103 protein-coding genes, 1 tRNA gene and 3 pseudogenes (2 of these 107 running past the window's edge) are annotated in these 115,343 nt (G+C 60.4%); 24 read left to right on the top strand and 83 right to left on the bottom strand.

The genetic code is table 11. The features are described from left to right. The 9 genes from R3E82_03825 to R3E82_03785 all read right to left on the bottom strand — a co-directional run. A protein-coding gene (locus tag R3E82_03825; GenBank protein ID MEZ5549996.1) for a phospholipase A crosses the window boundary here: on the bottom strand, positions 1 to 110 show its 5' portion. It extends 799 nt beyond the left edge of the window; 110 of the gene's 909 nt are visible here — the first part of the coding sequence; the start codon lies at positions 108 to 110; its stop codon lies off the left edge, out of view. A 403-nt stretch (positions 111 to 513) separates the two neighbouring features. Next, positions 514 to 1,356, bottom strand: coding sequence for a TIGR00730 family Rossman fold protein (locus R3E82_03820; GenBank protein MEZ5549995.1), 843 nt, complete (start codon positions 1,354 to 1,356; stop codon positions 514 to 516). A 12-nt stretch (positions 1,357 to 1,368) separates the two neighbouring features. Beyond that, positions 1,369 to 1,767 carry a hypothetical protein gene (locus R3E82_03815; protein ID MEZ5549994.1) on the bottom strand — a complete coding sequence of 133 codons (399 nt, stop codon included), beginning with the start codon at positions 1,765 to 1,767 and terminating at the stop codon, positions 1,369 to 1,371. An 8-nt stretch (positions 1,768 to 1,775) separates the two neighbouring features. Beyond that, a complete protein-coding gene (locus R3E82_03810) occupies positions 1,776 to 2,375 on the bottom strand; it encodes a DUF4136 domain-containing protein (GenBank protein MEZ5549993.1) in 600 nt (199 codons plus the stop codon). A gap of 22 nt (positions 2,376 to 2,397) precedes the next feature. Next, the gene (locus R3E82_03805; GenBank protein ID MEZ5549992.1) at positions 2,398 to 3,528 is read right to left on the bottom strand and encodes a trypsin-like peptidase domain-containing protein; all 1,131 of its coding nucleotides are present in this window, start codon (positions 3,526 to 3,528) and stop codon (positions 2,398 to 2,400) included. After that, positions 3,512 to 4,213 (bottom strand): DUF3313 family protein, encoded by a 702-nt coding sequence (locus R3E82_03800; GenBank protein MEZ5549991.1) that lies wholly within the window; start codon positions 4,211 to 4,213, stop codon positions 3,512 to 3,514. Before R3E82_03800 ends, R3E82_03805 begins: the two co-directional genes overlap by 17 nt. Before the next feature lies 1 nt (position 4,214). Continuing rightward, a complete protein-coding gene (locus R3E82_03795; protein ID MEZ5549990.1) occupies positions 4,215 to 4,634 on the bottom strand; it encodes a hypothetical protein in 420 nt (139 codons plus the stop codon). A 434-nt stretch (positions 4,635 to 5,068) separates the two neighbouring features. Further along, positions 5,069 to 5,341 (bottom strand): hypothetical protein, encoded by a 273-nt coding sequence (locus R3E82_03790; GenBank protein MEZ5549989.1) that lies wholly within the window; start codon positions 5,339 to 5,341, stop codon positions 5,069 to 5,071. Between the two features lie 45 nt (positions 5,342 to 5,386). Next, positions 5,387 to 5,800, bottom strand: a complete 414-nt coding sequence (locus tag R3E82_03785; GenBank protein ID MEZ5549988.1) for a hypothetical protein — start codon at positions 5,798 to 5,800, stop codon at positions 5,387 to 5,389. Between the two features lie 479 nt (positions 5,801 to 6,279). On the opposite strand from R3E82_03785, the gene R3E82_03780 reads away from it, so the two are divergent. Further along, positions 6,280 to 6,882 carry a TetR/AcrR family transcriptional regulator gene (locus R3E82_03780; GenBank protein ID MEZ5549987.1) on the top strand — a complete coding sequence of 201 codons (603 nt, stop codon included), beginning with the start codon at positions 6,280 to 6,282 and terminating at the stop codon, positions 6,880 to 6,882. 308 nt (positions 6,883 to 7,190) lie between these two features. On the opposite strand, the gene R3E82_03775 is transcribed toward R3E82_03780, so the two are convergent. From R3E82_03775 to R3E82_03760, 4 genes are all read right to left on the bottom strand, one after another. After that, entirely contained in the window at positions 7,191 to 7,502 is a 312-nt protein-coding gene (locus R3E82_03775; GenBank protein ID MEZ5549986.1) for a metalloregulator ArsR/SmtB family transcription factor, read from the bottom strand. Positions 7,503 to 7,856: 354 nt separating this feature from the next. Then, positions 7,857 to 8,150, bottom strand: a complete 294-nt coding sequence (locus R3E82_03770; protein ID MEZ5549985.1) for a hypothetical protein — start codon at positions 8,148 to 8,150, stop codon at positions 7,857 to 7,859. Positions 8,151 to 8,679: 529 nt separating this feature from the next. Beyond that, positions 8,680 to 11,784 (bottom strand): efflux RND transporter permease subunit, encoded by a 3,105-nt coding sequence (locus R3E82_03765; protein MEZ5549984.1) that lies wholly within the window; start codon positions 11,782 to 11,784, stop codon positions 8,680 to 8,682. Beyond that, on the bottom strand, positions 11,781 to 13,160 hold the full coding sequence (locus R3E82_03760) for an HlyD family efflux transporter periplasmic adaptor subunit (GenBank protein MEZ5549983.1): 1,380 nt from the start codon (positions 13,158 to 13,160) through the stop codon (positions 11,781 to 11,783). The genes R3E82_03765 and R3E82_03760 overlap by 4 nt, the downstream gene beginning before the upstream one ends. A 304-nt stretch (positions 13,161 to 13,464) precedes the next feature. Here R3E82_03760 and R3E82_03755 point away from each other — a divergent pair, with 304 nt between their 5' ends. From R3E82_03755 to R3E82_03740, 4 genes and pseudogenes are all read left to right on the top strand, one after another. Further along, entirely contained in the window at positions 13,465 to 13,794 is a 330-nt protein-coding gene (locus tag R3E82_03755) for a hypothetical protein (GenBank protein ID MEZ5549982.1), read from the top strand. A 79-nt stretch (positions 13,795 to 13,873) separates the two neighbouring features. Next, positions 13,874 to 14,068, top strand: a pseudogene (locus R3E82_03750) (transposase). 433 nt (positions 14,069 to 14,501) lie between these two features. Further along, positions 14,502 to 14,753, top strand: coding sequence for a type II toxin-antitoxin system VapB family antitoxin (locus tag R3E82_03745; protein ID MEZ5549981.1), 252 nt, complete (start codon positions 14,502 to 14,504; stop codon positions 14,751 to 14,753). After that, positions 14,750 to 15,166: a type II toxin-antitoxin system VapC family toxin gene (locus R3E82_03740; GenBank protein MEZ5549980.1), complete on the top strand. Its 417-nt coding sequence runs from the start codon at positions 14,750 to 14,752 to the stop codon at positions 15,164 to 15,166. The genes R3E82_03745 and R3E82_03740 overlap by 4 nt, the downstream gene beginning before the upstream one ends. A gap of 501 nt (positions 15,167 to 15,667) precedes the next feature. Here R3E82_03740 and R3E82_03735 read toward each other — a convergent pair. The 5 genes from R3E82_03735 to R3E82_03715 all read right to left on the bottom strand — a co-directional run bounded on the left by R3E82_03735 (position 15,668) and on the right by R3E82_03715 (position 21,792). Continuing rightward, entirely contained in the window at positions 15,668 to 16,852 is a 1,185-nt protein-coding gene (locus R3E82_03735) for a hypothetical protein (protein ID MEZ5549979.1), read from the bottom strand. Positions 16,853 to 16,965: 113 nt separating this feature from the next. Beyond that, the gene (locus R3E82_03730; GenBank protein MEZ5549978.1) at positions 16,966 to 18,462 is read right to left on the bottom strand and encodes a hypothetical protein; all 1,497 of its coding nucleotides are present in this window, start codon (positions 18,460 to 18,462) and stop codon (positions 16,966 to 16,968) included. 618 nt (positions 18,463 to 19,080) lie between these two features. Further along, entirely contained in the window at positions 19,081 to 19,374 is a 294-nt protein-coding gene (locus R3E82_03725; GenBank protein ID MEZ5549977.1) for a hypothetical protein, read from the bottom strand. 14 nt (positions 19,375 to 19,388) lie between these two features. Next, positions 19,389 to 20,300, bottom strand: coding sequence for a hypothetical protein (locus tag R3E82_03720; protein ID MEZ5549976.1), 912 nt, complete (start codon positions 20,298 to 20,300; stop codon positions 19,389 to 19,391). A gap of 109 nt (positions 20,301 to 20,409) precedes the next feature. Next, positions 20,410 to 21,792, bottom strand: coding sequence for an ankyrin repeat domain-containing protein (locus R3E82_03715; GenBank protein MEZ5549975.1), 1,383 nt, complete (start codon positions 21,790 to 21,792; stop codon positions 20,410 to 20,412). A 353-nt stretch (positions 21,793 to 22,145) separates the two neighbouring features. Here R3E82_03715 and R3E82_03710 point away from each other — a divergent pair, with 353 nt between their 5' ends. After that, positions 22,146 to 23,114, top strand: a complete 969-nt coding sequence (locus tag R3E82_03710; GenBank protein ID MEZ5549974.1) for a hypothetical protein — start codon at positions 22,146 to 22,148, stop codon at positions 23,112 to 23,114. Positions 23,115 to 23,587: 473 nt separating this feature from the next. Here the strand turns inward: R3E82_03710 and R3E82_03705 are convergent, their stop codons facing one another. Further along, entirely contained in the window at positions 23,588 to 24,151 is a 564-nt protein-coding gene (locus R3E82_03705) for a hypothetical protein (protein MEZ5549973.1), read from the bottom strand. Between the two features lie 651 nt (positions 24,152 to 24,802). Between R3E82_03705 and R3E82_03700 the strand changes: the two genes are divergently transcribed. From R3E82_03700 to R3E82_03690, 3 genes are all read left to right on the top strand, one after another. Continuing rightward, positions 24,803 to 26,767: a hypothetical protein gene (locus R3E82_03700; GenBank protein ID MEZ5549972.1), complete on the top strand. Its 1,965-nt coding sequence runs from the start codon at positions 24,803 to 24,805 to the stop codon at positions 26,765 to 26,767. A 539-nt stretch (positions 26,768 to 27,306) separates the two neighbouring features. After that, positions 27,307 to 27,489, top strand: coding sequence for a hypothetical protein (locus tag R3E82_03695; GenBank protein MEZ5549971.1), 183 nt, complete (start codon positions 27,307 to 27,309; stop codon positions 27,487 to 27,489). A 239-nt stretch (positions 27,490 to 27,728) separates the two neighbouring features. Further along, a complete protein-coding gene (locus tag R3E82_03690) occupies positions 27,729 to 30,119 on the top strand; it encodes a hypothetical protein (GenBank protein MEZ5549970.1) in 2,391 nt (796 codons plus the stop codon). Positions 30,120 to 30,197: 78 nt separating this feature from the next. On the opposite strand, the gene R3E82_03685 is transcribed toward R3E82_03690, so the two are convergent. The 9 genes from R3E82_03685 to recA all read right to left on the bottom strand — a co-directional run bounded on the left by R3E82_03685 (position 30,198) and on the right by recA (position 38,411). Continuing rightward, positions 30,198 to 30,458 (bottom strand): hypothetical protein, encoded by a 261-nt coding sequence (locus R3E82_03685; GenBank protein MEZ5549969.1) that lies wholly within the window; start codon positions 30,456 to 30,458, stop codon positions 30,198 to 30,200. Between the two features lie 186 nt (positions 30,459 to 30,644). Further along, positions 30,645 to 30,977 carry a hypothetical protein gene (locus R3E82_03680; GenBank protein MEZ5549968.1) on the bottom strand — a complete coding sequence of 111 codons (333 nt, stop codon included), beginning with the start codon at positions 30,975 to 30,977 and terminating at the stop codon, positions 30,645 to 30,647. A gap of 920 nt (positions 30,978 to 31,897) precedes the next feature. After that, positions 31,898 to 31,988: transfer RNA gene (locus R3E82_03675), tRNA-Ser, on the bottom strand. A 73-nt stretch (positions 31,989 to 32,061) separates the two neighbouring features. Beyond that, a complete protein-coding gene (locus R3E82_03670; GenBank protein MEZ5549967.1) occupies positions 32,062 to 33,303 on the bottom strand; it encodes an aspartate kinase in 1,242 nt (413 codons plus the stop codon). A 2-nt stretch (positions 33,304 to 33,305) separates the two neighbouring features. Further along, entirely contained in the window at positions 33,306 to 35,918 is a 2,613-nt protein-coding gene (gene alaS / locus R3E82_03665) for an alanine--tRNA ligase (GenBank protein ID MEZ5549966.1), read from the bottom strand. Positions 35,919 to 36,026: 108 nt separating this feature from the next. Beyond that, positions 36,027 to 36,416: a type II toxin-antitoxin system VapC family toxin gene (locus R3E82_03660; GenBank protein ID MEZ5549965.1), complete on the bottom strand. Its 390-nt coding sequence runs from the start codon at positions 36,414 to 36,416 to the stop codon at positions 36,027 to 36,029. Continuing rightward, positions 36,413 to 36,643 (bottom strand): type II toxin-antitoxin system Phd/YefM family antitoxin, encoded by a 231-nt coding sequence (locus tag R3E82_03655; GenBank protein ID MEZ5549964.1) that lies wholly within the window; start codon positions 36,641 to 36,643, stop codon positions 36,413 to 36,415. Before R3E82_03655 ends, R3E82_03660 begins: the two co-directional genes overlap by 4 nt. Positions 36,644 to 36,687: 44 nt before the next feature. Further along, positions 36,688 to 37,200 carry a regulatory protein RecX gene (locus R3E82_03650; protein MEZ5549963.1) on the bottom strand — a complete coding sequence of 171 codons (513 nt, stop codon included), beginning with the start codon at positions 37,198 to 37,200 and terminating at the stop codon, positions 36,688 to 36,690. A gap of 101 nt (positions 37,201 to 37,301) precedes the next feature. Next, on the bottom strand, positions 37,302 to 38,411 hold the full coding sequence (recA, locus tag R3E82_03645) for a recombinase RecA (GenBank protein MEZ5549962.1): 1,110 nt from the start codon (positions 38,409 to 38,411) through the stop codon (positions 37,302 to 37,304). Between the two features lie 240 nt (positions 38,412 to 38,651). On the opposite strand from recA, the gene mutS reads away from it, so the two are divergent. Next, on the top strand, positions 38,652 to 41,234 hold the full coding sequence (mutS, locus tag R3E82_03640; GenBank protein ID MEZ5549961.1) for a DNA mismatch repair protein MutS: 2,583 nt from the start codon (positions 38,652 to 38,654) through the stop codon (positions 41,232 to 41,234). Between the two features lie 71 nt (positions 41,235 to 41,305). Continuing rightward, positions 41,306 to 41,629, top strand: coding sequence for a ferredoxin family protein (locus R3E82_03635; GenBank protein ID MEZ5549960.1), 324 nt, complete (start codon positions 41,306 to 41,308; stop codon positions 41,627 to 41,629). Between the two features lie 68 nt (positions 41,630 to 41,697). Here R3E82_03635 and rpoS read toward each other — a convergent pair whose 3' ends face one another. From rpoS to rpsB, 25 genes and pseudogenes are all read right to left on the bottom strand, one after another. Further along, positions 41,698 to 42,642 (bottom strand): RNA polymerase sigma factor RpoS, encoded by a 945-nt coding sequence (gene rpoS / locus R3E82_03630; protein MEZ5549959.1) that lies wholly within the window; start codon positions 42,640 to 42,642, stop codon positions 41,698 to 41,700. Between the two features lie 83 nt (positions 42,643 to 42,725). Continuing rightward, positions 42,726 to 43,376 carry a peptidoglycan DD-metalloendopeptidase family protein gene (locus R3E82_03625; GenBank protein MEZ5549958.1) on the bottom strand — a complete coding sequence of 217 codons (651 nt, stop codon included), beginning with the start codon at positions 43,374 to 43,376 and terminating at the stop codon, positions 42,726 to 42,728. A gap of 8 nt (positions 43,377 to 43,384) precedes the next feature. Beyond that, complete coding sequence (locus R3E82_03620) at positions 43,385 to 44,323, bottom strand: DUF368 domain-containing protein (GenBank protein ID MEZ5549957.1); 939 nt, start codon at positions 44,321 to 44,323, stop codon at positions 43,385 to 43,387. A 36-nt stretch (positions 44,324 to 44,359) separates the two neighbouring features. Next, a complete protein-coding gene (locus R3E82_03615; protein ID MEZ5549956.1) occupies positions 44,360 to 45,016 on the bottom strand; it encodes a protein-L-isoaspartate(D-aspartate) O-methyltransferase in 657 nt (218 codons plus the stop codon). 26 nt (positions 45,017 to 45,042) lie between these two features. Continuing rightward, positions 45,043 to 45,987 carry a tRNA pseudouridine(13) synthase TruD gene (locus R3E82_03610; protein MEZ5549955.1) on the bottom strand — a complete coding sequence of 315 codons (945 nt, stop codon included), beginning with the start codon at positions 45,985 to 45,987 and terminating at the stop codon, positions 45,043 to 45,045. A gap of 4 nt (positions 45,988 to 45,991) precedes the next feature. Then, on the bottom strand, positions 45,992 to 46,273 hold the full coding sequence (locus tag R3E82_03605; protein MEZ5549954.1) for a septum formation initiator family protein: 282 nt from the start codon (positions 46,271 to 46,273) through the stop codon (positions 45,992 to 45,994). Next, complete coding sequence (gene eno / locus R3E82_03600; protein MEZ5549953.1) at positions 46,270 to 47,574, bottom strand: phosphopyruvate hydratase; 1,305 nt, start codon at positions 47,572 to 47,574, stop codon at positions 46,270 to 46,272. The genes R3E82_03605 and eno overlap by 4 nt, the downstream gene beginning before the upstream one ends. Positions 47,575 to 47,634: 60 nt before the next feature. Further along, positions 47,635 to 48,504, bottom strand: coding sequence for a 3-deoxy-8-phosphooctulonate synthase (gene kdsA / locus R3E82_03595; protein MEZ5549952.1), 870 nt, complete (start codon positions 48,502 to 48,504; stop codon positions 47,635 to 47,637). A gap of 64 nt (positions 48,505 to 48,568) precedes the next feature. Next, positions 48,569 to 50,185 (bottom strand): annotated as a pseudogene (locus R3E82_03590) (CTP synthase). Positions 50,186 to 50,321: 136 nt separating this feature from the next. Beyond that, positions 50,322 to 51,830, bottom strand: a complete 1,509-nt coding sequence (gene tilS, locus R3E82_03585; protein ID MEZ5549951.1) for a tRNA lysidine(34) synthetase TilS — start codon at positions 51,828 to 51,830, stop codon at positions 50,322 to 50,324. 1 nt (position 51,831) lies between these two features. Beyond that, entirely contained in the window at positions 51,832 to 55,320 is a 3,489-nt protein-coding gene (dnaE, locus tag R3E82_03580) for a DNA polymerase III subunit alpha (GenBank protein ID MEZ5549950.1), read from the bottom strand. Beyond that, complete coding sequence (gene rnhB, locus R3E82_03575) at positions 55,317 to 55,967, bottom strand: ribonuclease HII (GenBank protein MEZ5549949.1); 651 nt, start codon at positions 55,965 to 55,967, stop codon at positions 55,317 to 55,319. Before rnhB ends, dnaE begins: the two co-directional genes overlap by 4 nt. Next, complete coding sequence (gene lpxB, locus R3E82_03570) at positions 55,964 to 57,130, bottom strand: lipid-A-disaccharide synthase (GenBank protein ID MEZ5549948.1); 1,167 nt, start codon at positions 57,128 to 57,130, stop codon at positions 55,964 to 55,966. Before lpxB ends, rnhB begins: the two co-directional genes overlap by 4 nt. Further along, positions 57,127 to 57,945, bottom strand: a complete 819-nt coding sequence (gene lpxA / locus R3E82_03565) for an acyl-ACP--UDP-N-acetylglucosamine O-acyltransferase (protein ID MEZ5549947.1) — start codon at positions 57,943 to 57,945, stop codon at positions 57,127 to 57,129. Before lpxA ends, lpxB begins: the two co-directional genes overlap by 4 nt. Positions 57,946 to 57,979: 34 nt before the next feature. Further along, positions 57,980 to 58,417, bottom strand: coding sequence for a 3-hydroxyacyl-ACP dehydratase FabZ (gene fabZ, locus R3E82_03560; protein MEZ5549946.1), 438 nt, complete (start codon positions 58,415 to 58,417; stop codon positions 57,980 to 57,982). 87 nt (positions 58,418 to 58,504) lie between these two features. Beyond that, entirely contained in the window at positions 58,505 to 59,542 is a 1,038-nt protein-coding gene (lpxD, locus tag R3E82_03555) for a UDP-3-O-(3-hydroxymyristoyl)glucosamine N-acyltransferase (GenBank protein ID MEZ5549945.1), read from the bottom strand. A 14-nt stretch (positions 59,543 to 59,556) separates the two neighbouring features. Beyond that, a complete protein-coding gene (locus R3E82_03550) occupies positions 59,557 to 60,078 on the bottom strand; it encodes an OmpH family outer membrane protein (protein ID MEZ5549944.1) in 522 nt (173 codons plus the stop codon). A 96-nt stretch (positions 60,079 to 60,174) separates the two neighbouring features. Next, complete coding sequence (gene bamA / locus R3E82_03545) at positions 60,175 to 62,541, bottom strand: outer membrane protein assembly factor BamA (GenBank protein MEZ5549943.1); 2,367 nt, start codon at positions 62,539 to 62,541, stop codon at positions 60,175 to 60,177. Positions 62,542 to 62,552: 11 nt separating this feature from the next. Beyond that, positions 62,553 to 63,890 carry an RIP metalloprotease RseP gene (gene rseP, locus R3E82_03540; protein MEZ5549942.1) on the bottom strand — a complete coding sequence of 446 codons (1,338 nt, stop codon included), beginning with the start codon at positions 63,888 to 63,890 and terminating at the stop codon, positions 62,553 to 62,555. 208 nt (positions 63,891 to 64,098) lie between these two features. Beyond that, positions 64,099 to 64,908, bottom strand: coding sequence for a phosphatidate cytidylyltransferase (locus R3E82_03535; GenBank protein MEZ5549941.1), 810 nt, complete (start codon positions 64,906 to 64,908; stop codon positions 64,099 to 64,101). A gap of 8 nt (positions 64,909 to 64,916) precedes the next feature. Further along, positions 64,917 to 65,714: a polyprenyl diphosphate synthase gene (gene uppS, locus R3E82_03530; protein MEZ5549940.1), complete on the bottom strand. Its 798-nt coding sequence runs from the start codon at positions 65,712 to 65,714 to the stop codon at positions 64,917 to 64,919. Between the two features lie 34 nt (positions 65,715 to 65,748). Next, positions 65,749 to 66,306, bottom strand: coding sequence for a ribosome recycling factor (gene frr / locus R3E82_03525; protein MEZ5549939.1), 558 nt, complete (start codon positions 66,304 to 66,306; stop codon positions 65,749 to 65,751). A gap of 78 nt (positions 66,307 to 66,384) precedes the next feature. Then, complete coding sequence (pyrH, locus tag R3E82_03520; GenBank protein MEZ5549938.1) at positions 66,385 to 67,140, bottom strand: UMP kinase; 756 nt, start codon at positions 67,138 to 67,140, stop codon at positions 66,385 to 66,387. 4 nt (positions 67,141 to 67,144) lie between these two features. Next, positions 67,145 to 68,014, bottom strand: a complete 870-nt coding sequence (tsf, locus tag R3E82_03515; protein MEZ5549937.1) for a translation elongation factor Ts — start codon at positions 68,012 to 68,014, stop codon at positions 67,145 to 67,147. Positions 68,015 to 68,154: 140 nt separating this feature from the next. Further along, positions 68,155 to 68,865: pseudogene (gene rpsB, locus R3E82_03510) on the bottom strand (30S ribosomal protein S2). 348 nt (positions 68,866 to 69,213) lie between these two features. On the opposite strand from rpsB, the gene map reads away from it, so the two are divergent. The 9 genes from map to plsB all read left to right on the top strand — a co-directional run bounded on the left by map (position 69,214) and on the right by plsB (position 82,309). Beyond that, positions 69,214 to 70,005, top strand: a complete 792-nt coding sequence (map, locus tag R3E82_03505) for a type I methionyl aminopeptidase (protein ID MEZ5549936.1) — start codon at positions 69,214 to 69,216, stop codon at positions 70,003 to 70,005. Further along, positions 70,002 to 72,653: a [protein-PII] uridylyltransferase gene (gene glnD, locus R3E82_03500; protein MEZ5549935.1), complete on the top strand. Its 2,652-nt coding sequence runs from the start codon at positions 70,002 to 70,004 to the stop codon at positions 72,651 to 72,653. The genes map and glnD overlap by 4 nt, the downstream gene beginning before the upstream one ends. Before the next feature lie 13 nt (positions 72,654 to 72,666). Next, positions 72,667 to 73,872, top strand: coding sequence for a succinyldiaminopimelate transaminase (gene dapC, locus R3E82_03495; protein MEZ5549934.1), 1,206 nt, complete (start codon positions 72,667 to 72,669; stop codon positions 73,870 to 73,872). 132 nt (positions 73,873 to 74,004) lie between these two features. Next, positions 74,005 to 75,021 (top strand): DapH/DapD/GlmU-related protein, encoded by a 1,017-nt coding sequence (locus R3E82_03490; protein ID MEZ5549933.1) that lies wholly within the window; start codon positions 74,005 to 74,007, stop codon positions 75,019 to 75,021. An 18-nt stretch (positions 75,022 to 75,039) separates the two neighbouring features. After that, positions 75,040 to 76,203, top strand: a complete 1,164-nt coding sequence (dapE, locus tag R3E82_03485) for a succinyl-diaminopimelate desuccinylase (GenBank protein ID MEZ5549932.1) — start codon at positions 75,040 to 75,042, stop codon at positions 76,201 to 76,203. 2 nt (positions 76,204 to 76,205) lie between these two features. Then, on the top strand, positions 76,206 to 76,919 hold the full coding sequence (gene gspN, locus R3E82_03480) for a type II secretion system protein N (GenBank protein MEZ5549931.1): 714 nt from the start codon (positions 76,206 to 76,208) through the stop codon (positions 76,917 to 76,919). Positions 76,920 to 77,008: 89 nt separating this feature from the next. Next, positions 77,009 to 77,989: a type II secretion system protein N gene (locus R3E82_03475; GenBank protein MEZ5549930.1), complete on the top strand. Its 981-nt coding sequence runs from the start codon at positions 77,009 to 77,011 to the stop codon at positions 77,987 to 77,989. Next, complete coding sequence (gene gspD / locus R3E82_03470) at positions 77,989 to 79,887, top strand: type II secretion system secretin GspD (GenBank protein MEZ5549929.1); 1,899 nt, start codon at positions 77,989 to 77,991, stop codon at positions 79,885 to 79,887. The genes R3E82_03475 and gspD overlap by 1 nt, the downstream gene beginning before the upstream one ends. 61 nt (positions 79,888 to 79,948) lie before the next feature. After that, on the top strand, positions 79,949 to 82,309 hold the full coding sequence (plsB, locus tag R3E82_03465) for a glycerol-3-phosphate 1-O-acyltransferase PlsB (protein MEZ5549928.1): 2,361 nt from the start codon (positions 79,949 to 79,951) through the stop codon (positions 82,307 to 82,309). Here the strand turns inward: plsB and R3E82_03460 are convergent. The 3 genes from R3E82_03460 to tsaB all read right to left on the bottom strand — a co-directional run bounded on the left by R3E82_03460 (position 82,296) and on the right by tsaB (position 84,089). Then, the gene (locus R3E82_03460; GenBank protein MEZ5549927.1) at positions 82,296 to 83,021 is read right to left on the bottom strand and encodes a class I SAM-dependent methyltransferase; all 726 of its coding nucleotides are present in this window, start codon (positions 83,019 to 83,021) and stop codon (positions 82,296 to 82,298) included. The two genes, plsB and R3E82_03460, sit on opposite strands and share 14 nt — an antisense overlap. After that, on the bottom strand, positions 83,021 to 83,284 hold the full coding sequence (locus R3E82_03455) for a hypothetical protein (GenBank protein MEZ5549926.1): 264 nt from the start codon (positions 83,282 to 83,284) through the stop codon (positions 83,021 to 83,023). The genes R3E82_03460 and R3E82_03455 overlap by 1 nt, the downstream gene beginning before the upstream one ends. A gap of 85 nt (positions 83,285 to 83,369) precedes the next feature. After that, the gene (gene tsaB, locus R3E82_03450; GenBank protein ID MEZ5549925.1) at positions 83,370 to 84,089 is read right to left on the bottom strand and encodes a tRNA (adenosine(37)-N6)-threonylcarbamoyltransferase complex dimerization subunit type 1 TsaB; all 720 of its coding nucleotides are present in this window, start codon (positions 84,087 to 84,089) and stop codon (positions 83,370 to 83,372) included. A gap of 11 nt (positions 84,090 to 84,100) precedes the next feature. On the opposite strand from tsaB, the gene R3E82_03445 reads away from it, so the two are divergent. After that, positions 84,101 to 85,318 carry a molybdopterin molybdotransferase MoeA gene (locus R3E82_03445; protein MEZ5549924.1) on the top strand — a complete coding sequence of 406 codons (1,218 nt, stop codon included), beginning with the start codon at positions 84,101 to 84,103 and terminating at the stop codon, positions 85,316 to 85,318. A gap of 169 nt (positions 85,319 to 85,487) precedes the next feature. Here R3E82_03445 and R3E82_03440 read toward each other — a convergent pair whose 3' ends face one another. From R3E82_03440 to rpoE, 15 genes are all read right to left on the bottom strand, one after another. After that, positions 85,488 to 85,994 carry a hypothetical protein gene (locus R3E82_03440; GenBank protein MEZ5549923.1) on the bottom strand — a complete coding sequence of 169 codons (507 nt, stop codon included), beginning with the start codon at positions 85,992 to 85,994 and terminating at the stop codon, positions 85,488 to 85,490. Between the two features lie 466 nt (positions 85,995 to 86,460). Next, entirely contained in the window at positions 86,461 to 87,108 is a 648-nt protein-coding gene (gene adk, locus R3E82_03435; GenBank protein ID MEZ5549922.1) for an adenylate kinase, read from the bottom strand. A 28-nt stretch (positions 87,109 to 87,136) separates the two neighbouring features. Beyond that, positions 87,137 to 89,170: an HD domain-containing protein gene (locus tag R3E82_03430; GenBank protein ID MEZ5549921.1), complete on the bottom strand. Its 2,034-nt coding sequence runs from the start codon at positions 89,168 to 89,170 to the stop codon at positions 87,137 to 87,139. Next, positions 89,164 to 90,468 (bottom strand): methyltransferase domain-containing protein, encoded by a 1,305-nt coding sequence (locus R3E82_03425; GenBank protein MEZ5549920.1) that lies wholly within the window; start codon positions 90,466 to 90,468, stop codon positions 89,164 to 89,166. Before R3E82_03425 ends, R3E82_03430 begins: the two co-directional genes overlap by 7 nt. Continuing rightward, positions 90,465 to 91,184, bottom strand: a complete 720-nt coding sequence (gene recO, locus R3E82_03420; protein ID MEZ5549919.1) for a DNA repair protein RecO — start codon at positions 91,182 to 91,184, stop codon at positions 90,465 to 90,467. The genes R3E82_03425 and recO overlap by 4 nt, the downstream gene beginning before the upstream one ends. A 19-nt stretch (positions 91,185 to 91,203) precedes the next feature. Continuing rightward, positions 91,204 to 92,115: a GTPase Era gene (gene era / locus R3E82_03415; protein ID MEZ5549918.1), complete on the bottom strand. Its 912-nt coding sequence runs from the start codon at positions 92,113 to 92,115 to the stop codon at positions 91,204 to 91,206. Between the two features lie 37 nt (positions 92,116 to 92,152). Further along, positions 92,153 to 92,890, bottom strand: coding sequence for a ribonuclease III (rnc, locus tag R3E82_03410; protein MEZ5549917.1), 738 nt, complete (start codon positions 92,888 to 92,890; stop codon positions 92,153 to 92,155). Then, positions 92,844 to 93,221: a DUF4845 domain-containing protein gene (locus tag R3E82_03405; GenBank protein MEZ5549916.1), complete on the bottom strand. Its 378-nt coding sequence runs from the start codon at positions 93,219 to 93,221 to the stop codon at positions 92,844 to 92,846. The genes rnc and R3E82_03405 overlap by 47 nt, the downstream gene beginning before the upstream one ends. Before the next feature lie 16 nt (positions 93,222 to 93,237). After that, positions 93,238 to 94,068, bottom strand: a complete 831-nt coding sequence (gene lepB, locus R3E82_03400; protein ID MEZ5549915.1) for a signal peptidase I — start codon at positions 94,066 to 94,068, stop codon at positions 93,238 to 93,240. 17 nt (positions 94,069 to 94,085) lie between these two features. Further along, positions 94,086 to 95,879: a translation elongation factor 4 gene (gene lepA, locus R3E82_03395; protein ID MEZ5549914.1), complete on the bottom strand. Its 1,794-nt coding sequence runs from the start codon at positions 95,877 to 95,879 to the stop codon at positions 94,086 to 94,088. 175 nt (positions 95,880 to 96,054) lie between these two features. Beyond that, complete coding sequence (locus tag R3E82_03390; GenBank protein MEZ5549913.1) at positions 96,055 to 97,476, bottom strand: DegQ family serine endoprotease; 1,422 nt, start codon at positions 97,474 to 97,476, stop codon at positions 96,055 to 96,057. Between the two features lie 4 nt (positions 97,477 to 97,480). Continuing rightward, positions 97,481 to 97,954 carry a SoxR reducing system RseC family protein gene (locus R3E82_03385; protein MEZ5549912.1) on the bottom strand — a complete coding sequence of 158 codons (474 nt, stop codon included), beginning with the start codon at positions 97,952 to 97,954 and terminating at the stop codon, positions 97,481 to 97,483. Next, positions 97,954 to 99,009, bottom strand: a complete 1,056-nt coding sequence (locus R3E82_03380) for a MucB/RseB C-terminal domain-containing protein (protein MEZ5549911.1) — start codon at positions 99,007 to 99,009, stop codon at positions 97,954 to 97,956. Before R3E82_03380 ends, R3E82_03385 begins: the two co-directional genes overlap by 1 nt. Further along, positions 99,006 to 99,581, bottom strand: coding sequence for a sigma-E factor negative regulatory protein (locus R3E82_03375; protein ID MEZ5549910.1), 576 nt, complete (start codon positions 99,579 to 99,581; stop codon positions 99,006 to 99,008). Before R3E82_03375 ends, R3E82_03380 begins: the two co-directional genes overlap by 4 nt. A 174-nt stretch (positions 99,582 to 99,755) precedes the next feature. Continuing rightward, the gene (gene rpoE / locus R3E82_03370) at positions 99,756 to 100,355 is read right to left on the bottom strand and encodes an RNA polymerase sigma factor RpoE (protein ID MEZ5549909.1); all 600 of its coding nucleotides are present in this window, start codon (positions 100,353 to 100,355) and stop codon (positions 99,756 to 99,758) included. A 116-nt stretch (positions 100,356 to 100,471) separates the two neighbouring features. On the opposite strand from rpoE, the gene nadB reads away from it, so the two are divergent. Then, positions 100,472 to 102,091 (top strand): L-aspartate oxidase, encoded by a 1,620-nt coding sequence (gene nadB, locus R3E82_03365; protein MEZ5549908.1) that lies wholly within the window; start codon positions 100,472 to 100,474, stop codon positions 102,089 to 102,091. A gap of 41 nt (positions 102,092 to 102,132) precedes the next feature. Here the strand turns inward: nadB and R3E82_03360 are convergent, their stop codons facing one another. Then, positions 102,133 to 102,519: a hypothetical protein gene (locus R3E82_03360; protein ID MEZ5549907.1), complete on the bottom strand. Its 387-nt coding sequence runs from the start codon at positions 102,517 to 102,519 to the stop codon at positions 102,133 to 102,135. 85 nt (positions 102,520 to 102,604) lie between these two features. Then, positions 102,605 to 102,892, bottom strand: coding sequence for a succinate dehydrogenase assembly factor 2 (locus R3E82_03355; protein ID MEZ5549906.1), 288 nt, complete (start codon positions 102,890 to 102,892; stop codon positions 102,605 to 102,607). Positions 102,893 to 103,028: 136 nt separating this feature from the next. Here R3E82_03355 and R3E82_03350 point away from each other — a divergent pair, with 136 nt between their 5' ends. Both R3E82_03350 and R3E82_03345 read left to right on the top strand, forming a co-directional pair. After that, a complete protein-coding gene (locus R3E82_03350) occupies positions 103,029 to 103,820 on the top strand; it encodes a hypothetical protein (protein MEZ5549905.1) in 792 nt (263 codons plus the stop codon). Positions 103,821 to 103,866: 46 nt separating this feature from the next. Then, a complete protein-coding gene (locus tag R3E82_03345; protein MEZ5549904.1) occupies positions 103,867 to 104,703 on the top strand; it encodes an HDOD domain-containing protein in 837 nt (278 codons plus the stop codon). Between the two features lie 12 nt (positions 104,704 to 104,715). On the opposite strand, the gene mmsB is transcribed toward R3E82_03345, so the two are convergent. The 10 genes from mmsB to xerD form a co-directional block, all read right to left on the bottom strand. After that, positions 104,716 to 105,615 carry a 3-hydroxyisobutyrate dehydrogenase gene (gene mmsB, locus R3E82_03340; GenBank protein MEZ5549903.1) on the bottom strand — a complete coding sequence of 300 codons (900 nt, stop codon included), beginning with the start codon at positions 105,613 to 105,615 and terminating at the stop codon, positions 104,716 to 104,718. Further along, positions 105,612 to 106,748 carry an enoyl-CoA hydratase/isomerase family protein gene (locus R3E82_03335; protein MEZ5549902.1) on the bottom strand — a complete coding sequence of 379 codons (1,137 nt, stop codon included), beginning with the start codon at positions 106,746 to 106,748 and terminating at the stop codon, positions 105,612 to 105,614. The genes mmsB and R3E82_03335 overlap by 4 nt, the downstream gene beginning before the upstream one ends. An 88-nt stretch (positions 106,749 to 106,836) precedes the next feature. After that, on the bottom strand, positions 106,837 to 107,625 hold the full coding sequence (locus R3E82_03330) for an enoyl-CoA hydratase (protein ID MEZ5549901.1): 789 nt from the start codon (positions 107,623 to 107,625) through the stop codon (positions 106,837 to 106,839). Between the two features lie 65 nt (positions 107,626 to 107,690). Further along, positions 107,691 to 108,389 carry a uracil-DNA glycosylase gene (gene ung, locus R3E82_03325; GenBank protein ID MEZ5549900.1) on the bottom strand — a complete coding sequence of 233 codons (699 nt, stop codon included), beginning with the start codon at positions 108,387 to 108,389 and terminating at the stop codon, positions 107,691 to 107,693. Then, a complete protein-coding gene (lysS, locus tag R3E82_03320) occupies positions 108,382 to 109,866 on the bottom strand; it encodes a lysine--tRNA ligase (GenBank protein MEZ5549899.1) in 1,485 nt (494 codons plus the stop codon). The genes ung and lysS overlap by 8 nt, the downstream gene beginning before the upstream one ends. Before the next feature lie 35 nt (positions 109,867 to 109,901). Further along, positions 109,902 to 111,000, bottom strand: a protein-coding gene (prfB, locus tag R3E82_03315; protein MEZ5549898.1) for a peptide chain release factor 2 whose coding sequence is annotated in 2 segments (ribosomal slippage) — positions 109,902 to 110,933 and positions 110,935 to 111,000 — 1,098 coding nt in all. Because the reading frame shifts where the segments join, the coding sequence is not laid out codon by codon here. Positions 111,001 to 111,023: 23 nt separating this feature from the next. After that, positions 111,024 to 112,733: a single-stranded-DNA-specific exonuclease RecJ gene (gene recJ, locus R3E82_03310; protein ID MEZ5549897.1), complete on the bottom strand. Its 1,710-nt coding sequence runs from the start codon at positions 112,731 to 112,733 to the stop codon at positions 111,024 to 111,026. Positions 112,734 to 112,738: 5 nt separating this feature from the next. Further along, complete coding sequence (locus R3E82_03305; protein ID MEZ5549896.1) at positions 112,739 to 114,034, bottom strand: homoserine dehydrogenase; 1,296 nt, start codon at positions 114,032 to 114,034, stop codon at positions 112,739 to 112,741. A gap of 51 nt (positions 114,035 to 114,085) precedes the next feature. Next, the gene (locus R3E82_03300; protein MEZ5549895.1) at positions 114,086 to 114,856 is read right to left on the bottom strand and encodes a DsbC family protein; all 771 of its coding nucleotides are present in this window, start codon (positions 114,854 to 114,856) and stop codon (positions 114,086 to 114,088) included. Positions 114,857 to 115,015: 159 nt separating this feature from the next. Continuing rightward, on the bottom strand, positions 115,016 to 115,343 hold the 3' portion of the coding sequence (gene xerD, locus R3E82_03295; protein ID MEZ5549894.1) for a site-specific tyrosine recombinase XerD. Its footprint extends 617 nt past the window's final position; the window shows 328 of its 945 coding nt (coding positions 618–945); its start codon lies beyond the right edge, outside the window; it ends in the stop codon at positions 115,016 to 115,018.

The raw sequence follows: 115,343 nt of genomic DNA, 5'->3' as shown, positions 1-115,343 counted from the left end.
CTATCGGCGCGCTGATCCCGACAAAGCATGCGGATTTCGCTGACAGTCGTGGTGTCACTCGCCTGCCGTACAGACTCGACAATGCAATCGTCAATCTCGTTGGCTGACACTGGGCTGGTCAACGCTACGACAAAAAGTAACAGCCACCTCCAACCCGATAGGTTTTCCGCCCTTACCATGGGACTGTACCGTTATTCATGTCAGCGCCTTCTAAAATCGCTTGGCGGCAAGCCAAAGCGTCTCCCCACCGAGCACCGTCAGTGCGATCATTTGCAGCCAATGGATCTCGGGTCCGACACCCTTTAAAACAATACCGCGAATGATGACCAGGAAATAGCGCAGCGGATTGAAGTAGGTCAGTCATTGAATGATCGTCGGTATATTGGCAATAACTTACATGAATCCCGAGAGGAGGAACGACGGCAGAAAGGTCAACACCATCGCAAGTTGACTCGCGAGCAGCTGGTTACGGGTGAGATACTGATCAGCATGCAGAGCGAAAGCGCGAAACCTTCACGACGGCGACCGTCCGTCGTAAAAGTGCTCCAACACCGTTACCGCTGCCTCGGCGGTTTCAACTACCGTAAACAGCTCCGTATCCGCGGGACTGATCACACCCTCGTCGGCCAGAAACTCAAAATCCACCGCGCGACGCCAGAATGCTGCACCTACAAGCACCACAGGGATGCGCGAAATTTTGCCTGTTTGCATCAGCGTCAGCACATCGAACAGTTCGTCGAGGGTGCCGTAGCCACCCGGAAAGACGACCAAAGCTTTGGCGCGCATCAGAAAATGCATCTTGCGCAAGGCGAAGTAATGAAATTGAAAGCACAACTCTTCGCTGATGTATCTGTTCGGTTCTTGCTCGTGCGGCAGTTGAATGTTAAACCCTGCACTTCTCGCTCCAACATCGTGGGCTCCCCGATTGGCAGCCTCCATGATGCCGGGGCCGCCGCCAGTCACCACCACGAAATCAAGCCGTTGATCCTTCTGAAAGCGTTTCGATATCAGTGCGGCAAAATTGCGAGCTTCGTCATAGTACGGTGCGTACTGGACCTTTTTTCGCGCCTCAACCAGTGCGCGTTGACGGCTGGCATCCGCCGGGTGCTCGCCGCCATTCGCCAGCAGGTCCGCGAGACGAGATTCGGCCTCATCGATTGGCAGCAGGCGTGCGCTGCCAAACACGACCACGGTAGAACGAACCCTGGCTTCACGCAGATACCACTCGGGTTTCAGCAACTCAAGTTGCAGTCGCAACGGTCGCAGGTCGTCTTTCGCAAGAAAATCGACGTCCTCGAACGCCAGTCGATACGACGGATGTTCGGCCGGGCGTTGTTGTGGACTATCGTCATTCATTCTCTTGCTTACCTATGCCGCCTGCCTCATTCGATCCCGCCCTTCACCCAAGGACACGAACACGTCTTCCATCGATGGCCTGATAGGCTCGATACGATCAGTGCGCACACCGGCCGCCACCAGCGCCGCACGATTCTCGTGACTCGCCGTCTCTGCTTTGGGTGCAACAACGTGTAGTCCGTTACCGACGAGGCCCGCCTCCTTGACTGAGTCTAGTGCTTCCAGCTTTTCGATCACATCCTGGGGTCGCTCGCACTGCACGTCCAACACCGACCCCTGCATCGGTCGTATTTCCAACTCCTCGGGCGTACCCACGGCAATGTTCGCAGTAGGCTGGCCGTAGAAGACAACAAGAGCCACCAACTCAACGACAGCAATGACAGGTCCGACTACGATGAACCTCTTCTTCACCGTAGGGCTCAGTCGTCACCCGCGGCTGGCGGAAACGCCGCAAACAATCGAGTGACAGCCTTGTCGATGGATATTGAGGGATCTTGCCGGTCCGTGCCTGATATCGTTTTCGTTGCCCAGCCGTGCCAGACGGGTTGCTTGGTCCTGCCATCAAAAATATCCACACCCAGCGTACCTTCGGAGTACATACGGTGCACGACTTCGGTGTCATCGTAGTAACGACCGTACAGGTGCCATCCCCAGGCACCTCGATAGTCGGTTGGATACGAAGTTACCTCGATCCGGTCCCGGGTACCCACGGTGTAGGCGACTACAAAGTCAGCGGCGCCGCGATCGGACGTATACACGAATCCCTTACGCACCAGTTCACCGGCAATCGCATCAACGATTTTTTTCCGGGTTAACGGACTGACAAACGGATCAAGACCTGTGCCAACAATCAACGGCTCATCGGCAATCCAGCTGAAACTTCGATAGCCTTCGAATGACACGGACTCGTCATGGTGCGACCCAGACTTTATCGTGGCGCAGCCGCTGAGAAGCAGTCCCAAGAATAGAAAATAGGCAACCCTTAGCCGGTCCCTTTCAATTGCATTGATGCTTTTCATCGTTTGACTCCTCATGCTTTATTCATTGGCTCGCGCGCCTGGGCTGTGGACTCTGCGAGTCCGGAACAGGAACGAACTCAATCGTTTTTCGCTGGCCTTGCCGTAGAATCTCGATCGTCAGTTGTTCGCCGCTGGGCAGCGCGCGTATGGTGTCTCGCGCCTGCAGTACGGCCCCGGGAGCGACCAGACGGACACCGTTAGCGGCGAGAATAATGTCGCCACCCACCGCTAGGGGCCGTCCGTCTACCTCAATGATAATATCGCTCTCCCTGAGTCCCATGGCCTGAGCTGGCGATTCCTCGGCAATTTGTTGAACGAGCATGCCGGTTGTTTGTGGCACGTTTAGCGCGCGAGCAAGATTGGGCGGCAGCAACACGCCAAGGAACCCGGGCCAGAACGAGTGATTTTCGATCACCAGTTCGCGTGCAGAATTGATGGTGACCGCAAAGCCGAGCCCCTCCGAAAAACCCGAGCGGCTGCGTATGTGGCTGACAATACCGATTAACTCGCCATCTTCATTGAACATCGGACCACCGGAATTACCCGCATTGATCGCAGCATCGGTTTGTATCAGATTCGCATAACCAGAGCCCTTCGACGCGTCGGCTCGATGCAGGGCACTGACATAACCAACCGTCAGGGTGTGGCTCACTCCGTACGGTGCACCGATCACGAATACACGATCACCCACCCGGGCGTGGTCTGAATCACCCAACGTGACGGGCTCAATGTCCGACACTGGCGCTTCGAGCGTTAACAGCGATACATCGGCAAAGCGTTCCGAACTCGTCACGCGAGCACGTCGCGTCGTGCCGTCGACCAGCCTAACCTGAATACGGTCCGCGATTTCGACGACGTGACTGGCCGTCAGAACTTGATCATGGGCAATGAGCACCCCGGAGCCTAACCCCATTTCACTCGCAGGTGTCGTGCCATTCTCCTGCGGTACTGATGACGAACTCAGGGTCCGTATCTCGACCACCGCAGGATTCACACGTGCAAACGTATCAGTGAGGTTCGTCGTCGCGGCTTGCGAGACATTCGTCAGCAGCACCGTAGCGATCAACGATATCGCCAGTCGTGCCAGCGGTTGGAGTGGTTTGGCAGTCCCAATCGCCCTCATTGGTTGCTCGTCCTTAGCAACTACTTTCATTCCATGTACCCAATTGGACATATTCATCGAGACGCTGTCGCAACAAGCTCGCCCACCCCTTTGCGACGAGGCGAACTTCCGACCAAGCTGTCACGGTACTGAACTCGATGAAGAGATCCGCGTGATCAGCCGCTCGACGATCAACTGCCCGCGCAAGAATTTCATCCGTCACAGCATCGCGCAGCTCGAGCACCAATGTGGCTTCGCCAATCGAACGGAGATAAATATCGCTGCGACCGATCGGTTGCGGCGGCACGTGCGATACCACATCGATCAAGGGCGCACGAATCAGCAGCACGTCGCGCGCCGCCCGATCTGCCAGTCCATAGAAGCTGCTTTGCGATAACTGTTGTTCAAACGCCTTGTGGACGATGTCCTGTAGTTTCGCTTTCGCCACGTCACTGAGCGGAAAATCCCCTTGGGTACTCGTTCGCGAGTGCAGCGTCGATCTCGACTTGACTTCGCGGCAGGAGACCTCGGTGGGCTCGAGTGGTACGTTACGATAGCGCGTCAGGTCCAAGTCGGGCATCGCCCAGGCTTCGTCAAGACTGGGTTGCTCGACACGATGCAGTCCGTCGTATGTGATTGGGCCTTCCGGCTCGATTCGTACCGCAGAGTCGCTGACACAACTAGAACTGCCGAGCATTAAACTCACCGGCCAAACAGCAATCATCCTGCGATTCATTTCACCCCCCCATGGGCTGCTGGGTCGGATCTTTCAACAACGCCCACCACCCAGTCGCTGTGATTACGAGCCATGTAGTGCTGCGCAGGGTCATTGCCACCACGGTGCGTGTCTCGAACGCACCGCCGCTGCCGGTGTGCCAACCGAACGCCGCGAAAACGATCAATGTCGCCATGGCAATGCCGAGCGCCACTCGGGCAGCCCACTGTCGCCGAAACCACAAACCAACACCGGCAACGACATAGGTAAAGCCCGCCAAGAAGTTGAACCACAGCACGAAGGGCACGTAGTCTCCTGCGGCCAGTCGCGCCATACCGTCAACAAACAACACTGCGCCGCCCTCGCGGATCGTCATCAGCCCAAACAAAGCCGCAACGACGCCTGCGACCCGAAGTGCCAGTGTCCAGACCGTCGACTTCATTGAGTTCATCTCTCAATCCGGTTAGTTAGCATGTAATTACACACTAACTATCATCCCCGCTAATCATCACTGTGGAATCTACGTATCGTTACCCAGATCGGAGCACCGAGCTAAGTACTTGTGTCGCCCGAGCCTTTAATGCCGCGCACCCTTCCAGATAACCATTGACCGTCGCTCGAAAGTCGACGATTACCACCTCACGCTCTGTCTTGTCAGCCGTCGCGACCAACGAAGCAGACCGCGCAAGAGGAAAAATGCCAATGCTTTGAAACAGATGCCAAGCAACTAATAAACTTTCTTGTTGTAGTGTTGGGGTCGATTTATCGCGCGACCGATCAAACACGATGGGCGGCAACACAAGCACAAAGGCTAGGCCATGAATATGCCAAAGCAACCCACCGACGTTTGAAAGGCGTCCTGCTGAAAGTTCTTGGTCATGTGGATAAGAATTTGATTGTCGCCACAACAAAGGGATGCGAGCAGTCTTTCCGATTCCGGAAGCGCACCCGCTCCGCGGGCAACTCCTGTTGCTTGGCCAACACCAGATAGTTCACGGCGGCAAAGCCGCTGTAGAGCATCATCGCACCCTGATTTCCTGGAACGCGCATTGGCCGGTCGATATAGATAGCACCGGCAAACAGGGCCTGGTGCACAGCGATAAACAAACCCCATTGCATTTCCATCCGGCCGGCAATACTCACTGTCACGTCGACGACTGCCTAGAGTGACATTCTAAGAATGCTCCTTGTTACCTATGGCTGTTCGTCGAGGGACGGGCTGCGCAAGATAACGACACCGAACATCGACACCGCCACCACCATACTCGCGCCACCGATGATGACCAGGATAGGGGGCAACCCGAACCACAGTTCCGCCAGGATACCGAGCGGCATCAGCATGCCGGTCAGTGCCAGCCACGAAATAACACGCGCAGCACGAGCCTGGATCGGCAGTCTTAACAAGAGATAGCCGACGAGAACGTTCAAGAAAGCAAAGAGGTTGCCGTGCACGTGCGCAAGTCGTGCTTCGAAATGTTCGCCGATCGCATAGGCCGCAATCCATTGCTCTTTTCCGGGCGCAAAGTCTCGCAGATAAATCAGAACGAATCCGTAAACCATGAAGCCAGCTATGAACAGAAATCCTGCACTCAAGTTTCTCTTACCCATCGGTGTAGCCTCTTTCAATCGCGCTTAATTACGCTTGGCAAGACTCTGTGAGTAGAGCCTCATTCTGTGAATATGTGTCTGCGTCATGTCGACGTTGCTGCGCTGCAGCAGTGATTCGAAACAAAACCGGGATATCCACCAGTCGCAGCAGCCGGGCTGCCCATGATCGCCTCGGCCCGTCAGTCAACGTATTCACAGTTTTGATCGGTGCGCCAACCTCCAGTTTGGTACGATCTCGGCATATTTAATTAGCTATTAATTGCTCACTATATTAGTTCTAAGTTAGGCCATGTCAATACGTTCTCCGGTCATCGAGCAAGCCTGATTGACATGCAGCGACATAACCGGTGTGCTCTACCACCAACAGATAGATAACGCACTCTCACCGCTGCGGTATCAGTCGACGAGTAACCTTGCTACACAGCAGACAACAAGATAAGTTAGCGCGTAGATACTTACCAGAAACGGGACAAACCTGCATGCGAGTACGAAAATCTGCCGATGAACGCAAAGCCGAAGTGGTCGCCGCAGCACTCAGACTCGCCGACGAAATAGGACCCGATCGAGTTACCACCGACACGCTGGCGAGTGCGGTGGGTCTAACGCAGGCGGGGATTTTCCGCCACTTTCCAAAAAAACAGGACATTTGGGAGTCGGTGGCGGACTACATCAGCGCGCAAATGCGAAAACGCTGGGTCAGCACCGAGCGCCGCAAGGATGACGTTCCCGAAGAGCGGCTGCGCCGCCTGGTACTCGGGCAGCTCCGCCTGATCCAGACATTTCCAGCAATACCGTGCTTGTTGTTCTCGCGGGAGCTGTTAGTCGAGAACGTGCGGCTGCGGAACACATTTGCGAAACTGCTGGGCCAGTTCCATCAACGTCTGTCAAAAAGCGTGGTAGAGGCTCAAAACACAGGAAATTTTCGTTTGGACATCAACCCTGATGATGTCGCGTACCTGCTGATTGGACTCGTCCAGGGCCTCGCGGTGCGCTGGTCTGTGAACGAGCGACGCTTCAGCATTGTTAAAGAAGGTGAGCGGCTGCTTCTCTTACAACTGAGCGGTTTTCGCACCGTCACCTAGCTCCCTCTCCCTTGCAAACATACTATATAGCGACTGTACTCTCGCGTGTCGCTACATCAGCATGGACAATGAAGAAACTGACTCATCGACTCAAAGCCAACCTACGAATTCTTCTGAGCCACGGTCGTCAAAACCGCACCCTGTGCACCACTTGCGCACCCATGGGCTGAACGACTTATTGGGTCGATCCGACGGGAGTTGCTCGACCAGGTACCTTTTTGACCGATCACGATCTAGGAAGGAAGCTGTCGCGCTAGATGGAGTGTACCTACCGGTCTTTACAGGCTAATGAAATGAGTCAATTCCTGCTAGGTGCAATAAATATCGTGCAGGGCGCGGATGACCGGTAACGCTTTGCTATTCGCGATTGCATAGTAGATGTTCTGAGAATCTCGGCGCGTAGTCACCAAACCCTCCTCGCGCAGCAGCGCCAGGTGTTGCGACAATGCTGACTGACTCAAATTCACCTTCTCGTTCAGTGCTGATACGGAAGATTCACCCTCAATCAGCGCGCAGAGCAGTAGCAGACGATTCTCATTAGCCAGTATCTTCAGCAGCCGAGCGGCTGAATGCGCATTGGCGCGCATGGATACCAAATCGATTGCAAGAAGAACGTCCATTTCAGGTGAGATCAGTTCTTTTTAGATGCTCACCCTGGTGTCCAGCAAATTCCTGCTCGCTCACTTTTCCATCACCATCCGTATCGTTGTCGGAAAATTCCGACTCGCTGGACGGGTGCTTCATCGCTCGTCCTTCACCCACTCTGCGGGCAATTCTCTGGGCCACGGACCTGATGGTACTATGCTTAATCGATCATCGCGTCTCCATTTTGATCGAACTCGGTGCAGGCAGCCTTACGCTATCTAAGACCACCACTGAACTCTGCGCTTTCCGTTGTCGCCTCGAAGGCGACCACTGAAGGCAAGGGGGCGATCAAACGCTTCCTAATTCTGAGTATTCAGTGGTGGTGGTCGTCAACCTCGCCCCTGACCGCCTCGTTTTCCTTTTCCTTGGCCTTTTCCTAGACCTTTTCCTTGGCCTTGACGCTGACTCTGATCCTGATTTGCGGTCTGTTTATCCCGGGTCTGCACCCTATCCTGACTACGCTCCAGCTCAGTTTGTCCCTTGGGATCCTGAACTTGCTTACGAATCTGCTCGCGGTTCTGTTCCCGGGAGGGCTCCGTTCCCTCAGCCGCAACCGAGAGGCTCGATAGCCCCATGCCCATGGCGATCAGCAGAATACTCGTCGTGAAAGCAGGTCGGTACATGATCGTATCCTTTATATTAGATACTTCTAATGTAAAGAAGCCGACGACCCACCAACATAAGTAGTTCTGCCTAGGTAAGCGGTGCCTTCGATCTTGATACTTCTTTAGCGAACGACCTCCTACCAATTAAGGGCACCACAGGAGGCAGGGCAGTGTCGGGGATGATGCGCGCTTTGTCACCCATCCTCACATGCAGCACTCTCGGCGTCGGCCACCTGAGTCTCGGTGGGGCGCAGGTCAAGATCCGGGCGCGAAAGCATGTCGTACTCATTCAGCGCGTTTCGGCACGGGGCTGTTCGCTGCCTGCCAGCACCAGCTTAGCCCCTGCCTCGGCGCTGGCTACCGTCGCCGCTGCCTGACTCCGCTGGGATTCCAGCTCGGCCTGACGGGCGATAAGAACGATCCAAAGAGAATTGCTACGAGGCATATGTCCTGACTTTCTGGCACACACTTTCTGAGAAATAAATCTAACCACAGCAATAGACACTCGTGTTGCCATAATTCGACCCGCAGCAAGCCCTTGCCCCATTCAATGTTCCGCTTCGGCAGGCTCCACCCGGGTCCAGCCCCAATCGTCAAACAACACGTAGACGGCCGGAATAACAACCAGTACCAGCACGGTAGTGGTAAGCAAGCCAAATACCACCGAAATAACCAGCGGTTTGATCGAGGCCGACTGCACACTGGTTTCTGCCAGCAGTGGCAGCAACCCGGCGATGGTGGTAGTGGAGGTAATAAGAATGGCGCGCAAACGGTCTCGGCTGGCCCGCACCGCGGCAACGCTTGCGCTCAATCCCTTGCCGCGGTGCTCCTTGATGAACTGAATCAGCAGGATGGCATCGTTTACCACAATGCCGGCCAATGACGCGGCGCCAATCAACGATGGCATGGAAATATACCAGCCCAGCAGCACATGCCCCCACACCGCACCGACAAAAGCCAGCGGAATGGCCAGCATGACGATAAACGGCTCGGCATAGCTGCGAAACTGGAAAGACAGAATAATATAAACACCCAGCAGACCGATCAGCAGACCGCGCACGATCGAACCGCCAGTTTCCGCCGAACGAGCCACCTGGCCTTGAAAGCTGACCGCAACTTGCGGATGGCGCTCCTGGAACTGGGCGAGCCAGTTGGCGCGCATAGCGCTGACAACGGCCTGGGCACTGGCCTCCTGAGCATCCACATTGGCCTGTACAGTCACCGTGCGGCGGCCGTCCAGGCGAGTGATCATCGCCCAGTCCCGCTGGTCATGTGTTTGCACTACGACATCCAGCGGCACCTGCCGTCCGTCGGGTAACACAATAGTCTGGTCGGCAAGATCATCCAGGCTGGATCTGTCGCGCACATCCTGGCGCACGAGTATTTCCACATCACGCTGACCAATGCGCTGGGTATCGGCAATATCTCCCAGGAAGGCTGCACGCAGCTGGGACGCCACCGTTTCAGCGGTCAATCCCAGCGCGAAGGCACCATCCTTCAGTGTAAAAGCGCGCTGCGGCTTGCCGGGGCGCAGGTCATCGATGATGTTGTATACCGCGTCGTACCCCGCCAGATGCTCGGCCACGTCCAGCGCCGCTGCCTTGAGATCATTTAGGTCCACCCCCTGCAGGCGCACCTCGATGGGAATACCAGCGGGTCCAAAACCCGGCTCCTGGATGATCAGGCTTGCGAGCCCAGGTATGTCACCAATCTGTTGCCGCCAGGCTGTGGTCAGTTCGTCCAGCGTGATGGTGCGGCGTTCAGCACTCAACAGATCCACCATCACAGTGGCCACATGGGCACCGGCCTCCTGAGCGCTGGGGTTGTAACTGAACCGCACCTGCATGGCCACCACCAGCGAAGCACCATCCGGCTGCTCCGGCGTGAGGGCCTCATTGAGTTCCCGCAAGGCCTGGACAACCTGTTCGGCGACGCGCTCCGTGCGCACCAGCGGCGTACCCTGCGGCAGCAGCAGCCGCGCCTCCAGAGTGTCGCCATCAAGATCCGGCATCGCTTCCGTGCTGATATGACCACCGGCAAGAAAGCCCAGAGTACCGAGCAACACCACCAGCACCCCACCCAGCATCGCATGTCGCCACTGCACGGACTTATCAGCCAGCCAGCCAACACCTTCACGGAACGAATCGAAACGTCGGTCAAAGGCCAGCCGAAAGCGCGACTGCTCAGCACTTTGCATTGACGCTACGCTGCCCTTGAGATGATGTGGCAGAACCCAGAAGGCTTCGATCAGACTGGCGAACAGTGCCGCGATCAATACTACCGGCAACACTTCCAGTACAGCGCCCAGTTCACCGGCCAGAAACGACAGTGGCGCGAACACCCACACCGTGGTGAGAAAAGAAGACATGACACCGGGCAGAACCTGCAGGGTGCCATCCACCACCGCTTGCAGCGGGGAGACACCCTGTTGTGCCTGCACGGCAATATTGTCGGCAATGACAACCGCATCATCCATGACGATACCGATGGCCATCAACAACGCCACCAGTGTGATCATATTCAGCGACAGTCCACTCAGGCTCATGACAAAAAATGCGCCCGTGAATGCCACCGGTAAGCCGAGCACCGCCCATAGCGCCAGGCGCGGCCGGAAGAACAGCCCCATCACCACTATCAGCAGGCCCAACCCTGCCACACCGTTGCTTACCAGCATCTCCAACCTATCGCGCACAATGCTGGTCATATTCTGTGTCAGCGTCAGTTGTATGCGTCCATCGAGGCCCAGGCGCTCGGCTGCCACCAGTGCGGACAGCTCCTCCAGCACTTTCAGCGCATCGTCGTGCAAGGTCTTGCTGACCTCCAGCACCACCGCCCGTTCGTCATTGAAAAACACCTGCGCCTCGGGTTGTTCCCCCACCTCCTGCAAGTTTGCAATCGCGCCCAGTGTGAGCTCACCACCAGCCGTGCCGGACACCACCACGAGATTCGCCAGCTGTCGCAGGCTGCGCCGCTGGTCGGTAAAACGCAGCAAAACATCCTGATCCGGGGTCTCCAGCGTACCCAGCGGAACATCGATACTCTGCTGGCGCAGCCGCATCGCCAGGTCTCTGGCCGAGAGCCCGTATTGACCCAGCACGGCCCGCGGCACCTCGACCTGCCACTGGCGCTGGGACAGCCCCTGCAGCGTGACCTTGGCCACGCCAGGCAGCGTCATAACGCGTTCTTCGAGTTGCAGCGCGTAGTCTTCGAGCTGGTTCAGGGACATGTCACCACTTACTGCTACCGCTGCCACCAGATCACTGCGGTGCAACTCCCGTACTACCGGCGGCTCCGCTCGTGCGGGTAAGTCGGTGAGGGCGTTGACCTCGGTATCGATATCACTCAAAAAGCGGATGGCTTCGCCGCCGGATAACATGGTTGCCCTGGCACGGGCCAGGTTGTCCTGAGCTACACACACCAGCTCGTCGAGAAATTCCACACCCTTGATCGCATCGTGCAGGCGTCGGCATACCGCATCTTCCACATCGGCAGCGCTGGCACCGCGATAGATCACCTCGACGCTGACCTCGACGGGACGGTAATCCGGAAAGGTCTCGCGCTTCAGGCCGGGAGCTGCGAACAGACCCGCCGCCAGCAGCAGGATCAACAGCAGATTGGCCGCCGTGGGATGGCCCGCGAACCAGCGGATCACGGCGCTGGGCCTTGCATCAGCCCCAGCGCTAATCGCCGCAGGTGCTGCTCCAGCGCCAGGTCCCGTTGCGGAAGGACCACCGCACCCGCCACTGCCGGCGCCAGGTCGTCGACAATCAACATTTCGCCTTCCACCAGCCCGGCTTCGATCACCGCCAGACCCAGTTGCTCAAAGGCCACCGTGACCGTGCGCCGCTGCAGGCGGTCATCGTCTCCCAGCAGATAGACTTCACCCTGATGCACAGTCGATGCCGGCACGGCCAGGAGGGGCTGCGGACTGTCGGTCGCAAAGCTTACCTGCACATACATATCGCGCTGTAGCGCAGGCCGCTCGGGCAATCTTGCAAGGCCGTAGGGTTCATCGACGGTGACCACGATCCGCGCGCTACGCGTGCCCGGATCGAGGCCGCTGGCTACTCTGCTGACCCGCGCAGGCCAGCGCACGTCCGGGAAACCGGCCAATGTCACTTCGCTGCGAATAGCTGGAAAATCCAGCCGCTGGGAGAGATCAAGTGCAGTGGCCTGGTCTGAAACAGGTATCGACACAGCTGCCATAACGCGGCGCAGCATGGCCAAGGGCACCTGCGCTTCGACTTCAGCCAGCTCAATGTTGTCGGCTAGAAACAGCTGTTGACCGGCACTGACATACTGGTGTTCTTCCACCGCCACCTCCCTGATCCTCAGGTCATATGGCGCGATGAAGACGGTATCTTCGAGGTCCTCTTGTGCCTGTTCCAATTGTGTAGTGGCACGTTGTGTTTGCCCATCCAGGTACATCTGTTTCGAGGGTAACAGCGCTAACTGATTATCCAGAGACTGCACAAGCTGGCGCTGCGCAAGTGTTGCGCGGTGCTGATCATCGAGCCGGGACTGCGACACAGCATCGGTATCGGCCAGCTGTTGAATGCGGTTGAGCTCGCGTTCGGACAACTGCAGCCGCTCACGTTCAAGCTGCAACAACTGCCGGGTATTCTGTGTTTCCATCGTCAGCTGGTCCCGCTCGGCCGCGAGCGATGCCAGCTCGGCTTCTGCAGCGGCAATCGCCAACTCGTAGCGACTCGGATCCAGTGACAGAAGCGGCGTACCCGCCGACAGCAGCGTGCCGCTGTTGAGTTGTGGGTGACGCTGCACCACTCGTCCGGCCACATTAGCCACTGCCTGCCAGGTTCGTGCCGGACGACTTATCCCGAAGCCCTTCGCCGTCAGCACAAACGGCATGGATTTTACTTCGATTACCCTTAGACTCAGGGACTGGGAACCCACCTCACTACGGGCCGGTTCCTCGCGGCTATACACTAACAGCCCAAGGAGGATAAGCCCGCCCAGTAAACCGGTGAGAGCGAGACTTTTTCGATTGCCAATCTGCTTCAAGGCCATGAAGCACCTCCCTTGAACAGAACCAAGTAGAGATCTGCAAGTATCGAGTCGATGTTCACGAGCACCTGATCAACAGGTCTGCGGATCATCCCCAACAGGTAGTGCTTCAGTGTCCGCGACTCCAGCGATACGAAACTGATCAATTCGCATTTTCCCGATGCGCTCCGCACGATGGCTTAGCCTCAGGTCCGAATGCTCGTATCTTCCATCATCAGAGAGGGTTTTCAGTGATGTGATGAACTGCCACTGCCAAGGCGCCGATACCATAGTCAGTTGCATGAATCGGCATGGAGGAGTCCATCGCGTGAATACTACGACCATTGGTATTGATCTCGCAAAATCTGTCATCCCGGCTTCGTTGGCCAGGGCGTTGCTTGCCGAGCTCGACGTTCATCTTCCTGCCGGTACGATTGGCATCATTTCACGTCTTCACTTGATGTTCCACACAGCCCCGCCGCTCCTATCTGCCTCTCTCGGTAACGCGATCACAGAGATAACCGAACCCGAAGCAAAGCTTGGCCAGATCGATCTCGAACTCTGGCGTCTGGCCAGCGACAGTCCACTCGCTCAGGACCTGCTCACGATACCGGGGAGAGATGTGACCTGTCCCAGGATTCCCGGACACCTCAGATAGGTGCGTGGAATGCCCCGGGTTCCGCGGACACTTTCAGCCTATTCTATTTGCATAGGAGGAAGTGAATGAGTAATCAGCGATACACCCCGAATTCAAGGACGAGGCGGTTCGGCAAATCGTCGAACGAGGCTGTCCAGTAGCCGAGGTCGCCGAGCGACTTGGCGTATCCGCTTACAGCCTGTATAAGCGGGCCAAAGCGATCAAACCCAGTAAGGCCGATGCCCAGACGGCAAAGCTGAACGATACGAAGAAGGAAATCCTCAAGCTGCGCGCCCCCTCACCCTTCGGGGCGCCGTCGCTTTCGTTCCTGCGTCCAACTCGCTCGCGCGGGGATGAGCCTGGACTCACCAGGGATTGATTCGTGCGCGCTTTGCGCGCGCCCTCACCCCCTCGGGGCGCCTTCGCTTCTGCTCCTGCGTCCAAACTCCCTTCGGGAGTTTGTCGAACCGGAGGGTTCTGCTTTCTACCCTCCCTCTCCGCCATATAGAAAAGGCCCCATCGGGGCCTTTTCTATATGGCGGAGAGGGAGGGATTCGAACCTTCGGTGTTTTCTTACTTTTCAATATGTTATGACGGTATCGCGTCCAGATCGTGTCTATCTAGCGGCTCATTACAGCCCCCGCCGCCTCCCCATTCGAGTTCAGTTTGACGAGTCGGCGGAGAAATAGTAGAAAGGCGGATAGTATTTCTACCATTAAAGAAACCACATGTCGCTGAACATCAAGAGCGCAGAGGCCGATCGGTTGGTAGAGGAGCTCGCAAACCTCACTGGGGAAAGCAAGACCCAAGCTGTTACTGAGGCGCTGCGCGAACGTCTCGCGCGTGAAAGGCGTGATCGGGATCGAGAAGCGCTTACGGCTGACCTGCTCGAAATCGGGAAAAGATGCATGGGTTACGGTCGCCACAACGCCACCAAACATGGCGAGTTCCTCTACAACGAACACGGTCTGCCCGAATGATCATCGACACGTCGGCCGTCTTGGCGATTTTATTCGCCGAGGACGATGCCGAGCGGTACGCAGAGGCGATTGCAACGGCACAAGTACGCTTGATCTCGGCTGCAAACTATCTGGAAGCCGGCGTCGTCGTAGACAATCAGATCGGCGCCGCGGCAGGAAGACAGCTCGATGCCATGATCTCGCGGGCCGAGATCAGTATAGAAACAGTGACTCGCGAACAGGCGGACATTGCCCGTCAGGCGTACCTGGACTTCGGTAAAGGTAATCATGCAGCAGGCCTCAACTTTGGCGACTGCTTCGCTTACGCATTGTCGAAGTCCACAGGCTTACCCCTTCTTTTCAAAGGTAACGACTTCAGCAGGACCGATCTTGCGAGCGCTTTACGTGAGCAAGCAAAGCCCACTCAGGCCTGATCACATACAGAACCGCCACGAGCACACCCGAAACCCTATCTTTTTAGAAGAAGAGAAGCCGGCCTCGTTATGAGGCAGAGCGCTGTCTACGGTTCCCCGGGAAGTCCAGTCTAACCCGCCAGCCCACAGCCACCTTCCCTGCGAGAGTACGGATACTGGCGATGTCGGTCCACCACTCCGGGCCATCTCGGATTAGGGTCGAGCCCTGCCGGTCGACTTTCTGAATGACTCCTTACGCCGAATAGAGTGGCTTCTACGGGCACGGGACTGAGCGGCGGGGAAGGGTGGATAAAAGTGCCGTGCCCGGGCGATCATTGTGCGCTGGGGCATGGTGCACGATGAAGTTGTACCGCCGCAAACACCTGTGGCGAGGCTTGAGGCACACGCCGCAGCGCGGCAGGATGTGCAGGGCGAAGAGCCATGTCCGGAGTCGCGGCACTGTCCGAATCTGGGCTCACCGTCGCCGCAGCTCAATGACATATTCGAGGTTCGAGGCTGCGGCTACGGGGTAATATCCTTGTCAGGCATGAGTTGGAAGATCATGAGATCAAAGGGGCTGATGAACTTGTTGTTGTTGACTGCATAAAGGTACCTGCCATCGGTCGCCAGGTCTGTTGCGGATATTCTCGTTTCCAGCGTGGCGATGTACTCAGGTGCCGCCGGGTTACTCACATCGACAACCTTGATCCCTGCATGTGATTCCGCAATGTATGCATACGATCCCGAAACGACGATGTCTGTGACAGCCACCATCGACATGGTCTGAGCACCCTGGTGTGTGCCCACCATCAGTCCGGCACCGAGGTTGGATTCGCCGATGCGCTGTGGTGAGCTCGGCTCCGATATGTCGTAGACGAAGAGCCCGTTGTAGTGCTGTCCTGATTCGGCATTCAAAACCCGCGCGCCGATGTATACGAAATTCTGAACGCTCGCTGCGGCGGTGATGTCAAGCTCTCCAAGGTTCACCTTGCCGACAACTTTCGGATTGGACTCTTCCTCGCTGTCGAATACACGAAGGAACGACCCGTCGTAGTCGCTACTGAGTCTCACCCAGTATCGGGAAGAGGATTTCAATGCGAGATTACCGCTGAGTTCACTGGTGTCTGCAATGAGCCTGGGTTCCGATAGATCGAAAACATCAATCACCTTGAGCTCGGCGAAACCAATGACGTAAATATGGTTGTCGCCTACCACGATGCTCAACTCCTCCACAGGAGATGGCACCAGATGATCTCGGACCTTGTCGTAGATTTTGACTCTACCCCTTATCTGCAGATGCCCGTGATCCGATGTATCAGCGAGGTACAGATACACATCCCCATTGTTCGGCCCTGCGGCGATCAGAAGATCTGACCCGCGAACGACGAGAGCTCGAATCCGGGAAAGCTCACTAATATTGATCTCTCCAGCTTTCACCGGAGCTGCCGGGTTGGAAATGTCTACAATCAACAGCTTGTCCAGAGTGTTGCCATACGCGTAGTTTCCCTGGACGATCAGGTGCTCAACCTCCCCAACCATCATGAATTCCGGGATCAGGTCGATGCCTCCGACCAGCCCCACGGGGGAGTGCTTGTTCTCCGACGCGTCACAACCGGTAGCGGTTGCAAGCAGAAGTACCGCGAAGGCGAGAATCCCGGTGCAAACGGAAGTGTCTTTCGTTGTTGCACCGCTGGAGTTTCTGTTCATCGTAGAGTAGAACTCCATAGACGATAATTGCCCCGTATATAGCTGTCGGTACAAGTGGAAATGAAAGGCCGCCTCCGCAATCGCTTTCGAACCCGTAGCAACATTGCGCAAATCTACTCAGTCTGTGGCGCTGCAGGCTCTGCTGTATCAAAAGCATCGTCGACCCCGTTGTCGTGAGGCGTCAGAGCAACAACCCAGCCGTCTGTTGAACCATCGACCGTTCGTACACCAGCGGCGATCAATTTACCGTCGGGCAGGGCAGCGATTCCTTTCAGCTCTTCTTTGGTTTCACCACCGAATCGGTTCCTCGAAGTCTCGCGGAGTCTCTCGTCGGTAGTCACCACAAATCCGTCCGAGTCGTCGCTATCGGTATCTCGCACGGTGCCGACAGCAGCGAATCCACCGCCGCGAAGCTCAACGATGTCGCGAAGTCCTAGGTAGAAATCACCAGCAACGGAAAGACTGGTAAGAACGTTGCCGGACAGATCCGCGATGCCAATCCAGCCTCCGCGCTTGTGGTTGATCGATTCGCCCCCGATTTCCGGTAGTTCTGCTGTCCCCACAAGGACAATATGTTCGTCGTCGATCAATTTCATTGCCGACAGGGACAACCCGGCTGGATTATCCATGGTCCGGCGCCAGACCTCGTTACCGTCGAGGCCCAAGCGGATCAGCAGTCCGGTGCTGGGGCCACCGGTCTCTCTTTCGGGTCGTGCGCCCAAGAGGACGCTGCTGTCCGGGAGCAATGCGGCATCTGTCAGCCAAGTGACACCCGACGCCCTATTGTATTCCTTACGCCAGAGTTCCTTGCTGTCGCTGCCAACACGCAACACCCACGGAACTCGGGCGACAACATCCATAAAGGACCCCGTCCCCGATTTCAGAAACCCTTCTATTCCGACAGCCACAAACCCATGCGAGGCGGACGCGGACGCGCGGTGGAGTGTATATGTCATCGGCTTCGATTCCGTGTGCTCCGCCGGCCCCGAAACGAGCGCGTGGGAAAAACCCGAAGCTGTGTCGTCGAATGCATAGATCCAGCCGTCATAGTCGATCAACAAGGGACTGTTGACTGATGTGCTTCGTATTGTTTCAGCACGGCCAACCGCCAGATAACCATCGTCTTTCCAGGGAACCACATGCTCTAGCGAGTAAGTCGAGGCGCTGCCCAGCATCTGACCCGGACCCCGTGGTTCAGCCAACCTGTTCCAGACCTCCTCGCCGTTTGCTTGCAGTCGCAGTAGCCACCCCGATCGCTGTTCATGTTGGGAGGGCGGGGCTCCGACAGTGTGGCGAACACCGATCACAACAACATCGCCACTGGAAGTTGCCGTGATCGAGTTGAAGCTATCTGATTTCGGTCCACCGAGTGTTCGTTCCCAGGCAATTTCGTAGCGCACGCGGGTCTGCTCCTGATGCCCTTCTTCGCCTACCCCTTTGGATTGCCCTGATCCAGCTACAGGAACGAGAATCGCCAGCATCCACGCAGCTGCAAGTCTTGGCGTAAAGCTCCACTTTAAAGGCGAGATTCCGAACGAACGCAAGCGATCTGTGGCCGCGCAATCGGGTGTCCAGCCATATCGAATTGAGTCTTTCCGTGATTGCGCCATTCTTCCCTTCCTCTCGAACTACGCACCCTGTCGAATTCTATCGGGTTGTCGATGCGGTCGTAGGATGTCCCATTGGAGATTTCGCTCCCTCATACCATTGCACATCGAGTGGCGGCAAGCCTGGCTTTTACGCCGGACACGAAATCCTTAGAGCGCAGCATGGATCGAATGTCTTCGAATCCAAATAGACCTGTTCAGCTGCAAGCCCGGCAATGAGGCGGCGCAGATTCGTCAAATGGCGGTCTGACACCCTTATCGGGATCCTGATACAGATCCTCATACTACAGTCCTTCAGTTCCGAGGTTTCGTATCACGGCGTGTGGGCTCCCTACCCCGCGCAGATTATCGATGCCGAACGCCGGAAGAGAGATAAAACCGGATTGAATCCAACCAAAAAACTCAGCCGAAATGATCTGGGGGTATCGATGGGGGCATTTTCGGCGTTTAGCAGAACCTAATGATTCACAAGGCAGTGTGGTTGCCGCCGCCTCCACCATCAAAAAGTAACGGCCCCATTCGGGGCCGTTACTTTTTGTATGCGCGATCGGGAATGAATCCGCGTCCGGCACGGCGCGGGGCACGAGCCGGTCGCCGCAGGCAAGACCGAGCGCTGCTCGGTCAGGTGAGTGCGGCCAGCCACGGATGGCTGGCCAGGGGTTTCGCATGAGCAAAGTAATGGCGCATCATCACGGGCTCATTTGGAGCCGGCGGCTTGGACCGGGGAGCGTCATTCGGGGAGGGCCCCAGATCCGGGCCGCAAACAATTGCCAAAAATAGAACCGCCCCTCCAACCGCCGCCAGGAACGGTAAAGGAAATTCAAGCAGTGCGCTTGACGGCCCGTGCAGCAGCAACGCGAGTCCGACATACAGCCCGACGATGATAACAGTCGAAACAAGAATGGATTTCGCCACGAGAACTCTGCCGACTACTTAGGCTGCAACTCGACAGCCTCTATGACGAAAGTCATCGTGTTAGGGTCATAGATCCCGACGTACTGTCGCCCAGCTTCCACCGTAATCTCGTTTGCGTAGACGCGCGCGGTGCGCAGGACGGCATAGAGCGCCATCCGACCCGGCGCTCGCTCCCAAGTCAGTGGCGAGAACCCAGGGAGCGATCCAATGTGATATGCGTTCCAACGTAGTTCGAAGGAAACGTGTAGCCCGCAGATTTCGGCGTACAGATAGTCCATCGATCTGTTCTTGAAGTCGGGAGCCAGGTCACTGAACGCGGGTTCGATCAGATCGGCCCTGATGCCCGTGAGGTCCGGACCAAAGCAGCGCTCATCTCTGCTCTCCAGAACACGATACAGCACACGTTCCCGCCTGTCATAAAGCTGCATGAGCTTGACTCGCTGCAGTTCGCCACCTTTGCTATTGGTGGTGTTAAGCGCATCCACCAGCGCACCACCGCGGGAGATATCAACCTTTTTCACCAATGTGGCGCCAAAGAGAGTTTCGTCAACTCGTTCCGAAATGCGCTCATGGTCTTGCAGCGGATTTCTGGATTCGGGTTCTTGCCACGGCGCAGGTGCGCTTCCGAATACGTTAAAGAATTTCATCTGGCCGAAGAGTTCCGGTGTGATTTCATCAATCAGGACAAAATGATCCATACCTGAGACGCCGGGCTCCGGCACATCGGCGTTGTAGTCAATTCCGCTACCCGTATCGAACAGGGTGTGCACATAGCTTGAGCCGCCCCCAACCATCGAAAACGGACGCTGCACCGTGATCTGCGCGAAAGCCGGGTTAAAGTTTTCCGGTGGCTGCAGGCTCTGCGGCGACTGCGTGGAACAAGCTCCCATCAGTGCAGCCATGGATATGAGAATCAGTCTTCTCATGCCAGTTACGCTCCCGTCCAAGTTCGTGCGGCGGATTCGTATGGAATGTAGTGGTTTCCTGCCAGGAAGGGTAGCGCGCTCTGGATTCAAACCCAGACGTCTTGGACGTCTACTGACTCACGCCGTCCGTAAAGGTCACCCGAACCGGAAGGCTCAGCGGACGGAAGATCTCGTGGAACATCGCCAGGTCGAGGCCTTTAGGCTGCCCGAGATAGCCCAGATACGCATCGGGGAGCGCATGACTCAAGTATTTGTGCAGCCTCGGAATGATATCGGCTGTGTCGGTCCACAATGCGGTGACGTAGGCGCAGATGCGAGCTTGCGTTGCCAGCAGAACCAGGGGACTGTCGCTGCGGTGCGAGGTGATGTTCCAGCCGTTGTCGCGTATTTCCATGAGCAGACCGGGTACGCGCGAGACCCCTCCCGCCGCCACCTCGAGGTCCCCATCGAGAAATGCGCATATCCCGGCTGATCCTTCGAGACACTCGGCTATGGCCGCGAACGCCTCGACGCCGTATGCATTGCCCATGTGTTCATAGTCGAACACGAACATGGCGGCGCAACCGAAATCCAACCCACCCTGCAACACTGAGGTGTCCTTTTTCGGTTCCGCCCATTTGTCCGTACCAACACCCGTTGCTTCTGAGTTGGCACCTGTACTGCCATCCAGTAATGTCACGACCGCCGAATAACTACTTGTTGCGGCATATTCGAGAGCCGTCCGGCCGAATCTATCCCTCAGGTTTGCGTCGGCTCCGCGCGCTAATAGTGCCCCGACCAGCTCGGCATGGCCTTTTTCTGCAGCGAGCATAAGTGCAGTCTTACCATCTTTATTTTGCATATCGATGAGCGCGCCCAACTCAATCAGCGTGATAGCGAGATCAGTGTTCCCGAAAATGGCGGCGGTCATGAGAGCTGTCTGACCTTTCTGATCCTGCAAGTTGACTCCCACACCCTGCTGCAGAATCGCTGCAGCGGCACCGGCGAAGTCACTTGTGCAGGCGGCGTTCATGAGAGCCGTCCTGCCATCCCTATCCTGAACGTGCACATCCGCACCGCGCCCCAACAGAGTTTCGACGATTGCATGAGCATTCCGAGACGCGGCAAACATCAGGGCCGTTCGGCCCATCCGATCCTTCATATTGATGTCCGCGCCGCGGTCCAGCAGCAACATCACAATACGTAGGTGACGATAACCATCGCCCATACTGAATCTTCCAGCATGCATGAGGGCTGTTTGGCCCTCCTTGTCCTGCTGGTTAACGTCTGCGCCTTGGCTTAATAGGCGCGAAACTTCATCGTCCTCGGAATTCAGGATTGCGGACATCAAGGATGTCCAGCCATTTTCATCCCTGCGATTAACTCCTTCGTATTCTTCGGTTCGCAAGCAGTCGGAGAAATTGGTTTCTCTCGCGGTTTCTCTCGCAGTTTCTCTCGCGGTTTCTAGAGACCGCACAATGTCCACACCAAAGAGCTTTTTCCAGAAGGACATATCGTGACCCCTGCCCTCTGCGTAGTTCCCTTATACGATAACGAGCGAATGGATTCACTGCAATTTGGAACGGATGCAGTGCACCAAATAGCGAAATAAGGAAAACGAGTGTTTCACTAACACCTGTTACGGAAAAAAGCGGCTTGCGGTACTACGTAATTAGCCATCGGGTAACGATCCTAAACTGTACTTTACGAGCCAGTTTGGGAGTATTCGCACTCATCCAGAGCGAACGCCGACCGCTGGCTCGGATACAAACTAGGCGGTTCAGAACAGGCCATCGCGAACGATCTGCTAGAATTTCGGCCAATAAGGAAACATTAAGCGCGGGTGATTCTTACATGGCTAGGGTTGTGAATGAATCAGATACCGATCGTGAACTGGTCGTCATAGGGCTAGGACTTCTGGTGATCGTTATACTCGTTAGCGGGTATTTCGTGTATGAACACATACAGGATAGTATCGCCGCAGATCGGCGAGCTCAGATTGAGGCCGCGGAAGACTTCGAAACGCTTTTAGGTTTCGCCGGTGACGAGCGTTTCGATTTTTACCTTCGAACCAAAGCCGCGAAACGCGCGCTCGAGATGCTCCCTGCCGAAGGACCATGGGACGAAATTACCGATAACCGAATCGAACGGCTCCGTCAGCTGGTTCTCAGGAGTCATTTGGGGTCGGATATCCTGAACAGCGCAACTGCGCTGGTTTCGAGAACCAATCAGAAAGTTCGAGACCAGTCCGCGCGTGATCTGTTTGCGCGCCTGAGCCATCACCTATCAGACGAACTCCCGACTCAGCGCCAGTTTTCACCGCGTGAACCTGTCGACCTTGTTCTACACGTCTGGCAGACGGTCGATGGATTGGGAATGCGGCCAGACGAGTATGACATTCGACCCGTCGAGTCGCTTCGAGTACCTGACATCGAAGATCGCTGGGTCGGATTGATGCCGTTCATCTACAGTACGGGCACTCAGATCCGCGAAGCTACAGCAGAACCCGGGCGCGTTGCCGTCGTTGCTCATATTGCCGTTGGTCGTTTCAGCACCGCCTACTATGGCTGCGCCATGATGGAATGCGGTGGTGCCTATCGTCACGACGGGAGTATCTACATTATTGATACCGCGACCGATCGGTTGATTGCTCGAAAAGCGGGATTAACTGGACCAGAACCACCCCCGCCCCACAACGAATGCACATATTTCGGAGGTGCGCCATCATTTCACGAATACATCAGGGACTGCCGACAATCGGGTGCTTACAGAGACCTTTGCCTTGAAGCTCTGGCAAACCGGGAGCGACAGGAACGGGCTTTTTCAGGCGGTTAGTCTAATCAACCCTGCTACCCGCTTCGGGATTTTGGCTGCACGTGTGCAATCGTAAATCGACACAGCAGAATGATTCCGCGATAACGAAGTTAAGCCCAACCGCAAGCCGTATCAGTTCCTAACAGGTTTCCGTGGGGGTATTTGCGGAGTTATTTTGACGGAATACGTATCAAGTGATTGCTCTGGAAGGTGATGTGACTGTCGCCGCCTCTACGAGTTGAAAACCCGGTTTTTGCCGGGTTTTTCCTTATTGTGCTTATCGTCATTGCGCTCAACTTCCTGGCCCGGCGTCCGGATCCCCCGAAAACTGGAATGCCCCAGTTACGGCGGACACTGCCAAGCCCAAAGTGAGGCCTGCTCAGGGATCTCCGGGCTCGCCTGTATCGCCTGCCATGATCCGCGGGAATTGACTGAAATTATTGCATTGCCATTCGTTCCGCCAATGGCTAAAGCGAAAATCGGAAACTATGGTTTCAGTTCGCGAATCTGAAGGGCGTAAAGTCACTGACCCCAAACACCACCCGGACAGCTCCGCCTTTCGCGCTGATGGTCTCGAACAGGTGACCGCTGCGTTTATCGATTGGCATTTCGACGAGACTGACAAGAACGCCGATATCCCTCTGGCCGATGAGTACGCCGGAGCGTAGCCAGTATTTCTGCCCGGCATTGAGCGCGTAATCCGCGTTTCTCAGGTCAAAGGTCGCGACGCCAGCGCCGTTGTTTCGCGCCGTCAGTCTATTACCTCCCCAGTCATCCCCTGGAACAAGCCCGCGACTTTTGCCCCGCGAATACTCCTCGTCGGTGAGGATTTCCAGGAATACTGTCCTATCTTCAGGATTGCTCAATTCGATCTTTGTTTCCACTACAGAATCCGACAGTGCATTGACGCCGTTATCATCTACCTGTGCCGCCATGAATCGGATTTCCGGTGCATCAGTGTGCGGCTCCACGCCGCAACCGGAAACAGCCATAGTTGCAAGGGCGATTGAAAGTACTGCGGAAATTCTGAAAGTCGGCTTTCTCCCCGGAAGTTTCATTTCATAAGCTCCTGGTTGCGGCGATTACGCCCGGTCGCACATGTCAATGAGAGGATCTTCTTCGAAAGACGCGGGTGACGCCCGGTCGGCTCGGATCCGATGGCATCAATCGCTCATTCCGGTCTCGCTGCGGCGCCCAGTCCCTGGATCCGATCACCATTCAGACTTTCGGAGGTCGCTGGTCTGTCAGGTCGTGGAACGCCAGCGCCGAGACGAGACACACGATGCCTTTGGGCGAGCTCACTCTGCGATCCGGGCTTTGTCACTGATACGAATACTCGATGCGTAGACCCAATGTACCGAGGATTTGTATCATCTATCTACGCGACGGGCCACCATCATGAACGCCGGCGGGCACTGTTTGGCAGATCAATCCCCGCTGCCGTTGGTAGAGGAATGTCCCCGTCTCAGAAGAGGAGCGGATGCATGGAAATTTCCAGATGGTCGGGAGTGGCGATGGCGATAGATTCCGCGCACCTAGACGCGAGGTTGACGTTAACGCGGGCTGAGAACGCGACGGCGGACCCTTGCGATTCCTGCGCTGTGACCAGGCGGGCGCGCAGCAGCTGGTCACCCTCAGAAGCGAGTCAGTGGCTGAATCGGCGCGTGCCCAGGATCGCGGTGCTTGTCTGTACGGGGATACTCCTGGAATTGATCACGCCTGTGGTTTACGCAGCTTGGGACGATCCGCGCGCGCGAGGCAACCCCTGCGCCGCCTGGCAGGATGAATTGCGCACCCGGCGTCCCGTGACACTGGAGGAACGACACCTGTACGGACGGACTTATCTGTACGATGGCGTAGGCAGGCTCGAGTCCCCGATGGACCGTACTGTCTCCTTACCGTCCGACTTTACAGGGGATTGGAAAGCATCGTGTGTCATCTTTGAGGTAGTGTTCAGCGCCCGTGATGGTGTATCGACGGTGTCACAGGCCACACCACGCCTGGTGTATCCCAATGTACGCAGTGACCTGATCGCCGTCCGCCATCGTGCTGCCGAGAACGTGCTTCGGCAAATTCCTGTTGACCGCGTGCTGGCGAACAAGCCAGTTCCCGGCGTGCCCCAGCTGATCGCTGTTCCCCTGTGGCCGGACCATCCCTTCTACAACAACGATCCCGCTCAGGTCGCCGGACCGGTGAAAGACGATCTCGAAGGGCTTGGCTATTCGCAGGCGGAATCTGTCGGTGGTGACGGCAATGCGGAAGTTTACAAGGTCTTCGATAGCGTGGGGCGAGATATCTGGAGTGTTACCCTGGTTGTGATACGCACCATGGACGAGCAGGAGCCCCTCGTACGAATCGCAGAGCGGGCGGATCCCGGATCTGTCACCGAGCAGGTCCCCGAGGGCCCGATTGCCGATATTTTCGACCAGGTGATAGGCCCGTGGCTGCAAAGGCAGGCAGGGCTGGTATCCAACTCGATACGCAACATAAGGGTGGAGGTGCGCCACTACGCGCGTGGTTTGCGGATTGACCATGATCGTTTCAACGCTGAGGCGTCGATGCCCTTCGTGGCCGATCCCCGGACGGCGAAACCCGTCGCCCACCCCCTGCTGGTGTCATACGATCAAGGACGGCGCTATCCGGGTGTGCAGTCGGTGGAATGGCATCACCGTGTAGACCCACCACGCTATGCAACCATTGTCGAGCTCAAGCAACTGCTGGCCGCAGCCCAGGCTGAACGGGAAGATAGGGCGCAAAACGCAGAGGCGGCGCGCAAGCAGCAGCAGACCGTGTTGGCTGAGCGTCGTGCCCAGCGTCTCAGGATCCAGGCCGAGCGATCGCCCAACTACGTGTACAAATCTGACTATTTCTGGGCCTCGCTGCCACGCTTTTACATCCCCCAGCAGGTTTTCAACGGAGACTTCGGCAGCTTCCAGATCAACACCCAGTTTCCGCGCCATTACCGCTGGTTTCTCGAGGCGTATTCCTCCAGATGTGAGAAGTACATCACCCAGAAGCCACACATGAAACGCACCATTGTCACGCAAACGGTACGCACGGATCGGTGGGGGTTTGTTACATCTACCGGCCCCGTTGAGACCCGGGAAATCTTCATTGAGGCGAGTTTCTGGCCCAAGTATGAAGAATACGAGAGGGTTCTGAACGAAGCGGAGCTGACGAATTTTGCCAGCTTTCTTTTCTCCGACGACATTGATCAGCTTCCGGAAAGTCTTCTGGGAATGGCACAAGATCGGGTGAACGAAAGCTTCGCGCTGGCTGTCTCTTGGCGGCAGTTTTTTCCCGACGAACGCACCTGCACCAGCCCCACCGTCTTTCAGATGCATGAGAACATGCTCCGTGCAGCCAATGGTCTGCCTTCGCTACAGAAAGCAGGCACCGTGGTTCCCAACGCCGCTTCTGAGACCGAGCCACTGGTCCCGCCCCCTGGCAGGGAGACGATTTTCGACGGCTGCTACCAGAACCATGATTACAAGGACGCCGGCTTCTGCATGTGCATGGACAGGCGCAGTCAAGGTGTTATGCGACCGGAACAACGCCAAAAATATGCAGCGGATTTCTCCCTCTATTACAGCGAGATCGTCTTTCCGGATAAAGGCGGGTTGGAGGATGCGCGCTGGCCCTTGTACGACCTGCTCAAACAGTGCAAGCAGTGACCGTCGCACCTGGTGGTCAAACGACCCGTTCCGCCCATTCGGCTTTCCAGGACGACACACAACGTATCGATCAGTGAATCCGCGAATACCTGATCCAATAACGCGTGCCCAGCGAGCGTTCCCAGAGCCGACCAGAAACCGGATGGATCAAAAACTCCTTATCGACCGCCGCGCCACTGATCATTGGGGTGAACCGGCGAGTCGATCGAACGGCTGACGCACCATGTGGTCCTTGACGGATGCGGCGGAGGGCGTTTCGCGAAGTCCGTGATTGGGTCGCGCAGGCGGGTTGGTTGCCGCGGGCAAAATCCCGCGGCCAAGGATAGACAAATGATTCCCTTCTTTTTAGATTCTCCGAGAAAGGTTCTGGAGAAATTCCTGATTGCTTGGCCTTAATCGCAGGTGCACGGATACCGCGCTTTTCAGGAGCGGCGCGTCGGGTGGTTTGGATGTTTTGCGGAGTGATCAGATAGTGAACCCTTCTGACCTGAGCGCGGTGAGGTAAGCGGAGCAAGACCCTTTATCAGGAGCTATGAGAAATGCCCACAAAAGCAACGCCTAAATCCTGCTCCTGCCGGGCGTGCCGGAGGGGTAAGGGGTCACGGCTTCAGAAATTCCTGGCCCGGTACGAGGAGCGCGCTTTCCGGCGGGGCGTCAAGCAGGCGCTGCGCAAGGGCGAGGAGCCCGAGCAGATCGCGCCCTATGGCGATTACCGGGATTGATCCGGGGACCGTGTGAAGAGGCCGTATCCCTCTCCCCTGCTCCCGGTGCTGCTCGGAGCGGCTCTGGCCGGGTGTGCCTACCCTCCGCCCGCGTCCGAAAACGAGGCGCGCCTGCGCGTTTCCGACGTTGAAGGCAGTTCGTGTTTTGAGATCGAACGCGAGCCGGGCAACAAAGGCGGCCTGCGCATCCCGCGCCAGACCGTCTGCCCGAGCGCCGCGCCACCACAAGAGGATGAGGAATGAATCTTTTTGCGAGGAGTGCGTTGATACTGCTCGCGCCTGCGCTGGCCTGCGCGCAAGGACCGGCGCAGGTCGCAAGCGATGTGAATATCGACCCGAATTTCGAGGCGCGGTACTGCCAGTTTCTTGCAGGAAACCATTTCCAGGACATGGTGACCGCCACGCGCTGGACCAGGATCACGATGAGGCTGGAAGAAGGCCGGTCCTCCGCGTTGCTCTCGGACATCAGCCGCGATGCCATCGCCCTTTCCCGGCAGGTCGGAAGCGAGAAAGCCAAGGCCGATTTCGAGCGATGTAACGCGCGGCTGGCCGTGATCGAGGCGCAGGCGCAGCAAACGCCGGTCGCCGCCGCATCCGCCCCGGCGTCTTCCGGCGCGGTTCCAGCTATGCCCGCTCTGCCGCCCGGCGGCTCGTACGCTCCACCGCTGATCAAGCCGGAGAACCGCCTGGTCCTCGGCGCGGACGGGCAAACGCTCGAACGCGCTGCCCCGCCGGTTGCTTCCGCGCAGGGTTCGCGCTTTACGATCAATAACGGCCTCGGGCAGGAGCCCCCGCAGGGACGTGCGAATGCTGCCCTTTCGGGAAGGCAGCCGGGCATCGCCAGCAGGCGCGAAACACAAGGTCCGCGCCCGGTTGATCACAGTGGCGATCCCTACCTCGAAGCACGCTACTGCCAAAATATCGCAGCCCGCTTCAGGAATGAATCCACAGAGCGGCGCTGGTCGGACATTGCCCGGCAGCGCATGACAGGGAGACCCAAAGATGCGGCTCGTCCCGAGGATGTTGACCATATCGCCGGGGTTTCGGCCGGATTGAGACGGGATGACGAAGCCAGGGCCGACGATGCCCATTGCGCCGCGCTTTTGGAAAAGACGCATTCGTCGGGCGTCTCCGATCATACGTCTGAGCCAGCGGCAGGCTCCTACCGGAAGCTTCCCACCGCTCCGCGCGACCTCGCCGCGTACGGGTTCGAATACGGTATTGAGATTCTCGATGATACGCAGGCCACCTACTACCTGACCGAGTACCGCCCATTTGACAACCCGGTACCGCCCAAGGTCGCTGTCGTTGCCCTCGTAAAAGGAGGAAAGGACGCCGTGTTCGTTGAAGTGGAGACGGTTTCCGGAGTCACTGACGGCGGGATGAAGCGCCGCCTGGCTGCTTCCGAGATCGAGCGATTCAATACCGTCATTGCACCGGCGATTACCCGGACACGCCTACCGCTCGCGCGCCTTGAAGAATTTACCTCGTTCTACTATCTGCGCGGGCAACACTTCTCTCCTACCGAATCTTTTAAATCCCGGTATCGAAAGAGGAACCCTGCGTACGAGCAGCCGCTTCTCGAACTCTGGTGGCAACGTACTGACTTTGGCGCGCGCTTTCAGCCCCACACGGCAATACAGAACGGTGTATCCGCAGCCGCGCTTCCGGTGACGGTCGCGGAAGCGACGCGCGAACGTGCGGCGGATACTGCGGCCCGGCCCGCACCCCCCGCCACGCTCCAGCCCGAACGCTCTCCCAATTACGTCTACAAATCGAATTATTTCTGGGCCGCGCTGCCGAACTTTTATATTCCGCAGCAGGTGTTTAACGGCGACTTCGGCAGTTTCCAGATCAACACGCAGTTTCCGGAGCATTTCATCCGCTTCGTGAGCGCCTACTCCGCTCATTGCGAGGCCCAAATCAAGCAGGGGCCTTACCAAAAACGCACCCTTCAAACGCTGAACGCGCAGGGAAACGTTCAGAGCGAACGCCACCTCTATGTAGAAGCGCGTTTCGTGCCCATGTTAGAGACGTACGAAAAGCGGGTGGGATTTTCCACAGCCGGAGAAGTGACGAACATCCTTTTGAACCGCCAAGGCGATCTGGCCTCGGCCGGTGCGGGGCTGCTCTCTTCGCCGATACACTTCATCAACGATCTGATGAATTACCGGCCCCAGGGCGCGGGGAACTCGGCCATGAACCTGATGTCTCGTCACCTTGGCGGCAATGACGCGTGGCAACGGTTTTTCGGCGAGGACGATCGCCTCTGTTCTGGCGCGACCGTTTACCAGATGCGCGAAAACATACTGCGTGCTGCAACCGGGCAGCCCTCGCTCCAGCAATCCGGCGTTCGGGTGCCCAACGCCGCCTCGGAAACCGAGCCGTTGGTTCCTCCACCAGGCAAGGAGACGATCTTCGATGGGTGCTACCAAAATCATGATTACAAGGACGCCGACTTCTGCATGTGCATGGACACCCGCGCGGGCAGCGTAATGCGCCCGGAGGAGCGAAAGAAATACGCCGCGGACTTCTCCCTCTATTACAGCGAGATCGTCTTTCCACAGAAGGGCGGGCCTGAAGACCCGCGCTGGCGGCTATACGACCTGCTTAAGGAGTGCAAACGATGAACGGGAAGCCCGTTCTGATCGACATGTGGTCGCAGTAAGGCAAGGACCCTTCGATTCAAGCACAAACGAAGCGGGGTGTTATCTTTCCGTCGAGGGAAAGAGCGGCCTACTGGCGCTCTCCTGCTCCGGGGTAGGGAAGACGTAGAAGCCGCCCTCGATGATCTGCGTGCCGGAGGGCTTGATGTAGAGACTTCCGTCTCCGCGATCCCAGGCGACGCCGAGAGTTTCGAAGTCGGCGTTCTTGCCGCGTCCGACTTTCTCGCGGACGATGTGCGTGGGACGGTTGCTCTCGCTCTTGGCGGGTGCGTTGGTTTCGGTGTTTTGAGTGTGTTCGGTCATGTTCTTGCTCCTTTTGCGGGTTTGTGTTGGCCGGGCCGGACCATTCCGGCCTCGTGGCATGTGAACCGGCAGAACAGGAAGAAGGACAGGATCAGAGGCGTTCGAGACAAAGTGCCGGACGGGTGATATAGAGGCACAGACGCTCGAGCCGGTTGCGCTGATGGGCCTGGCAGGCGACAGAACAGTTCAGGGAAAAGCCGGTCTGGTTAGCGGTGAACGGTTGGGTGTCGAGTCGGTCCGGACCAGGGCGGGGTTCTTGAGCGTGAGCGTTCTGCCGCCGGCACCTTGTCCGACAGCGATCCGGTACCGGATCGAGGCAGCGTTCAGATGATCCAGCGTGTCTGAGGGTTCCAGATCGAGCCAGGGTTGCTCGGGGTCCTCGACCAGGATTCCGTCGCGGGTGAGCCTGCGCACGATGCGCCGGACGAGTCGATGGAGTAGACGCTCGAGGCTGCGCGGGGTGGGGCGCGCCGACACGATGAAATCGCGGTCCGTTCTGCTCCAGCGTGTAGACGCCATCCAATATCAGCATATGCAGGTGTACATTCAGACTCAGCATACTGCCGAAACGCTGGATCAGGGTCACGACCCCCAGTGCGTGCGCCGGCGTCGGTGGTGAGTCCTGTCCGATGGGCCAGAATCGTCTGGATGGCTCGGATGATGACTGAGAGACAGCGTCCGAGTACATCGGGCTGGTTGGCGAAGAGCGGGTGCAGAGGCCAGGGGAAGCTGAGCACCCATTGACGGACGGGCATTTCGGGAAACACGTGATCGACCAGATGCTCATGACGGCAGCCGTCGCACTTGACCCGCACAAAGCCGTATTCGAGCCGCCCACAGCGCAAGTAGTCCTGGAACTCGATCAGCACGAATCGAGGCAGTGGCACCTCGTGACGCTGCAGTTTATCTCGCAGACTCGGTAGATGCCGTTCGAAGAAGGGATAGCGCGGCGCGTTCTCTGGTTGATGGCACTAGTAGCGGTGGCCTGCGCCGATGATGCGGTTGCCGGGAACATTTTCCATCGGACAATGATGGCCGGCGAAGGCGGTCTATCTTAGAGGTCGATTGCCCGCGGACGAGTGAGATGCGATAGCCTATATCGCATGCCGCAAGCGCCGTTTGAGCTCGCGAACCGTATCAATTCCTAACAGCATTGCCTGGGGGTATTTTTGGGGGTATTCCTGGCGTTTAGCAGCGCAACGTATTGATTTATAAGTCAATGTGATTGCCGCCGCCTCCACCAGCAAACCACAATGGCTACTCCGAAATCTAGCCACAGCAAATCGTGGCTAAATCGTGTCTATCTCGAACGAATTCAGCGAGCTGTGAGGAGCACGCAGCAAAGATCAACTCATTGACTTCTAAGGAATTTGTTACGCAGCAGGCCGACCCTATCGAGGGTTTCTATTGATTCGTAACTCGTTGTTTTTATTAGTAAATGGCGGAGAGGGAGGGATTCGAACCCTCGATAGGGTTTTAGCCTATACTCCCTTAGCAGGGGAGCGCCTTCGGCCACTCGGCCACCTCTCCGAAAGTGCCGCGCAGTTTACCAGCAAACTCCGCATCCTCCAGAAAAACCTGCTCCTCGACCTTCGATTGCCCGCTATTTCGCGGTGACAGCCACGCCACCACCGTTACCGAGGTCGAACTCACTGTGGATACAGCGCACGGCAAGCTCCAGATAGCGTTCGGCCACGACCACGGAAATTTTGATCTCTGAAGTGGAGATCATGAGGATGTTGATGTTTTCGGCGGCCAGCGCGTCAAACATCCGGGTCGCAACACCGGCATGGGAGCGCATGCCGACACCGACCACCGAGACCTTGGCAATCTTGTTGTCACCGGAAAGCTCACGTGCCCCGAGCTTCTGCTGCACTGGACGCAGCAGTTCGAGTGCACGCTCATAATCCCCGCGCTTGACCGTGAAAGTGAAGTCGGTGAGTCCGTCTGCGCCGGTGTTCTGCACGATCATGTCGACTTCAATTGGCGCGCGACCGATCGGGCCGAGAATCTTTGACGCGACACCCGGGATATCAGGCACGCCGGACATGGTGATCTTGGCTTCATCCCGGGCATGGGCAATGCCGGAAACGATGGGTTGTTCCATGGTGGTCTTCTCAGTGGTGATGAGCGTGCCAGGGCCGTCTTCGAAGCTCGACAGCACCCGCAGGGGCACGTGATATTTCCCGGCGAACTCGACCGAACGCGGGTGCAGAACCTTGGAGCCGAGAGAGGCCAGTTCGAGCATTTCTTCAAAGGTGATCTGCTGCAGGCGCCGGGCGTCTGCGACGATGCGTGGATCAGCGGTGTAGACACCATCCACGTCGGTGCAGATTTCGCATTCATCCACACCCAGTGCTGCGGCGATGGCCACAGCCGTGGTATCCGAGCCGCCGCGACCGAGGGTTGTGATACTGCCCTTGGGATCCACGCCCTGAAACCCCGCGATGACGGGAATCTGACCGTCTGCGAGCACCCGCCGCAACTCATCCGTATCGATGCTGGTGATTCGTGCCCGACCGAACTGATCATCGGTGTGTATTCCGACCTGTGCACCAGTATAGGATCTGGCGGGATGACCAAGGTCGGTGAGTACCATGCTCAGCAGTGCGATCGTGACCTGTTCGCCGGTGGCGAGCAGCACATCCATCTCTCTGCCCGCGGGCCTGCTGACCGTGCTGCGCGCAAGCGCATCAAGCCGGTTGGTCTCGCCGCTCATGGCGGAAACCACCACGATCACCTGATCACCCCGATTCCGATAGCCGATCACACGATCGGCAACGGCCTGGATACGCTCGGGGCTGCCGACGCTGGTGCCGCCATATTTCTGCACGATCACTGCCATGCTCAGTCCCCGACCTGCTTGCGCACCCAGTCGACGACGGATGCCAGTGCGGCAGGCAGCGCCTCAGGCCGGGTACCACCGCCTGCCCGGGCCATATCCGGTCGGCCGCCGCCTTTGGCGCCGACCTGGGCACCGATGGCGTTGATGAGATCCGGTGCGCGGACCCGATCCGTGAGGTCTTTGCTGACCCCGGAGATCAGAGAGACACTCCCGCCGCTCACCTGACCCAGCAGGATCACCGACCGGCCGAGCTTGGACCGGCAGGCGTCGAGGGTGCTCATCAGTGCTGCTCCATCGCCCTCCACCTGAGCTGCGAGCACTTTGATATCCCCCACAGCGACCGCCTGATCCGTAAGCTCCGCACCCTGACTGGCAGCCATTTTCTGCTGCAGACGCGCCATATCCTTACTGAGGCGACGATTCTCTTCGAGTACCGCAGCTACTTTGTCGACAATTTCTGAACGACCGGCGCGCACGAGTTGCGCAACAGAATCGAGCAGCTGATCGGTCTGTTCACACCAGGCCAGCGCACCGGGACCGGTGACTGCTTCGATGCGACGCACCCCGGCAGCCACACCCGCTTCAGAAACGATACGGAACAGTCCGATCTCACCGGTGCGCTTAACGTGGGTGCCACCACAGAGTTCCACCGAATAGCCGCCACCCATAGTCAGCACCCGAACCTGATCTCCATACTTTTCGCCGAACAGCGCCATCGCACCTCGCGCGATCGCATCATCGTAATCAAGCACTTCCGTGTTCGCTTTACTGTTAGCCTGAATCTGTTCGTTCACTGCCGCTTCCACCGCCGCCAGCTGCTCCCGGGTCATGGGCTCCGGATGCGAGAAGTCAAAACGCAATCGGTCCGGCGCAACCAGAGAGCCCTTCTGCTGGACGTGTTTGCCCAGCGTGCTGCGCAAAGCGGCGTGCATCAGATGGGTGGCGGAATGATTGAGGCGAATGCGCCGGCGACGCTCTGCGTCTACCTGCGCCGTCAGTCGCGCGCCTGCGCCGAGCGATCCCTCGGCAAGCCGCCCGACATGCAGAAGCTGATCGCCACTCACCTGGGTGTCAGTGACATCGAAGCGGATACCGATTCCGGTCAGTGATCCGGTATCCCCGATCTGACCACCCGACTCGCCATAGAAGGGCGTGCGATCGAGCACCACAATCCCTTCACTGCCGGACTCGAGCTTCTGAGTTTTCCTGCCCGCCTTGTCGTACACGGCGACCACCCCGGCTTCACCACTCAGGTGCCGGTGCCCGGTGAATTCCACCTTGCCATCCACGTGCACCCGCTGGCCGAGGGAAGCATCGAAGCGCGCCGAAGCCCTGCCCCGGGAGCGCTGGGCTTCCATCGCCGCCTCGAAGCCCACCATGTCGACTTGCAGATTACGTTCCCGGGCGACGTCTGCGGTCAGATCAACAGGGAATCCGTAAGTATCGTAAAGCTGGAACACCACTTCACCCGGGATCTCGTTGCCCTTCAGTTTCGCAACGGTACCGTTCAGCAGTTCCATGCCGGAGCTCAGGGTCTCGGCAAAACGTTCCTCTTCCCGCAGCAGGGCCCGGGTCACTTCCGACTGCTTCTCGCGCAGCTCCGGATAAGCCTCACCCATCTGCTCCGCCAGCGGCTCCACCAGCTTATAAAAGAAGGGCTGGGGCATGCCGAGTTTGTAGCCGTGCCGCAGCCCGCGACGGATGATACGGCGGAGCACATAACTGCGGTCTTCGTTACCGGGCATTACTCCATCGGTGATGAGGAAAGCGGACGAGCGGATGTGGTCTGCGATCACCCGCAGCGACGCATTGGCGAGCATCTCCTTTTCGTTTTTCAGACCCAGCAGCCCGCCTGCAGAACCAATCAGTGCCCGGAACAGATCGATCTCATAAACACTGTGCTGCTTCTGCAGGATGGTGGTCATGCGCTCCAGGCCCATGCCGGTATCCACGCCCGGCATGGGCAGCGGATCCAGGGTACCGTCCGGCTGACGATCGTACTGGGGGAACACCAGATTCCAGAATTCGATGTAGCGGTCGCCGTCTTCATCCGGGGAGCCGGGAGGTCCCCCGGCAATGGCCGGGCCGTGATCGAAAAACAGTTCGGTGCAGGGTCCGCAGGGGCCGGTATCGCCCATCGCCCAGAAATTCTCCTCAAGGGAAATCACCCGGGACCGATCGAGACCGATCCTGGTTTCCCACAGCTTCCGGGAGTCGGCGTCGTCCGGATGCACCGTGACCCAGAGCCGGTCCTTGTCGATGGCCATCACACCGGTCACAAATTCCCAGGCCCAGGTGATGGTCTCTTCCTTGAAGTAATCACCAAAGCTGAAGTTGCCGAGCATCTCAAAGAAGGTCAGGTGGCGCGCGGTGTAGCCGACGTTTTCCAGATCATTGTGCTTGCCACCGGCGCGCACGCAACGCTGGGACGATGTCGCCCGCTTGTAGCCCGGATCTTCCCGGCCCAGCAGCGCGTCTTTGAACTGGTTCATTCCCGCGTTGGTGAACAGCAGCGTCGGGTCATTTGCCGGAACCAGGGTGCTGGAAGGCACCACACGGTGGCCGCGTGACTCAAAAAACGACAGATAGGCGGCCCGGAGCTCCGCAGTCTTCATGATTGCGCCGTTGTTCTTGAAAAAAGCGCGCCAGTATAAGGGAACGCGCCCGGAGATTGCACAACGCGGGACGAGCCGGAATCGAGCAAATCTACTCGAACGTGCGGATCAGATCACCAGCAGCGGCACGTCGTATGCGCCCAGCTTTCGATCCGCCGTGATCAGGATTGCCCCGTCCAGCTGCGCCTGAGCAATCAGGAGTCGGTCGAAGGGATCGCTGTGGTGGGGAGGCAGCGACGAGACCTGCAATGCATGTCGATGTTCGATTACCAGACCCCGGGTGCCACTGCGCACCATTCTGGATGGAACGTAGTCCGAAGGCGGCACCGGCAAGGCCAGTCGACCGAGGGCATATTTGATTGCAATTTCCCAGGCACTGGCTGCAGACAGCAGAACCTCGTTAGTCGAGTCGGTGATCAACTCGGCCGCACGGGCTTCGATTCGCTTGGGGGCAGCCTGCATCCAGAGCCAGACGTGAGTGTCCAGGAGTAGTTTCAACCTTCGAATGCCGCCAGCACTTCCGCCGGCAAGGGATCATCGAAATCCTCCGCGATCTCGAACAGGCCTTCATCGAGCCCCAGCAGTCGGCGCGGCGGTTGCTCGATGGGAACCAGTCTGGCCACCGGCCTGCCCGCGCTGGCAATAATGACTTCTTCCCCCGCGGCGACCAGGCGCAGCAACCTGGAAAGTTGGGTTTTTGCCTCGTGAATGTTGACTTCGGTCATCGCCGGCAAACTAGACTAAGTCATTAGCTAAGTCAATGAATCGATCAGTCCAGAACCCGATAGATGAGGTCTGACGGAAAACCGCGCTGAGCAAGGAATCGCGCCTGAGTGTTCCACGCCTCCCGGGTTTCGGGCGGCACATGAAACTTCCTGGCCAGTACCCGGCGGGCGATGTCCATCCAGAACTCAGCAGATTCGGTGAGGGTGTCTTCCAGATCCGATTCCGCGATACCCCGGCTGCCGAGTTCCTGCCGGATACGGACCGGCCCATAGCCCCGCTCACGCCGGCTGCGCACATAGGTCTCGATGAAACGGCTGTCTGATTGCAGGTCGTGTTCGCCGACATAGGCCAGCACCCGGTCGATCAGGGTGCGATCGATACCTTTACGCCTGAGTTTCTGGGCGAGTTCCGCCCGGCTGTGCTCCCGCCGGGCGAGGTAGCGCACGGCGCTGTCGAGGGCCGTGCGATAGGCGGCTTCTGTTTGTTTATGATTTTCCAGTTCCGGATCTTCCAGTCCCGGATTTTCCTGTGCTGAACTCAGAGAGGTGTCCGCCACTGTTTATTCCGTACCTGCTTATTCCGTACCCGCTTATTCCGCACCTGCTTATTCCGCACCCGCTTATTCCGCACCCGCTTTCCCGCACTCAGCCAGTACTGTTAGAGGGCGTCCTGGGCCGGTTCCGGCACCACCACGTCCTCACCACGGGTGACGGTAGGCAGCAGCTGCTCACGAATGGTCTGCTCGATCTCCGCACAGATCTCCGGGTTCTGGGCGAGGAAATCGGCGGCGTTCTTACGGCCCTGGCCGATACGGTCCGACTTGTAGGAATACCAGGCGCCGGATTTCTCGACGATGCCCTGTGCGGCACCCAGATCGAGGATCTCACCCATGCGATTGATACCCTGGCCGTAGAGAATCTGGAACTCGGTCTGCCGGAAGGGCGGCGCGACTTTGTTTTTCACCACCTTTACCCGGGTCTCATTGCCGATCACCTCATCACCCTCCTTCACCGCGCCGATCCGGCGGATGTCCAGACGGACCGAAGAGTAGAACTTCAGCGCATTACCCCCGGTGGTGGTCTCGGGAGAGCCGAACATCACACCGATCTTCATACGGATCTGGTTGATGAACACCACCAGAGTATTGGACTGCTTGATGTTGCCTGTCATTTTGCGCAGCGCCTGACTCATCAGGCGGGCCTGCAGGCCGACATGGGAATCGCCCATCTCACCTTCGATTTCGGCTCGCGGTGTCAGAGCGGCAACTGAATCGACCACCACCACCTCGACGGCGCCTGAACGCACCAGCATGTCGCAGATTTCCAGGGCCTGCTCACCGGTATCCGGCTGGGAGACCAGCAGATTGTCCGTATCCACACCCAGCTTCTGGGCATAGTCGGGATCCAGCGCGTGCTCCGCGTCGATGAAGGCGCAGGTGCCACCTGCCTTCTGCGCTTCGGCGATTACCTGGAGTGTCAGCGTCGTCTTGCCCGAGGATTCCGGTCCATAGATCTCCACCACGCGACCCCGGGGCAGACCGCCGATGCCCAGCGCGATGTCCAGACCCAGAGAACCGGTGGACACAGAGGGAATGGCGACCTGTTCCCGATCGCCGAGGCGCATCATCGAGCCCTTGCCGAACTGTCGCTCGATCTGGGCCAGAGCCGCAGTCAGGGCGCGGTCCCGGTTCTGCTCGCGATTGGGATCCCGGAAGGCGTCTTTGCTTGCTTTCGATGGACCGCTGGATTTTGACGACGATACGCTCATGAACCTGTCTCCAATTAATTCTCTCTCTTTTGCTCTCTTTAGCTGCCGTGTAGCTGCCGTGTAGCTGCCGTGGCTGCTTTCACACCCGGAAAAGCTGTTCCCGAGCCAACTGCCAGGTACTGTATATTTAATCAGTAGTCGGTTCAAGGGGGCTTTGCGCCGGCAGTGGCCGTCGAGCCCATCGCGCACACGGCCCGGGGTTGATGTCCGCCACGCCAGACTGCAACATCCCGGGCTTCCATGAGCACCGCAAACCCCGATCTGACCAGCCACACACCCATGATGCAGCAGTATCTGGGAATCAAGGCGCGCCATCCTGATGAACTGGTGTTTTACCGGATGGGCGATTTCTATGAACTCTTCTTTGGCGACGCCGAGAGGGCCGCCGAACTGCTCGATATCACCCTCACCGCCCGGGGCCAGTCCGGCGGAGCCCCCATCCCCATGTGCGGCGTGCCTTACCACGCCGCGGACGGCTATCTGGCCCGGCTCATGAAACAGGGGGTCTCGGTTGCCGTGTGCGAGCAGATCGGTGATCCGGCGACCAGCAAAGGCCCTGTGGAGCGCCAGGTGGTGCGCATCGTCACACCGGGTACCCTTACTGACGATGCGCTCCAGTCCGGCGCCCGGGACAGCCTGCTCATGGGCATCCAGCCGGATCCCGACCCGGGTACCGGGGCCGCCGTCGCGATCCTGAACCTGTCCAGTGCCGAACTGCAGGTCAGCCACCTGCCGGATCACCAGTCCCTGGAGGCGGAACTCGCGCGTCTGCAGCCCAGCGAAGTGCTCGTTCCCCGCCGCAGCCGGCACCCCGTCCTGGCGAACACCGTGCACTGCCGCCTGCTCGACGATCTGGCCTTCGATCGCACCCTGGGCATGCGCCAGCTGACCAGACACTTCGGCACCCGGGATCTCAGCGGCTTCGGCATCGACACCCGATCGCCCCTGATCGGTGTCGCAGCCGCCGTGCTCGAATACGCCAAGCAGACCCAGTGTCAGCCGCTGGAATACATCGACCATCTCACGGTGCTGACAACGGCGGATGCAGTGGCCCTGGACGCCCACTCCCGGCGCAATCTCGAAATCGACCGGCGCCTCGACGGCAGTGAAGAGCACACCCTCTACGCCCTGCTCAACACCACCCGCACACCCATGGGCGGCCGCCTGCTGCGCCGCTGGCTCAATGCGCCCAGTCGCGATCGCCCACAGATCCAGGCCCGTCAGGATGCGGTCGGCGCGCTGCTCGGCGCGGATACCCTCACCCGGCTGCGCACCGGCATCCGGGAAGTCGGTGATCTGGAGCGGATCGTCTCCCGGCTCGCCCTGGGTAGCGTCAGCCCGCGTGATCTGTCCCGGCTGCGCAGTGCCCTGGCCGGCTTTCCCGCTCTCTGCCAGGCCCTGCCCACCTCGCCCAGACTCGCCGAACTCACCGCTGATCTGCCGGATTTCACAGCCGAGCTTGAGCTGCTGCGCAGCGCACTCATGGAGAACCCGGCCGCCCTGATCCGAGACGGCGGCGTCATCGCCGCCGGCTATGATGCCGGGCTGGATGAACTGCGCGGCCTGACGGAAAACGCCGCCGAGTGGCTCGCTGCACTGGAGCGGGACGAACGCCAGCGGACGGGAATCGCAACCCTCAAGGTGGGTTACAACCGGGTACACGGCTACTACATCGAAACCAGCCGCAGTGCGTCCACCGCGGTTCCTGCCGAGTACGTGCGCCGGCAGACACTGAAGAACGCAGAGCGCTACATCACGCCCGAGTTGAAAACCTTCGAAGAAAAAGCGCTGAGCGCTTCGAATCGCGCACTGAAGCTCGAGCGCTCACTCTACGACGCGCTGGTCGGCTCCCTGCAGAAGTCCGGCCGGGCACTGCGCGCGGCCGCTGCTGCGGCTGCCGAGATCGACGTGCTCTGCACCTTCGCCGAACGGGCCCAGACTCTGAATTTCAGTCCGCCGGAACTGGTCGAGACACCGGGCATCAGAATCGATGCCGGCTGGCACCCGGTGGTGAAGGCGAGCAGTGAGAACCCCTTCATCGCCAACGATCTGCAGCTGAGTGACGAGCGCCGCACCCTGCTCATCACCGGTCCGAACATGGGGGGCAAGTCGACGTACATGCGTCAGTCGGCGCTGATCGTTCTGCTGGCCCATACCGGCAGTTTCGTCCCGGCACGCGGCGCACGCATCGGGCCCATCGACCGGATTTTCACCCGCATCGGCGCCTCAGACGATCTCAGCGGCGGGCGCTCGACCTTCATGGTGGAGATGACCGAAACCGCCAACATCCTGCACCACGCCACTGCGCAAAGCCTGGTGCTGCTGGACGAGATCGGTCGCGGCACCAGCACCTACGACGGTCTCGCCCTCGCCTGGGCAACCCTCAACCATCTGGCAACACGGCTGCGCTCCTTCACCCTGTTTGCGACCCACTATTTCGAACTTACCCAGCTGGCAGACGAACTGCCCGCAGCCTGCAACGTGCACCTGGCGGCGACCGAGCACCAGGGCCGGATCGTCTTTCTGCACAGCGTGGAAGACGGACCGGCGAGTCAGAGCTATGGCATCCAGGTGGCTCGACTGGCCGGCGTGCCCGATGCGGTACTGCAAGAAGCGCGCTCCCGGCTCCAGGCGCTCGAGCAGGCCCAGGCAGACAGAAATCCCCGGCAGCCGGATCTCTTTGTCGGCATTCCACCAGGCATTTCAGACGTCCCGCACCCCGCGCTTTCACGACTCGCCGATCTGAACCCGGATGAGTTGAGTCCGAAGGCTGCGCTGGAGGCGCTGTACCGGCTGCGCGCGGCCCTGGACGGGTCGATTTGACCCGCTCCGGGCCTCGACTCTCCAGGCAAACCCGTTAGAATACGCGGCTGCCGCGTTCATCCGGAGAAGTTATGACGTTCGTCGTCGGCGACAACTGCATCAAGTGCAAGCACACCGATTGTGTCGAGGTGTGCCCCGTGGACTGTTTCTACGAGGGCCCCAACATGCTGGTCATCCACCCCGACGAGTGCATCGACTGCGCATTGTGCGAGCCCGAATGCCCCGTCGATGCCATCTTCTCCGAAGATGAACTGCCGGCAGATCAGGAGGAGTTTCTGAAACTGAATCTGGAGCTCGCCGAAATCTGGCCGAATATCACCGAGAAGAAAGATCCCCTGCCCGAAGCCGAAGACTGGAAGGGCAAAACCGACAAGATCAAATACCTGGAGCGCTGAGCGGGGAACTGTTCCCGCCCCGGGGCAGCCGGTAATCTGCGGCGCCGGACGGACGGGCAGGCTTCAGATCAGCCGAACACGCCCGCCGCATCCAGTCCCTGGAGCTCCAGTCCGCGACGCAGCTTCTTCAGCGCCTCGACCTGAATCTGCCGCACCCGTTCCCGGGTGAGTCCCACCGCCTTGCCCACTTCTTCCAGTGTGGCCATATCGTGACCACGCAGGCCGAAGCGACGCGCCAGTACTTCCCGCTGCTTTTCCGGAAGATCGTCGATGAGTGAATCGAGCTGCGCCATGAGGCCGGATTCCTGAACTTCGATGGCCGGGTCGAGAATGCCTTCATCCGGTACCATTTCCAGCATGGAGCGATCTCCCTGGGTCCGGTAGGCATCCAGGGAGTCGACGCGCTCTTCGAGGCTGAGCATGCGCCGCACTTCCTCCACGGGTTTATCGAGCAGAGCGGCGACATCTTCCACCGTGGGTTCGTGATCGAGTTTCTGAGTGAGTTCGCGCACACCGCGCAGATAGACGTTGAGCTGTTTGACCACATGAATCGGCAGGCGGATGGTGCGGGTCTGATTCATGATGCCGCGCTCGATGGACTGACGGATCCACCAGGTGGCATAGGTCGAGAAGCGGAAGCCCCGCTCGGGGTCAAATTTCTCCACCGCGTGAATCAGGCCGAGATTGCCTTCTTCGATGAGATCGAGGAGCGACAGCCCGCGGTGCAGATAGCGGCGTGCGATCTTCACCACCAGGCGCAGATTGCTTTCGATCATGCGGCGCCTGCCGGCCGCGTCCCCGCTTCTGGCCAGGCGCCCGAAGTGCTTCTCTTCGTCCGCTGAGAGCAGCGGCGCACGGCCGATTTCCCGCAGATACAGGGTGGTTGCATCGGCTGAGTCGTCGGCGCTGCGTTCGTGCAGCGGCTCGATGGCATCCATGACCTCCACATCCTGCTCGACATCGTCGAGCGGGCCGTCATCAAGCGTATCTTCGGCCAGTTCCATGGCAGACATCGGGCGTCCCTCGTGGTGGGTTCTGCGTCCTGCGGAACCCGGTTGAACACGGCGGAGACACCAGTACAGCGCATCGCTCTACACTAACGGGGCCCCAGCAGGGATCGCGGATCGACGGCTTTACCATCTGTGCGAATCTCGAAACGCAGGGTCCCGCCTGCTTCCGCTCTGCTCACTGTGTCGGCCAGAAGCGCCCCAGCTTTAACCCGGGCACCTTCCCGCACCCTGGGATTCTGTCGCGAGCTGTAGGCGCTCAGGTAGGCATCGTCGTGCTTCAGGATCACCAGAAAAGGATAACCATCGAGTCCCGCCCCCGAATAGACAACTTCGCCCGCGGCACAGGCCCGGACGGCATCCCCCCGGGCGAGCCGGAAATCGATGGCCGGATTGCGGCGGCTGAATTCTTCGCTGATCGCCGCCGTTGTCGGCCAGCGCCAGGCAATGTCAGAGGGGATTGTTCTGACCCGCCGGGCATCATGAACAGCGATCACATGCTCGGTGAGCCGCAGTTTCTGCTCGGGATATATGGTGTACGGCGGCCTGATACCGTTCGCCAGTGCCAGCAGGCGATGATCGAGCCGGTAGCGCCAGGCAATCTCATAGAGCGTGTCGCCCTTCTCCACCACGTAATACTCGGGCACCGGACCGCTGCTGCGGGGAACGGGCGGATTCGAGGTCGCGCAGCCCAGGCAGACCATCACGAGCAGTACGGCTGCGATTCCGGTTCTGGACATCGAGTGATTCAAGCTGCGGGATCCGTGCGGGTGAGCCGTGACATCGCCGCGATCACCAGTGCACCGGCCAGCATCGCGATGCAGACGGCGGTCACCAGCGCATCCCCGGTCTGGCCCGCCTCGTACATCCGCGGCGATACCGGTTCGCCTGCCACCTGCCAGGGCCACAGTTGCACCGCGGCACCCGCCATGAACCCTGTCAGCAGGGCAACGATGCTCTCACGGTAGCGGCCGAGCAGCCAGGACAACAGATTTGCAAACAGCAGCAGGCCGCTCGCACAGCCGACACCGAACACCAGCAGCACCGACCAGTTGAGTGTGGTGACCGCCGCCAGCACCGATTCATACAGACCGAGTACCAGCAGCAGGAAGCTGCCCGATACCGCAGGCAGCAGCCAGGCGGATACCGCCAGCGCGCCACCAAAGAAAAACATCCATAGCGCAGGCTCCGCCGGCAGCGGTTCCAGAAACGCTATCAGGAGACCGAGGAGCAGACCGATGGGAGCGAAACGCAGCAGCGCACGCTGCGCCAGATGTCGACCGATTTCGTAAACCGAGTAGAGAATCAGCCCGAAGAAGAATCCCCAGACCAGCGGCCGCACGGTTTCGATCAGAAGGCTCAGCAGATGGGCGAGCAGCGCGACACTCGACAGCATGCCGATGCCCAGACACAGCAGAAAGGTCAGATTGTGCTGCTGCCAGTAGGGGGCGATCCAGCCCAGCGGTCCGCGCCGCCGCAACAGGCCGACGGACGGCAGGCGCAGACCCGCGAGGGTGCCCACCAGTTCGTCAAATATACCGCTGATGAAGGCAATCGTGCCGCCGGAAACACCCGGCACCAGTTCGGCAACGCCCATGGCAAAACCGCGCAGATAGACGCCCAGCCAGCCGCCGCGGGTACGGGTCCCGCGCTGCTTTTCCGGCCTGTCAGCCTGCTGCGGTTTCATGGAACTCCTCCTCGGAGCGCTTTCATGCAGGCACGCTCAGCGCACACCTTTGACCAGCGGCACGAAGCGCACCTGATCGATGGTCTGCATGACCAGACCATCGGGGGTGCGGTCGTATACCTTGAGCTCCTGCACCTCCTGACCGCCGACCGGAACCACGAGTCGACCGCCGACCTCCAGCTGCTCGAGCAGGGTGGCGGGAACCTCCGGTGGTGCTGCAGTGACGAGAATCGCGTCGAACGGAGCTTCCCCCGGCCAGCCTTCGTAGCCGTCACCGTGTTTGAAGCGGATCGTTCTGTGTCGCATCGCCAGCAGACGCTCCCGGGCACGCTCGCTGAATCCTTCGAGACGCTCGATCGTATAAATGCGCTGCACCACATCGCCGAGACTGGCGAGTACGGCGGTCTGGTAACCGCTGCCGGTACCCACTTCCAGCACACGAAGACCCGGGCGGGGTTCCTTATGGGGTGCATCCAGCAGGGTCTGGGTCATCAGCGCAACCACGAAGGGGCGCGACAGGGTCTGACCCTGACCGATGGGCAGCGAGGAGTCTTCATACGCGCGATGCGCAAGCGCTTCATCGAGAAAGATGTGACGGGGCACTGCACCCATGGCCTGCAGCACCCGTTCGTCGCTGATGCCCTGCTTGCGCAATCGCGCAACCAGCCGGTCCCGGGTGCGTTGCGACGTCATGCCGATGCCGACCAGATCGAAACGGCTCACGTCTGCAGTTCCAGCAGTTCGCTCAACAACGTGGTCGCGTAGCCACCGGCCGGAAGACCGAAAGACAGTCGCAGTTCGTCGTCTGCAAGCACCTCCCAGCGCAATCGATCCGGCATCAGCACCAGACTGCGGCGTCCCTGCACCACACCGGAAAATTCCAGTCCCTCGCAGATCGCCCGATGCGCATCGAGTACCGAGTTCTCGATCGCGACAGCCTCCCGGGTACTGCCGGAGCGACCGCGCCCCCACAGGGGCCCGGTCGGATAACCTGCCGCCATCACATCGCCGGGGATTGCTTTGTCCCAGTTGCCGGCCCGCACCCGCGCAGCCAGCACTTCGTTGAACAGCAGACTGCGCAGTACGGACAGATACAGGCCCTGCTGAAAGCGCGACACCCGGCGCCTGCGCCGCACGCCGAGCCAGCGAACCGCGTCTTCGATGTTGCTGCGGCCGAAACGCTGGGCACCGAAATAATTGGGCACACCGGTGCGGGTCACGGCCTCGAGCCCTGCCAGCAATGCCGCCATCTTCCCGACCGCCCGCACGCGAATGTCGAACCGATTGCCGAGCAGATCCCCTCTGCGCAGCTTGCGCTGATGCCGATGCATCTGCAGAACCTGGAATTCAGCGCCATCGGCCGTGCAGACAGGGGATGCGCAATAGTCGGCGACGGGCAGGCTCAACCACTGGCGGGTGCGTGCACGTTTATCCTTCATGCCCGCGTAACCGATTCCGGTATCTGCAATGCCATGGGTTGCAGCCAGGTGCGCTACCAGATCCGTGGTGGTGAGATTCACTTTCTCGACATGTACGAGCAGGTGCTCGCCTTCTCCAGTGGGTGTGAAGGAGGGGATTTCGAATACCTGAAAATCGTCCGGCTCACTGCGGATTCTGCCGGTAGCGGGTTCACCATCCCAGGCACGCGGCCAGTCGGGAATCATGCCGTCAGCGCCGGTCACTGACCAGGTAGAAGGTTTCTCCCTCTTTGATCATGCCCAGATCGGTACGGGCCCGGGCTTCGACCGCCCCCAGCCCGTTTTTCAATCCCATGACTTCCGCTGCCAGGATCCTGTTGCGCTCTTCGAGCTGGGCCGACCGCTGCTGCTGGCGCAGTACCTCGGCTTCCAGCTCCCGGGCAGCGAAGTGCCCCACGTCGCTGAACCAGGCTTTGTACTGCAGCCACAGTGTGCTGAGCACCAGCAGGCCGATTCCGATCTTCGCCATCATCCCGGTTCCAGGCCGTCACGGCGGAATTCGGCCCTGCCGCGGTAGGGGGCTTCCGCACCGAGGGTCTCTTCGATACGCAGCAGCTGGTTGTACTTGGCGACCCGGTCGGATCGGCACAGAGAGCCGGTCTTGATCTGCCCTGCGCCCGTTCCCACCGCGAGATCGGCGATGGTGGTGTCTTCCGTCTCGCCCGAGCGATGGGAGATCACCGCCGTGTAATTCGCATTCTGGGCCATCTGGATGGCGTCGAGGGTTTCGGACAGGGTGCCGATCTGGTTGAGTTTGATGAGGATCGAATTGGCCACCCGGCGCTGTATGCCATCGGCGAGGATGTCGGTATTGGTCACGAACAGGTCATCGCCGACCAGCTGTACGGAATCTCCAAGACGCCCGGTGAGCGTGCGCCAGCCGTCCCAGTCATCCTCATCCATGCCATCTTCGATGGAGAGGATCGGATAACGTCCAGCCAGGTCAGCCAGATAATCGACGAACTCCGTGCTGGAGTAATCCACCCCTTCACCCCGCAGCCGGTAGCGGCCGTCGTCGTAGAACTCCGAAGCGGCGCAATCCAGCGCCAGGGTCACATCCCGACCGAGCTTGTAACCTGCCCGCTCAACGGCTTCCGCGATCACTTCGAGGGCGGCCGCGTTGGAGGCCAGATTCGGCGCGAAGCCGCCTTCGTCGCCCACCGCGGTGGTCAGCCCGCGCTCACTGAGCACGGCGCGCAGGTGGTGAAAAATCTCCGCTCCGCAGCGCAGCGCATCCGCAAAGGAGCGCGCTGCCACGGGCTGAATCATGAACTCCTGAATATCGACATTGTTATCCGCGTGTTCGCCGCCGTTGATGATGTTCATCATCGGCACGGGCATGCTCATGTCCACACCGCCGATCAGCTGATTGATATGCCGGAACAGCGGCTGACCGCTGGCCGTCGCGGCTGCCTTGGCTGCGGCAAGGGACACGGCCAGCATGGCGTTTGCACCCAGGCCGGACTTGTTCGATGTGCCATCCAGTTCGATGAGTCGCGCGTCGAGGCCGCGCTGATCGGCAGGATCGAAGCCGACCAGAACGGGGGTGATCCGTTCGCGCACATTGGTCACAGCACGGCGCACACCCTTGCCCAGATAGCGGGACTTATCGCCATCGCGAAGTTCGAGGGCTTCCCGTGAGCCGGTGGAGGCACCCGAGGGTACACAGGCGCGGCCGATGGCACCGCATTCGGTTATGACGTCCGCTTCGACGGTTGGATTGCCTCGGGAATCGAGAACTTCCCGGGCCTGTACTTCTGCAATCTTACTCATCCGGCCGACTGGCCTCCTGTTAAACAAACACCTTCAAGAAACATCTCCGGGCAATCGGCTTCAACTGCGCACGGACAGGAACTCGTCTTCCAGATAAGGCCGCGCCTTGGTCACCTGATCCAGTGCCAGCAGCTGCTCGAGCAGTTCACCCATCCGCCCCAGCGGCCAGGAATTCGGTCCATCCGACAGGGCGTTGGCGGGATCCGGATGGGTCTCCATGAACAGACCCGCCACCCCTGCGGCAATCGCCGCACGCGCGAGCACCGGCACCATCTCCCGCTGGCCGCCGGATACGGTACCCTGCCCGCCGGGCATCTGCACCGAATGGGTGGCGTCGAAGACCACCGGACACCCGGTCTGGCGCATGATGGCCAGACCGCGCATGTCCGAGACCAGATTGTTGTAGCCGAAACTGACCCCGCGCTCACACACCATGATCCGGGTATTGCCGGTGGCCTGAGCTTTCGCCACGACGTTTGCCATATCCGCGGGTGCCAGAAACTGACCCTTTTTGATGTTGACCGGCAGGCCGCTGGCACAGACTCTCTGAATGAAATTGGTCTGCCGGCACAGGAAGGCCGGAGTCTGCAGCACGGAGACGACCGCCGCGACCTCGTCGAGCGGCGTATCTTCATGCACATCCGTGAGTACCGGTACACCGATCTGCTCGCGCACTTTCTCCAGCACCCGCAGCCCTTCTTCGAGACCGGGGCCCCTGAAGCTTTCATGGGAAGAGCGATTGGCCTTGTCGAAGGAGCTCTTATAAATGAGCGGAATGCCGAGCGCCGCACAGAGTTCTTTCAGGCGACCGGCGGTATCGAGCGCCATCCCTTCGGACTCGATCACACAGGTTCCCGCAATCAGGAAAAACGGCAGGCTGTTGCCCGCCTGGAAGTGGCACAGCTGCATCGTGTCAGCGGATCGGGCCATCTTCTGCTTCCAGTTGCACCAGCGGCTCAGCCGCCGTCTGCTGCGCGCCGTTGCGGGCATTGTGCTGGTGCGTATTGGCAGCTTCGATGAAGCCTGTGAACAGCGGATGACCTTCCCGTGGCGAGGAGGTGAATTCCGGGTGGAACTGACAGGCCAGGAACCAGGGATGGTCCGGCAGTTCGATGATTTCCACCAGTTCACCGTCTTCGGAGCGACCCGCAATGCTCATGCCGTTCTCTTCGAACTGTGCCACGTAGTTGTTGTTGACTTCGTAACGGTGCCGGTGCCGCTCGGCCACCACAGAACCGCCATAAAGCCGCTGCGCCAGGCTGCCCTGATTGAGCACACACTTCTGCTCGCCCAGCCGCATGGTTCCTCCCATGTCCTCCGCGCCCGTGCGCAGTTCGGTACGGCCTTCGCGATCGGTCCATTCCGTGATCAGGCCAATGACCGGATGCTCGGTCTCCCGGGTAATCTCGGTGGAGTGAGCGCCTTCGAGACCCACCACATTGCGGGAAAAATCGATGATGGCCGCATGCAGCCCGTAGCAGATGCCCAGGTAGGGAATCTTCCGCTCGCGCGCATACTGCGCTGCGAGGATCTTGCCTTCGAAACCGCGCTCGCCGAAACCGCCCGGCACCAGAATCGCATGCACCCGATCCAGGACGTCTGTCCCTTTGCGGGTGAGTTCCTCCGCATCGATGTAGTCCACCACCACCCGGGTGCGGGTCTGGATGCCCGCGTGCGTCACGGCTTCGATCAGCGATTTGTAGGCATCCAGCAGTTCCAGGTATTTACCGACGATGGCGATCCGGGTCTCACGCTCGGGATGCAGCTGCGCATCGACAATTCGCCCCCAGTCCGAGAGATCGGCAGGCGGGCAGTCGAGGCCCAGCTTCTGTACCGCGATCTCATCCATGCCCTGCTCCTGCAGCGCCTGGGGTGCCTGATAAATGGTGGGCAGATCACGGAAGGTGATCACCGCCCGTTCTTCGACGTTGGTAAACAGAGCGATCTTGCTGCTGGCAGACTTGGGCAGGGGTTTTTCAGAACGGCATACCAGTATGTCCGGCTGCAGGCCGATGGAGCGCAGTTCCTTGACCGAGTGCTGGGTGGGCTTGGTCTTGATCTCTCCCGCCGACGGGACGTAAGGCACCAGTACCAGGTGAATGATCACCACATTGCTGATCCCGACATCGAGCCGCAGCTGGCGGATGGCTTCGAGGAAAGGCTGGGATTCGATGTCACCTACGGTGCCGCCGACTTCCACGATCAGGACATCAAAGCCTTCGCCCGCGATGCGGATGCGACGCTTGATCTCGTCCGTGATGTGGGGGATCACCTGAATGGTTGCACCGAGATAGTCACCACGCCGTTCGCGACGGATGACCGCTTCGTAAACACTGCCGGTGGTGAAGTTGTTGCCCTTCGCCATCCGCACATGGGTGAAACGTTCGTAGTTGCCCAGGTCCAGATCCGTCTCGGCACCATCCGCTGTGACAAACACTTCACCGTGCTGGAAGGGGCTCATGGTGCCGGGATCCACATTGATGTAGGGATCCATCTTGAGCACGTTGACTTTGAGTTTGCGCGCCTCGAGCACGGCGGCAAGAGAGGAGGTGATGACACCCTTCCCCAGAGAAGAAACCACACCACCCGTGACGAAAATATATCGAGTCATTTAATCCATCTTGCCCAGTGACGCATGCATGAGAGGGAAGGAGTCTGGCATGCGCAAGATGGGAGGGCACGATAGCAAAAGGGGCTGCCAAGCTCAACGCGAACCCCGCCGCTGCGGGACTTTTCAGCCGGATGGCCTAATCGACCCGGGAATGTCCGCTCAGCGGCTGCCACAGGCAGCGCAGCCGCGATGTGTCGCAGCGCTGCGACGCGGCTTCCGGGACCGAAGTCGCGGCTTCCGGGACCGAAGTCGCGGCTTCCGGGACCGGCGTCGCGGCTCCCGGGACCGGTGTCACGGAGACGGGATCACGCACCGCAATGCCGGGGATCGCGAGCAGTCCGAGAGCGTCCATCAGCAGCGGATAGGCGGGTCGCTCCCAGGGGGGTACACCGGCTGCACGGAGCAACTCGGATACGGATCGGCTGCGTCCCCGCACCTTCAGTTTCGGCACCCGGGGGCCTTCACCCAGGGTACTGAGAAATCGTACCTGCACAGTCTCATCATGCGGGGTTATCGCAGCTTCCGTGTGCCCGGCTGTCGGGACCGCCGCTCGATCCAGCAGCAGTGTGCCATGGGGCAGCAGCAGCCGACCGGGAATCTGCAGGGTATAGGCGTCTGCCAGCCGCGGCGGGGCGTCCACCAGGTACAGCGCATCGCGATAGCGGCGCAGACTGCCGTCGTCCTGCCGTAGTTCGGGCTGTCGATCTTCGGGGGCTTTGAGCTGCCGGACAAAGTCTGCGAGTGCCGCATCACTGAACCCCCCGGATCGTTCGAGCCGGATCAGCCAGGCTCTGAGGATGAGCTGCTGCGCCGCGGCGCCGTGTCCATCGAGCACATTCAGCGGCAACGGGTACCGGTCCAGCTCCAGCAGATCGTCAAGCAGATCCGCTGCGGCGGCCAGCTGGGTGTGGACCCGGTTAAGCCGTCGGTCGAGATGGGGAAACCGGGCTTCGAGCCGGGGCAGCACTTCGTGGCGCAGGAAATTCCGGTCCAGCAGCCGATCCTCGTTGGAAGGATCCTCTACCCAGGTCAGGCGATGTTCCTTCGCATAGCTGTCGAGCAGCTCAGGCGGGGTGTCCAGAAACGGCCGCAGGATGTAGCCACCGGCGAAGCTTCTGCTGAGCGGTATGCCGTAGAGACCGCGCCCCTGAAACAGATGCAGCAGCCGGGATTCGAGCTGATCACCACCATGATGGGCGAGCAGCAGGCAGTCGTGGGGCTGCATCTGCTCCGCCATCGCAGCGTAGCGTGCGCGACGTGCCCGGGCTTCGAGGTTCGAACCCGCCGCCACCGGCACTCTCGTGCCAACCAGCTCGACGCCGAGTACCCGGCAGACCTCCGCACAGCACTCCTGCCAGTGATCGCTGTGCGGATGCAGTCCGTGATTCACATGAAGGGCGTAAACCTGACCCGGCCACTGTGTCGACGCCAGGTGCAGCAGCACGGTCGAGTCCCGACCGCCGCTGAAGCCGATGAGGATACGGCCCGGCATGGTACCCGAAGGCTTGCCCGAGACCTGCGGGTCGGCAACCTCAGGGCGCAGGCGTCCCGGGCTGTCGTCCACCAGTGCCCGAACCGCGTTGTGCAGCGCGGCGGCCAGCTGGCCGGTTACCCCGCCGCCCGTCCGGGCACCCTGCCCCGCCATATCAGGCGGACCGATAGTTGAGCGACACGCGCTCGCTGCCGAATTCGTTACGCAACGATTTCAGCAGTTCATCCGAGGGATTTACCCGCCAGTCGGGGCCGAGCTGAATACGACCGCGGGCGGCATTGCCCGCCTCGCCGAGTGCGCTGCAGACCACGGCCACCGAGCAGCCGCTTGCCGCATGCCGGTAGGGTTCGAGACTGGTCCGCAGGCGCTCCACCAGATCCCCGTTCACCCCGGAGGCGGCCAGATCGATCTCCAGACCGAGGGAAAAGCGCCGGCGCGCCTCTTCGATGGTGTAAACGTTCTCTGTCTTGAGTTTGAAGGAATGGGTGAAGTCGTCTTCCTGCACTTCGCCTTCCAGCACCAGCACGGCATCCTTGCGGATCTTCTGGGCGTTGGCCTCGAACACATCGGCGAAAATCGATGCCTCGATCCGGCCGCTGCGATCGTCGACAACGGCAAAGCCCATGGAGCCTCCCCGCCGGCTGCGCATGGTGCGGAAGGAGACGACCAGACCAGCGATGAGCTGACTGCGACCGGCTTTCAGCCGGGAGATGGAGCAGTTGCAGAAGTGGCGGATCTCATCCAGATACTCTTCGATGGGATGGCCGGTGAGATAGAGACCCAGCGACTCCCGCTCCCCCTCCAGCCGTTCGCGCTTCTCCAGCGGCCGCACGATACGGGCGCGCACGGCTTGCCCATCCGCCACACCGCCAAACAGATCCACCATACCTGCCGCTGAATTCTGCGAGACCTGTTCCGCACTCTGCAGTGCATCACCCAGTTCCGCCATCAGCCTGGCCCGGACTCCGTCGATGGATTCCGCTTCCTGCCGGAAATCATCCATCGCGCCCGACCGGATCAGCGCCTCCAGCGTGCGCCGATTGGCTTTGCGGGAATCCACCCTCAGGCAGAAATCCGCCAGATCCCTGAAATCCCCATCCCGCTGCCGGCTCTCGACAAGTGCCTGCACGGGGCCTGCACCCACACCGCGCACCGCACCCAGGCCGTAGATCACGCGATTGTCTGCACCGGTAAAGCGGAACTCGCTGCGGTTGACATTTGGGGGGTCGAGCTGCAGACCCATGCGCCTCACCTCATCAACCAGGGTCACCACCTTGTCCGTGTGCTGCATGTCTGCAGACAGAGTGGCCGCCATGAACTGGGCCGGATAGTGACGCTTCAGCCAGGCTGTCTGGAAGGAAACGATCGCGTAAGTTGCGCTGTGGGACTTGTTGAAGGCGTATCCGGAAAACTTCTCCATGTCGTCGAAAATCGAATCGCACACCGACTGCTCGACTCCGGCCGCAAGCCCGCCTTCGATGAACTGCTGGCGCACCTTGGCCATTTCTTCGGGTTTCTTTTTCCCCATGGCCCGCCGCAGCAGATCCGCCTGGCCGAGCGTGAAGCCGGCGAGATCCTGGGCAATGCGCATCACCTGCTCCTGGTAGAGCATTACCCCGTAGGTACCCGTGAGCGCGGCTTTCGTCGAAGGATGGGGCAGTGCCACCGGCGCACGGCCGTGCTTGCGATCGATGTAATCGTCCACGGCGCCCGACTGCAGCGGACCGGGTCGGAACAGGGCGACCAGCGCGATGATGTCATTGATGCTGTCCGGCTGCAGGCGTTTGATGAGATCCCGCATGCCCCGGGATTCAAGCTGGAAGATGCCGGTGGTTTCACCGCTCTTCAGCAGCTCGAAAGTGCCCGGGTCATCGAGCGGTATACGCTCGATATCCAGCCGTGCAGCCTCCGGGCCGGCCGCTGCGTTGACCGCACGCACGGCCCAGTCGATCACCGTCAGCGTCTTCAGTCCGAGGAAGTCGAACTTCACCAGGCCGGCGCTTTCCACGTCGTCCTTATCGAACTGCGAAACCAGACTGCCTTCGAGATCTTCTGTGTACAGCGGTACGAAGTTGGTCAGCTCGGAGGGTGCGATGACCACACCACCGGCATGCCGCCCGACACCGCGCACCACCCCTTCGAGCACATAGGCCATGTCCATGATCTCGGCGACCTCCTCGCTCTCGGCGATGAAGTCGCGAAGTTCCCTGGTCTGCTCCACCGCCTTGGCCAGGGTCATACCGACTTCGAAGGGGATCAGTTTCGAGAGTTTGTCTGCCAGGCCGTAAGGTTTTCCCTGTACCCGGGCCACATCCCGCACCACCGCCTTTGCGGCCATGGTCCCGAAGGTGATGATCTGGCTCACCGCATCCTGTCCATAGCGCTCGGAGACATGGGCGATCACCCGATCCCGGCCTTCCATGCAGAAGTCGATATCGAAGTCGGGCATGGACACCCGCTCTGGATTGAGAAAGCGTTCGAACAGCAGGTCGTAACGCAGGGGGTCGAGATTGGTGATGCCCAGGGCATATGCCACCAGACTGCCTGCACCGGAGCCCCGCCCGGGTCCCACGGGGATTTCGTTGTTTTTCGCCCAGGCGATGAACTCCATCACGATGAGGAAATAGCCGGGGAAACCCATCTGATTGATCACACCGAGTTCGTATTCGAGGCGCTGTGTATAAGCGGATTCCTCTATGGTCAGCTCTCCCCAGGCCGCGAGCCGTTCGAGACGGTCCCGCAGACCGTCCCGCGCACAGCGTGCGAGGTACTGTTCGAGCGTTTCGCCCTCGGGTACGGGATAGTTCGGCAGAAAATAGGTTCCGAGTTCGACCCGCACATTGCAGCGCCTGGCGATCTCCACGGTGTTGGCGAGTGCCGCGGGCAGATCCTGGAACAGCACGGCCATCTCTGCCGGCGTCTTCAGATACTGCTGATCACTGTAGCGCCGCTCCCGGCGCGGATCGTCCAGTGTCCGGCTGTCGTGAATACACACCCGGGTTTCGTGAGCCTCGAAGGCGTCGGCATCGAAGAAACAGACCGCATTGGTAGCCACCACCGGCAGCCCGAGTTCGATGGCGAGGCTGACCGCAGCGGCGACATGAGCCTCCTCACCTGCGCGCCCGGTACGCACCAGTTCCAGGTAGAACCGATCACCGAACACCGACGTCCACTCAGTGGCCAGACGCCGCGCACGCTCAAGATCACCCCGGACAAGTGCGCGGCCGACCTCACCATCCCGGGCACCACAGAGCACGATCAGCCCGTCGCCACCGGCGAACAGATGCCGGCGTTGCAGCACGCCGTGTGTATCGGTGTCCACATAGGCGGCGGACACCAGCTTCAGCAGGTTGGCGTAGCCGACCTGACTCATCGCCAGCACGGTCACCCGACAGCGTTCAGCGTTTGTCTCCGCCTCATCCTCGGGGCGATAGAACAGATCCGCACCGAGCAGGGGTTTCAGACCGTTGCTGATGCAGGACTGGTAAAACTTGATGAGACCGAACAGATTGCCGCGATCCGTCAGCGCCAGTGCACCCATGCCCCGCTCCCGCGCCTTCGCGGTCAGGTCCCTGATCTTGATGATGCTGTCCGCGATGGAGTATTCGCTGTGGACCCGCAGATGAACGAAGGGCGTACTCACGATGCAGACACCCGGCTGCAGGTAACACCATCCACCGACGCCGCTGCCGCGCGCCGAACCGGTGCAAACGACCTCCGATGCACAGGCGTTGGTCCGAGATGCTCAAGCGCCCGCAGATGCGCGGGGGTCGGATAGCCCTTGTGTCGTGCCAGCCCATACCCGGGATAGATGCGGTCAAGTTCGGTCATTTCCCTGTCCCGCGCCACCTTGGCGACAATGGACGCGGCGCTGATCTCCGGGATCAGATCATCACCGCCGACAATGGCACGCGCGGGCACGATCAACTCAGGCAGCCGGTTGCCATCCACCAGCACGTACTCGGGTGGAATCGTCAGTGCCGCGACGGCGCGCTGCATGGCCAGCAGGGTCGCATTGAGAATATTGAGCCGATCGATCTCGGCCACCTCCGCACGACCCAGCGCCCAGGCCAGAGCGTTGTGCCTGATCTCCACGTCGAGTCGCTCCCTGCGGGCGGCTGTGAGCCGTTTCGAATCCCGCAGGCCTGGGGGGAGCCGGCGCGGGTCCAGGATCACTGCGGCGGCAACCACGGGCCCTGCCAGCGGACCCCGCCCGACTTCATCGACACCCGCCGTGCGCTTCTGTGCCCTGATCAGGTTGAGGGAATCGGTGGAAACCAGGGCTTTCATTTCTCTCCGGTGGTCATCGATCGGCCGTCAAGCCAGTCCAGCACCGCCGCAGCGGCGCTGTCGTCCGCATTCCGGCGCAGCTGCAGATGCAGGTCATGAAACTCGGCCAAATATCCGGGATCCGCCGACGCTTTGTCCAGCGCTCTGGCCAGCTCGTCCGCCAGCGCAGTTCCGGTAGCCTCGTGCTGCAGCAGTTCTGCAACCAGCCTGCGACCCGCCAGGATGTTGGGCAGAGCCACGTATGGCGTCCGCAGCAGGCGGCGGACGAGCTGGTAAGTCCATTCACCGAGGCGGTAGCTCACCACCATGGGGCGGTGCAGGAGCATGGCTTCCAGGGTACTGGTGCCGGATTTCACCAGCGCAGCGTCGCAGGCGGTGAGCGCAAGCCGTCCGTTACCCCGGTAGACGATTACCGGCAGATCGGCGCGTGCTTTCAGTTGCTCGCGCAACCACACCTCGATGCTCTCCCGCAGCGCGGGGATCACGAATACCGCCTGCGGATAACGCACCCTGAACTGCTCACAGGCGTCCAGAAAGGGTTCCGTCATCAGTTTTACTTCAGACATGCGGCTGCCCGGGAGCACGGCGATACAGGGCCTGGCGCCCTGCACTTCCAGCACCTGCTGCGCCGCCTGCCGGGCTGCCGCTGCGGAAGCTTCCGGTGTGATCTCATCCGCCAGCGGGTGTCCGACGAATACGGCGCGCACCCGGGAATGGTCATAGAAGGCGGGTTCGAAAGGATACAGAGTCAGCAGCAGATCGGTGGAGCGGGCGATGGCACGCACCCGACCCCGGCGCCAGGCGTAGACCGAGGGACTGACATAGTGAACGGTGGGTACGCCGCGGCGTTTCAGCAGCCGCTCGATCAGGAAATTGAAGACGTTGAAATCCACACCGATGAAGGCAGTCGGCTGCTGCTGTGTGAAGGTGCGATACAGCAGGCGCAGCAGGCGGACCAGATCAGGCAGGCGACGTACCGGTTCGACAAAGCCATTCACTGCAAGCCGGTCCATGTGTGCCAGGGATTCCAGCCCTTCGGCAAGCATCAGCGGACCACCGATGCCGACAAAGCGTACCCCGGGCTGACGCTGCCGCAGGACGCGCATCAGGCCGGCACCGAGTCGGTCTCCGGATGCTTCACCGGCGACGATGCCGAAGATCATTCCTCGCTGTCTTGGGGGTCGCCCTGCGGACCCTCGGACCGCCGTGGGCGCACAATGCCCCAGCGGGAATCCCGGATGGATGCCAGAAACAGCTCAACCTCGGGCACCCGGGCTGCCACCGGCTCGAGTTCTGCTATCGCCTCTTTTACCGTACGGGCCTGGCGGTAGACTACCCGGTGTGCCCGCTTCAGTTCAGCGACCACCTCTTTCGCATAGCCGCGTCGCTTCATGCCTTCGATGTTCAGCCCGATCGCCGATGCCGGATTTCCCATCACGGTCATATAGGCGGGCACGTCTTTGAGCACCAGGCTCATGCCCGCAATGTGGGTGTGTGCGCCGACATTCCTGAACTGGGGTACACCGGCATAACCGCCGAAGTTGGCGTAATCGCCGACCCGGCAGTGACCGGAGACTGCCGCGTTATTGGCCATGATCACATGATCGCCGAGCACGCAGTCGTGACCGATATGTACATAGGCCATGAACAGGCAGTTACTGCCGATAACGGTTTCGCCGGCGCCCTGCACCATGCCGCGATGCACGGTGACGCCTTCCCGGAAAGTGTTGTTATCACCGATCCGCAACAGCGTTTGTTCGCCACCGTAAGCCAGAGCGGGCGTGTCTTCGCCAATACTCGAAAACTGGAAGATCCGATTGCCCCGCCCCATCCGGGTCGGTCCTTTCAACACCACATGGGAAGCGATGTGGCAGTCATCACCGATCTCGACACCAGGCCCGATCCAGCTCCAGGGACCGACGTGCACGTTGCTACCCAGCTTTGCAGAGGGGTCGATGATGGCACGGGGATCGATCATGGTCGGATAGCAGGTGGCGGGCCGAACGCCTCCACTATAGCTTGCGTTCCATGCAGATGATGATGGACTCGCAGGCAAGTTCATCATCCACGAAGGCCTGGCAATCGAACTTCATCACACCACGCTTATCCGCCAGAATCCGGCTTTCCATCATCAGCCGATCTCCCGGCAGTACGGGCTTCTTGAAACGGGTTTTATCCGTCCCCGCCAGGTAATAGGTATAACCCTGGGCAGGACGCCGATTCTTGGTTTCAAAGGCGAGCACCCCGGAAAGCTGCGCCATGGCCTCGACAATCAGCACGCCGGGCATGAGCGGATGTCCGGGAAAGTGCCCGGAGAAAAACTCCTCGTTGATGGTCACATTCTTGAACCCGCGGATAAAGTTACCCGGGTCGAGTTCGAGCACCCGGTCTACCAGCAGAAACGGGTAGCGGTGCGGGAGGTACTCAAACAGTTCGTTGATGTCTTTCATGTTCGAAAACGAGTAGTTGCTGTAATTGTTGATTGCGTGCTTCGCCGCTGCTTTCGCCGCACTCCGGTCCGTTCGCTGGCGACTGTATCAGTCTTCCGATCGGCCCCTTTCGAGTGCTGCCACCCGCTTGAACAGTTCATCGAGGCGGAGGAAACGCAACGCGCTGCGTTTCCAGGCGCGTGTCGGACTATGTAACACCCCGCCTGAGTAAATACCAGGCTTCGTGATGGACGAGGACACATGGGTCATGCCGCTGACGACAACGGAATCGCAGATCTCGATGGGTCCATCACCGCCGACTCCGACGCCACCGGCGAGCACCACGTGCCGCCCGATCCGGGCACTCCCCACAATGCCTACACAACCGCAGATGACACTGTGTTCCCCGACCTGCACGTTGTGACCGATCTGCACCTGATTGTCTATTTTCACACCGTCACCAATCACAGTGTCATCCAGCGTACCGCGGTCTATGGTGGTGCCTGCACCAATGCTCACATCCGAACCGATCCGCAGGCCACCGAGCTGGGCGATCGTCTCGAGCCGGCCGCGCTCATCCGGTGTGAAACCGAATCCATCCGCACCAAGCACTGCTGCACTGTGCACGATACTGCCGGTGCCGATCCTGACCCTGCTGTAGAGGACAACGCCCGGCATCAGCACCACGTTGTCGGCGACCTCGCAGTCAGATCCGATCACGGTATTCGCATGGATGCGCGCGCCCGCACCGATCCGGGTGCGGGCACCGATGACCACACCGGGACCCACCGAGGCGGTGGGATCCACACTGGCATCGGCGGCAAGCACCGCGCTGGCATGGACCGCGGAATTCAGTTCCGGGGTCTGGGCAAACAGCTGTGAGACCCTGGCAAAAGCCAGATAAGGATTTCCGCAAATCAGCGCATCTCCTGCCCAGCCGCCGGCATCATCCGGGCGCAGGATCACCGCGCCTGCTGACGTTGCCGCTAACAGGCGCCGATAGCTGCTGCTGGAGAGATGGGAAATCTCATGCGGTCCCGCAGACTCCAGGCTGCCGAGACCGGTGATCTGCCGCGCACCGTTGCCACGGACTTCCGCCCCCAGCCTGCGCCCGAGTTCGGCAAGAGTGAAGGCAGGCTTGTCCAATGAGGGGCCTCCGATCAGCGCTTCTCGTTGAGCTTCTCGGTGACCTTGCGGGTGATGTCATGCCGGGAGTTCACATAACGCAGGCTGCCCCGCTCCATGATCATGTCGTACTGTTCGACTTCGATCAGATCTTTCAGCACCGCATCGATCTTCGGCACCATCTGCTGCAACAGCTCCTGGCGGCGATCGTTCACCTCTTTCTGCAGCTTGTTGACCCGGAACTGATAATCGATCTGCTTGTCTTCGATGTCCTTCGAAATCTTGCGCTGCTCGGCCGGGCTCATGACCTCGCCATCCTTCTGCAGCTTCTCCTGGGCGGCGACGATCTCATCACCCAGTGTTCGCACCTGCTGCTCTTCGGCCTGCAGCTCTGACTGGGCCTGTTTCAGCAGCGCCTGGGCTTCTTCGCTTTCCAGCAGTGCGCGCTGGGTATCCAGTACCGCAATCTTGATCTCCGCCAGTGCACTGCCGGCAATCAGCGTCAGCAGGGTGGTCACTGCCGCATAACGGGCCATTCCGGTTAACTTCTTAATCACTCGAGTCTCCTTAAACACAATTGGCGCCGTTCTGGCGACGGCTTTTAAAGCGCGGCGGTTGCCGCAATCCGAATTTCATGGGGCGCGCATTCTATCTCAGAATGTCCGTCCCAGTTCAAACTGAAAAGATTCTTCCCGGTCGACGTCCTTGGTATTGAAGGTCCAGGCGTAGCTGAACGACATCGGGCCCAGGCCGGCGAGCCAGGTGATGCCCGTGCCCACCGAATAACGGAATTCTCCGGGTTCGACACCAAAACAGTTCACACTGAAGTCGAAACATTCGGTCTGGAAGACGTTACCCACATCGAAGAAGATCACCGGTCGGAACTGTCGGCCGTCTTCGACGAAAGGCATCGGGAAAATCAGCTCGGCTCCCCCTTCGATCAGCACGTTGCCGCCATAAGGATCACCATCCGGCCTGAAGAAACCGGGCGGTATCGGATTGCCGTTTGAATCGACTGTCGGTGGCGTGGTCCGCGGGCCGAGCGTGCTGTTCTTGAACCCTCTGACCGATCCGAACCCGCCTGCGTAATAGTGCTCATAAAAGGGTACGAGGCCGGTATCCAGATAGCCGTCGCCGTAACCCAGTTCACCTCGCAGTCTGAGCGTCCAGTTCTGGGTAATCGGGAAGTAAATCTGCCCGTCGTAGGTGATCTTGTAGAAAGTCAGGTCACTGCCAGGAATGGCTATCTCCCCGCCGATCGACTGGGACTGTCCCCGGGTGGGGAATACGCCCCGGTTGAGGGTCGACGAGCGCCAGGACAGATTCAGTTTATAGTTGAGTGCCGTGTCACCGTTTTCTGTCAGGTAGGCCGAGATCTCCTGAGCTGGAAATGCGCCTTCGGTGATACTCGTGTATTCGACCATGGCACCGAAATTCACCCGCTGGGTTTCTCCGAGCGGGAAACCATAGGAGACCCCGGCGCCGATGGAATCCGTGGAGAAACTGGCAATATTGCGCTGATCGTAGTCGAGCTGGCGGAGAAACAGATTGTAGCCACGGCTGATGCCATCCAGGGTGTAGTAGGGATTGAAGTAGCTGAAGTTCACCGCGCGCTGGAAGTCCGAATAGGACACACCGATATTGAGGCTGTTGCCTGTGCCCAGTACGTTGTTTTCCTGGTAGTTGGCCCCGAGAATCAGGCCCTGGCCCTGAGCGTAGCCCAGGGTGGCGGAAATGCTGCCCGAGGGCTGCTCTTCCACCGAGAACTGCACATCGATCTGATCATCGGTACCCGGCACCTCCGGGGTTTCGACATTCACGCCCTTGAAATAGCCGAGACGCTCGAGCCGCACCTTCGACAGTTCGATCTGTGCGGTAGAAGCCCAGCCTCCCTCCTGCTGCCGCATTTCCCGTCTGAGCACCTCATCCTGGGTTACCTTGTGCCCGGTGAAGGTTACCCGTCTCACGTAGGCCCGCTTGCCGGCATCCACGAAGAACTCGATGTCCACGGTGCCGTCGTCCCTGACCCGGGGCACACCATTGGACGACGCGAAGGTATAACCCGCATTTCCCAGCGCAGCGGTCATACGCTCCTCGGTTGCAGTCACCCTTGCCTGGGAAAACACCTGACCTTTCGACACGATCAGCAGGCGCTCCAGGTCTGCCTTCTTCACATCATTGAGCTCACCGATGATGTTCACGTCCGCAACCGTGAATTTTTCACCTTCATCGATATTTATGGTGATGTAAACCTGATCCCGTTTCGGCGTCACGCTGACCTGGGTGGAGAGCACTTCGAACTCCACGTAGCCGCGATCCTTGTAATACGCCTCGAGCTTCTCCAGGTCGCCGGAAAATTTCTCCCGGGAATACTTGTCATCGTTCTTATAAAACGACAGCAGGCTCGGGTGCTGCAGCTCGAGCTGATCGAGCAGTTCCTGCTCGGAAAAGACACTGGCGCCGACAATGTTGATGTGGCGGATACCCGAGGTCTTGCCTTCTACGATATTGATCTTCACCGCCACCCGGTTTCTGGGCAGCTCCTCTACCTCGGTGTTGATGGCTGCGCCGTAACGGCCCTGAGCCACATACTGCCGCTCCAGCTCCAGGCTGACCCGCTCCAGGGTCGCCTGCTTGAATATCTCGCCTTCCTGCAGCCCCTGCTGAGCGAGACCTTCGAGAAGGGCTTCTGTTTTGATTGCCTTGTTGCCATCGATCTCAATACTCTCGATGGCCGGCCGCTCCACCAGGGTGACGACCAGCACCCCACCATCCCGCGCCATGCGGATGTCGTTGAAATAGCCTGATGCGAACAGCAGACGGATGAGATTGCGGATCGCCACCTGCTCAATGGTGTCGCCGACTTCGATGGGCAGCAGGTTGAACACGGTGCCCGCCGACACCCGCTGCAGACCCTGCAGGCGGATGTCTTCGACAACGAAGGGCGCAGTTGCCGCATGGGCGGTGAACTGCAGCCAGAGCAGCACACAGACGAGAACACAGCGCAGAAATCTGGGCATCGGGATGCGGCTCACAGCAGTCGGGTGATGTCGTTGTATATGGCGATCATCATCAGACCCGCCACCAGAAACAGGCCAACCTGGGTGCCCACGATCTGGGCCCGCTCAGGTACCGGTTTGCCGCGAATGATTTCCGCGAGACAGAACAGGATATGCCCGCCATCGAGGATGGGAATCGGCAGCAGATTGAGCACACCCAGAGAAATCGACAGCAGCGCGGCCAGCCCGACAAAGATCTGCCAGCCGGCCCGCGCCGAATCCCCGGCCACTTTGGCGATCATGATCGGACTGTTGAGATTCTGCACAGACACCTGACCGGTGAACATCTTGCGCACCACACCCAGGGTCAGCACTGTCTTGTCCCAGGTCTCCGCGATACCCATGGGAATCGCATCCAGGGGCCCGAAACGGACTTCGTTGTAGTGGGGCCCCACACCCAAGTAGCCGAATTTTTCACCGGCCGGATCACTGCGGGTTTCCGGTGTCACACCGATGTCGAGGGCCTGGCCGGCGCGCTTTACTCTGACATTCAGGTGTTTCCCCGGGGAGGCCTGGATCAGGGCCACCCAGTCCCGCCAGGTCTCGATGGGCGCACCGTCTACCGATTCGATCAGATCCCAGGCCTGGAAACCCGCTCTGCGGGCCGGACTGTCAGCCAGCACGGTGGCCACCAGCGCCGGATAGGCCACGGAGATTCCGAGGGAGCCGAACAGATCCGGATCCTTGCTCGAACTGTGCCAGCGATCTATGGGTACCTGCACCTGCTGAGCGGACTGTCCGGGCTGTCGCAGACTGAATTCGATAACGCCGCTGTCGCCCATACGCGAGGCCAGGGCGATATTGACCTGCTGCCAGTCCCGCGTTGGCGTACCGTCGACACTCAGAATTTCGGCATTTCTGCTGACCCCCGCCCTGCCCAGTGGAGAATCCGCCGCCACCTCGCCCAGCAGCGGTGCGTAGCTCATCGAGCCCACCACAAACAGCAGCCAGTAAACGAAAATGGCCAGCAGGAAGTTCGCCGCAGGACCGCCAAAGGCTATGGCCATGCGCCACCACACGGAGAGGCTCGTGTAGGGTCGGTCTTCCGGTCCTGCCGGGACCGCGGGTATGACCTCACCCGGCTCCCTTTCATCGAGCATGCGCACGTAACCGCCCAGGGGGATCATGGCGATCACAAACTCGGTGCCATGCCGGTCCACCCGGGACCAGAGGGGCCGCCCGAAACCAACGGAGAAGCGCACGATGCGCACACCGGAGAAGCGGGCCACCAGGTAGTGACCCAGTTCGTGGAAGGTCACCAGCACGCCAAGCATCAGGATCAGCGCCAGCGGGTACTGCAGTATTTCCATCCCCTCTCAAGTCCTCATTGCTGACTGTTGTTGGAGTCGTGGTCCGTCAGAAGGTTCTTTGCCCGCTCTGCAGCACAAAATTTCCGACACATTCGCGCTGCCCGGCGGGCATGCCGACGATAAACGGGCGCCATGATAAAGCATCTCGCCCGGCGCGGCCCCTGATCCTAGAGGATCAGCATCCGCAAGGACCAGCCATCCGCCTGGGTCAGCCCATGTCTGACAATCCGCCAAGCACCAGTATCAGTGCGAAACAGGGCAGCACGGCAACCGCCGAATCAATACGATCCAGCACACCCCCATGACCGGGCAGCAGGCTGCCCGAATCCTTCATGCCCCGCACACGTTTGAGGACACTCTCGAAAAGGTCGCCGAACACCGACATCACCACCAGCAGCACCATGATCAGGAGCCAGCCGGCGTTGAAACGACCCATCAGCAACAGGATCAGGCCGCACATGAGGCTGGCCATCGCCAGCCCGCCCCAGAGCCCTTCCCAGGTCTTGCCGGGACTCACCTCCGGCGCAAGTCGGGTATGGCCGAAAGCGCGACCTGCAAAGAAGGCGCCGACATCTGCTCCCGCCACCAGGACCATGAGCCAGAGGATCCAGTGCGAACCGGACGGCGCATCACGAATCACGACCAGGGCAATCCAGGCAGCCCAGCAGATCAGCAGCCCGGCACCGGCACTCACCCAGCCGCGACGGAGGACGGAGGCACTGCCCGGGTAGGTCAGCACTGCCAGCAGGGCAAGCGACCATACCGCCACACCCACCCACAGACCCGGCAACTGCAGCGCAGTCTGCCACCAGGTGAGTGCCACCAGCGTCGAGTAGCCGCCGACGTAGGCAATCCGGTTCGTCATCCGGGTCATACCGGCGAGCGCCGAGTACTCATAGGCACCCAGTCCTCCGATGACCCAGAACACCAGCGCATACCAGGTCAGGGGCAACAGGTAACAGACGGCAATCAGACCGACCGCCAGTATCAGTCCGGTGATGATCCGGGATTTGAGCATGGAGCCTGTCAGGACCTGCGGCCGAAACGGCGCTGGCGATCGTTGAACCAAGCGAGTGATTCGATGAGCTGCTCGGGGCCGAAGGCAGGCCAGAAGGCGTCTGTGAAAAACAGCTCCGTGTACGCGAACTCCCAGAGCAGGAAATTGCTGATGCGGTGATCACCACCGGTACGGATGCACAGATCGGGCTCCGGCATCTCTCCCAGGGACAGGCCCCGGGCGAAGCTGGACTCGTCGATGTCTTCGGGCTTCAGCCGGCCTTCCTGAACCGCGCGCGCCAGACTCCGGGCGGCCTGGGTGATGTCCCAGCGCCCGCCATAGTTGGCAGCGATGTTCAGCCGCATCCGGTCATTGTCCCGGGTCAGCGTCTCGGCGTCGTCCATACGGGCGCGCAGATCCGGGGCAAAACGGGCCCGGTCACCGATGATTCTCAGCTGCACGCCCCGCTCATTGAGTTCCTGTACATCGTTTTCCAGCACCGAGCGCATCAGATCCATGAGCAGATTCACTTCGCGCTTGGGTCGGCGCCAGTTCTCGGTGCTGAAAGCAAACAGGGTGAGGCATTCGACACCGGCGTCGGCACAGGCTTCGGCTACGGGACGGACATTGCGGGCACCGGCGCGATGACCGGCCGCACCAGGCAGATGGCGGGCCTTCGCCCAGCGGTAATTACCATCCATGATGATGGCCACGTGGCGGGGGTGGGCGGGGTGTTCTCCGACCGCGGTTGCGGCCGAGTCGGCTGTCCCTGCCGCCGGGGTCACCGGGGCGGGATCTGCTGGGACACTGGCCCTCAATTCAGACATGTCGAGAAGAATCTTCCGTGAATGGCCTGAAGGTTCAGACTTCCATCAGGTCGGCTTCTTTTTCACCCAGCGCTTTGTCCACCTCGCCGATGTAGCGATCTGTGAGCTTCTGGATCCCTTCCTCTCCCCGGCGCGCGTCATCCTCGGCCACCTCTTTCTCTTTGACCAGTTCACGGATGTCGGCAATGGCGTCGCGACGGATGTTCCGCACTGAAATCCTGGCCTGCTCTGCCTCGTTGCGGGCCTGCTTGGCAAGTTCTTTCCGGTTTTCTTCGGTAAGTGCCGGCAGGGGTACACGCACCAGATCGCTGGTGGAGGAAGGCGTGATCCCCAGATCGCTTTTCAGGATCGCTTTCTCGATGACACTGACCAGATTCTTTTCCCAGGGTGAGATCGACAGAGTGCGGGCATCTTCCACCGATATGGTGGCCACCTGATTCAGGGGTGTCGGATTGCCGTAATATTCAACCTGGATACCATCGAGAATCGCGGGATTGGCACGACCAGTACGGATCCTGCCGAAGGCACCTTCAAGGGCTTCCACCGCTTTGCGCATGCGCCCTTCGGCATCTTTTCGGATGTCATCGATCATTTTTTTCTCTGGTCCCTTTCTCTGGTCCCTTTCTCCGGTCCCTTCAGGTCCCGGATGCCCTGCTACGACATTCCGGGGTCATGCTGCAGTGCCGGGAACCCCCGCGTCGATGCGGGTCCCAACCTTGTCACCCTTGAGGATTGCGGTCAATGCACCCTTTGTATGCATGTCGAATACCACCAGCGGCATGCCGTTGTCCCTGCACAGGCAGATCGCCGTGAGGTCCATCACACCAAGCCTGCGCTCAAGCACGCCATCGTAGGAAAGGGTTTCAAAACGCACAGCCGAGGGATCGATCTGCGGGTCTGCGCTGTACACGCCATCCACCTTGGTGGCTTTGAGCACCGCATCTGCGCCAATTTCCACAGCACGCAGGCAGGCGGCTGTATCCGTCGTGAAAAAAGGGTTACCCGTTCCGGCAACCAGCACCGCTACGGCCCCGCCTTCCAGCGCCTCGACTACTCTGTCGCGCTCGAAGCCCCGCACCACGCCGGCAATGGGCAGCGCGGAAAACACCTCCGCCGCCACCCCGGATCGTTCGAGCAGATCACGGAAAGCCAGGCCGTTCATGATCGTGGCCAGCATCCCCATATGATCAGCGGTGACCCGGTCCATCCCGACGGTCTGCAGCGCGGCACCCCGGAGCAGATTGCCACCTCCGAGCACCACGGCGAGCTGACCGCCTCCGTCCACGAGCGCCCGGATTTCCGCTGCCAGAGCGCTGAGACGTTGCGCATCGATGCCCGAGCCGCTCTCGGCAAGTGCTTCGCCGCTGAGCTTGAGCAGCACGCGGCGGACAGATCCGGCGGGGCGCTTTCCGGGCTGAACAGCCAAGGGGCTATGCCCCGCCTTTCACCTGTGCGGCCACCTCGGCCGCGAAGTCGACTTTCGCCACTTCGATGCCCTCACCCACCTCAAAGCGCACGAACCGACGGCAGCCGTTGCCCCGGTCCTTGAGCAGTTTGCCGACGCTGATACTGCTGTCTTTCACAAAGGGCTGGTCCACCAGGCTGACTTCGCTCAGGAATTTGCGGACTCGACCCTCTACCATCTTCGCCACGATGTCCGCCGGCTTGCCGCTCTCGGCAGCCTGGGAGGTATAGATTTCCCGCTCTTTCGCCAGCACGTCGGCCGGAACTTCCGCTGAGGTGACCACCATCGGGTTGACCGCGGTCACGTGCATGGCGATGTCGCGCCCGAGGTCTTCATCGGCTTTGTCGAGTTCGATCAGCACCGCCTTGCGGTTGTCCGAGTGCAGGTAGCTGGTGATGAAGCCGTCCGCCGATTCGAAACATACCGCCCGTCGCACGCTGATGTTCTCACCGATTTCCTGCACCAGACTTTCGCGCTTCTTCTCGAGGCCCGCAGCCAGTACCGCAGCGACATCGCTGCTGCCTGCAGCGAAGACAGCGGCGGTCACCGCTTCGACAAAGGCGATGAATTTTTCATTCTTGGCGGCAAAGTCGGTCTCGATATTGACTTCTACCAGCGCACCCTTGCTGCCATCCGGGGCAACCTTGATACCCAGCAGGCCGTCTGCCGTGGTTCGACCCGCCTTTTTTGCGGCCTTGAGGGCGCTCTTCTTGCGCAGTTCCTCGATGGCGAGTTCGAGATCGCCATCGACATCTTCCAGGGCGCGCTTGCAGTCCATCATGCCGAGCCCGGTACGTTCCCGGAGCTCTTTGACCAGTGCTGCTGTGATTGCCATATCGGCTACTCCTTGCTCTGCGCCGCCTGATCGACCGCTGCTGCAGGCTCGGCGTCCGCTGTGGCGGGTTCTGCCGCCGCGGGCTCTTTCGCCGCTGCGGTCTCTTTCACCGGCGCGGGGACTGCCTCCTCCTCGACCTCGACGAATTCGTCAGCGCGCACCGTGCCTGCGGCCTTGCCGCTGCCTTCGGCGATCGCATCGGCTGCCGCTGTGACATAGAGGCGGATCGCGCGAATCGCGTCGTCGTTGCCGGGGATGACAAAATCCACACCGGCCGGATCGCTGTTCGAGTCGACCACACCGAACACGGGTATCCCGAGCTTGTTGGCCTCGGTGACGGCAATATGCTCGTGCATCACGTCGACTACGAACAGCGCATCGGGCAGTCCACCCATATTCTTGATGCCGCCGAGACTCGCTTCGAGCTTGGCCATCAGGCGGGTGCGCTGAAGGGCTTCGTGCTTGGGCAGCATCTCGAAGGTACCATCCTGGGCCTGTACCTCCAGCTCCTGCAGTTTCTTGATCGACTGCCGGATGGTTTTGTAGTTGGTCAGCATGCCGCCCAGCCAGCGCTGATCCACGTAGGGCATGCCGATGCGCAGAGCCTGCTCGCGAATGACCTTGGCCGCTGCACGTTTGGTGCCGACGAACAGAATCTTGTGCTTGCGTGCCCCCAGCCGGGTGAGCTCCGCCAGCGCCGCATTGAAGGCGGGCAGCGTTTTTTCGAGGTTGATGATATGGATCTTGTTGCGGGAACCGAAGATGTAGGGTGACATCTTGGGATTCCAGAATCGGGTCTGATGGCCGAAGTGCACGCCGGCGGCCAGCATGTCGCGCATGGTTATCGTCATTTATATCTCCGGGTTGTTTCTCGCGCTAATCCCCGCACCTCGACCGGCAGGCAGACGCTGCGGATTCATTCGAATCCAAGCAGCCACCTGAGCGGGCACCCGGAGGTACGTGACGGACAGCGTGTATGATTTAGGTCAGTTTCGTTTTCCGTGCTCCGGGAGCGGCCTGTCGGCAAGCCGACGCCTGGGCGTACCGAGGTAGACGCTCGTTGCCCCGGAGCGGCGCGCTTTATACCATAACCGGCCCGACTAGCAAAAGTGCAGGGTACCGGCCCGACCATCACAGGCGCACGGAGGCCGGGTACCCGACACCGGCCCGATACAGACAGGCCCGACACAGGACAGCAGATGACCGCCAGGCTCACGAACGAAGACGATATCGCCCGCATGCGCCACGCCGGGCGGCTGGCGGCCAGCGTACTCGAGCGTATCGGTGAGCGGGTGCAACCCGGTGTGACCACCGGCGAGCTCAATGACATCTGCCATCACATGATCGTTGACGAACTCGGCTGTATTCCCGCTCCCCTGAACTACAGCAACGCGCCCGGCCAGCCGGCTTTCCCGAAATCCATCTGCACTTCGGTGAATCACGTGGTCTGCCACGGCATACCAAGTGATCGTAAGGTGTTGAAAAATGGAGATATTCTAAACATAGATGTCACAGTGATCGCCGACGGATTCCACGGCGACACATCGAAAATGTTCTTCGTCGGCAATCCCTCGGTACTCGCCGAGCGCCTGGTCCGGGTCACCCAGGAGTGTCTGTACCTGGGCATAGAGGCTGTCCGCGCGGGCGCCAGGCTCGGCGACATCGGGCATGCGATCCAGAGCCATGCCGAAGCCAACCACTTCTCCGTGGTGCGGGAGTTCTGCGGACATGGTATCGGCCGGGTGTTCCACGACGAGCCCCAGGTTGTCCACTACGGCAGACCGGATACCGGCATCCGACTCGAAGAAGGCATGACTTTCACCATCGAACCGATGATCAATGCGGGCAAGCGCCACGTGAAGATCCTGCCCGATCACTGGACCGTGGTCACCAAAGACCACAAGCTGTCCGCCCAATGGGAGCACACCATCCTGGTCACCCGCAGCGGAGCTGAGGTGCTCACCTTGCGTAGTGACGAGCAGTTTGGGTGACCGCAGCCGCAAAGCGATTCGGCGACGGTCCGGATGCCCTGGCGGAGTCCGTGCGGCTGCGCCTGGCCAAAAAAGACGCAGAACTCGAGGACCGCTACTGGAGCCGTCATAACGTCGAGGATCTGCTCACTGAGCGCACCCAGGCGATGGACGCAGCGATCGCCGAACTCTGGCACGCCTGCATCCCCGAGAAAGCCGCCAGGGACCTGAGCCTCTTCGCGGTTGGTGGCTATGGCCGGGGAGAACAATTCCCCCACTCAGACGTCGATCTGCTGATTGTGACCCGCCGCAGCAGCCGCTGGCAGGACGAAATCCGCACCTTTGTGCACTGCCTTTTCGATCTGAAACTCGAGGTCGGTCACAGCGTCCGCCGGCTTGCGGACTGCAAGGCAGAAGCCATCCGCGACATCACGGTGGCGACGGCGATGTACGAGCGCCGCCACCTCCAGGGCTCGACGAAGCTGGCCCGCAAGCTCGACAGAATTCTGGCCTCACCCCGGCTCTGGCCGCCGGACAAATTCTTCAGAGCGAAACGCGATGAGCAGCTGGCGCGGCATCGACAGTTCGACAATGTGGACTACGGCCTCGAACCCAACATCAAGGCATCACCGGGCGGACTGCGGGACCTGCAGACGGCCCTGTGGATATTTCAGCGCCAGTTCGGCACACAGGATATGCGCGACCTGGAAAAAATCGGCGCACTGACCGCCCAGGAGCGGCTCTGGCTGATCGATGGCAGACGCTTTCTCTGGTGGGTTCGTTATGGCCTGCACCTGCTGGCCGGTCGCAAGGAAGACCGGCTGCAGTTCGAAAGCCAGCGCGCCCTGGCCCGGCGCCTGGGATTCGCCGACACGGAAGCAAAGCTCGGCGTCGAGCGATTCATGAAGCTCTACTACGAGCACGTACTGGCGCTGCGCGAGGTCAACGACATCGTGCTGCAGTACTTCGACGAATCCATTCTGCGCGGCAACGAAAAGCCGGTGGTTGAACCGATCAACGAGCGTTTCCGCATCCGCAACAATTACATCGAGGTCATCCGCGAGGAAATCTTCGACGAAACGCCCAGCGCCATCATGGAGATTTTCGTGATCATGGCCAATCGCCGGGACATTTCCGGTGTGCGGGCACAGACCATCCGCGCCATACGCGATCGACTGCATCTGATCGACGATGCCTTCAGGTCGGATGCGGACAACACCCGCCTGTTCCTTGAACTGCTGAAAGCCCCCTACACCCTGGTATCCCAGCTCACCCGGATGCGGCGTTACGGGGTACTGGGTCGTTATCTGCCTGAGTACGGACAGATCATCGGCCAGATGCAGCATGACCTGTTCCATATCTACACCGTGGACGCCCACACCATGATGGTCATCCGCAACATGCGGCGCTTCCACTACCGGGCCAGTGAGGCCGAATTCCCCGTAGCCTGTCACTGTGTGCGCAACCTGCCGAAAATCGAACTGCTCTACATCGCCGGTCTGTATCACGACATCGGCAAAGGCCGGGGCGGCGATCATTCGGCACTGGGTGCCAGAGATGTCCAGGCATTCTGTACCCGCCACGGCCTCAACGAAGACGACACCGAACTGGTGGGGTGGCTTGTCGAGAAGCATCTGTTCATGTCGAGCACCGCACAGCGCCGCGACATCTACGATCCTGACGAGATTCAGGAGTTCGCCAGGGAAATCAAGTCGGAGCGCCGCCTGAACTATCTGTATGCCCTCACCGTGGCCGACATCAATGCCACCAATCCGACACTGTGGAACAGCTGGCGTGCGAGCCTGATGCGTCATCTCTACAACGAAACCCGCAAGGCGCTGCGTCGCGGGCTGGAGTCGCCGGTCGATCGGCAGGCCACGGTTCGGGCCTGTCAGGAAAACGCCCTGGAACGACTGCTCGATCGGGGCATGCAGGAAATTGATGTGCGTGCGGTCTGGGACATACTCGAAGACGAGTTCTTTTTCCGTCATACGCCGCGCCAGGTGGCCGACCTCACTGCCCGCATCGCTGCCCATGACACCGCAAAACCGCTGGTCGTGATTCAGGATCGACGCGGACCCGGCTCCAGTGACGGAGCCACCGAGATCTGCATTTATACACCTGATCGACCCGGACTGTTTGCCAGCACTGTCGCTGCACTCAGTCAGCTCGGACTGTCTGTGCACGAAGCCAATATCCACACCTCATCCACCGGCCTGTGCCTGAACAATTTCATCGTCCTCGACGAGCAGGGGGATGCGCCCGGTGAGCGCAAGAAGGACCGGGAAGAAATCATCGCCGGACTCGAACAGGCGCTCAGCGATACAGAGGAAGTGCCGAGTCTCCCCAGACGTCGCCTGTCACGGCAGATCAGACAGCTGCCTACCCCGACCCAGGTGGTGATCCGCAACAAACCCGGAGCGAACCACACGGACCTCACCGTGATCGCCGCGGACCGCCATGGCCTGCTCGCCAGCATCGGCATCCTCTTCGCCGAACTGGGCTTGAGCGTGCAGGAGGCACGGATCGCCACTCTGGGCGAGCGGGTCGAAGACACCTTCGCGGTCACGGACGAAAACGGCGCGCCCATCCTCAGTTCGGAGCGCATCTATCTGCTGGAAAATACCATCCGGCAGCGCCTGGATTCCCAGTTCGCCAACCAGTTGTAGCAGGACCGCAGCAATGAACCCGCGACTTCAAGTGCTTCAGCCCTACCCTTTCGAACGCCTCAACGCGCTCAAGGCCGGCGTCGTCGGCAACCCCGCTCATGCGCACATCGCCCTGTCTATCGGTGAACCAAAGCACCCGCCGCCGCCTTTTCTCATCGAACTGCTGAGTGAACCAGGCGCCCTGGCTGCGGATCTGGCCACCTACCCTGCCACCCGGGGCAGTCCGGCACTGCGCGAGGCCATAGCGCACTGGCTGCAGCAGCGGTTTTCCGCCGGGGTGGATCCGGAAACCGGGATTCTGCCGGTTGCCGGTACTCGGGAAGCCCTTTTCTCCTTTGCCCAGGCGGTGCTCAGCGGCGCACCGGGCAGTGTCGGCATTGCACCAAATCCTTTCTATCAGATCTACGAAGGCGCGCTGCTGCTCGGCGGTGCACGACCCTGTTTCGTCGATTGCCCCGCGTCGAACGACTATCTGCCGGACTATCGTGCGGTCACCGAAGACGTCTGGCGCCGGTGCGAACTGCTGTTTCTCTGCTCGCCTGGCAATCCCACCGGCCGTGTGCTCGATCGCGACACACTGGAATTTCTCATCGGTCAGGCCCAGCGTCACGACTTCATTCTCGCCGCCGACGAGTGTTACTCGGAGATCTATTTTGACGAGGCAAAACCTCCGCTCGGCCTGCTGCAGGTTGCCCGGGACATGGGTCTGTCCGACTACCGTCGCTGTGTGGTGTTCCACTCCCTGAGCAAACGGTCGAATCTGCCCGGGTTACGCTCCGGTTTCGTGGCGGGAGACAGCCGGGTGCTCGAAGCCTATCTGCTCTACCGCACCTATCACGGTTGTGCACTCGGCGCTCACGTGCAGCGCGCCAGTACCGCTGCCTGGAGCGATGAGGATCATGTGCGGGCCAATCGAGCCCTGTATGTGGAAAAGTTCTCGAAAATCCACGCACTGCTCAGCGACCAGTTCCAGTTCCGCGAACCGGAAGGTGGCTTCTATCACTGGCTGAATGTGGGAGAAGACGACCGGGCTTTCGCCCGGGATCTGTTCCGGGATGAGAACATCACCGTCCTGCCCGGCTCTTTCCTGAGTCGCGAGGGCGCATCCGGAAATCCGGGGCAGGGTCATGTCCGGGTTGCCTGGGTTGCCCCCCTGGCGGAAACACTGTCCGCCGCCCAGCGCCTGTGCCGCTGGGCACAACGCCGGTCACCGCTTTGACGCCCATCCCTGACGCCTCCTCAAGCGCTGTGATAGGTTAGCGGGCCCGGTGCGCGGATACGGACCCTGCGCCCACCAACCGCCTGTCGGAGACATATTTTTAGTCCCAATCCTTCGGACTTCCAGGGAGAAATCATGACCGGTCTTTATGCATTTGCCGTCGGCATCGGCACCCGCAGCCAGCGCGGCGATCTCATCGACTGTTACTATCCCGCACCGCTGAAAAACCCGGATGCCCGCACCACTGCGGCCATCGTCAGCCGGTTCGGCAATGGTGTCACGACCGCGTCTGCGCGGGAGGTTGCCGATTTTGCAGACGCCCTTGAAGACAAGTCGGTGCAGCAGCGTCTGCGCCGACTGGCAGATGCTGATACACCGCTCACCGCCGTCCGCCTGGATCGGGACGAGGCCATCGATTCCACCGCAGCCGCGTACCTGAAGCTGCATCTGCTTTCGCACCGGCTGGCGCTGCCCAACAGTCAGGATTTGAGCAACATCTTCGCCCACCTGCCGAATGTCGCCTGGACCTGCGAAGGACCGGTCGCCGCCGCCGAACTGCCCGAACGCCTGCTCGATGCGCGCCTGCGGGGTACCCACCTCGAAGTGCATTCGGTGGACAAATTTCCCCGCATGACCAACTACGTGATGCCATCGGGTGTGCGTATCGCAGACGCCAGTCGGATCCGACTCGGCGCCTATCTCGGCGAAGGCACCACGGTGATGCATGAAGGATTTGTGAACTTCAATGCCGGCGCACTCGGACCCAATATGGTAGAAGGCCGCATTTCCCAGGGGGTGGTGATCGGTGCCCACTCGGATCTCGGCGGCAGTTCGAGCACCATGGGCACGCTCTCCGGAGGCGGAGAGATCACGATCAGCATCGGCGAACACTGCCTCATCGGGGCCAATGCCGGCACCGGCATTCCCCTGGGTGATCGCTGCACCATCGAAGCCGGCCTCTATATCACCGCTTCCACGCCGGTAATGATCCTTGATGAGACCGGTGCCGAGGTGAAGCGGGTGAAAGGCCGGGAGCTGGCCGGGGGATCCGACATGCTGTTCATTCGCAATGGCCTGAACGGCCGGGTGGAATGCCGCACCAACCGCAAGGCCATTGCACTCAACGAAGCGCTGCACGCGCACAACTGACACCCCTTGACTGCCAGAATGGATTCACTGACCCAGTCCCTGCTCGAGCTGACCCTGGCGCTCATCGAGCGGCCCAGCGTTACACCCGAGGATGCCGGTTGCCAGAAGCTGCTGGGCAATCGTCTGCGCCAGCAGGGGTTTGCAATCACGGACCTGCCCTTCGGCGATGTGCAGAACCTGTGGGCGACCCGCGGCAGCGGCGCTCCCCTGTTTCTGTTTGCCGGCCACACCGACGTGGTGCCTACAGGGCCGGTCGATGCCTGGCGTACCCCACCATTCACTGCAACGCTGGAAGACGGCATGCTGCGGGGCCGCGGCAGTGCGGACATGAAAGGCAGCCTTGCGGCGATGGTCTGTGCAACCGAGGCCTTTGTCGCCGCACATCCGGACCATCCGGGTACCCTCGCCTACCTGCTCACCAGCGATGAAGAAGGCCCGGCCGTCGACGGCACCCGCAGGGTCGTGGAATACCTGAGCGGCAGGGCCATCCGACCGGATTACTGTGTGGTGGGTGAGCCCTCTTCGAAAGATCGCCTCGGTGATGTCATCCGGGTCGGCAGACGCGGTTCGCTGAACGCCCTGATGCGGATTAACGGCAGGCAGGGACACGTCGCCTATCCCGAGACCGTGGACAACCCCATCCACCGTGCGGCACCCCTGCTCGCCACCCTGGCGGCCACCCGCTGGGATTCCGGCAACCCGGAGTTTCCGCCGACCAGCTTCCAGATCACCAACATCCACGCCGGCACCGGCGCGACCAACGTGGTGCCGGGCACCCTGGAAGTGCTGTTCAACCTGCGTTTTTCGACCGAACAGACTGCAGAAGGGCTGCAGGCCCGGATCACCAGCCTCTGCAGGGACGCCGGTCTGGACTTCGACATCGAATGGTCCCTGTCCGGCAACCCCTTTCTGACCCGGGGCGGCCGCCTGCTGGCAGCAGCCGGAGACAGCATCGAATCCATTCAGGGTTTCCGGCCGGAACATTCCACCGGCGGCGGCACCTCAGACGGCCGCTTCATTGCACCGATGGGCAGCGAACTGATCGAACTCGGCCCGGTGAACGCCACCATTCACCAGGTCGACGAGCAGGTTTCCCTGGCGGATCTGCACAGGCTCTGCCGCATCTATCAGGATCTGCTTGAGCGCCTGCTGCTCGGCACCGGCCCGGCCTGTACCGACTGAAAATGCGCAAAGGCATCCTCATCGGCATCGCCTTTTTTCTGGGCTTCGCCATCTACCAGGCGCCGGCAGGACTGCTTCGCATCGCACTGGACGATCAGGCTGTCATCACTCTGACAGATCTCGAAGGCACGCTGTGGCGCGGCAGGGCCAGGGTCGTTGCCCAGGGAAATGAGCTGGCAGGCCTGCACTGGGATCTGAACAGCGGCGCGCTGCTCACCGCGCACCTGAACTATCAACTCGAAATCAAGGGCACGGACCTGGGACTGCAAGGCGAACTGGATATGGGGCCCGGCACTGCGGCGCTGCAGCTCACCGGCAGGCTCGGTTCCGCTGAGATCAACCGTCGACTGGCACCCTATGACATCGCCCTGGAGGGTGATTTCGACATCCGCGAAGCCCGGCTACGCCTGCGCGGCAACCGTCCCGTTGCCGCGGATGGCGAGATTCACTGGGCGGGTGGGCCCGTGCGCTACGTATTGTCCGGGCGGGCATCTTCCAGCATGCTGCCGCCGTTAACCGCCTATCTTGGCCCCGGCCCTGAGGCGGTGGTGTTCCCGGCGGACGGGCAGACCCCGTTACTCACCGCCCGATTACTCGAAAACGGCTATGCGAAAGTCGGGGTCACGAAGTTTTTTACCAGGATGCTTGGCAGCCCCTGGCCGGGGGGTGATCCCGATCACGCTGTGGTACTGGAGGTTGAAGAACAACTCTTTTAACATCAGACAGTTACAGAAGTTAGCGTTTACCGGAAGTTAATGTCAGTCTGACCCAGGCGGTTACCGGGGACAGACAGGTACTGGATTAGATGGCCATAGCACTCAACACTCTCGCCGACCGGGCGGTCGAACCGCTGCGGTGGCTGATCATCGCCGGGATCGCCTATACCCTGGCAACCAGCACCCTGTTCTTTCTTGCCGGTCCCGAGTCCGCGCCTGCAGGCGCTGCAAAGCAGACCCCCAGCCGCACACCCGATCGCTCTGCCACGGTCAGCATCAATGCCATTCTGTCGAGGAATCTGTTTGGTGCTGCGGATGCGAACGATGCGGCACCGGTCGTCGCCCAGGCCGCTGTGGCTACTCGTCTTCCCCTCGAACTGCGGGGGGTATTCGTCGGCGATGTGGCGGACGCCTCCGCCGCGATCGTCGCGCAGAAGGGCAAGGCGGGCGAGCTCTATACGATCGGCGCCATGCTGCCGGGCAATGCGGAACTTGTCGAAGTGTGGCCGGATCACATCGTCCTGCGCCGCGCCGGCGCACGGGAGACGCTGAACTTTCCGGAGTTCAGCAGCAGCGGTGTCGTCTCAGCCAGCACGCGATTCAACGGCGGTCCAGGCAGCAGCGGCGACATGATCGACGAAGCCCCCATCGATGCAGCACCCTGGCCCCCCGAAGAGGTACCCTTCGAAGAGCCGCCGCTGGAAGAAGCACAACGGGGTGAAATCCAGTCTGCTGATCAGGCCGCAGCCACACCGCGGGAGCTGGTGAATCAATACCGGCAGATTCTCGCCGACGACCCGGAAGGGGCCCTGGCCGACCTCGGCATTGCAGCGGTCAGTGCCGGCAGCGCCGAGGGTTATCGGCTGGACAGCCTGTCCGCAAACTCACCCTATCTGCAACAGACGGGCCTGCAGCCGGGAGACGTGATACTTTCCGTCAACGGCCAGGCCGTGGGTGATATACAAAGGGATCAGCAGCAGATCGACAGTGTCCTGTCTCAGGGCTCGGCGCGGCTGGAAGTTCAACGGGGCTCTCGGCGGTTTTTTGTGACCGCTTCGCTGAATCAATAATGAAAATATCGATCATCAAACAACTGCTTCGGGCAGCTCTGGTCTTCGCACTCGGCACAGCATCGCTTGCTGCGGCCCAGGAACAGACCTGGAAGATCAACGTCAAGAACGCCGATCTGCAGGAATTCGTCTCCCAGGTCGCCACCATCACCGGCAAGACCTTCGTGGTGGATCCCCGGGTGAAGGGCAATGTGACCGTGATCTCCAGCGAGCCGATGAATCGGAATGCGGTGTATGCGCTGTTTCTGTCGGTGCTGCGGGTACACAACTTCATCGCCATGCCCTCCGGCGACGTCATCCGGATCACACCGAACGCGCAGGGCAAGCAGACCCCCGGACCGGACGGCAAGCTTACCGATATCGCCCCTGAAGAACTGGTGACCCGGGTCATTGCTGCCCAGAACGTCGATTCGGCAGAACTCGTGAAAATCCTCCGACCGCTGATCCCCCAGTATGGCCACATCGCCGCAGTCGCCCAGCCCAATATCGTCATCATCAGCGATCATGCGGACAACATCGTCCGTCTCATGGAGATCATCGAAGAGATAGACGTCGCAGACGAAGACGAAGTGGTAATAGTCGATCTGGAACATGCCTGGGTCGGCACCGTGGTCGCCATGCTCGAACAGGTGGCGCCCGACTCAATCGGCAAGAGCGTCGCCGGCCCCCAGCGCATCCAGGTCGTCGCCAACGAGCGCAACAACACCCTGGTGCTGCGTGGTAAACAGCGCCCGGTGGCCGAGGTTCTGAAACTCATCAGCAAACTCGATCGACCGGCCACCAGTTCGGGCTCTACCCGGGTGTTCTACCTGAAACACGGCGACTCGACGAAGATTGCGGAGATTCTCAGCAGCATCATCGGGGACAAGGCCGAAACGGAAGGCGGCCAGGCCACCACCATTCAGCCCGATGAATCCCTCAACGCGATCGTAGTGCGGGCCGACCGGGGCAAGATGACCGAGATCGCGGACATTCTGAAGATGCTCGACGTGCGCCGCTCGCAGGTGCTGATCGAGGCGGCCATCGTGGAAGTCTCGATGACGAATACCAGAACGATCGGAGTGGACACCTTTGCCGTGGATCAGACCGGCTCCGCCACCCCGCTGCTGGTGAGTCCGCTGACCGGAGCCATCCAGAGCCTGATCGCCGGGGCGTCCGGCGAAGACGGCGGCATCGATCTGCTCACTGGTGCGGCCGGTCTCTCGGATCCGACCCTCGGCGTCGCCAAGATCGATACCTCCGGCGTCAGCTTCTCGGTGGTGCTGCAGGCACTCTCCACCAATCAGAACGCCAATCTGCTGTCGACTCCCAGCATCCTTACCCTCGACAATCAGGAAGCCAAGATCGTGGTAGGTAACGAAGTGCCCTTCCGCACAGGATCCTTCAGCACCACCGGTGATGGTTCCAACAATCCTTTCACCACCATTCAGCGTGAGGACGTTGGTCTGCAGCTGACAGTTACCCCCCACGTACACGATGGCCACAACGTACGGCTGGAGGTTGATCAGGAGATCACGAATGTCGTCCCCACACCGATCGGAGACTCCTCGTTCTCCGACGTGGTGACATCTAAGCGCACCATCAACACGGTCGTGCTGGCAGAGAATCAGCAGACCCTCGTGCTCGGCGGCCTGATTCAGGACGACATTACAGAAGGCGAGCGGCGTGTGCCGCTGCTCGGCAGCATTCCCGGTGTGGGATGGCTGTTCCGCTCCAAATCGAACGAAAACACCCGGCGCAATCTGTTGATTTTCCTGCGGCCGACGGTAGTCAACACGGTTGAAAGCGCCGATCAGGAAACCGAGCGGAAGTATCAGGATGTCTGGAAAGTCGACATCCTCATCCCGGGTGCCGACAAACCCGGCAGTCCGTCCGACATGTTCGACGGACGCCAGTAGCAATCAGATCGCGACAGCCGGGAGCCGCCCGGGCTCCTCTGCGCGAGGCGCGGCGAAACTGATGCGGCAATTGAAATACTTCAGCTACCGGATCTGTCGCTGGCTGATCCGTCTGATTGCCCGCCCTCAGCTCATCGGTGCTGAACCGGATGCGGCGATTGCGGCAGGGGCTAAATTTGTCTATGTCCTCAACAACCGCTCACTGTCGGATCTCATCATTGTCGATCTGGTGTGCCGGAAACGCGGCATCCCCACCCCGCTCGATCCGATAAGGATCGGCACTCTCGAAGAAGAGCGACGGTTCTTTTTTCTCAACCGGGCAACCGGCGGCTGGTTTCGACGCAACACCATGCAGACGGTATCCCCCCGAATGGCGCGGATTCTCGAGCAGGCAGACGAATCCTCCGATGTGCACCTGCTCCCGGTTGCCGTGTTCTGGGGACGCTCACCCCAGAAGGAGACCATGCTCAGCGCGATGTTCGCCGAGCACTGGGCCGTGACCTCCCGGCTCAAGCGCATCTTCAATCTGGTGATCAGCCGCCATCACATCATGGTGAGCTATGGCACCCCGATCCCGCTGCGCGAACTGGCCCGCATCGACCCGAAACGTGTGGTGCGTCGCGCCGCCCGCCTGCTGCGGGTGCGCCTTCGCAATCAGCGTGTCGCCACCCTGGGACCGGACTTCTCTCACCAGCGCACACTGATCAATCGGATACTCGCCAGTCGATCCGTCCAGCATGCGATCCGCACCAGTGATGGCGACCCGGTGAAACTCGAAAGACGCGCCCGCAGGGACGCGCTCGGTATCGCATCGAACATGTCCTCTGCAACCATCCGGATCCTGGCCAGACTGCTGACCTGGTTCTGGCAGAACATCTACGACGGCGTGGAGATTCACGGCCTTGCGGAAGTACAGCAGCTGACCGCAAGCAACACGGTGATCTATGTGCCCTCACATCGCAGCCACATCGACTACCTGCTGCTTTCCTATCTTCTCTATCACAACGGCCTGATGATTCCCCACATCGCCGCGGGGGACAATCTCAACCTCCCGATCGTGGGCCCGCTGCTGCGGCGCGGCGGGGCGTTTTTCATGCGCCGGCGTTTTCGCAACGACCGTATCTATGCAGCGGTGTTCTCGGAGTATCTCTATCAGGTATATCGACGCGGTCACTGTGTCGAATACTTTCCAGAGGGCACACGATCCAGAACGGGCCGTCTGCTGCCCGCGCGACTCGGATTGTTGAAAATGACCCTGGAGCACCACAAGCGCGGGGTGCCCAGGCCGCTTGCCTTCGTGCCCGTGTACTTCGGCTACGAAAAGCTCATCGAAGCCAACAGCTACCTGGACGAACTCAGAGGCAGCGAAAAACAGAGCGAGTCGATCGCAGACATCTTCCGCAGCCTGAAACTCATCGGACAGAACTTCGGTAAGGTGGATGTGAATTTCGGCACGCCACTGGTGCTGGATGAATGGCTGACCGAGGGCAGTACCGACCATCTGACTCGACAGCTCGGTGCAGAGGTACTCATCCGGGTAAACGAGGTCGCTTCGGTAAACCCCATCAATCTGGTTTCACTGGTCACGCTGAGCACGCCGCGCTTCGCCATCGACGAAGCCATGCTCATCGACCAGATCGACTGCTACCTGGCATTGCTGAAAGCGGATGCGGACCATCACCGCTATTCGGTCACCAGCATGTCGGCGGGTGAAATTGTGCACTACGTCGAGCATCTCGGCATGTTGAGCCGGGAGAAATACGACTTCGGCGATGTGCTCTGCCATGACCCGGTCAATGCGGTGCTGATGACCTGGTATCGGAATAACTGCGTGCACACCCTGGCGCTGCCTTCGCTCATAGCCTGCCTGATCCATCAGCGGCGCAGACCGCTGAATCGACCGGCCCTGATCACCATGATTGAGACGGTATTCCCCTACATCGCGGCGGAACTCAGCAGCAGGCAGGATCCAGCTGCCGCCGATCGCTGGCTCGAGCATCTGCTGCAACTCGGCCTGCTCGAACTGCATCCTGCCGGCGGCTACACGGCTCCGCCGGTTTCCGACCCCAATCACCAGCGTCTGCAGCTTCTGGCCAGTGTGATCACCCCGACTCTGGAAAGGCTCTACATCGTGCTGTGCCTGCTGGCCGAGCCGAACTCCCGGGTCCGGACCCGGGAGGCGCTGGAAAACGAGAGTAAGAAAATGGCGCACAAGATGAGCCGCATCTACGGACTTAATGCCCCGGAGTTTTTCGACGCACGATTGTTCGATCTCTTTGTGAACAAGCTGGTGGCGGATGGTGCAGTGACCGAGTCCGGCGACGGCACACTGAGCTACGGTCAGCTCGTTTCCGATGTACTCAAAGCCGCTAAAACGGTGATCAGTCCTGAATTCCGCTACGCGATTCTCAGAGGCGCCTGAACATATCGTAACGCACGCTGCGTCCTTTCAACTGCCAGTCCGGCGTACCCACCACGGGGTCTGTGCGGCGGCGCTTCAGCACCACATGAGATCCGGCCACGTTCCGCGCAGACTGGATCAGTGCCCGCAGTGCCTCAAGGTCCGGCTGGTCGCCGTTTTCAGCATCTTCACCGAGCAGCTGGGTCACGTACTGCATGGGTTTCCCGGGCAGTGCCCGTTTCGAACGCTGCGGGAACATCGGATCGAGGTAGATCACATCGTATGGCGTGGATAACGCATCCGGGGACTCCAGCAGAGTCCGACAGTCTCCCAGCTGCAGAACCAGATCCGGAACATCCATGCGCTGCAGCAGATCAGACAGCAGCGCCCAGAGTACGGGATTGCGCTCCACCAGAGTCACACGGTGGCCACGCAGCGCCAGTGCCAGGCCATCGGTGCCCAGTCCGGCCATGGCATCGAGGATCCGCAGACCGTGCCGGGTGCTTCCTGCACAGGCGCGTCCGAGCATGAAATCCCCCTTCAGGCGTTTCTGAATATCTTCCCGTCGCACGTGGACACCACGCAGATCAGCGCCGCGACACAGCCGCAGGACACCGTCGCCATAACGCAGGTGCAGTTCGTCCTGGTCCGGCACGGTGCCCGGCGCCATCACTTCGAAAAGTGCCTCAAAAACCGGTGGCAGCGCTTCGTCTGCCGTCCACAGCAGGCGCATCAGACGTAGAGGTCGATGTGGCTTCCGCTGACGGTCGCATTTCTGATCTGTGCAGCGGAACCGTAGTGCAGCATCGCATCCTGGGAAGCACCCGTAGCGCCACTGATGCGGCGCAGCCGGGGGACATCCTCGGCTCCTGTCGACGCAGCGCCTCCTGCCACGGCTGCCCCGCCAGAGACGTTTCCGCTCAGGGACGACGGCCGGAAATCCGGGACCCGCAGCTGGGGCAGTGTGCCGCTTCGACTCTGGCCTACCGGATTCATTCCGATGTCTTCCGAACGAACGTCCACCGGAGTATAGCCCAGGGTATGCGGGATGCCTGACAGGCCAGTGTGTGGATGACCGGCCTCAGAGGTCGGTTACCTGCGCGTCAGGATTCTGAGGCGGCACGGAAACCCGCCAGGGAGAATCACCCGTCAGGTACAGCGGCAGCGCATCGGCCGGATCCAGTGCAGCACCGGTTCGCAGAGCAGCGAGCGCGAGTGTGCAGACCTCATCGGCACCCGCAGTGATGGTCTCGTCTACCGGCGCGTTCTCAGGCCACCAGTCGGGCCGACTGCCGACAGCCGTCCAGTCATCGAGCTGAACGATCTCCGGGAGCAACGGCAGCCGCGCACAGAGCTGATCGGCCCGTACCGTGTCCGGAATTCCGTCCACGATCCGATGCATTGCGAAGTAATAGAGATCTTTGCGTGAGCGAATCAGTGTGATCACACCACGCCTGCCCGGGTTCGAACCTGATGCTGCCACTGCCAGAGCGAGGGTCCTCGAGGAAACCACCGGCACAACGCCCGCACCTGCGGCAAAGGCAATGGCCTGGGCCGCTGCTGCTGCGATCCTGACACCGGTGAATGAGCCCGGACCACAGCCGAAAGCGACCACATCAAGTCGCGACGCAAGCTCCCGTTGTGTCAGCCCGGCCTTGTGCACGGTCGCCTCGATCATCGACAGCAGCAGCTCGTTGTGACGCCGCTGCACATGCTCGGTAATTCCGAAACGGGTACCATCGATCAACAGGCAGACAGAGCAACGCGCGCCCGAAGTTTCCAGAGCCAACAGATTTTGCATGGGGGCATGTTATCCGAGCACTAGATCTCTCGAAAGCGATCGAGGCTATTGAGTCGGGGGTCCGGGCTGTCACCGGCAGCGAGTCTGTCGATCTGGCAGACGCCCTGCACCGGGTTGCAGCCGAATCCGTCAGGTCGCCGATCAGCTTACCGCCCTTTGCCAGTTCTGCGATGGATGGCTACGCGCTGCGGGCGTCGAGCCGCAGCGCTGCCGGTCCGTTTCATCTTGAGATAGTCGGCAGCAGCCTCGCAGGTCATCCCTTCGAGGGCACAATCGCGGACGGCCAGTGTGTGCGCATCACCACAGGCGCACCTCTGCCGCACGACGCGGATGCTGTGGTAATCCAGGAGAACTGCGTACGCAGTGGTGATCGGCTGCTGGTCAACGTATCCGTGGCCGCCGGCGAACATGTCCGGGAAGTGGGTAACGACATCCACCAGGGTGACAATCTGCTCCTGTCCGGACAGCTGATCAACGCCTTCGACGTCGGTTGGCTGGCGGCCTGCGGGATCGAACGCATCAAAGTCTTCCGCCGCGTACGGGTCGCCGTCTTTTCAACCGGCGACGAGTTACAGGAGCCGGGCACCCCGCTGCAGCGCGGACGGATTTTCGACTCAAACCGGATGACACTTCTGCAACTCCTCAGGGAGCTTCCGGTGCGCTGCGAAGATCTCGGCATCCTGCCCGACGATCCGCAACATCTCCGGACCACACTTTCCAGAGCGGCCCGGGACAACGATCTCATCCTGACTTCGGGTGGGGTCTCTGTGGGTGATGCGGATCACGTCCGGGAAGTCGTCGCAGCAATCGGGCGCATCGATTTCTGGCGCCTGAATCTCAAGCCCGGCAAACCGCTGGCTTTTGGCAGGATCAATGACGCCATTTTCCTGGGGTTACCGGGTAACCCTGTCTCGACGATCGTCACTTATCTGCTCGTTGCCCAGCCTGCGCTGCGCCTGCTGGCGGGTGCCGGCGCCGCACCCGTTTTCCGCTACCAGGCCCGCCTGAAGCACAGGCTGCACCATCAGCCCGGCAGGGAAGAATATCAGCGCGGATATCTGGTCCAGGAAACCCGGGAACTCACAGTGGGTGTGCGCGGTGATCAGAGTTCGAACCGCCTGGGTTCGTTCTCAGGGGCCGACTGCCTCATCCGCATACCTGCCGAAACCGCAGATCTCGAACCTGGCGAACTGGTGGAGGTTCTCCCCTTCCGGGGTATAGGCAACTGAAACAGACCTCATTCGAGGAAGCTTCGGAATCGGAGGAGTTTTCGGGGATTCTTCTGGAATTCAGAGGGAGCGGGACCGTCGCCGGCGGCAGAGCCGCCGACGCCGTCCTCTAGAGGGAAGAGACGCGGCGTTTAAGTCGTCGCGTCTCGACTCGCCTCTACCGGGTCGACTACACGCGTCTCGCTGTGGGACGTCTTCGCGCTACGGTGCCCTTCCTCACCTTACGCGCTGCTGTCGATCTTTTCTTAGCGGGTCGCCGCTTGGCAGCGGTCTTGCGTTTGGCTGCCGTCTTTTTCGCGGCTGGCTTACGCTTGGTCGCCTTCTTTTTGGCTGGCTTGCGCTTGGCTACCTTCTTTTTCGCTGCTTTCTTCTTGGCTGGCCTACGCTTGGCTGCCTTCTTTTTGGCTGGCTTACGCTTGGCTGCCTTCTTTTTCGCGACTTTTTTCTTCGCTACTTTCTTTTTAGCTACCTTCTTCTTGGCTACTTTACGCTTGGCCGGCTTGCGCTTGGCTGCCTTCTTTTTGGCAGGTTTACGCTTGGCTGGCTTGCGCTTTGCGGCTGTTTTCTTGGCGGCTGTCTTTTTCTTAGCTGGTGCTTTCTTTTTCTTGGCAGTCGCTTTTTTGGCAGCAGTTTTCTTCGCAGGGCGCTTCTTTGCTGCGGTTTTAGCTCTCGGCATCAAGAATCTCCTCGGCTACGTTGGGTTGTTTCATCCGACCAACAAGCGTTAAAACAACTACCAACCGCTTGTCCATCAGCTGGATTTCATGCTGCTCCATTACTACTCGCTTCCTGCGACCAGCGGGACGGGCTTTCCTTTAACCCCTCCCGGCAGACCTTCACTTCGGTCGATGCTGCTTCTCTTTATATTCTTCGACTTACCTGGGACTTGCGCCTTTGGTTGATCGAAGAAGCTTGAGAGTCGGCTTCCACTTTCCGTTTCGGTACTGCTGTAACTCTGAGCAACCGATCCTTTTCGCCTTTTCAGATTGCCGACTTTTGAATCTGCCGACACCCGATTAGATTTCTGGATCTGTCCGAGAATCCGTTTCCGGATCCTTTTCATCGTTACCTTAGTTCAGTCTGCGAACGTTGCAACACAAAATCGTAGCGAATGATATGCGAATACAGAAAAAAAACCACCACTAGTTTCGCAATAGTTTGATGATCTGCTTCTGAATTTCTTCCACGTTTCCGAGCCCGTTCACAGTTACGTAGCGCAGTTTGTCACCATCCGACTTGCTCGAATAGAAACCGATGAGTGGCTGCGTCTGGTTTCTGTAAACCTGAAGTCGCTCTTTCACAGTCTCCTCTTTGTCGTCTTCGCGCTGAATGAGCGGCTCGCCTGTCTCGTTATCCTTGCCACTGACTATCGGCGGATTGTATTCAACATGGTAGGTTCTTCCGGAGCCCGGATGCACCCGCCGCCCGCTCATTCGCCTGATAATTTCCTGGTCCGGAACGCTTATCTCCAGCACACAGTCGATCTCCACACCTGCGTCCATCAGCGCTTCGGCCTGTACGATGGTGCGTGGAAATCCATCGAACAGGAATCCATTCCGGCAGTCATCAGCGGCGATGCGCTCCTTCACCAGGTCAATGATGATGTCGTCCGAGACCAGCGCGCCTGCGTCCATCACCGCCTTCACCTTCTTGCCGAGCGCCGTGCCCGCACTGACTGCCGCGCGAAGCATGTCCCCGGTGGAGATCTGGGGAATCGAAAATTCGTCGCAGATGAACTGGGCCTGGGTACCCTTTCCGGCACCAGGCGGTCCAAGAAGAATGATTTTCACAAAAAAGCTCCTGTCGATTGATGAATGGCTACTGTCTGGTTTCCAGTCGGCGCGCCTGTAAAACCGCCGGAATCTGTTTCAATCCCTCCAGGATCCTGACCAGCTGCTCTATTCCGTGCAAGCGTATTTCCAGAGAGATCGATGCAAGAGAGGTTTCCGGCAGCACCCTTCCGGCATTGGACAGCAACGGAATACCTTCGTGATCTAGGTAGGAAGTGATATCGAACAACAGGCCGCGACGGTCATCCGCGAGCAGCTCTATCGTGTAGGAAACACCGGAATTCCCGCCGCCGGGGAGCAGACTGACTCCATCCTGCGAGCTTCCTCCCGACCGGGGAGACGCCTCACTGTGCGGATCTGAGTCAGAATTCAGGAGCACGATCACGTCCAGCAGCTGCAGGTCCCCCTCTGCCAGCAGCCGGAAAAAATCACCTTCGCCCGTGCAGCCGAGTCGCGCAATCGCGGCCTGCAGCGTCTGCGGTTCCGGTACAGGCAGCGCAAGTTCGACAAGGGCCGTTTCGAGCAGAGCGCGTCCCGCCGCTTCACTCTCAGCCGGGGGACGCGCCCGAAACCAGTCGCTGATCTTCTCCCGGGCCCGGGTACTTTTCACGAAGCCAAGATGATGTTCGAGCCATTCCCGCCGGGGAGCGTCTTCGGTTCCGACAAGGATTTCGACCCGTTCACCGCTGTGCAGCTCTGTATTCAGCGCAACCCGCCGACCATCGACTTTCGCTGCCTGACATCGGTGCCCGATCTGGGTATGTACTCTGTAAGCGAAGTCTACCGGGGTCGCACCAGACGCCAGATCAAGGACATGGCCCTTGGGGGTATAGACAAATATCCGCTCTTCTCTGACCCGCTCCCTGAGCTCCATGCCGATGGTCTCAGTCCGGAAACGTTCCCTGGTTTCCTCCTGCCAGTCGACCACCTGTCGCATCCAGTTCATCTTCTGTGTATAGGAAAGGTCTTCACCTCCCTCTTCCTTGTACGCCCAGTGGGCACACACTCCGAGTTCCGCCTCCTGGTGCATTTCCGGCGTACGGATCTGCACTTCCAGGGTCTTGCCATCATCCCAGCGCACCGCGGTGTGAATCGAGCGGTAGCCGTTTTCCTTGGGCGCGGCGATGTAGTCGTCGAACTCGCTCGGAAGATGCTGCCACTCCGTGTGAATCACTCCGAGGGCCGAGTAGCACTGGGCAATATCCGGCACTACTACCCGGATAGCCCTCACATCGTAGACTTCATCCAGACCCACATTTTTGGCGCGCATCTTCAGCCAGATGGAGTAGAGGTGCTTCGCGCGGCCAGACACAGTCGCGTTGATTCCGCGGGCGCGCAACCGATCCTGCATGGCCTCCGCAAGTGCAGCAACTTCCGCTTCCCGTTCGACCCGGCGGCCATCGAGCTGCCTGGCCAGCGTCCTGTATATATCCGGCGCAAGATAGCGCAGCGCGAGATCCTGCAGCTCCCACTTGAGCTGCCAGACTCCGAGACGACTGGCCAGCGGAGCGAATATGAGGTGCGCCTCCTGAGCGATTCTCATGCGGCGTGCTTCGGGCCCTTCCTTTGCCGACCGGAGAGCAACCACCCTCTCAGCGAGCTTCAGAATCGCGACTCTCGGATCGTCGATCATCGAAACCAGCATCCGTTTGATGTTCTCGACCTGATCCCGGGATTCGCTGGTCTGCATCCTGCTGTTCGACATCTCCAGCAGGCTGGTGTCCGCCATCCTCAGTACCGCAACAGCCAGACTCGCGACCGCCGGACCGAGGGCGTTTGCTACCTCATCGGCGGTTACTGCACCGGTCCGCAGCGGACGGTAAACCAGGGCGGCGGCAATGGATTCGGCATCCATATGCAAAGTCAGCAGCAGATTGCCCAGTTCGATGCCGATCTCGAGAAAATCCTCGGCCTGCTCTGCCGTTCGGGCAACAAAATTCAGAGAACGCTCGATGAGTGCCGCATCCAGCGCCGGATGATCGGTACAGATCCGGGCGTGCCAGGCAGCGCGATCGATGAGTCCATCGATCGTACGGGGAATGAGCGCACTGGTGTTTACCATGCTCTGCTGAACACCCCGAGCGTCTCCACATGCGCAGTCTGAGGAAACATATCGAATATCCCTGTCTGTTCCAGAACAAATCCACGTTCAGCCAGCACTTTTGCATCCGCTGCGAAGGTTCCCGGTTCACAGCTGACGTAGGCCACGCGTCTGAGATGATCGCCCCCAATCCACTTCGGGAGATTCGGTCCGGCTCCGGATCTGGGCGGATCGAGCAGCATGTACTCGGTTTCAGCCAGCCGATCGCAGTCGCGATCATACAGATCGCTCAGGACAAACTCACACCGGGTGTCGAGCCTGTTGAGCTGCGCGTTGTTCTGCGCCCGCGCCACTGCACTGGCATCGCTTTCATAGCCGATCACCCGCGCACCGGAACGGGCCAGCGCGAGACTGAAGTTTCCGATACCGCAGAACAGGTCAACTACCGGACTCCCCTGCCCCGGTGCCAGCCCGCGGATGGCAGCCGCGACAAGTCTGCGGTTCATCGCAAGGTTTACCTGTGTGAATTCCCAGGGGAGAAACTCGAAGCGCAGATCGAGGTCCGGGTTCGCATAGCTCAGCAGCCGCGCACCTGCACCTGGTGGCGCGATGAGGTCCCGGCGGGAAGCCTGCCGGAACAGGGCCAGTCCGTGCCGGTTGGAAAAGTTTTCCAGCAGCGTGTCATCTTCCGGGGTCAGGGGAACAAGATGCCGCAGCACGATGGCCTGGGAGTCGTCACCCGCGGCGAGTTCCACCTGTGGTATCGCTGTCGGGCTGGACAGTCCGCCGATCAGCTGACGCAGGGGTTCCAGCAGATCGGCGAATGCTTCGATCAGGGTACGGCAGTAGGTCATCCGCATGACCCGGCCTGAAAAGCTCTCCCGGAATCCGATCAGCACTTCGCCATCGACAACCCGTACACCCAGCCTGGCTCTGGTGCGATAGTGGAGGCCTTCACCCCACTGCGGCTCGAGAACCTGCTGTGGCACAACCTGCTCGGCCTGCAGGGCTTCCAGCAGCCGTCGCTGTTTCAGCGCGACCTGATCCGCATGGTCGATGTGCTGCATCTGGCAGCCCCCGCAGCGGGGAAAGTATTCACAGGGCGGGGTCCGCCGCCCTGCCGCAGCCTGTCTGATATCAAAGGCCTCGGCGAACCAGTCGCCGCTGCCGCGTTTGAGCACCCGGGCCAGCAGTTCTTCCCCGGGCAGACCGTTCTTCACCCGTATTCTGCGCTGATTCAGCGAAGCAGTGCCGAATCCATCCGTGTCCAGAGACTCGACGCTGATGGCGATATCCCGCGTCCGGGGTCCGGCGCTCATTGATTCAGGGGAGGTGGCGGGAGTTCAAGATCTGCAGGCGCGTCCACACCACTGGGTGCGCGACGGCGCATACCGGCGAGCAGACGACGGCTGAGCAACGGCGCGGGACCCAGATGCGCAGCGAGCGCCCTGCGCAGCAGGCGGCGCGCGCTGCGCCGCACACCCGGATCAGTGAAGTCCCCCCTGCCGATCGCCAGCAGTACCGCGCCTGAGTAGCTGCGCGCAGCCGTTGTCCGGGAGAAGCCCACATCCGGGTCGAACTGATAATTTACTTCGGCTGCCAGCGGTCGACCGTCCGTCGCTTCATGCTGGAAATCCAGCGCATAGCCCAGCTCCTCCAGCAGAATCATTTCAAAGCGCCGCAGTGCACCCTCCAGATCGCTTTCCAGATGGTCGAGTACCCAGCGAAGAGCAGCAAACAGTCGCGGGTGGCTTTCCCGCTCCGGCATGAGGCGCATGAGCAGTTCTGCGACATAGAATCCCGCCGCGAGTGCATCTCCCCGATACCAGTGCTGCTTTTCCACTTCGAAGGCGGTCAGGGTGACGAGCCCGCCGCGTCCTGTCCAGCCGGCACGCAGCAGAGCGAACGGCTGCAGAATGCGACCGCGTTTCCCGCCCCTGGCACTGCGGGCAACCATGCTGACTCTGCCATGGTCATGGCTGAACACGGTCAGAAGCAGGCTGTTTTCCCGATATGGGCGGGTGTGCAGAACCACACAGGGTTCTGAAGCAATCCTAGTCATAGCCCAGGCGTCGCAGGGCGCTCGCACTGTTGGTCCAGCCCGGTCGTACCTTGATCCAGAGCCTCAGCATGACCCGCTTGTCGAGCAGCTGTTCAATATCGTGCCGTGCATCCTGGCCGACCTGTTTCAGCTTTTCACCCGATTTGCCGATGATGATCCGTTTCTGCCCGCTGCGTTCCACGTAGATGTCGGCGGAAATGTCCACCACATCTCCCCGATCTTCGAAAGCCTCGATCACCACGGCGGTGCGGTGCGGAATCTCGTCACCGAAACGTCGCATGAGTTTTTCCCGGATGATTTCCGAGACGATGAAGCGCTCACTCTGATCGGTCACCTGGTCCGGGGGAAACAGATGCGGATTCTCGGGGAGTCGGCCGAAAACTTCCCGGCGCAGCTCTGCGATGCCGATGCCCTTCAGGGCAGACACCGGCACGATGGCCTGAAAGACATCGAGTCCACCCAGCCGGTGGATGATGGGCAGCAGTAGCTCCTTGCGCTGCAGCTGATCCTGCTTGTTGATGATCGCGATCACAGGAGTCCCCGCCCTGCGAATATGCTCCAGCACCAGTTCGTCTTCTGCGAGCCAGCGATCCCGTTCGATGACCATCAGCACCAGATCCGCATCCACCAGAACCGAGGTCGCGCTGCGTACCATGTAACGGTTCATTTCCCGATCAGCATGATCGTGTATCCCGGGAGTGTCCACGTAAATGGCCTGATGAGGCCCTTCGGTATCGACCCCGAGCATCACATGCCTCGTGGTCTGGGGTTTACGGGAGGTGATCGCCACCTTCTGCTGCAGAAGATGGTTCAGCAGCGTCGACTTGCCGACATTGGGCCGCCCCACCAGCGCGACATAGCCGCAGAGTTGCGGCCCGGCGGCGGCAGCTGCCGCAGCCGCCACCTGAGCGGGCTCTGATCCTGCTGAGTCGTTACTGTTTTCAGACACGTTCATTCACCAGTTCGATCATCTGTGCAGCCGCCGCCTTCTCCGCGACGCGGCGGCTGCGACCTGCCCCGCGGGTTTCCAGTCCGAGAGAGTCCACCCGACAGGTCACCAGGATGACAGGATTCGGTTCCGAGTCATCCAGGGCAAGAATCTCATAAACGGGCAGCGGCATGGCGACTCCCTGGAGTATTTCCTGGAGCTGGGTTTTGGGGTCTTTCACGTCTTCGAGCGATCCCCGCCCGACGCCTTCGAGCCGGCTTTCGTAGAGATTCGCGATGACATTTCTGGCCGCATCCACACCGCCGTCCTGTTCCAGAGCACCGAATACCGCTTCCAGCGCGTTGGCGATAATCGACGTGCGCTGTCTGCCGCCGCTTCTGCGTTCGCCGGTACCAAGCCTGAGGAAGTCGCCCAGTTCCAGCTCCACAGCGATCTCGGCAAGCGTCTCCCGCCGCACCAGCTCCGCACGGATCATTGTCAGTGCATCTTCTGCCACATCCGTGCGGTTTTCGTGGAGGATCTGGGCGATCACGTAGCCGAGCACGGCGTCTCCGAGAAACTCGAGACGTTCGTTGTGATCTGCGCTGAAACTCTTGTGGGTGAGGGCCCGCTCCAGTATCTGGCGGGCCGAGAACCGGTAGCCAAGCCGCTTTTCGAGCTCGGCGAGATCCCGTCCGGAGCCGTTACTGATAGCGGTACTGCTCGTAGAAGGTGAGCACGACGTCGACATTGGCGATGAGATGTTCGCGCTGCTCGTACTCAATCGTCAGCAGCGTCCCTTCCTTGGATCGATCTATGACGATGATCTTCTTCAGATCGAAGTCTCTGAGACTGTTGACCTTGAAACGCTTGCGGAAGGACTCACGCATATCCTCGATGCTCATCGTGTGCATCTGCTCCGCCGGCATATCTTCGACTATGGTCTTCATCGTCTCAAAATCAAGATAGTGGGGCCCGAGTCGCAGGACGAGGGTCACTACTGTCACCAGCGCTCCGACACCGAGAAGCACGCCCATCGCCGATGCGCCACCCTGCCGCAGATACGCTTTCCGATTCGTCATACTCGACCTCCCTGGTTCAATCCAGCCAGCGGTTACGTTCGAATGTCGGCATGGTCAGGCCCGGATCTTTGTGCACCCAGATTGCAACGGCCTTGCCGACAATATTGCTCTCATGGGCAAAACCCCATTCGCGACTGTCCGCGCTCTTGCCCCGGTTGTCACCCATCATGAAATAGGAGTCTTCCGGAACCGTCCATTCGCCGGTCATCTCGTTCTTCGGATAACGATAGATCTGATGGGAGCGTCCATCAAATGTCTCCACATAGGAGCGGACGGGGATGGTCCCCAGGGCGTAACGTTCCTCGAACTCTTCCACGAACTCGTATGCGGCCCGTTCGCCGTTGATGAACAGGGCTTTGTTTTCGTAACGGATCACATCCCCGGGTACACCGATCACCCGCTTGATGAAGTAGCGGGGATCGTGTGGTGGGATGAACACCATGACATCGCCCCGCCGGGGCTCACCCACAGGGATGATCTTCGTGCCCAGCACCGGCAGTCGAATGCCATAGGCGTACTTGTTCACCAGCACAAAATCTCCGACCGCAAGCGTCGGCACCATGGATTCGGAAGGGATCTGATAAGGCTCTGCCAGGAAGCTGCGCAGCACCAGCACAAACAGCAGTACCGGGAAGAAGGATCGCGCGTATTCGACCAGCAGCGGCTCCGGGGGTTCGGCAGCCGCTTCCTTGCTGCTGTTCGTTTCGAAACCGGGCCGGTCGCCTTTCTGCCTCGCTCCTGCAACAGCCGCCATCCGTCGAGGCTTGAGAACCACCACGTCGAACAGCCAGATCGCGCCACAGATGAGCACCGCCCAGGTCAGCACGAAGGGCATATCGATATCCATCGCCTACCGGGCCTCCACTATCGTTCGACCCGCAATGCCGCCAGGAACGCTTCCTGGGGTATTTCCACGTTGCCGACCTGCTTCATCCGTTTCTTACCCGCTTTCTGCTTTTCAAGCAGCTTTTTCTTCCGGGTGACATCGCCACCGTAGCACTTCGCGGTGACGTTTTTGCGTAACGCCTTCACAGTCTGTCGCGCAATGATCTGACCGCCAATAGCTGCCTGAATGGCCACATCGAACATCTGCCGGGGTATCAGTTCCTTCATCTTTTCGGCCAGCTGCCGCCCCCGGGCCGCGGCCTGGTCGCGATGGACGATCATGGCAAGGGCGTCGACCTTTTCCCCGTTTATCAGAATATCGAGCTTCGCCAGCTTCGACTCCTCGAAACGGATAAAACTGTAGTCGAGGGAGGCAAAGCCCCGGCTGACGGATTTCAGGCGGTCGAAGAAATCGAGCACCACCTCGTTCATCGGCAGTTCCCAGTGCAGGGAAACCTGCCCGGAGGAGAACTGCATGTTTTTCTGCACACCGCGACGCTCGACACAGAGAGTGATCACATTCCCCACGTATTCCTGGGGCACGAGTATGTGCACGTCGGCGATCGGCTCGCGCATCTCCGCGAAATTGGCGGGCAGTCGGGAAGGATTGTCCACTTTCAGCAGGGTGCCGTCCGCGGCGACCACCTCGTAAACCACCGTAGGCGCGGAAGTGATCAGATTGAGGTCGTATTCCCGTTCCAGCCGCTCCTGAATGATCTCCATGTGCAGCATTCCGAGAAAGCCGCAGCGAAAGCCGAATCCGAGTGCGTCCGAGGTTTCCGGTTCGTAGAACAGCGACGCGTCATTGAGCGTGAGCTTTTCCAGCGCTTCCCGGAACGCTTCGAAATCTTCTGAGTTCACGGGGAACAGGCCGGCAAACACCTGGGGCTTGACCCGGGTAAAGCCGGGCAGCGCCTTCACTTCCGGATGCCTGGCCAGCACGATGGTGTCGCCTACCGGAGCGCCGCGGATCTCCTTGATACCGGCAACCACGAAACCCACTTCACCCGCTTCCAGTTGGGGCCTCGCCGTATGCTTGGGTGTGTAGCAGCCCACCTCGTCCACCACATGGGATTTCCCCAGCGACTTGATGACGATCTTGTCGCCTTTCGCAATCCGCCCCTGCACGACCCTTACCAGAGAGACAATACCCAGGTAGTTGTCGAACCAGGAGTCGATGATGAGGGCCTGCAGCGGTTCGTCCGGATTTCCGGAGGGTGGCGGAATGTCCCTGATCAGGCGCTCGAGCAGATCGGGCACATTGGCCCCCGTCTTGGCGCTGACGCAGAGAATGTCGGTGGTATCGAGCCCGATAATCTCTTCGATCTCCGCGGCGACCCGTTCCGGCTCGGCCTGGGGCAGGTCGATCTTGTTGAGTACCGGCAGCACTTCCAGGCCCTGCTCGATCGCCGTGTAGCAGTTCGCCACGGACTGCGCTTCCACTCCCTGAGCCGCATCGACAACGAGCAGCGCGCCTTCGCAGGCCGCCAGTGAGCGGGAGACTTCGTAGCTGAAGTCGACGTGACCCGGGGTGTCGATGAAATTGAGCTGATACGTGCGGCCGTTGAGAGCTTTGTAGTTCAGCGTGACGCTCTGCGCCTTGATGGTGATACCACGCTCCCGCTCCAGATCCATGGAGTCGAGAACCTGTTCGGCCATCTCCCGATCCTGCAATCCACCGCACAGCTGAATCAGTCGATCCGCGAGCGTGGATTTGCCGTGATCGATGTGGGCGATGATCGAGAAATTACGGATGCGGTCTGTGTCGGACACCAATGAGAACACCTAGATTGCACACGACGGCTTACCCGCCGCTACCCCGGGCTGGTACAGCCGGCGCCCGGGACATTCAACCGGCAGCCGGTCGGGGTACCCGAAAGGCGCGCGAGTGTAGCTTATCCGTTGATTTCAGGCGAATTCCGGCCAGGGAGATGCGGATCAGGCAACATCAGGGTACCCGCATTGCCAGGAAAATGGGCGACTGTCCCCGGACCACCAGCACGGCAACCGAACGGCCGGACGCCAGGCTGTCCGCGATCCTGAGAAAACTTTCGGTATCCAGAACCGGCCGGTTGTCCAGTTTGGTGACGACGTCTCCACTGCGGATACCGCTCTCGGCCGCCACGCCGTCCGCCTCGGTCACCCGTACACCCCCATCCAGGCCAAGCTGTTCGAGCTCATTTGCCGGAATGGCCTCTACCGTCAGGCCCAGCCGGGAAGATGCATCGCCATCGGGGACGCTGCGACCCAGATTGACCTCACCCCGATCCGCCAGCTCACCGATTTCGAGTTTGAGTTCGATCTCTTTGCCATCGCGCACAACCGAGAAGCGGGCATTGCTGCCGGGCCGGATACGGCCAACGTAATGGGGTAACTCCGAGGAGAAATCGATCGCCTGACCATTGATCGCGGTGATGATATCCCCTTCGAGTATGCCCCCGGATTCTGCCGGACTGCCTTCCAGCACCCTGGAAACGAGCGCCCCATGGGGACGTCTCAGGCCGAAGCTTTCCGCAAGATCCCGATTCACTTCCTGGATCACCACGCCCAGCCAGCCCCGGGCTACACGACCCGAATCGCGCAGCTGTCCGACCACCTCCATGGCAATGTCGATGGGAATCGCAAAGGACACGCCCATGAATCCGCCGGAGTTGGAGTAGATCTGGGAGTTGATGCCGATCACCTCCCCCTTCAGGTTGAACAGCGGGCCTCCCGAGTTACCTGGATTGATGGCGACATCCGTCTGAATGAAGGGCACGTAATTTTCGTTCTGCTCGGTGGGCAGACTGCGACCCTTGGCGCTGACGATGCCCGCAGTCACCGAGTAGTCGAAACCAAAGGGTGAGCCGATGGCCAGGACCCACTCGCCGACTTTCAGTGTGCTCGAGTTACCCAGCTTGACCCCTGGAAGATCGTCCGCATCGACTTTGAGCAGCGCCAGATCCGAGCGCGGATCGGAACCGATCAGTTCCGCAGTGAGTTCCCGACGGTCGCTGAAGCGCACCAGGACCTCGTCGGCTTCTTCCACGACGTGGTTGTTGGTGACGATGTAGCCGTCTTCAAGCACAAAACCGGAGCCTAAGGACTGGGGCCGCGAATAGGGTTGAGGACCACCCTGACCCGGCGGGAAGAAGCGGCGGAAGAATTCTTCCAGTTCTTCGTTGCGCGAACGAGGCCGACTCTGATCTGCCGACGGTGCATGGCGGATGCTGCTGATGTTCACCACGGCCGGTGCATTCTTCTCCACCAGTTCCGTGAAATCCGGCAGCTCGCGAGCCGCGGCCGGAAAGCTGGCGAGCCACAGCATGCCTGCGCCGATCAGCAGACCGATCAGCCGGCTGCCCTGGTCGAATCCTGCGGATCTGGTCATCGAATCAATCCTGCCTTGTTCCTTCATGTACTAACTCACTGGAACCGCGCCAGCGTTCGGTGACGGCGTACCCGCCGGGGAGACGCTTGCCGGAGTCCACAGCCGCCACCCTGACGGACAGGGATTGCCATCCGGCAAGCGCCAGTCTTCTTCCCGACCAGAGTGCGAGTAATCCGCCGATCATCACCGCAGCCACACTTGTCCCCAGGCTGGCTCCGCGCAGATCGAGAACAACGAGACCGGCCACGACCACCAGCCAGGGTCCGAACAGCGCGAGGCAATGCACGTTGAGGGACCGTGCGGACAGACCCAGCTGTACCCGCGTCCCGGGTTGCGCCCCCGGGTGCGCGTCCACGCAGAGGTCCGGCAGCGTGCGGGCACAACCCGAACTGCAGGTATCACAGGCCCGATCAATGCGCACTCGCAACACCTCGGGCGAGGTTTCCACCACCATACCGCTACGGTAAAGCTGACGCATCACTCGAAGCGAATGGACTGGGCGATGCGCTGTGCAGTGGCGGTCGGCAATTCACCCACCAGCGTCACAAGCTGATGACGGCTTTCCGGACCGCCGGCCAGATGAGTGACAGCCACCGTCGCCCCGCTGCGCGACACCATACTGGCCGCGCCGACCGGCGGCATCTCTTCGATAAAGACCGAAAATGCCGCCAGGCCATCGGAATACATCATGGTATTCACGGACTTCAGCTTGTCGTGGGTCATCCGCACATCCGCACTGGCCATCACGAATCCCTCCGGCACCCAGGCCGGTTGCCAGCGTGTCCGTTTCAGCTGTACGGGTGCCGCAGTCCCGGTAGCCAGAGTGAGATGGGAGACCACCGAACCTTCCCTCTGGGTAGGCAGCAGCGCGTCCGCCGCTACGGCATCTCCAAGCTGCAGTTCGTTGAACTGAAAGACCTCGAGCATCGCACCGTCCGCATCGATCAGTTCTGACTTCAGCAGCAGGCGGGTTTCCTGATCGAGCCACAGTCGATAACCGAACCGGTCCGAGTCATGGGGTGTGATGGCGAGCCGCACCGCCAGCCGGCCGGCCACTCTGTCTTCACCGAAAAACGCCAGGCTGTAGTGCTCGGAGATGGTGTCGTATTTCCGGACAAAGGCCCGGGCAAATGGACCCGAGGGAATATTACCTTCCAGGTCGAGCAGGTCGTCGCCAGGCATGAGAATGCAGGCCACGGTTTCACCCGTACGGACGATTTCTCTGGGTGCGCCGTTGAGATGGATCAGCCGCTCCCGCTGCTCACCATCTATGACCATATGCACGATACGCACACTGGTGAGGTCTGAACCGTTGAAGTAGCTGAAGATCCCGTCGTAACTGAGTTCGGTGAAGGCCCGGTTCATCGCCTGCAGCCAGGCTCGCGGATCCTCCGGATCCTGCGTGGCCGCCTGGACCGATGCGCTCAACAGGACGACCAGCAGTACGGCAACCCCCTGACAGGGCCCGCGTGGGGCGACGGCCGGCGTACGCCGACCAGTCAGCAACTGACCACAGATCACAGATAACATCATTGCCGCTGGTAGCTCACCATTTTGGCAAAGGCATCCGGACCCGGAGAGTTCATGCCCCGATACTGGGAATGTGCCACCTTGTAGGCCTCTGTTCGCATTTCATCGAGGGGCGTGGCCACTGCCTTCAGAACCACCGCCTGATTCACCGCCGCACGCACATCAGATACGCCGGCGGAGACGTCGGCCACTTCCGGAGGATCCTCTGCCAGATCCAGGTTCCCCACACCAATCGAGACAACGAAGGCCACGCCTGCCGCCACCGCGAGGGACAGCCAGCGTCCGGGTCGCCTGCTCGGGCTCGCTGCGGATCCAGCGGCGATCGCCTGCTCCGGTGCGGACGACTCCGACTCTGCAACACCTTCGATGGCCAGCTCCTGCCAGACCCGCTCGCGCAATCCGGCGGAGTTCGGGGCATATTCGCCTCTCAGAACAGTACCGATCATGTGGTAACGATCCCAGCTGGCCTTCAGCCCGGGATCCTTGGCGAGTTCATCCACGACCCGGCGCAGTTCAAATTCATCTGCCTCATCATCCACCACCGCCGACAGGCTTTCTCTCAATTTTTCCGACATGATCTGTTTACCTGAATCTCTTTACCTGAAGCTCTGTACCTGAAGCTCTGTACCTGGCTGTCTTTACCTGGATCGTTCTACCTGATTCTCTCTTACCCGATTCGCTTTTGACCTGACTCGCTTTACCAAAGGCCTCCAGCTGAACCTGGTGCAGGCCGGGCATCTGCCTGGCGCTCATGCCCGGCGCGTTCTCTTTGACCCACCGCTGAGCAATGGTTCGATCTGCTGATCGATATATTCCCTCGCCCGGAAGATCCGCGACCGCACGGTGCCCACCGGACACTCCATGACTTCGGCGATCTGCTCATAGCTCAGACCATCGAATTCCCGCAGAGTTACCGCGCTGCGCAGATCGTCGGGCAGATCGGAGATGGCCCGGTCGATGGCCGCTGAGAGTTCATCCCGGGCGAGGGCCGCCTCGGGACTTTCGGACTCCCGCAGAAAATCAGCGCCATCCATGTGTTGCGCATCATCGATATCCACGTCCACACCGGGGGGGCGCCGGCTTCGCGCTACGATGTGATTTTTCGCGGTGTTGATCGCAATCCGGTAAATCCAGGTGTAGAACGAACTTTCCCCGCGAAATCGCGGCAACGCGCGGAACGCCTTGATGAATGCCTCCTGGGCCACGTCTTCCACGTCTTCCGGGTCTCTCAGATAGCGCGAGACCAGATTCAGGATCTTGTGCTGATAACGGCTGAACAGAAGGTCGAAGGCTTGTTTGTCGCCTTTCTGAACTCTTCGGACAAGCTCTTTGTCAGTGTCTTTTGCCACGCCTCTTCGTCTGGACCCCGTTATTCCGGGTCCTGTGGTTGCGAGTGGGCGCTTATTCTGCCGACTGACGCCTGTTTATACTAGGGAGCCGGCCACCAGGAGATCCGTAAAGGCGCATGACTCAGAGATTCTCAACCGACGTTCTCGTCATCGGCGCCGGTGCCGCCGGTCTCAGCGCAGCGCTGCATCTCGCCGACCGGGCCCGGGTCACCGTGCTCTGCAAGGGGCCCTTCGACAATGCTTCCTCGCACTGGGCCCAGGGCGGGATCGCGGCGGTCATGGATCCTGCGGACAGCGTGGCGTCGCACCTCGAAGATACCCTGACCGCCGGGGCCGGCCTCTGCGATGAGGCGGTGGTCGCCATGATCGTCGAGCGGGCACCGGCTACCATCGCACAACTCGCCGAATGGGGAGTGCAGTTCGATTCCGAGGAGAATCACTATCATCTGACCCGGGAGGGCGGACACTCCTTCCGGCGCATCCTGCATGTGGCCGATGCAACCGGCCGGGCGCTCACGGAAACACTAACCCGGCGGGCTCTGGATCATCCCAACATCGACCTGCTCACCGATCGGGTCGCCATCGACCTCATCAATCTCAACAAGTTCGGTCGCCACCCCAACCGCTGTGCGGGCGCCTACGTGCTCAACCGCAGCACCGACCATGTAGAGGTATTCCAGTCGCGCAGCGTCGTGCTGGCGACGGGCGGAGCCAGCAAGGTTTATCTGTACACCAGTAACCCGGACAGCTCCACCGGCGACGGAATCGCCATGGCCTGGCGCGCGGGATGCCGCATCGCCAACATGGAGTTCAATCAGTTTCATCCCACCTGCCTGTTCCACCCCCACGCGAAATCCTTCCTGATTTCGGAGGCGGTACGCGGGGAAGGCGGCGTGTTGCGTCTGCCCGACGGTGAGCGCTTCATGCGGCGCTTCGATCGGCGCATGGAACTCGCACCCCGGGACATCGTGGCCCGGGCAATCGATCACGAGATGAAGCGCCTCGGACTGGATTGTGTGCACCTGGACATCTCCCACCGGCCGGCAGAGTTCATACGCGCGCACTTTCCCACCATCACCCAGCGCTGCCTCGAACTCGGCATCGACATCACCCGGGAGCCCATTCCGGTGGTACCGGCGGCGCACTACACCTGCGGTGGCGTACTGGTGGACCAGTCCGGTGCAACCGACGTACCCGGCCTCTATGCCATCGGAGAGGCGAGCTGCACCGGCCTGCACGGAGCAAATCGGCTCGCCAGCAATTCGCTGCTCGAGTGTCTGGTCTACGGTGAGGCAGCCGCACACCACATCCTCGAACACCTCGATGAGCCGCTACAGGAAGCGGCAGTACCCCAGTGGGACGAAAGCCAGGTCACCGACTCTGACGAAGACGTGATCATCGCCCACAACTGGGAAGAGCTGCGCCGATTCATGTGGGACTACGTGGGCATCGTGCGCACAGACAAACGCCTGCAGCGCGCCCAGCGGCGCATCGATCTCCTCAAGGCAGAGGTCCACGAATATTACAGTCACTATCGGGTCAGTAACGATCTGATCGAACTGCGCAATCTCATTCACGTGGCGGAACTGATCGTGCGCTCAGCGCTGTCACGCCAGGAGAGTCGCGGACTGCATTTCAATCTCGACCACCCGGAGAGCCAGCTCCGCACGGCAGATACCATTATTTTTCCAGGTTACACCGATCGCCTCGACGTGCTGCAACCACTGGCAGGCTGACTGTCAGCTACCGCCGAGAGAGCCCGCAACCCCCTTTCACCTCAGCGCTTCGCTTCGGCGCCGCGCTTCGGCGCCGCGCTCTTCAGCAGTGCACGCCGCAGCTGTGCCCAGGATGTGGCATCGAATTCATCACAGAAGAACTCCAGCCGCCGGCATCTCTGCCGGGGTGTCTGTATCGGATGGTGACCCGCACCGCTAATGCACGCACTCATTCCCGCACGGGTCTTCGAGAAAGCCACGGTCACACGCCAGGGGTCGACGCGTACCCACGCCACCTGATCCAGGTACAGGCTGACTCCGCCCCCGCCGCAGGCTTCAGCGGCAGCCAGAGCGTCCTCCAGGCGCACCTGAAGCCACAGAACCACCAGTCCGACCCCGCTGCTGCCGAACCAGTGCCAGCCGCCATACAGCGCCACACACGCGCTCATCAGGAACAGGCCGGTACGCAGGCGTCCGCTGCGCGGGTAGCAGATCAGCGGCGGTGGGGCCCTGGCTGTTGCGATGGGGACTGATTCAGGCGGCGGGCTGATCGCTCCGTGCCTGAGCCTGCCGCACTTCGGCCAGAAGATGAGAGAACTCGTTCGGCGCTGTTTCACGTTCCTGCAGCCAGTTGAAGATGTCCCAGTCTTCACAGTCCAGCAGCCTTTCAAACGCTTCCAGCAGACGCCCATCGACCACTGCCAGTCTGCTGGATACGAAGGGCTGCAGCAGCAGCTCCAGTTCCAGCATGCCGCGACGACTGCGCCAGCGCAGGCGATTGCGGCGCGCCTCCAGGGAATCAGGAGTTGGTTCGTCTGCCATGCCTCGACTGTAATTCGATTGGGGGTAAGATGCACCGCTAAGACGCAATCTGGTATCCGGCGTGCTCTCCGATCTCTGGCAGACATCGACTTCGAATGCTGCGGACCAAGGTCCCGGACTGCTTGAATTGCAGTCCATGGCACCCCTGCTGTTCGAAGGAGTCGATGTGAACAGGTTCCTGCAGGGATACATCACCTGCGACGTGGAGACCCTGCGCGCCGACCACTGGCAACCGGCCGCGTTGTGCAATCTGCAGGGCCGGGTGGTTGCCTTCGGCTGGGCGCGGCGACGCGCTGAAGAGCAGATCCTGTGGCTGGTACACGCATGCCTGGTCGATACCCTGCGAACCTTCCTGCGTCCCTATCTGGCCTTTTCGAAAACCCGTGTGGACAGATTTCCTTCCGAGGTCCTGGTGATGGGCATGCTCGGCACCGGCATCCCCGGGCCCGCACAGATCGGCAGGCCGGGCGCAGCGGCGGGTATCACACTGGTCGAAACCGAAGAGATCCTGCTGCAGCTCGCCGGCTCCGGTCACAGAGTGAGCGAAGAGGACTGGATGTGCGCCCTCATAGAAGCGCGCATCCCCTGGTTCACCGGGGCAATCGGCGGGCGTTTTCTGCCCCAGATGCTCGGCATCACGGAACTGGGTGGCGTGGACTTCGAAAAAGGCTGTTACCTGGGACAGGAAGTGGTCGCCCGGGCGCAGCATCTAGGCCGGGTGAAGCGCGCCCTGGCTGCGCTCCACTGGTCGGGTACCCGTGCACCGGAGCCCGGTGGGGATGTCCGCGACCAGCAGGGGCGCGAGGTCGGCACTTTGATTCAGACAACCGCAGACCCGCAGGGCCCACGACTGTGTCTGGCGGTACTGCAGGAAAAAGCCACCCCGCCGTTCCAGGAGCAGGACACAGGTCTCAGCCCGATTCCCTGAGCCTCTACTATACTCAGCGGGTAACCGTTCAATGGATGCTCGCAACATGTCGAATCTCGCGACACAGATTCAGCAGGAAGTCGCCAGTGCCGTCGACAACGACGAGCTCGAACTGCCCAGTCTTCCGGAAGTCGCCCTGCGCATCCGGGAAGAAGCCGAAAGCAGGAATGTTTCCGCCCAATCCCTGGCTGTTGTGATCGGAGCCGATCCCGGTCTGGCCGTGCGCATGATCCGCGTGGCCAACTCGCCCCTGTTCCGCGCCACCCGGACCATCGAAGACCTCAACATGGCGCTTTCCAGACTCGGTGTGGAGTACGCGGCGAATCTGGCGACCGGCTTCGCCATGCAGCAGATGTTTCAGGCAACCTCGGATGTGATCGATCGCAAGATGCGCAGCGTCTGGAGCCGGGCAACCGAGGTGGCCGCGGTCTCCGGTGTGCTCGCCAAGGCTTATACCCGTCTGCGTCCCGACCAGGCCACGCTTGCCGGGCTTACCCATATGATCGGGGTATTACCGATTCTGGCCTGGGCCGAAGAACACCCCCAGTTTCTGCAGGACAGTCTGACCCTGGATCGGGTCATTGACTCGATCCACGGCAGCCTCGGTACCATGATCCTGCAGCGCTGGGAGTTCCCTGAAGAGGTCGCCATGGTGCCCGCCCACTACACGAATTTCGAGCGCAAGGCAGCCAGGGTCGACTACACGGACATCGTGATGGTGGCCAATCTGCAGCTGCACTCCGGCACCAGCCACCCCTACACCAAGATCGACTGGCACAGCATTCAGGCCTTCACCAACATCGGCCTGGATCCGGATGTGGAAACCGGTGAGCTCGCTGAGCTCAGCGCCGACATCGACGAGGCTCGCTCCTCGATTTCCTGATGTTACGCCGACTCAGGATTTGAGCTCCGGCGCGTAAAGCCACTGAATGCTCGAAAAGTCCAGCCGGCCCGCATCATTCTGGCGCTGGTGGAGCCGATAGAGGTTACGTGCCAGCGCACCGAGCGGCACTGAGCTTGCCGATGCATCCGCCGTCTCCATCGCCAGGCCGAGATCTTTCATCATCAGATCGACGAGAAAACCACCCTGGTAACCGCGCGAGGCCGGCGTGCCCGGCATCACGTCGGGATAGGGGTTGTAGACGTTGAGCGACCAGTTACCCCCGGACGACTGCTTCATCACTTCCGAGAGCACTGCCGGATCGAGGCCGTTGGCCACACCCAGCGCAAGTGCTTCAGCCGTACCCGCCATCTGGATGGCGAGCAGCATATTGTTGCAGACCTTCGTCGTCTGGCCTGCGCCACTGTCACCCGCATGGAAAACTTTTCCGCCCATGATGTCGAGCAGGGGTCGTGCGCGCTCGAGTGCGGCCGCCGCACCCCCAACCATGAACGTCAGTGTGCCGGCCTCGGCACCGGCGGTACCACCTGATACGGGGGCGTCCAGCATGCTGAGGCCATGCTGCGCGGCTGCCTCTGCCACGTGCCGCGCGGTGGCCGGATCAATGGTGCTGCAATCGATGAGCAGGGTATCCGGTGCGCAGGCAGCAATCACACCCGTCTCCCCGAGGTAGACGTCCGCCACATGGCGGCCTGCCGGCAGCATGCTGATGAATACATCCACATCCCGAGCCGCTGCCACTGCGGAAGCGCAGGCACGGGCACCGGGTACCGCAGCCACGGAAGCCGCAACCACATCGAAGACCTGAACATCGAAGCCGGCACCTGCCGCCACCAGATTGCGGGCCATGGGCCCTCCCATGTTTCCCAGGCCGATGAAACCGATACGTGTCATGACGTGCGCTCCAGATCGTGAAGTGGATTACGGGCCCAGGGTTCGGCGAAATGACTCTGCACGTACGCATCCGGCAGCGATTCCAGGTCACCGAACTGCCAGACCGGATTGTTGTCCTTGTCGATCAGCAGCGCGCGCACCCCTTCCGCGAAGTCATGGTTATCGGCGCAATGGGTAGCGACGGTCATCTCCAGGCGAAAACAGTCGGCGAGTTCCAGTGCAGGTGCCCGTCTGAGCTGCTCGAAGACGATACCCACAGTGGTCGGGCAGCCGCCGTTGAGATTGGCAAGACCCCGGTCCAGCCAGGGGTCACGCCCGGCAAGCGCCCGCAGGCTTGCCACAACGCCACCCAGTTCCTGCGCTGCGCCGACTGACTCCGGAATCAGCGGCAGCTGGCTCGCAGGCAGGGTCGCGGCCGGCAGTTGCCGCAGACAGGCATCGATGAGAGCGCCATCTGCATCCGGTTCTCCGCACCAGGCGAGGCTCGCGAGCTTCCCGCTCAGCGAAGCGAACTGGCCGGTGCTGAGGTTGTGAGTGCCCAGACCGATGTCGAGGGCATCTGCCCCATTGAGATGACTGCCGGTCATGCCGACAAAGCGCCCGATGTGCGGTTCCATCCCACGCAGCAGCCAGGTGCCGCCCGCATCAGGAAACAGGCCGATAGTCACTTCCGGCAGGGCGATCCGAACCCGTTCACTGACGATCCGGAAGCGGGCGGCACTGAAGATGCCCAGTCCTCCGCCCATGATCACCCCGTGTCCCAGGGCGATCACCGGCTTGGTATATCTGTGCAGCAGGTAGTCGAGGCGGTATTCGCGCTCGAAGAACTCATAGGGGTATTCGTCTACCCGTTCTCCCGCCTGATGATTGCGCATCATGGCCCGGTACAGCGCCTGGATGTCGCCACCCGCGCTGAACGCCCGGTTGCCGCTGGACGTCAGGAGCACGGCGACCACACGCTCGTTCTGCTTCCACCGCCGCAGCGCCGGATCGAGAATGTCGATCATGTCCAGACTCAGCGCATTGAGCGTAGCTTCCGAATTGAGCCTGGCCTCTGCCAGCACAAAGCCTTTCGCCAGCAGGTGCTCGCTGAGCACCACCGCAGCACTTTCAGAATTGAGCAATCTGGTCATCAGCCTCCCCTTCTGTCGAGGTCTTTTCCTGCCAGCGTCCTGTCGCCGATTTTCCGTTGGCGCCAGGCGACAGGCAACCCTCACCCGGTCAGCCGTTTACCCACACCGGTTTGCGCTTTTCAAGAAAGGCGTTGACCCCCTCCTTCTGATCCCGGGTGTCAAACAGATCGACAAAGGCCGCGCGTTCCACACTATACGCGTTCTCGATGTGGCCATGACGGGCTTCCTGAATCAGCCGCTTGCAGGCGGCGACAGCCGGCGGGCTCTGTCGACCCACTGCAGCCGCGAGTTCCAGCGCGCGTGCCAGGGCCGCTTTCGGTCCCACGACCTCTTCGACGAGTCCGATCCGCAATGCCGTCTCGGCATCGACCCGCTCGCCACAGAGAATCATCCGCTTCGCCCAGCCCTCACCCACCAGCCAGGCCAGATTCTGGGTACCCCCGCCGCACGGCAGCAGGCCAACCGTCGCTTCAGGCAATGCCATCTGGGCCTGGGATTCAGCAATCCGGATATCACAAGCCAGCGCACACTCAAGGCCTCCGCCCATGGCAAAGCCATTGATGGCCGCAATGCTCACACCCCGGAAACCTGACAGGGTTTCGAACGCCCTCCCGAAGCTGGCGGACATATCCGCGGCCACCGCTTTGTCACCCGCCGCGAACAGCTTCAGGTCAGCGCCGGCGGAAAAGAACTTCTCCCCCGCTCCGGTTATCACGATGGCATAAACGTCATCGGCGGCTTCACACTGACCGACGATGGCCTCGAGTCCTCCCAGACTGTCCTGATCCCAGGTATTCGCCGCGGGATTGTCGATGGTGATGAGCGCACTGTTGCCCTGCTGGTCGACGCGCAGTTTGCTGGTTGGTGAGGTGATCATGGCTCTGTCTCCTTCCGGGTAGTTGAATTTAACAAGTTCTGTGACTGGATGAGCGGGCAAACGATTCAGGCGACGTCGAACCAGTCGATGGGACGCACACCCTGGGACTCAAGATAGTCGTTGGCCTTACGGAAGTGATTGCAGCCGAAGAAGCCCCGGTGTGCCGACAGGGGTGAGGGATGAGGGGCACTGAGCACACAGTGTCGGCTGCGATCGAGTTTCGCGCCTTTGCGCTGTGCGTAGCTGCCCCAGAGCAGGAAGACCAGATGGTCGCGGCGCTCGTTGAGTACCTGCACTACCGCATCGGTGAAGGTCTCCCAGCCCTTCCCTTGGTGCGAGGCCGCCTGACCACGCTCCACCGTGAGTACCGCATTGAGCAGCAGCACCCCCTGGCGCGCCCAGGGTTCGAGGCAGCCGTGGCTGCCATCGAGACGCCTGCCGCCATCGGCAAATTCACTGTTGATCTCCTTGAACACGTTCACCAGCGAGGGCGGATTGGGCACGCCGGGCAGCACCGAAAAACAAAGCCCGTGGGCCTGACCCGGGCCGTGGTAGGGGTCCTGGCCGATGATGACGACTTTGACTGCGGGCAACGGGGTGATGTCCAGGGCGGCAAATATCCTCTCTCCGGGAGGGTAGACAACCTTACCGGCCTGTTTCTCGGCACGAAGGAAACGTCGCAGTTCCTGCATGTAGGGCTGTTCGAATTCCGGCCGAAGCGCCTCTTTCCAGGAGCGCTCGAGCCGGATTCTTTCCTCAGCCATGCCTTGGCCTCATCAGTGGGAACAGCAGCACGTCGCGGATGGAGCTGACATCCGCCAGCAGCATCACCAGTCGGTCGATCCCGATGCCCTCACCCGCCGTCGGTGGCAGGCCGTACTCCAGCGCTGTGATGTAGTCTTCGTCGAAACCCATGGCCTCGAGATCGCCCCGATCCTTCGCTTCGAGCTGAGCGCGAAAACGTTCGGCCTGATCTTCCGGGTCGTTCAATTCCGAAAAGCCATTGGCGATTTCCCGGCCGCAGATAAACAGCTCGAAGCGATCGGTGAACTCCGGGGCATCGTCGTTGCGCCGCGACAGCGGTGACACTTCAGCGGGGTAGGCGGTGATGAAGGTCGGCTGCTCCAGCTTGTCTTCAACCCGGGCATCGAAGACCTCGACGAGCAGTCTTCCGGGACCCCAGGAGTCGTCCACCGCCACGCCCGAAGCGGTCAGCGCGCGCCTGAGTGCTTGCGGATCCTGCACATCCGCGGCGCTGAGATCCGTGTACTCCACAACCGCTTCACTCATGGTGAGACAGCGCGCCGGTTGACCGAAATCGATGACCCTGTCCTGATAGCTGACCTGAGTGCTGCCGGTCACGGCAACAGCGACTTCACTCAGAAGCTCCTGGGTCAGCGCGATCAGATCCCGGTAGTCGTGATAGGCCCAGTAGAACTCGAGCATGGTGAACTCGGGATTGTGGCGGGTGGATAATCCTTCATTGCGGAAATTGCGGTTGATCTCGAATACCTGTTCGAAGCCGCCGACCACCAGCCGCTTGAGAAACAGCTCAGGCGCCACGCGCAGGTACAATTCCAGATCGAGGGTGTTGTGGTGGGTGACAAACGGGCGCGCGGCTGCACCACCGGGAATCGCATGCATCATCGGCGTCTCCACTTCCATGAAGGCGCGCGCTGTGAAAAACTCCCGAACCGCACCGATCGTGCGCGAGCGGATCTCAAAAACCCGGCGGGATTCCGCGTTCATCATCAGATCGAGATAACGCTGCCGGTACTTGATCTCCTGATCCGTGAGACCGTGAAATTTCTCTGGCAGCGGACGCAGCGTCTTGTTCAGCAGTTCGATATGATCGGCGGCCACGGTCAGTTCGCCTTTGTTGGTGCGCATCAGCGTGCCACGCACACCCACGATGTCGCCGATGTCCCAGAGTTCGTTGAACTGCTCGTAGGCTGTCTCCCCGACATCCTGCTGACGGATGTAGCACTGGATCCGACCGCTGACATCCTGCAGGGTGATGAAGCTCGCCTTGCCCATGACCCGGCGCAGCATCACTCGACCGCACACGGCGGTACGGGAGACGTTCGTCTCTAAAGCCGCCTTGTCTTTTCCCTCAAATGCCTCGAGCAGATCCCGGGCCAGCGCTTCTCGCCGGAAGTCATTGGGATAGGGCCGGCCCAGGTCACGCCAGCGGATGAGTTTTTCCCGGCGATTGGCAATGAGGTTGTTTTCTTCAGTCATGCAAAGAGCCTGTGGTGTGTGGCCGTGCAGCAGGACTAGAGTCCGGCTTTCAGGCTCGCTTCGATGAATTCGTCCAGATCCCCGTCCAGCACCGTATCCGGATCACTGCGCTCAACCATGGTGCGCAGGTCTTTCACCCGGGACTGATCCAGCACGTAGCTGCGGATCTGACTGCCCCAGCCGATGTCGGCCTTGTTGTCTTCGATCTCCTGCAGCTCGGCGGTGCGCTTGAGCATCTCCAGCTCGTAGAGCTTGGCACGCAACTGTTTGAACGCCTTGTCCTTGTTCTGATGCTGGGAGCGCTCACTCTGACACTGCACAACGGTATTGGTGGGGAGATGGGTGATACGCACCGCAGAGTCCGTGCGGTTCACATGCTGCCCGCCCGCCCCGCTTGCCCGGTAGGTGTCGATGCGCAGATCGGCCGGGTTGATCTCGATTTCAATATCGTCGTCGATTTCGGGCGAAACAAAGACAGACGCAAAGGAGGTATGACGCCGGTTGCCGGAATCAAACGGAGACTTGCGGACCAGCCGATGCACGCCGGTCTCGGTGCGCAGCCAGCCGAAAGCATGATCGCCATTGAACTGCACGGTCGCTCCTTTCACCCCGGCCACTTCGCCGGGAGACACTTCTATGATCTCCGTCGTGAAACCCCGCTTCTCACCCCAGCGCAGATACATGCGCAGCAGCATCTCCGCCCAGTCCTGGGCTTCGGTGCCGCCGGAGCCCGCCTGTATTTCGAGAAACGCATTGGCCGGATCCATCTCGCCTTCGAACATGCGGCGGAACTCGAGTGCTGCCAGATCCTGCTCCAGCCTGCCGAGATCTTTCTCGACTTCAGCCAGGGTGGCATCGTCTGCTTCCTCGGCTGCGAGTTCTGCGAGCTCGGAGAGATCGCCGAGCTGCGAGGCCAGCCGCTTGAACAGACCCAGCACCTCTGCCAGTTCGACCCGCTCCTTGTTCAGGGCACGGGCGTTGTCCGGGTCGTTCCAGACATCAGGATCGGCGAGGGTGAGTTCTATCTCTTCAAATCGCAGCTGCTTGTCTTCGAGGTCAAAGATGCCCCCTGAGCGCGCGGTCGCGCTCGCTCAAGTCTCTGATGTGTTCGCGAATAATGTTGAAATCGGACATATGGACCTCGAAACCGCGGGAGTTTAAGGCAACGGCTGCAGATGCTCCACCATGAGTTGCAGGGTGCAGTTGTCCCGGTAGTCGTTTTCCGCCAGCCGGTACACGGCGTGCACTCGCGCCACGGCATCCAGCGCCGCCTGCCCGAATGCAATCGCATCAAACAGTCTGCCGTCCCTGCGCAGTACCAGCTTGAGATGCCGCTCACCGACCACCCGCTGACTGACGAGATCAAAATCATCGTGAAAACTCGGCTCCGGGAACTGCTGACCCCAGGGACCACCTGCGGCGAGCCGTCGTGCCATCGGCAGCGTGGTCTCTTCCGCAGCCAGCGAACCATCGGTGACGATGACGGGCGAGAGGGCCGAAGCAGGTAGAAACCGCTTCACATGCTCATCGAATACCTTCTGAAAACGCGGGTAGTGCACACGCTTGATGGACAGCCCGGCCGCCATCGCATGGCCACCGAAACGCAGCAGCATGCCGGGATAGCGGGTGGCAATGGCATCGAGCAGATCACGCACATGAAGATCCGGTACAGAACGCGCCGAACCCTTCAGCTCATCGGGTGCGATATTCCCGGCATCTGCGAAGGCGATAACGGGACGATGTACTTTCTCCCGCAGGCGGCCGGCAACAATCCCGACGATGCCCTGGTGCCAGCTCGGGTCATAGACACAGACACCGAAGCGATCTCCCACATCGGCATCATGGGTAGCCACGATCAGCTCCGCATCGCGCACCATCTGCGCTTCCAGTTCGCGCCGGGTCTGATTCAGTTCATCGAGCACCGTGGCCGCTTCACGGGCCTGCCTGTAGTCCGTGCTCAGCAGTGCGCGGATGCCGATGCTCATGTCATCGAGCCGACCGGCGGCATTCAGTCGCGGACCGATTGCGAAACCCAGATCCTGGGCAGACAGTTTCGCAGGATCGCGGCCCGCCACCTCTGCCAGTGCACGGATGCCGACCCTGCAGCGCCCGGCACGGATGCGCCGCAGCCCCTGCTCCACCAGCACCCGGTTGTTGTAATCAAGGGGCACCACGTCTGCCACCGTGCCGACCGCTACCAGATCGAGCCAGTCCGCGAGATTGGGCTCAGACCGCCCGGCGAACCAGCCGCGTCTGCGCAGTTCACTGCGCGTGGCACTGAGCACGTAGTAGATGACCCCCACCCCTGCCATGGCACGGCTCGGGAAACGGCTGTCAGGCAGATTCGGATTCACGAGGGCGTGTGCGGCAGGCAGCTCCGACCCGGCGAGATGGTGATCGGTGACAATCACATCAATGCCCGCGCTCTGGGCGAGGGCGACCCCTGCGACGCTGGAGACACCGTTGTCCACCGTGACGATGACGTCCGGTGTCTGAGCCTGGGCAATGGCCACGATTTCCGGTGACAATCCGTAGCCGAATTCGAATCGATTCGGGACAAGGAAGCTCACCCGGGCTGCGCCGAGGGCTTCCAGCAGCGAAACGCCAAGGGCAACCGATGTGGCACCGTCGGCATCGAAATCGCCGACGATGAGAATATGTTCACTGCGCTCGATCGCGTCTGCGAGACGCGCCGCCGCCCGGTCGATGTCCGGCAGGGTATCCGGCGGTGTGAGCGCTTCGAGCCCGAGCTGCAGCTGCGCGGCCCGCTCAATGCCGCGGCTCAGATAGATGCGCTCCAGCAGTGGCGGCAGGTCTCCCGCGCCCGCCAGCGATCCAGCCGGAACCGGCCGCTCGGAGATTTCCAGATTCATCATCCGCGGAAGTGTTCAACCCGGATGCAGCGGATGCTGCCAACCACCTGGGGCAGCCGCTGCACCGCTTCGATCGCCTTTCTGACCTTCGATTCCAGAATGTCCTCGGTGAGGATGATGATCGGCACCCAGGGTTGCTGATCATCGAACTGGTCCGCCTGCTCTTTCTGTATCGCCGCTTCGATACTGATGTCGTGCTGGCTGAGTATGGTGGCCACCTGGGCAAATACTCCCGGCTTGTCCAGAGAAGGGATGCGCAGATAAAAGCCGGTTTCAACAGCATCGATGGCGGCGACCGCACGGTCATCCCGTTGCCGGCACACCTGCGGTGACATGGCCTGTCCCCGCGCCAGATCGATAAGGTCTGCAACCACCGAAGAGGCGGTAGGCAGCGCACCGGCACCCGCACCATAGTAGAGCGTGTCACCGGCTGCATTGCCGTGCACGAGTACAGCGTTCATCACGCCGTTGACACTGGCCAGCAGCTGCTGATCGGGCACCAGGGTGGGATGCACGCGCAGTTCCACACCAGCCGCGCCGGCCCTCGCGATACCCAGATGCCTGATCTGGTAACCGAGCTGACGGGCATACTCGATGTCTTCAACCGTGACATCCGCAATTCCTTCGCAGTACACCTCATCGAAGCGAAAGCCGATACCGAAGGCCAGCGCCGACATGATGGTCAGTTTGTGCGCAGCGTCGATACCTTCGACGTCAAAGGTTGGATCGGCTTCCGCATAGCCGAGCTTCTGAGCAGAGGCGAGTGCCTCTTCGAAGGTCCTGCCCTGACGGGCCATTGCGGTGAGAATGTAGTTGGAGGTGCCGTTGATGATGCCGGCCAGCCAGTCGATCCGGTTCCCCGCGAGAGACTTCGACAGCGCCGCAATGACCGGAATGCCGCCTGCAACCGCTGCTTCAAAAACCAGATGCACGCCCTTGCGGGCCGCCAGTGCCAGAAGCTCATCGCCATGCACGGCGACCACCGCCTTGTTTGCGGTGACCACCGACTTGCCGGCATTCAGACAGTCGCGGATGAACCGGTGCGCAACGGCTTCGCCACCGATCAGCTCCACTACAACCTCAATGGCGGGGTCGTTGAGAACCGTGGTGAGATCCGTGGAGAAGGCGGCTCCGAGCAGATCAACGCCGGGTTTTTCCGAGCGACTGGCGATGCGCACGACCTCGATGGGTCGCCCTGCCCGGGCAGCGATCTGCTCACCGTTGGTGGACAGCACTTCCAGGACACCCTGAGCCACGGTGCCAAGACCACAAATGCCTATTTTCAGGGCTTCCAAGCGCCCACTCCCTGATCCGATCGTGAGGGCGCCATCTTACGGTTGTGGCAGTTAAATACCCAGTGTGCTGGCCAGTTCGTCCGCGGGAACGTATCCGGGCAGCAGCCGTCCGTCTTCGAGGACGATGGATGGTGTGCCGGTCACGCCGACTTCATGTCCCAGCTCAAACTGGTTCGCCACCGGATTCGGGCAGGTGGCATCCGGAATCTCGGCGCCTGCCTTCAGCGCGGTAAGGGCTGAATTCGGGTCAGCCGAACACCAGGCCGAGACGATCTTCTGATACGACCGCGAGCCGATACCGGCCCGGGGATAGGCGAGATAGCGCACTTCGATGCCGAGCTCGTTCAAACGGGGAACTTCCTGATGCAGCTTGCGGCAGTAGCCGCAATCGACATCGGTAAACACGTTGATCACCGCCTTGGTGCCGCCGGTGGCGGGGAAAATCACCATATCCGAGGTCTTCACCGAGGCCATCAGATCGTGGCGCTTCTCAATGCGACCGAGCTCGGCAAGATTCACCAGATCATCTTCCTGAAGCTCATAGAGATCGCCGGTGAACAGGTAGCGGCCATCGGCGGTACCGTAGAAAACCGTGCCGCCGGAAAGCTCGAGTGTGAAAATACCCGGCAGTGGCGAAGGTCCTACCCGCTCAATCGGAATGTCCGGGCGCAGGGCGCGCAGTTTCGTGATCAGTACCTGACCGTTGTCCGGCGCTTTTTCCGCCGCTGCGATCCGGGAAACCGGTGCGCCGGGCAGCAACATCCCGACACTGAAAACTGCCAGTCCCAGAAAAATCCACCTGAGGGTGCCGGATAACTTCATCTTTCTTCGCCTGTTATTCTGTTGAACTGTTGATCGCGGACTGCGCCGGCGACCCGGTGCGCGGCCCGGGAACTGCCAGTTGGACCCTGATCTGTCACTCAGGTTCGCCCAAGGACCTGTCCATGAACCGATATCCGCTCAGAAACTCCCCTGCAGGGCTCAACCCCTGGGATGGTGGATACCATGCAGGGTTTTCAATCGTGCTTGCGCGACGTGAGTATAGATCTGGGTGGTGGACAAGTCTGCATGACCCAGCATCATCTGGACGGCACGCAGATCCGCACCGTGATTGAGCAGATGCGTGGCGAAAGCATGTCGCAGGGTATGCGGCGATATGTTCCGGTTGATCCCCGCAAGCGCCGCGTAGCGCTTGATCGCATACCAGAATGTCTGACGGGTCATTACCCGACCGCGCCGGCTCGGGAACAGGGCATCACTGGGGCTGCCCTGTACCAGTGCCATCCGGCCCTCACTGATAAAACGCGTA

It is taken from the genome of Pseudomonadales bacterium (assembly GCA_041395945.1).
Taxonomy (GTDB): Bacteria; Pseudomonadota; Gammaproteobacteria; order Pseudomonadales; family Azotimanducaceae; genus SZUA-309.
This window is presented reverse-complemented; position numbering and strand designations above follow the sequence as displayed.

Coding starts and splice junctions, on each gene's coding strand:
- plsB (MEZ5549928.1), top strand. CDS start 79,949: ATGCGGCAATTGAAATACTTCAGCTACCGGATCTGTCGCTGGCTGATC.
- R3E82_03390 (MEZ5549913.1), bottom strand. CDS start 97,476: ATGACCAGATCCGCAGGATTCGACCAGGGCAGCCGGCTGATCGGTCTG.
- R3E82_03440 (MEZ5549923.1), bottom strand. CDS start 85,994: ATGCCGAGAGCTAAAACCGCAGCAAAGAAGCGCCCTGCGAAGAAAACT.
- R3E82_03775 (MEZ5549986.1), bottom strand. CDS start 7,502: ATGGACGTTCTTCTTGCAATCGATTTGGTATCCATGCGCGCCAATGCG.
- R3E82_03745 (MEZ5549981.1), top strand. CDS start 14,502: ATGTCGCTGAACATCAAGAGCGCAGAGGCCGATCGGTTGGTAGAGGAG.
- recA (MEZ5549962.1), bottom strand. CDS start 38,411: ATGAGCGTATCGTCGTCAAAATCCAGCGGTCCATCGAAAGCAAGCAAA.
- R3E82_03455 (MEZ5549926.1), bottom strand. CDS start 83,284: ATGAATCCGGTAGGCCAGAGTCGAAGCGGCACACTGCCCCAGCTGCGG.
- R3E82_03345 (MEZ5549904.1), top strand. CDS start 103,867: ATGTCGAATCTCGCGACACAGATTCAGCAGGAAGTCGCCAGTGCCGTC.
- bamA (MEZ5549943.1), bottom strand. CDS start 62,541: ATGCCCAGATTTCTGCGCTGTGTTCTCGTCTGTGTGCTGCTCTGGCTG.
- R3E82_03330 (MEZ5549901.1), bottom strand. CDS start 107,625: ATGATCACCTCACCAACCAGCAAACTGCGCGTCGACCAGCAGGGCAAC.
- R3E82_03820 (MEZ5549995.1), bottom strand. CDS start 1,356: ATGAATGACGATAGTCCACAACAACGCCCGGCCGAACATCCGTCGTAT.
- R3E82_03810 (MEZ5549993.1), bottom strand. CDS start 2,375: ATGAAAAGCATCAATGCAATTGAAAGGGACCGGCTAAGGGTTGCCTAT.
- rnc (MEZ5549917.1), bottom strand. CDS start 92,890: ATGTCGACGTCGTGCTCACCTTCTACGAGCAGTACCGCTATCAGTAAC.
- R3E82_03670 (MEZ5549967.1), bottom strand. CDS start 33,303: ATGGCAGTGATCGTGCAGAAATATGGCGGCACCAGCGTCGGCAGCCCC.
- R3E82_03475 (MEZ5549930.1), top strand. CDS start 77,009: ATGGCCATAGCACTCAACACTCTCGCCGACCGGGCGGTCGAACCGCTG.
- kdsA (MEZ5549952.1), bottom strand. CDS start 48,504: ATGGCCCGATCCGCTGACACGATGCAGCTGTGCCACTTCCAGGCGGGC.
- lpxB (MEZ5549948.1), bottom strand. CDS start 57,130: ATGATCTTCGGCATCGTCGCCGGTGAAGCATCCGGAGACCGACTCGGT.
- tsf (MEZ5549937.1), bottom strand. CDS start 68,014: ATGGCAATCACAGCAGCACTGGTCAAAGAGCTCCGGGAACGTACCGGG.
- R3E82_03760 (MEZ5549983.1), bottom strand. CDS start 13,160: ATGGCCTTGAAGCAGATTGGCAATCGAAAAAGTCTCGCTCTCACCGGT.
- R3E82_03740 (MEZ5549980.1), top strand. CDS start 14,750: ATGATCATCGACACGTCGGCCGTCTTGGCGATTTTATTCGCCGAGGAC.
- mmsB (MEZ5549903.1), bottom strand. CDS start 105,615: ATGACACGTATCGGTTTCATCGGCCTGGGAAACATGGGAGGGCCCATG.
- R3E82_03685 (MEZ5549969.1), bottom strand. CDS start 30,458: ATGACCGAACACACTCAAAACACCGAAACCAACGCACCCGCCAAGAGC.
- alaS (MEZ5549966.1), bottom strand. CDS start 35,918: ATGAAGACTGCGGAGCTCCGGGCCGCCTATCTGTCGTTTTTTGAGTCA.
- R3E82_03385 (MEZ5549912.1), bottom strand. CDS start 97,954: ATGCGTCAGCTTTACCGTAGCGGTATGGTGGTGGAAACCTCGCCCGAG.
- R3E82_03695 (MEZ5549971.1), top strand. CDS start 27,307: ATGCCCACAAAAGCAACGCCTAAATCCTGCTCCTGCCGGGCGTGCCGG.
- tilS (MEZ5549951.1), bottom strand. CDS start 51,830: ATGGCGGGGCAGGGTGCCCGGACGGGCGGCGGGGTAACCGGCCAGCTG.
- R3E82_03735 (MEZ5549979.1), bottom strand. CDS start 16,852: ATGAACAGAAACTCCAGCGGTGCAACAACGAAAGACACTTCCGTTTGC.
- R3E82_03705 (MEZ5549973.1), bottom strand. CDS start 24,151: ATGAAACTTCCGGGGAGAAAGCCGACTTTCAGAATTTCCGCAGTACTT.
- R3E82_03350 (MEZ5549905.1), top strand. CDS start 103,029: ATGGCACCCCTGCTGTTCGAAGGAGTCGATGTGAACAGGTTCCTGCAG.
- R3E82_03805 (MEZ5549992.1), bottom strand. CDS start 3,528: ATGAAAGTAGTTGCTAAGGACGAGCAACCAATGAGGGCGATTGGGACT.
- R3E82_03635 (MEZ5549960.1), top strand. CDS start 41,306: ATGACGTTCGTCGTCGGCGACAACTGCATCAAGTGCAAGCACACCGAT.
- R3E82_03610 (MEZ5549955.1), bottom strand. CDS start 45,987: ATGATTCCCGACTGGCCGCGTGCCTGGGATGGTGAACCCGCTACCGGC.
- R3E82_03680 (MEZ5549968.1), bottom strand. CDS start 30,977: ATGGCGTCTACACGCTGGAGCAGAACGGACCGCGATTTCATCGTGTCG.
- eno (MEZ5549953.1), bottom strand. CDS start 47,574: ATGAGTAAGATTGCAGAAGTACAGGCCCGGGAAGTTCTCGATTCCCGA.
- R3E82_03655 (MEZ5549964.1), bottom strand. CDS start 36,643: ATGACCGAAGTCAACATTCACGAGGCAAAAACCCAACTTTCCAGGTTG.
- rseP (MEZ5549942.1), bottom strand. CDS start 63,890: ATGGAAATACTGCAGTACCCGCTGGCGCTGATCCTGATGCTTGGCGTG.
- R3E82_03380 (MEZ5549911.1), bottom strand. CDS start 99,009: ATGATGTTATCTGTGATCTGTGGTCAGTTGCTGACTGGTCGGCGTACG.
- R3E82_03300 (MEZ5549895.1), bottom strand. CDS start 114,856: ATGAAGTTATCCGGCACCCTCAGGTGGATTTTTCTGGGACTGGCAGTT.
- R3E82_03620 (MEZ5549957.1), bottom strand. CDS start 44,323: ATGAAACCGCAGCAGGCTGACAGGCCGGAAAAGCAGCGCGGGACCCGT.
- R3E82_03430 (MEZ5549921.1), bottom strand. CDS start 89,170: ATGGTAAACACCAGTGCGCTCATTCCCCGTACGATCGATGGACTCATC.
- R3E82_03715 (MEZ5549975.1), bottom strand. CDS start 21,792: ATGTCCTTCTGGAAAAAGCTCTTTGGTGTGGACATTGTGCGGTCTCTA.
- R3E82_03335 (MEZ5549902.1), bottom strand. CDS start 106,748: ATGACCAGATTGCTCAATTCTGAAAGTGCTGCGGTGGTGCTCAGCGAG.
- R3E82_03355 (MEZ5549906.1), bottom strand. CDS start 102,892: ATGGCAGACGAACCAACTCCTGATTCCCTGGAGGCGCGCCGCAATCGC.
- mutS (MEZ5549961.1), top strand. CDS start 38,652: ATGAGCACCGCAAACCCCGATCTGACCAGCCACACACCCATGATGCAG.
- map (MEZ5549936.1), top strand. CDS start 69,214: ATGACCGCCAGGCTCACGAACGAAGACGATATCGCCCGCATGCGCCAC.
- gspD (MEZ5549929.1), top strand. CDS start 77,989: ATGAAAATATCGATCATCAAACAACTGCTTCGGGCAGCTCTGGTCTTC.
- R3E82_03720 (MEZ5549976.1), bottom strand. CDS start 20,300: ATGAGAAGACTGATTCTCATATCCATGGCTGCACTGATGGGAGCTTGT.
- rpoS (MEZ5549959.1), bottom strand. CDS start 42,642: ATGTCTGCCATGGAACTGGCCGAAGATACGCTTGATGACGGCCCGCTC.
- R3E82_03605 (MEZ5549954.1), bottom strand. CDS start 46,273: ATGATGGCGAAGATCGGAATCGGCCTGCTGGTGCTCAGCACACTGTGG.
- R3E82_03425 (MEZ5549920.1), bottom strand. CDS start 90,468: ATGAGCGCCGGACCCCGGACGCGGGATATCGCCATCAGCGTCGAGTCT.
- ung (MEZ5549900.1), bottom strand. CDS start 108,389: ATGGCTGAGGAAAGAATCCGGCTCGAGCGCTCCTGGAAAGAGGCGCTT.
- R3E82_03405 (MEZ5549916.1), bottom strand. CDS start 93,221: ATGACGAATCGGAAAGCGTATCTGCGGCAGGGTGGCGCATCGGCGATG.
- nadB (MEZ5549908.1), top strand. CDS start 100,472: ATGACTCAGAGATTCTCAACCGACGTTCTCGTCATCGGCGCCGGTGCC.
- dapC (MEZ5549934.1), top strand. CDS start 72,667: ATGAACCCGCGACTTCAAGTGCTTCAGCCCTACCCTTTCGAACGCCTC.
- R3E82_03795 (MEZ5549990.1), bottom strand. CDS start 4,634: ATGAAGTCGACGGTCTGGACACTGGCACTTCGGGTCGCAGGCGTCGTT.
- R3E82_03785 (MEZ5549988.1), bottom strand. CDS start 5,800: ATGGGTAAGAGAAACTTGAGTGCAGGATTTCTGTTCATAGCTGGCTTC.
- dapE (MEZ5549932.1), top strand. CDS start 75,040: ATGGATTCACTGACCCAGTCCCTGCTCGAGCTGACCCTGGCGCTCATC.
- lysS (MEZ5549899.1), bottom strand. CDS start 109,866: ATGACTGAAGAAAACAACCTCATTGCCAATCGCCGGGAAAAACTCATC.
- gspN (MEZ5549931.1), top strand. CDS start 76,206: ATGCGCAAAGGCATCCTCATCGGCATCGCCTTTTTTCTGGGCTTCGCC.
- R3E82_03690 (MEZ5549970.1), top strand. CDS start 27,729: ATGAATCTTTTTGCGAGGAGTGCGTTGATACTGCTCGCGCCTGCGCTG.
- R3E82_03615 (MEZ5549956.1), bottom strand. CDS start 45,016: ATGACGTCGCAACGCACCCGGGACCGGCTGGTTGCGCGATTGCGCAAG.
- lepB (MEZ5549915.1), bottom strand. CDS start 94,068: ATGGATATCGATATGCCCTTCGTGCTGACCTGGGCGGTGCTCATCTGT.
- R3E82_03780 (MEZ5549987.1), top strand. CDS start 6,280: ATGCGAGTACGAAAATCTGCCGATGAACGCAAAGCCGAAGTGGTCGCC.
- R3E82_03770 (MEZ5549985.1), bottom strand. CDS start 8,150: ATGTACCGACCTGCTTTCACGACGAGTATTCTGCTGATCGCCATGGGC.
- uppS (MEZ5549940.1), bottom strand. CDS start 65,714: ATGTCTGAATTGAGGGCCAGTGTCCCAGCAGATCCCGCCCCGGTGACC.
- tsaB (MEZ5549925.1), bottom strand. CDS start 84,089: ATGCAAAATCTGTTGGCTCTGGAAACTTCGGGCGCGCGTTGCTCTGTC.
- R3E82_03730 (MEZ5549978.1), bottom strand. CDS start 18,462: ATGGCGCAATCACGGAAAGACTCAATTCGATATGGCTGGACACCCGAT.
- rnhB (MEZ5549949.1), bottom strand. CDS start 55,967: ATGAAAGCCCTGGTTTCCACCGATTCCCTCAACCTGATCAGGGCACAG.
- R3E82_03460 (MEZ5549927.1), bottom strand. CDS start 83,021: ATGCGCCTGCTGTGGACGGCAGACGAAGCGCTGCCACCGGTTTTTGAG.
- R3E82_03375 (MEZ5549910.1), bottom strand. CDS start 99,581: ATGTCGGAAAAATTGAGAGAAAGCCTGTCGGCGGTGGTGGATGATGAG.
- R3E82_03800 (MEZ5549991.1), bottom strand. CDS start 4,213: ATGAATCGCAGGATGATTGCTGTTTGGCCGGTGAGTTTAATGCTCGGC.
- R3E82_03535 (MEZ5549941.1), bottom strand. CDS start 64,908: ATGCTCAAATCCCGGATCATCACCGGACTGATACTGGCGGTCGGTCTG.
- R3E82_03625 (MEZ5549958.1), bottom strand. CDS start 43,376: ATGTCCAGAACCGGAATCGCAGCCGTACTGCTCGTGATGGTCTGCCTG.
- fabZ (MEZ5549946.1), bottom strand. CDS start 58,417: ATGAAAGACATCAACGAACTGTTTGAGTACCTCCCGCACCGCTACCCG.
- lpxA (MEZ5549947.1), bottom strand. CDS start 57,945: ATGATCGATCCCCGTGCCATCATCGACCCCTCTGCAAAGCTGGGTAGC.
- R3E82_03360 (MEZ5549907.1), bottom strand. CDS start 102,519: ATGAGCGCGTGTGTGGCGCTGTATGGCGGCTGGCACTGGTTCGGCAGC.
- frr (MEZ5549939.1), bottom strand. CDS start 66,306: ATGATCGATGACATCCGAAAAGATGCCGAAGGGCGCATGCGCAAAGCG.